The 112,805-nt window shown below is 68.7% G+C and carries 98 protein-coding genes and 1 riboswitch (2 of these 99 cut by a window edge); of the genes, 52 read left to right on the top strand and 46 right to left on the bottom strand.

The window, feature by feature from the left end; translation table 11 throughout:
* The 3 genes from atpD to NKJ47_RS18815 all read left to right on the top strand — a co-directional run.
* Nucleotides 1-942 carry the 3' portion of a F0F1 ATP synthase subunit beta gene (gene atpD, locus NKJ47_RS18825; RefSeq protein ID WP_254459257.1) on the top strand. The gene continues 465 nt to the left of window position 1, outside the view, so 942 of the gene's 1,407 nt are visible here — the last part of the coding sequence; its start codon lies off the left edge, out of view; its stop codon occupies nt 940-942.
* A gap of 169 nt (nt 943-1,111) precedes the next feature.
* Nucleotides 1,112-1,534: a F0F1 ATP synthase subunit epsilon gene (locus tag NKJ47_RS18820; RefSeq protein WP_019796279.1), complete on the top strand. Its 423-nt coding sequence runs from the start codon at nt 1,112-1,114 to the stop codon at nt 1,532-1,534.
* Nucleotides 1,535-1,842: 308 nt separating this feature from the next.
* On the top strand, nt 1,843-2,421 hold the full coding sequence (locus NKJ47_RS18815; protein ID WP_254459256.1) for a chorismate mutase: 579 nt from the start codon (nt 1,843-1,845) through the stop codon (nt 2,419-2,421).
* Between the two features lie 460 nt (nt 2,422-2,881).
* On the opposite strand, the gene NKJ47_RS18810 is transcribed toward NKJ47_RS18815, so the two are convergent.
* Nucleotides 2,882-3,265: a GtrA family protein gene (locus tag NKJ47_RS18810; protein ID WP_254461474.1), complete on the bottom strand. Its 384-nt coding sequence runs from the start codon at nt 3,263-3,265 to the stop codon at nt 2,882-2,884.
* Between the two features lie 140 nt (nt 3,266-3,405).
* On the opposite strand from NKJ47_RS18810, the gene glmU reads away from it, so the two are divergent.
* Both glmU and NKJ47_RS18800 read left to right on the top strand, forming a co-directional pair.
* The gene (gene glmU, locus NKJ47_RS18805) at nt 3,406-4,773 is read left to right on the top strand and encodes a bifunctional UDP-N-acetylglucosamine diphosphorylase/glucosamine-1-phosphate N-acetyltransferase GlmU (RefSeq protein WP_254459255.1); all 1,368 of its coding nucleotides are present in this window, start codon (nt 3,406-3,408) and stop codon (nt 4,771-4,773) included.
* 2 nt (nt 4,774-4,775) lie between these two features.
* Nucleotides 4,776-5,297: a GNAT family N-acetyltransferase gene (locus tag NKJ47_RS18800; protein ID WP_254459254.1), complete on the top strand. Its 522-nt coding sequence runs from the start codon at nt 4,776-4,778 to the stop codon at nt 5,295-5,297.
* A 448-nt stretch (nt 5,298-5,745) separates the two neighbouring features.
* Here NKJ47_RS18800 and NKJ47_RS18795 read toward each other — a convergent pair whose 3' ends face one another.
* The 14 genes from NKJ47_RS18795 to NKJ47_RS18730 form a co-directional block, all read right to left on the bottom strand.
* The gene (locus NKJ47_RS18795; protein ID WP_254459253.1) at nt 5,746-7,101 is read right to left on the bottom strand and encodes a sensor histidine kinase; all 1,356 of its coding nucleotides are present in this window, start codon (nt 7,099-7,101) and stop codon (nt 5,746-5,748) included.
* Nucleotides 7,098-8,435 carry a sigma-54-dependent transcriptional regulator gene (locus NKJ47_RS18790; protein WP_254459252.1) on the bottom strand — a complete coding sequence of 446 codons (1,338 nt, stop codon included), beginning with the start codon at nt 8,433-8,435 and terminating at the stop codon, nt 7,098-7,100. The genes NKJ47_RS18795 and NKJ47_RS18790 overlap by 4 nt, the downstream gene beginning before the upstream one ends.
* Nucleotides 8,436-8,537: 102 nt before the next feature.
* Nucleotides 8,538-9,758, bottom strand: coding sequence for an ABC transporter permease (locus tag NKJ47_RS18785; protein WP_254459251.1), 1,221 nt, complete (start codon nt 9,756-9,758; stop codon nt 8,538-8,540).
* Nucleotides 9,759-9,796: 38 nt separating this feature from the next.
* Nucleotides 9,797-11,098, bottom strand: coding sequence for an ABC transporter permease (locus tag NKJ47_RS18780; protein WP_254459250.1), 1,302 nt, complete (start codon nt 11,096-11,098; stop codon nt 9,797-9,799).
* Nucleotides 11,099-11,147: 49 nt separating this feature from the next.
* Entirely contained in the window at nt 11,148-12,374 is a 1,227-nt protein-coding gene (locus NKJ47_RS18775; RefSeq protein ID WP_254459249.1) for an ABC transporter permease, read from the bottom strand.
* 46 nt (nt 12,375-12,420) lie between these two features.
* Complete coding sequence (locus tag NKJ47_RS18770) at nt 12,421-13,716, bottom strand: ABC transporter permease (RefSeq protein ID WP_254459248.1); 1,296 nt, start codon at nt 13,714-13,716, stop codon at nt 12,421-12,423.
* 13 nt (nt 13,717-13,729) lie between these two features.
* Entirely contained in the window at nt 13,730-14,971 is a 1,242-nt protein-coding gene (locus NKJ47_RS18765; protein ID WP_254459247.1) for an ABC transporter permease, read from the bottom strand.
* Complete coding sequence (locus NKJ47_RS18760; protein WP_254459246.1) at nt 14,968-16,278, bottom strand: ABC transporter permease; 1,311 nt, start codon at nt 16,276-16,278, stop codon at nt 14,968-14,970. Before NKJ47_RS18760 ends, NKJ47_RS18765 begins: the two co-directional genes overlap by 4 nt.
* Nucleotides 16,279-16,290: 12 nt before the next feature.
* Nucleotides 16,291-17,505, bottom strand: coding sequence for an ABC transporter permease (locus tag NKJ47_RS18755; RefSeq protein WP_254459245.1), 1,215 nt, complete (start codon nt 17,503-17,505; stop codon nt 16,291-16,293).
* 15 nt (nt 17,506-17,520) lie between these two features.
* A complete protein-coding gene (locus NKJ47_RS18750; protein ID WP_254459244.1) occupies nt 17,521-18,843 on the bottom strand; it encodes an ABC transporter permease in 1,323 nt (440 codons plus the stop codon).
* A gap of 12 nt (nt 18,844-18,855) precedes the next feature.
* Nucleotides 18,856-20,091, bottom strand: coding sequence for an ABC transporter permease (locus tag NKJ47_RS18745; protein ID WP_254459243.1), 1,236 nt, complete (start codon nt 20,089-20,091; stop codon nt 18,856-18,858).
* Between the two features lie 10 nt (nt 20,092-20,101).
* Nucleotides 20,102-21,430, bottom strand: a complete 1,329-nt coding sequence (locus tag NKJ47_RS18740; RefSeq protein ID WP_254459242.1) for an ABC transporter permease — start codon at nt 21,428-21,430, stop codon at nt 20,102-20,104.
* A 13-nt stretch (nt 21,431-21,443) separates the two neighbouring features.
* Complete coding sequence (locus tag NKJ47_RS18735) at nt 21,444-22,169, bottom strand: ABC transporter ATP-binding protein (protein WP_254459241.1); 726 nt, start codon at nt 22,167-22,169, stop codon at nt 21,444-21,446.
* Nucleotides 22,170-22,297: 128 nt separating this feature from the next.
* Nucleotides 22,298-23,566, bottom strand: a complete 1,269-nt coding sequence (locus NKJ47_RS18730; RefSeq protein WP_254459240.1) for an efflux RND transporter periplasmic adaptor subunit — start codon at nt 23,564-23,566, stop codon at nt 22,298-22,300.
* A gap of 205 nt (nt 23,567-23,771) precedes the next feature.
* Here NKJ47_RS18730 and glmS point away from each other — a divergent pair, with 205 nt between their 5' ends.
* Nucleotides 23,772-25,604, top strand: coding sequence for a glutamine--fructose-6-phosphate transaminase (isomerizing) (gene glmS / locus NKJ47_RS18725; protein WP_254461473.1), 1,833 nt, complete (start codon nt 23,772-23,774; stop codon nt 25,602-25,604).
* 87 nt (nt 25,605-25,691) lie between these two features.
* Nucleotides 25,692-26,120 carry a hypothetical protein gene (locus tag NKJ47_RS18720; protein ID WP_254459239.1) on the top strand — a complete coding sequence of 143 codons (429 nt, stop codon included), beginning with the start codon at nt 25,692-25,694 and terminating at the stop codon, nt 26,118-26,120.
* Here NKJ47_RS18720 and gloA read toward each other — a convergent pair.
* Complete coding sequence (gene gloA, locus NKJ47_RS18715) at nt 26,095-26,619, bottom strand: lactoylglutathione lyase (protein WP_254459238.1); 525 nt, start codon at nt 26,617-26,619, stop codon at nt 26,095-26,097. The two genes, NKJ47_RS18720 and gloA, sit on opposite strands and share 26 nt — an antisense overlap.
* A 207-nt stretch (nt 26,620-26,826) precedes the next feature.
* Here gloA and NKJ47_RS18710 point away from each other — a divergent pair, with 207 nt between their 5' ends.
* Nucleotides 26,827-27,288 (top strand): hypothetical protein, encoded by a 462-nt coding sequence (locus NKJ47_RS18710; RefSeq protein ID WP_254459237.1) that lies wholly within the window; start codon nt 26,827-26,829, stop codon nt 27,286-27,288.
* A gap of 203 nt (nt 27,289-27,491) precedes the next feature.
* Here NKJ47_RS18710 and NKJ47_RS18705 read toward each other — a convergent pair whose 3' ends face one another.
* From NKJ47_RS18705 to NKJ47_RS18695, 3 genes are all read right to left on the bottom strand, one after another.
* Complete coding sequence (locus tag NKJ47_RS18705) at nt 27,492-28,676, bottom strand: copper resistance protein B (RefSeq protein WP_254459236.1); 1,185 nt, start codon at nt 28,674-28,676, stop codon at nt 27,492-27,494.
* Complete coding sequence (locus NKJ47_RS18700) at nt 28,673-30,490, bottom strand: copper resistance system multicopper oxidase (protein WP_254459235.1); 1,818 nt, start codon at nt 30,488-30,490, stop codon at nt 28,673-28,675. The genes NKJ47_RS18705 and NKJ47_RS18700 overlap by 4 nt, the downstream gene beginning before the upstream one ends.
* Nucleotides 30,491-30,611: 121 nt before the next feature.
* Nucleotides 30,612-31,013 (bottom strand): CopL family metal-binding regulatory protein, encoded by a 402-nt coding sequence (locus NKJ47_RS18695; protein WP_254459234.1) that lies wholly within the window; start codon nt 31,011-31,013, stop codon nt 30,612-30,614.
* A 116-nt stretch (nt 31,014-31,129) separates the two neighbouring features.
* Between NKJ47_RS18695 and NKJ47_RS18690 the strand changes: the two genes are divergently transcribed.
* The 6 genes from NKJ47_RS18690 (at nt 31,130) to NKJ47_RS18665 (ending at nt 38,888) form a co-directional block, all read left to right on the top strand.
* On the top strand, nt 31,130-31,570 hold the full coding sequence (locus NKJ47_RS18690) for a heavy metal-responsive transcriptional regulator (protein ID WP_254459233.1): 441 nt from the start codon (nt 31,130-31,132) through the stop codon (nt 31,568-31,570).
* Nucleotides 31,567-34,005, top strand: a complete 2,439-nt coding sequence (locus NKJ47_RS18685) for a heavy metal translocating P-type ATPase (RefSeq protein WP_254459232.1) — start codon at nt 31,567-31,569, stop codon at nt 34,003-34,005. The genes NKJ47_RS18690 and NKJ47_RS18685 overlap by 4 nt, the downstream gene beginning before the upstream one ends.
* A 34-nt stretch (nt 34,006-34,039) precedes the next feature.
* Nucleotides 34,040-34,249: a heavy-metal-associated domain-containing protein gene (locus NKJ47_RS18680; protein WP_254459231.1), complete on the top strand. Its 210-nt coding sequence runs from the start codon at nt 34,040-34,042 to the stop codon at nt 34,247-34,249.
* Between the two features lie 124 nt (nt 34,250-34,373).
* Complete coding sequence (locus NKJ47_RS18675) at nt 34,374-35,477, top strand: PLP-dependent cysteine synthase family protein (RefSeq protein ID WP_254459230.1); 1,104 nt, start codon at nt 34,374-34,376, stop codon at nt 35,475-35,477.
* Between the two features lie 61 nt (nt 35,478-35,538).
* The gene (locus tag NKJ47_RS18670) at nt 35,539-37,563 is read left to right on the top strand and encodes a M3 family metallopeptidase (protein WP_254459229.1); all 2,025 of its coding nucleotides are present in this window, start codon (nt 35,539-35,541) and stop codon (nt 37,561-37,563) included.
* Nucleotides 37,564-38,021: 458 nt separating this feature from the next.
* The gene (locus tag NKJ47_RS18665; protein WP_254459228.1) at nt 38,022-38,888 is read left to right on the top strand and encodes an SH3 domain-containing protein; all 867 of its coding nucleotides are present in this window, start codon (nt 38,022-38,024) and stop codon (nt 38,886-38,888) included.
* Between the two features lie 46 nt (nt 38,889-38,934).
* Here the strand turns inward: NKJ47_RS18665 and fabB are convergent, their stop codons facing one another.
* Nucleotides 38,935-40,143, bottom strand: a complete 1,209-nt coding sequence (gene fabB / locus NKJ47_RS18660) for a beta-ketoacyl-ACP synthase I (RefSeq protein ID WP_254459227.1) — start codon at nt 40,141-40,143, stop codon at nt 38,935-38,937.
* The gene (fabA, locus tag NKJ47_RS18655; protein ID WP_254459226.1) at nt 40,143-40,658 is read right to left on the bottom strand and encodes a 3-hydroxyacyl-[acyl-carrier-protein] dehydratase FabA; all 516 of its coding nucleotides are present in this window, start codon (nt 40,656-40,658) and stop codon (nt 40,143-40,145) included. Before fabA ends, fabB begins: the two co-directional genes overlap by 1 nt.
* Before the next feature lie 209 nt (nt 40,659-40,867).
* Between fabA and dinB the strand changes: the two genes are divergently transcribed.
* Nucleotides 40,868-41,929: a DNA polymerase IV gene (dinB, locus tag NKJ47_RS18650; RefSeq protein ID WP_254459225.1), complete on the top strand. Its 1,062-nt coding sequence runs from the start codon at nt 40,868-40,870 to the stop codon at nt 41,927-41,929.
* A gap of 374 nt (nt 41,930-42,303) precedes the next feature.
* Nucleotides 42,304-42,957, top strand: a complete 654-nt coding sequence (gene gph / locus NKJ47_RS18645; protein ID WP_254459224.1) for a phosphoglycolate phosphatase — start codon at nt 42,304-42,306, stop codon at nt 42,955-42,957.
* A gap of 82 nt (nt 42,958-43,039) precedes the next feature.
* Here the strand turns inward: gph and NKJ47_RS18640 are convergent, their stop codons facing one another.
* From NKJ47_RS18640 to NKJ47_RS18630, 3 genes are read right to left on the bottom strand one after another with little or no spacing between them, the layout of a single operon-like run.
* Nucleotides 43,040-43,882 carry an MBL fold metallo-hydrolase gene (locus NKJ47_RS18640; protein ID WP_254459223.1) on the bottom strand — a complete coding sequence of 281 codons (843 nt, stop codon included), beginning with the start codon at nt 43,880-43,882 and terminating at the stop codon, nt 43,040-43,042.
* A 15-nt stretch (nt 43,883-43,897) separates the two neighbouring features.
* Complete coding sequence (locus NKJ47_RS18635) at nt 43,898-44,224, bottom strand: hypothetical protein (protein WP_254459222.1); 327 nt, start codon at nt 44,222-44,224, stop codon at nt 43,898-43,900.
* A 7-nt stretch (nt 44,225-44,231) separates the two neighbouring features.
* Nucleotides 44,232-44,777 carry a hypothetical protein gene (locus NKJ47_RS18630; protein ID WP_254459221.1) on the bottom strand — a complete coding sequence of 182 codons (546 nt, stop codon included), beginning with the start codon at nt 44,775-44,777 and terminating at the stop codon, nt 44,232-44,234.
* Between the two features lie 162 nt (nt 44,778-44,939).
* Here NKJ47_RS18630 and NKJ47_RS18625 point away from each other — a divergent pair, with 162 nt between their 5' ends.
* Entirely contained in the window at nt 44,940-45,839 is a 900-nt protein-coding gene (locus NKJ47_RS18625) for a LysR substrate-binding domain-containing protein (protein ID WP_254459220.1), read from the top strand.
* Between the two features lie 40 nt (nt 45,840-45,879).
* Here the strand turns inward: NKJ47_RS18625 and NKJ47_RS18620 are convergent, their stop codons facing one another.
* The 4 genes from NKJ47_RS18620 to NKJ47_RS18605 form a co-directional block, all read right to left on the bottom strand.
* Nucleotides 45,880-46,335, bottom strand: coding sequence for a GNAT family N-acetyltransferase (locus NKJ47_RS18620; RefSeq protein WP_254459219.1), 456 nt, complete (start codon nt 46,333-46,335; stop codon nt 45,880-45,882).
* 181 nt (nt 46,336-46,516) lie between these two features.
* Nucleotides 46,517-48,388, bottom strand: a complete 1,872-nt coding sequence (gene btuB / locus NKJ47_RS18615) for a TonB-dependent vitamin B12 receptor (protein WP_254459218.1) — start codon at nt 48,386-48,388, stop codon at nt 46,517-46,519.
* 114 nt (nt 48,389-48,502) lie between these two features.
* Nucleotides 48,503-48,719: riboswitch (cobalamin riboswitch) on the bottom strand.
* Between the two features lie 25 nt (nt 48,720-48,744).
* A complete protein-coding gene (locus NKJ47_RS18610) occupies nt 48,745-49,173 on the bottom strand; it encodes a TfoX/Sxy family protein (RefSeq protein ID WP_254459217.1) in 429 nt (142 codons plus the stop codon).
* Complete coding sequence (locus NKJ47_RS18605) at nt 49,170-49,652, bottom strand: GAF domain-containing protein (RefSeq protein WP_160948164.1); 483 nt, start codon at nt 49,650-49,652, stop codon at nt 49,170-49,172. The genes NKJ47_RS18610 and NKJ47_RS18605 overlap by 4 nt, the downstream gene beginning before the upstream one ends.
* A gap of 116 nt (nt 49,653-49,768) precedes the next feature.
* On the opposite strand from NKJ47_RS18605, the gene bioD reads away from it, so the two are divergent.
* Nucleotides 49,769-50,458 (top strand): dethiobiotin synthase, encoded by a 690-nt coding sequence (bioD, locus tag NKJ47_RS18600; protein ID WP_254459216.1) that lies wholly within the window; start codon nt 49,769-49,771, stop codon nt 50,456-50,458.
* A gap of 413 nt (nt 50,459-50,871) precedes the next feature.
* Here bioD and NKJ47_RS18595 read toward each other — a convergent pair whose 3' ends face one another.
* On the bottom strand, nt 50,872-51,249 hold the full coding sequence (locus NKJ47_RS18595) for a phasin family protein (RefSeq protein ID WP_254459215.1): 378 nt from the start codon (nt 51,247-51,249) through the stop codon (nt 50,872-50,874).
* Nucleotides 51,250-51,526: 277 nt separating this feature from the next.
* Nucleotides 51,527-51,886 carry a 6-carboxytetrahydropterin synthase QueD gene (gene queD / locus NKJ47_RS18590; RefSeq protein WP_254459214.1) on the bottom strand — a complete coding sequence of 120 codons (360 nt, stop codon included), beginning with the start codon at nt 51,884-51,886 and terminating at the stop codon, nt 51,527-51,529.
* A 195-nt stretch (nt 51,887-52,081) separates the two neighbouring features.
* On the opposite strand from queD, the gene NKJ47_RS18585 reads away from it, so the two are divergent.
* Nucleotides 52,082-54,691, top strand: a complete 2,610-nt coding sequence (locus tag NKJ47_RS18585; RefSeq protein WP_254459213.1) for a TonB-dependent receptor plug domain-containing protein — start codon at nt 52,082-52,084, stop codon at nt 54,689-54,691.
* Nucleotides 54,692-54,723: 32 nt separating this feature from the next.
* A complete protein-coding gene (locus tag NKJ47_RS18580) occupies nt 54,724-57,000 on the top strand; it encodes a transferrin receptor-like dimerization domain-containing protein (protein WP_254459212.1) in 2,277 nt (758 codons plus the stop codon).
* A gap of 157 nt (nt 57,001-57,157) precedes the next feature.
* Here NKJ47_RS18580 and NKJ47_RS18575 read toward each other — a convergent pair whose 3' ends face one another.
* A complete protein-coding gene (locus tag NKJ47_RS18575) occupies nt 57,158-58,537 on the bottom strand; it encodes a DEAD/DEAH box helicase (protein WP_254459211.1) in 1,380 nt (459 codons plus the stop codon).
* A 344-nt stretch (nt 58,538-58,881) separates the two neighbouring features.
* On the opposite strand from NKJ47_RS18575, the gene NKJ47_RS18570 reads away from it, so the two are divergent.
* A complete protein-coding gene (locus tag NKJ47_RS18570) occupies nt 58,882-59,871 on the top strand; it encodes a fumarylacetoacetate hydrolase family protein (protein WP_254459210.1) in 990 nt (329 codons plus the stop codon).
* Between the two features lie 89 nt (nt 59,872-59,960).
* The gene (gene maiA, locus NKJ47_RS18565; protein ID WP_254459209.1) at nt 59,961-60,617 is read left to right on the top strand and encodes a maleylacetoacetate isomerase; all 657 of its coding nucleotides are present in this window, start codon (nt 59,961-59,963) and stop codon (nt 60,615-60,617) included.
* 122 nt (nt 60,618-60,739) lie between these two features.
* Here maiA and NKJ47_RS18560 read toward each other — a convergent pair whose 3' ends face one another.
* Nucleotides 60,740-61,879 carry a PilT/PilU family type 4a pilus ATPase gene (locus tag NKJ47_RS18560; protein ID WP_254459208.1) on the bottom strand — a complete coding sequence of 380 codons (1,140 nt, stop codon included), beginning with the start codon at nt 61,877-61,879 and terminating at the stop codon, nt 60,740-60,742.
* A 99-nt stretch (nt 61,880-61,978) separates the two neighbouring features.
* Between NKJ47_RS18560 and NKJ47_RS18555 the strand changes: the two genes are divergently transcribed.
* The 17 genes from NKJ47_RS18555 to NKJ47_RS18475 all read left to right on the top strand — a co-directional run bounded on the left by NKJ47_RS18555 (nt 61,979) and on the right by NKJ47_RS18475 (nt 81,817).
* Nucleotides 61,979-62,371, top strand: coding sequence for a DUF4398 domain-containing protein (locus NKJ47_RS18555; protein WP_254459207.1), 393 nt, complete (start codon nt 61,979-61,981; stop codon nt 62,369-62,371).
* A gap of 17 nt (nt 62,372-62,388) precedes the next feature.
* Nucleotides 62,389-63,261 (top strand): hypothetical protein, encoded by an 873-nt coding sequence (locus tag NKJ47_RS18550; protein WP_254461472.1) that lies wholly within the window; start codon nt 62,389-62,391, stop codon nt 63,259-63,261.
* A 334-nt stretch (nt 63,262-63,595) separates the two neighbouring features.
* Entirely contained in the window at nt 63,596-63,814 is a 219-nt protein-coding gene (locus tag NKJ47_RS18545) for a YdcH family protein (protein WP_010340228.1), read from the top strand.
* A gap of 192 nt (nt 63,815-64,006) precedes the next feature.
* The gene (locus NKJ47_RS18540) at nt 64,007-65,377 is read left to right on the top strand and encodes a pyridoxal-phosphate dependent enzyme (protein ID WP_254459206.1); all 1,371 of its coding nucleotides are present in this window, start codon (nt 64,007-64,009) and stop codon (nt 65,375-65,377) included.
* Between the two features lie 84 nt (nt 65,378-65,461).
* A complete protein-coding gene (locus NKJ47_RS18535; protein WP_254459205.1) occupies nt 65,462-66,646 on the top strand; it encodes a cystathionine gamma-synthase in 1,185 nt (394 codons plus the stop codon).
* Nucleotides 66,647-66,695: 49 nt separating this feature from the next.
* Nucleotides 66,696-67,991 carry a glycosyltransferase gene (locus NKJ47_RS18530; RefSeq protein ID WP_254459204.1) on the top strand — a complete coding sequence of 432 codons (1,296 nt, stop codon included), beginning with the start codon at nt 66,696-66,698 and terminating at the stop codon, nt 67,989-67,991.
* 34 nt (nt 67,992-68,025) lie between these two features.
* Complete coding sequence (locus NKJ47_RS18525) at nt 68,026-68,820, top strand: ABC transporter permease (protein WP_254459203.1); 795 nt, start codon at nt 68,026-68,028, stop codon at nt 68,818-68,820.
* The gene (locus NKJ47_RS18520; RefSeq protein ID WP_254459202.1) at nt 68,817-70,073 is read left to right on the top strand and encodes an ABC transporter ATP-binding protein; all 1,257 of its coding nucleotides are present in this window, start codon (nt 68,817-68,819) and stop codon (nt 70,071-70,073) included. The genes NKJ47_RS18525 and NKJ47_RS18520 overlap by 4 nt, the downstream gene beginning before the upstream one ends.
* Before the next feature lie 4 nt (nt 70,074-70,077).
* Nucleotides 70,078-71,502 (top strand): methyltransferase domain-containing protein, encoded by a 1,425-nt coding sequence (locus NKJ47_RS18515; protein ID WP_254459201.1) that lies wholly within the window; start codon nt 70,078-70,080, stop codon nt 71,500-71,502.
* A gap of 61 nt (nt 71,503-71,563) precedes the next feature.
* Nucleotides 71,564-74,575: a glycosyltransferase family 4 protein gene (locus tag NKJ47_RS18510; RefSeq protein ID WP_254459200.1), complete on the top strand. Its 3,012-nt coding sequence runs from the start codon at nt 71,564-71,566 to the stop codon at nt 74,573-74,575.
* A gap of 171 nt (nt 74,576-74,746) precedes the next feature.
* Nucleotides 74,747-75,697, top strand: coding sequence for a UDP-glucuronic acid decarboxylase family protein (locus NKJ47_RS18505; RefSeq protein WP_043090217.1), 951 nt, complete (start codon nt 74,747-74,749; stop codon nt 75,695-75,697).
* Between the two features lie 11 nt (nt 75,698-75,708).
* Nucleotides 75,709-76,647, top strand: a complete 939-nt coding sequence (locus NKJ47_RS18500) for a glycosyltransferase (protein ID WP_254459199.1) — start codon at nt 75,709-75,711, stop codon at nt 76,645-76,647.
* Nucleotides 76,631-77,029, top strand: coding sequence for a GtrA family protein (locus tag NKJ47_RS18495; RefSeq protein ID WP_017911195.1), 399 nt, complete (start codon nt 76,631-76,633; stop codon nt 77,027-77,029). Before NKJ47_RS18500 ends, NKJ47_RS18495 begins: the two co-directional genes overlap by 17 nt.
* On the top strand, nt 77,026-77,625 hold the full coding sequence (locus NKJ47_RS18490) for a hypothetical protein (RefSeq protein WP_254459198.1): 600 nt from the start codon (nt 77,026-77,028) through the stop codon (nt 77,623-77,625). Before NKJ47_RS18495 ends, NKJ47_RS18490 begins: the two co-directional genes overlap by 4 nt.
* Complete coding sequence (locus NKJ47_RS18485; protein ID WP_254459197.1) at nt 77,622-79,301, top strand: DUF6311 domain-containing protein; 1,680 nt, start codon at nt 77,622-77,624, stop codon at nt 79,299-79,301. The genes NKJ47_RS18490 and NKJ47_RS18485 overlap by 4 nt, the downstream gene beginning before the upstream one ends.
* On the top strand, nt 79,277-80,635 hold the full coding sequence (locus tag NKJ47_RS18480) for a hypothetical protein (RefSeq protein ID WP_254459196.1): 1,359 nt from the start codon (nt 79,277-79,279) through the stop codon (nt 80,633-80,635). The genes NKJ47_RS18485 and NKJ47_RS18480 overlap by 25 nt, the downstream gene beginning before the upstream one ends.
* Nucleotides 80,636-80,650: 15 nt before the next feature.
* Nucleotides 80,651-81,817 (top strand): nucleotide sugar dehydrogenase, encoded by a 1,167-nt coding sequence (locus NKJ47_RS18475; protein ID WP_254459195.1) that lies wholly within the window; start codon nt 80,651-80,653, stop codon nt 81,815-81,817.
* A 184-nt stretch (nt 81,818-82,001) separates the two neighbouring features.
* Here NKJ47_RS18475 and NKJ47_RS18470 read toward each other — a convergent pair whose 3' ends face one another.
* Both NKJ47_RS18470 and NKJ47_RS18465 read right to left on the bottom strand, forming a co-directional pair.
* Complete coding sequence (locus tag NKJ47_RS18470; protein WP_254459194.1) at nt 82,002-82,943, bottom strand: electron transfer flavoprotein subunit alpha/FixB family protein; 942 nt, start codon at nt 82,941-82,943, stop codon at nt 82,002-82,004.
* The gene (locus tag NKJ47_RS18465; RefSeq protein ID WP_254459193.1) at nt 82,943-83,689 is read right to left on the bottom strand and encodes an electron transfer flavoprotein subunit beta/FixA family protein; all 747 of its coding nucleotides are present in this window, start codon (nt 83,687-83,689) and stop codon (nt 82,943-82,945) included. The genes NKJ47_RS18470 and NKJ47_RS18465 overlap by 1 nt, the downstream gene beginning before the upstream one ends.
* Before the next feature lie 234 nt (nt 83,690-83,923).
* Here NKJ47_RS18465 and rfbB point away from each other — a divergent pair, with 234 nt between their 5' ends.
* The 5 genes from rfbB to NKJ47_RS18440 are packed head-to-tail and all read left to right on the top strand — an operon-like array spanning nt 83,924 to nt 88,669.
* Nucleotides 83,924-84,979 (top strand): dTDP-glucose 4,6-dehydratase, encoded by a 1,056-nt coding sequence (rfbB, locus tag NKJ47_RS18460; protein WP_254459192.1) that lies wholly within the window; start codon nt 83,924-83,926, stop codon nt 84,977-84,979.
* Between the two features lie 52 nt (nt 84,980-85,031).
* The gene (gene rfbA / locus NKJ47_RS18455) at nt 85,032-85,919 is read left to right on the top strand and encodes a glucose-1-phosphate thymidylyltransferase RfbA (protein WP_017911203.1); all 888 of its coding nucleotides are present in this window, start codon (nt 85,032-85,034) and stop codon (nt 85,917-85,919) included.
* A complete protein-coding gene (gene rfbC / locus NKJ47_RS18450; RefSeq protein ID WP_043090220.1) occupies nt 85,916-86,488 on the top strand; it encodes a dTDP-4-dehydrorhamnose 3,5-epimerase in 573 nt (190 codons plus the stop codon). Before rfbA ends, rfbC begins: the two co-directional genes overlap by 4 nt.
* Nucleotides 86,485-87,375, top strand: a complete 891-nt coding sequence (gene rfbD / locus NKJ47_RS18445) for a dTDP-4-dehydrorhamnose reductase (RefSeq protein ID WP_254459191.1) — start codon at nt 86,485-86,487, stop codon at nt 87,373-87,375. Before rfbC ends, rfbD begins: the two co-directional genes overlap by 4 nt.
* 55 nt (nt 87,376-87,430) lie before the next feature.
* The gene (locus tag NKJ47_RS18440) at nt 87,431-88,669 is read left to right on the top strand and encodes a sulfotransferase family protein (RefSeq protein WP_254459190.1); all 1,239 of its coding nucleotides are present in this window, start codon (nt 87,431-87,433) and stop codon (nt 88,667-88,669) included.
* Nucleotides 88,670-88,735: 66 nt separating this feature from the next.
* Here the strand turns inward: NKJ47_RS18440 and NKJ47_RS18435 are convergent, their stop codons facing one another.
* Nucleotides 88,736-90,139 (bottom strand): mannose-1-phosphate guanylyltransferase/mannose-6-phosphate isomerase, encoded by a 1,404-nt coding sequence (locus NKJ47_RS18435; RefSeq protein ID WP_254459189.1) that lies wholly within the window; start codon nt 90,137-90,139, stop codon nt 88,736-88,738.
* 54 nt (nt 90,140-90,193) lie between these two features.
* Complete coding sequence (locus NKJ47_RS18430; RefSeq protein ID WP_254459188.1) at nt 90,194-91,540, bottom strand: phosphomannomutase; 1,347 nt, start codon at nt 91,538-91,540, stop codon at nt 90,194-90,196.
* A 132-nt stretch (nt 91,541-91,672) separates the two neighbouring features.
* Here NKJ47_RS18430 and NKJ47_RS18425 point away from each other — a divergent pair, with 132 nt between their 5' ends.
* Both NKJ47_RS18425 and NKJ47_RS18420 read left to right on the top strand, forming a co-directional pair.
* Entirely contained in the window at nt 91,673-92,410 is a 738-nt protein-coding gene (locus tag NKJ47_RS18425) for a CoA transferase subunit A (RefSeq protein ID WP_254459187.1), read from the top strand.
* Nucleotide 92,411: 1 nt separating this feature from the next.
* Nucleotides 92,412-93,050 (top strand): CoA transferase subunit B, encoded by a 639-nt coding sequence (locus tag NKJ47_RS18420; protein ID WP_254459186.1) that lies wholly within the window; start codon nt 92,412-92,414, stop codon nt 93,048-93,050.
* Between the two features lies 1 nt (nt 93,051).
* On the opposite strand, the gene NKJ47_RS18415 is transcribed toward NKJ47_RS18420, so the two are convergent.
* Nucleotides 93,052-95,118, bottom strand: a complete 2,067-nt coding sequence (locus tag NKJ47_RS18415) for a glycoside hydrolase family 99-like domain-containing protein (protein WP_254459185.1) — start codon at nt 95,116-95,118, stop codon at nt 93,052-93,054.
* Nucleotides 95,119-95,129: 11 nt separating this feature from the next.
* Complete coding sequence (locus tag NKJ47_RS18410; RefSeq protein WP_254459184.1) at nt 95,130-96,773, bottom strand: electron transfer flavoprotein-ubiquinone oxidoreductase; 1,644 nt, start codon at nt 96,771-96,773, stop codon at nt 95,130-95,132.
* Nucleotides 96,774-96,886: 113 nt separating this feature from the next.
* Between NKJ47_RS18410 and NKJ47_RS18405 the strand changes: the two genes are divergently transcribed.
* Nucleotides 96,887-97,462 (top strand): alpha-ketoglutarate-dependent dioxygenase AlkB family protein, encoded by a 576-nt coding sequence (locus NKJ47_RS18405; RefSeq protein WP_254459183.1) that lies wholly within the window; start codon nt 96,887-96,889, stop codon nt 97,460-97,462.
* Between the two features lie 1,026 nt (nt 97,463-98,488).
* Here NKJ47_RS18405 and NKJ47_RS18400 read toward each other — a convergent pair.
* From NKJ47_RS18400 to NKJ47_RS18385, 4 genes are all read right to left on the bottom strand, one after another.
* On the bottom strand, nt 98,489-99,163 hold the full coding sequence (locus NKJ47_RS18400) for an ABC-type transport auxiliary lipoprotein family protein (RefSeq protein WP_254459182.1): 675 nt from the start codon (nt 99,161-99,163) through the stop codon (nt 98,489-98,491).
* On the bottom strand, nt 99,160-100,086 hold the full coding sequence (locus NKJ47_RS18395; protein ID WP_019797240.1) for an MlaD family protein: 927 nt from the start codon (nt 100,084-100,086) through the stop codon (nt 99,160-99,162). Before NKJ47_RS18395 ends, NKJ47_RS18400 begins: the two co-directional genes overlap by 4 nt.
* A gap of 4 nt (nt 100,087-100,090) precedes the next feature.
* Nucleotides 100,091-100,912: an ABC transporter ATP-binding protein gene (locus NKJ47_RS18390; protein WP_254459181.1), complete on the bottom strand. Its 822-nt coding sequence runs from the start codon at nt 100,910-100,912 to the stop codon at nt 100,091-100,093.
* A gap of 81 nt (nt 100,913-100,993) precedes the next feature.
* Nucleotides 100,994-102,106 (bottom strand): ABC transporter permease, encoded by a 1,113-nt coding sequence (locus NKJ47_RS18385; RefSeq protein WP_254459180.1) that lies wholly within the window; start codon nt 102,104-102,106, stop codon nt 100,994-100,996.
* A gap of 100 nt (nt 102,107-102,206) precedes the next feature.
* Here NKJ47_RS18385 and NKJ47_RS18380 point away from each other — a divergent pair, with 100 nt between their 5' ends.
* Nucleotides 102,207-103,466, top strand: a complete 1,260-nt coding sequence (locus tag NKJ47_RS18380) for a threonine/serine ThrE exporter family protein (protein ID WP_254459179.1) — start codon at nt 102,207-102,209, stop codon at nt 103,464-103,466.
* 59 nt (nt 103,467-103,525) lie between these two features.
* Here NKJ47_RS18380 and NKJ47_RS18375 read toward each other — a convergent pair whose 3' ends face one another.
* The 3 genes from NKJ47_RS18375 to NKJ47_RS18365 all read right to left on the bottom strand — a co-directional run bounded on the left by NKJ47_RS18375 (nt 103,526) and on the right by NKJ47_RS18365 (nt 106,409).
* Nucleotides 103,526-103,987, bottom strand: coding sequence for an H-NS family nucleoid-associated regulatory protein (locus tag NKJ47_RS18375; RefSeq protein WP_254459178.1), 462 nt, complete (start codon nt 103,985-103,987; stop codon nt 103,526-103,528).
* Nucleotides 103,988-104,232: 245 nt separating this feature from the next.
* Entirely contained in the window at nt 104,233-105,927 is a 1,695-nt protein-coding gene (locus NKJ47_RS18370; protein ID WP_254459177.1) for a proline--tRNA ligase, read from the bottom strand.
* Between the two features lie 89 nt (nt 105,928-106,016).
* On the bottom strand, nt 106,017-106,409 hold the full coding sequence (locus NKJ47_RS18365) for a DUF4124 domain-containing protein (RefSeq protein ID WP_254459176.1): 393 nt from the start codon (nt 106,407-106,409) through the stop codon (nt 106,017-106,019).
* 77 nt (nt 106,410-106,486) lie between these two features.
* Between NKJ47_RS18365 and pssA the strand changes: the two genes are divergently transcribed.
* The 4 genes from pssA (at nt 106,487) to NKJ47_RS18345 (ending at nt 109,971) form a co-directional block, all read left to right on the top strand.
* On the top strand, nt 106,487-107,263 hold the full coding sequence (pssA, locus tag NKJ47_RS18360) for a CDP-diacylglycerol--serine O-phosphatidyltransferase (RefSeq protein ID WP_254459175.1): 777 nt from the start codon (nt 106,487-106,489) through the stop codon (nt 107,261-107,263).
* Nucleotides 107,264-107,277: 14 nt separating this feature from the next.
* Entirely contained in the window at nt 107,278-107,727 is a 450-nt protein-coding gene (locus NKJ47_RS18355) for an alanine acetyltransferase (RefSeq protein ID WP_254461471.1), read from the top strand.
* Complete coding sequence (rimI, locus tag NKJ47_RS18350) at nt 107,724-108,212, top strand: ribosomal protein S18-alanine N-acetyltransferase (RefSeq protein WP_254459174.1); 489 nt, start codon at nt 107,724-107,726, stop codon at nt 108,210-108,212. Before NKJ47_RS18355 ends, rimI begins: the two co-directional genes overlap by 4 nt.
* A gap of 613 nt (nt 108,213-108,825) precedes the next feature.
* Nucleotides 108,826-109,971 (top strand): pectate lyase family protein, encoded by a 1,146-nt coding sequence (locus NKJ47_RS18345; protein WP_254459173.1) that lies wholly within the window; start codon nt 108,826-108,828, stop codon nt 109,969-109,971.
* A 173-nt stretch (nt 109,972-110,144) separates the two neighbouring features.
* On the opposite strand, the gene NKJ47_RS18340 is transcribed toward NKJ47_RS18345, so the two are convergent.
* On the bottom strand, nt 110,145-112,805 hold the 3' portion of the coding sequence (locus NKJ47_RS18340; RefSeq protein ID WP_254459172.1) for a valine--tRNA ligase. 186 nt of this gene lie beyond the right edge of the window; the window shows 2,661 of its 2,847 coding nt (coding positions 187-2,847); the start codon falls outside the window, past its right edge; its stop codon occupies nt 110,145-110,147.

Raw genomic sequence — 112,805 nt, 5'->3', positions numbered from 1 at the left:
GTCAACATGATGGAGCTGATCAACAACATCGCCAAGGCGCACTCGGGTCTGTCCGTGTTCGCCGGCGTGGGCGAGCGTACCCGCGAGGGCAACGACTTCTACCACGAGATGAAGGACTCCAACGTCCTGGACAAGGTGGCGATGGTGTACGGCCAGATGAACGAGCCGCCGGGCAACCGCCTGCGCGTCGCGCTGACCGGCCTGACCATGGCCGAGTACTTCCGCGACGAGAAGGACGCCTCGGGCAAGGGCAAGGACGTGCTGCTGTTCGTCGACAACATCTACCGCTACACCCTGGCCGGTACCGAAGTGTCGGCGCTGCTGGGCCGCATGCCGTCGGCGGTGGGCTACCAGCCGACCCTGGCCGAGGAAATGGGCGTGCTGCAGGAGCGCATCACCTCGACCAAGTCCGGCTCGATCACTTCGATCCAGGCCGTGTACGTGCCCGCGGACGACCTGACCGACCCGTCGCCGGCGACCACCTTCGCCCACCTCGACGCCACCGTCGTGCTGTCGCGTAACATCGCCTCGCTGGGTATCTACCCGGCGGTGGATCCGCTCGACTCGACCAGCCGCCAGATGGACCCGAACGTGATCGGCCACGAGCACTACGACACCGCCCGCCGCGTGCAGTCCACCTTGCAGAAGTACAAGGAACTGAAGGACATCATCGCGATCCTGGGCATGGACGAACTGTCCGAAGAGGACAAGCAGGCCGTGTCGCGCGCGCGCAAGATCGAGCGCTTCTTCAGCCAGCCGTTCCACGTGGCCGAAGTGTTCACCGGCTCGCCGGGCAAGTACGTGTCGCTGAAGGACACCATCCGCGGCTTCAAGGCCATCGTCGACGGCGAATACGACCACCTGCCGGAGCAGGCCTTCTACATGGTCGGCGGCATCGAGGAAGCGGTCGAGAAGGCCAAGAAGATGGCCGAGAAGGCCTGATCTGGACGCCGGCCGCATGCGGCCGGCATCCGGGAATGGGGAATCGGGAATAGAGAATCGTCAAGGCGGGAGACACGGCATCCGAGGCATCGCACAGTGGTCAGAGGCAATCCGCTTCTCCCATTCCCGATTCCCGATTCCCGATTCCCGCCTCACCCAGTGAGGCACCATGAGCACCATCCGTTGCGACATCGTCAGCGCCGAGCATGAGATCTACCACGGCGACGCCACCCTGGTGGTCGCGACCGGCGAGCTGGGCGAGTTGGGCATCGCGCCCAAGCACGCGCCGTTGATCACCCGGCTCAAGCCCGGCAAGGTGGTGGTGACCACCCCCAGCGGCGAGCAGCTGGATTTCGCCATTTCCGGCGGCATCCTCGAGGTGCAGCCGCAGGTGGTGACGATCCTGGCCGACACCGCGATCCGCGCGCAGGACATCGACGAGGCGTCGGTGCGCAAGGCCAAGGAAGAAGCCGAGCGCCTGCTCGCCAACCGCGGCGAAGGCATGGACGTGGCCGAGGCCCAGGCCAAGCTGGCCGAGGTCACCGCGCAACTGCAGGCGCTGGAGCGCCTGCGCAAGAACCTGAAGCACTGAGTTCCGTGCCACGCGGCCCAGCGGCCGCACGCGCGACGACAACGCCGGCGTTTGCCGGCGTTGTCGTGTCTGCGGCATGCAGGGACGCGTGCGCACGGCGGTTCGCCGGGCACGTTCCTGGGCCATCGCGACACGAATGGTGTGGAATGCGACGTCGCGCACGTCGCTGGCTTGCTGGTCGCTGACTCGGTGGTGTCGCCATGCGACAAGACGCCGGTGCGGTCATCGTTCGGTCCGTTGGCTGCGGCAAGATGGCCGCCCGATCTGCGGCCCATCCCCCATCCGCAGACGGTTACCGGAGAATCGAGATGAGCCTGTCCGCTTCCGTTCCTCGTCCCTGCGTGCATGCGCTGACGGCCGTGCTGGCCGGCGCCCTGTTGATGGGATGCGCGTTGCCCGCGCGCAGCGCCACCCCGCTGGAATCGCTGCTGGATCGCATCGTCGAGCGCAATGCCATCGGCGACCAGGTGGCGCTGAGCAAGTGGGACAGCGGCAAGCCGGTGCTGGACGCCACGCGCGAGGCCGCGGTGCTCGCGAGCGTGCGCGATCAGGCGCCGGCCCACGGCGTGGACCCGGACGATGCGGCGCGCTTCTTCGGCATGCAGATCGAATCCAACAAGCTGGTGCAGTACGAACTGCTGTCGCGCTGGCACCTGCGCGGCCGCGCGCCCAACAGCCCGCGCCCGGACCTGACCGCGCTGCGCGCGCGCCTGGACCAACTGCAGGGCGAGATGCTGGATGCGCTGCAGGCCAGCGCCGCGGTGCGCCAGGCGCCCGACTGCCCGGCCACGACCGCGCGCGCGGCCGAGGCCTATGCGCTGCGCTGGCAGCTCGACCAACTGCACCGCACCGCGCTGGTGCGCAGCCTGGGCGATTTCTGCCACTGAGTCGTCGGTCGCCGGCCGGCGACGGATGGCCTGCGCCGGAGGCAGGCAACGTTGCCTTGGCGATCAGCGCCCCTGATGCGGACCCGGCGTCCGGGCTTCGCTCGTCGCGACTGAAGTCGCTCACACAGGGATGCTCCCGGCATCTGCCGGGTTTTGTGGGAGAGGCTTCGGCCCCGACGGCTGTCGACGCTGATCATTGCCCGAGCTTCGCTCGTCGCGACGGAAGTCGCTCTCACAGGGATGCTCCCGGCGTCCGCTGGGCCTATTGTGGGAGGGGCTTCAGCCCCGACATCCGTCGGCGCTGATCATTGCCCGGTCTGCGTTCGTCGCGGCTGCAGTCGCGCCCACAAGGATGCTCCCGGCATGCGCTGGATCTTTCAGCGAGAGGCGTCAGCCCCGAAAGTCGTCCGCGAGGATCGTATCAATCGGAGACGTCTTTTTGCGCGCCGTGCCGCCAGCGCTAGCGGTAGACCAACTGCCGGCCCAGGAAGAACGACACCACCGCCAGCATGCCTTCCACCAGCGGTTTGGCCAGCCAGGCCAGGCGCAGGCCCAGCGCGTGGGCGCACAACGCCACCAGCCAGGTGCTGAGCGCGGTGAGCACGATCCACATGGCCATGAAGCGGCCGAAGCGGCGCCAGCCCAGGCGCGCATCGTCGCCGTTGGCGAAGGTGATGCGGCCGTTGAGCCAGAACCCGAGCAGGGCGCCGCAGACGCGGCCCAGCACGTTGCCCGGGACCGTCGGCATGCCGGCCGCGGTCGCGGCGACGAACACGCTCCAGTCGACCAGCAATTGCAGCAGGCCGATCAGCAGGAACTGGCTGCCCTGGCGCAGGAGACCCATGAACATCCGCAGCAGAAGACGATCGCGCATGCTAGCGCCTGCGGCGCCGATGTGCAGCCCGCCGCGTGTGCGGTGGTCGTGACGGCAGGCATGGCCGACAGCCTCTAGAATTCGTCGTCCATCCGCAACGGAACCGCCCCATGAGCCTGCCCCTGCACGTCGTGATCCTCGCCGCCGGCGCGGGCAAGCGGATGAAATCGGTCAAGCCCAAGGTGCTGCAGCCGATCGCCGGCCGGCCGATGCTGGCGCATGTGATCGAGACCGCGCGCCACCTGCAGCCCGATGCGATCCACATCGTCCATGGCCATGGCGGCGACGCGGTGCTGGCGGCCTTCGCCGACCAGCCGGACCTGCGGTGGGCCGAGCAGGCGCAACAGTTGGGCACCGGCCATGCGGTGCAGCAGGCGATGGCGGCCGTACCGGATGCGGCCACGGTGCTGGTGCTGTACGGCGATGTGCCGCTGATCCGCGCCGAGACCCTGACCCGCCTGCTGCACGCGCCCGGCCGCGTCGCGGTGCTGGTCGCCGAACCGGAGGACCCCAGCGGCTATGGCCGCATCGTGCGCGACGCCGCCGGCAAGGTCGCGGCGATCGTCGAGCAGAAGGACGCCGACGACGAGCAGCGGCACATCCGCACCATCAACACCGGCATCGTCACCGCCGAGTCCACCGCGCTGAAGCGCTGGCTGGCGCAGTTGCGCAACGACAACGTGCAGGGCGAGTACTACCTGACCGATATCTTCGCCGCCGCCGCCGCCGAGTTCACCCCGGCGGAGATGGTGCTGGTGGCCGACCCGATCGAGGCCGAGGGCGCCAACGATCCGTGGCAGCTGGCGCAACTGGAACGCGCCTGGCAGGCGCGGGCCGCGCGTGCGCTGTGCGAACAGGGCGTGCAGCTGATCGACCCCAACCGCCTGGACCAGCGCGGCCGCGTGCGCGCCGGCCGCGATGTGCGCATCGACGCCAACGTGATCCTGGAAGGCGAGGTGGAACTGGGCGACGGCGTCAGCATCGGCCCGTTCGTGCGTTTGAAGGACGTGGTGCTGGGGCCGGGCACCGAAGTGCGCGCGCATTGCGACCTGGAAGGCGTGGTAGCCGAGGGCGCGGTGCAGATCGGCCCGTTCGCGCGGCTGCGCCCGGGCACGGTGCTCGCCGACGGCGTGCACATCGGCAACTTCGTCGAGACCAAGAAGGCTGTGCTCGGCGTCGGCAGCAAGGCCAATCACCTGACGTACCTGGGCGATGCGACCATCGGCAGCGGCGTCAACGTCGGCGCCGGCGTCATCACCTGCAACTACGACGGGGTCAACAAGTCGCAGACGGTGATCGGCGACGGCGTGTTCGTCGGCTCCAACAGCGCACTGGTGGCGCCGCTGGAGATCGGCGACGGCGCCACCATCGGTGCCGGTTCGGTGATCACCCGCAGCGCGCCGGCCGGCAAGCTGAGCGTGGCACGGGTGCGCCAGGAAACGGTCGAAGGCTGGAAGCGTCCGGGCAAGCGCGACTGAGCATGGCCGGGCGCATCCGCCTGGCGCGCGCGCAGGAGTTGGCGCGGTTGCCGCGGATCGAGCGGCGCGCCGGCGCCCTGTTGCAGGGCCATGCGGCGCAGGCCGTGTTCGCGGCGCATACGCTGGATGCGCAGGCGCTGCGCGCGGGGCTCGCACGCGGGCAACTGTGGGTGGCGCTGGAGGAGAATGGCGACTGCGCCGGCTATCTGCTCGGCGGCTGCCTGGACGAGGGCTTCCACGTGCAGCAGATGGATGTCGACCCACGCTACGGTCGTCGCGGCCATGGTCGTGCGCTGCTGCGGCATGCGCGCGCGGCCGCGGTGGCCGCCGGCTTCCCGTGCATGCTGCTCACGACCTTGCGCGACGTGCCGTGGAATGCGCCGTTCTACGCCAGCGAAGGCTTCGCCGAACTGCCACCCGCGCAATGGGGGCCGCAGCTGCGCGCGACGCTGCAGCAGGAAGCCGCGATGGGCTTCCCGATGCATCTGCGGGTGGCGATGCGCTGTCCGCTGCGGGACGACTGAGCGCGGGGGGCGCTGGGCGATCTCGTGGTCGTCCGCTTGCAGGGGGCTGGTCAGCAGCGCAGCCATGCCGCTGCGACACGACGATAGGGAGCACACGATGCAAGGGGCGTCGGGGTGTCGGCCCGGGTGTTGCGCATCTTTCCGGCGTCGACCTCCGGACACCGCGAGTAACGACGGGACGCGTCCTGTAGGAGCGGCTTCAGCCGCGACGGGTTTACCGGGAACGCCCGTCGCGGCCGAAGCCGCTCCTAGGGGACAGCGTCATGTGTGGCAAAAGCAGGTGATTCGAGGTGCCCTTCAGCCGCGCCGAACGCGTCCTTGGTACACGCCGCCGCACCGCGGAGCGTTCGCTGGAACAAAATTCAGTGCGGTGGTCGCTGCGTTCCCTACCCGTGATTACGCGCTTCCGGTCCCCAATCCCCAATCCCCAATCCCGGCTCCCAAAAAATCAGCCCCGCTCCCCCTGCGGCAACTGCACCGTCACGCACAATCCGCCTTCGTCGCGGTTGTGCAGCGACAGCCGGCCGCCGTGGGCCTCGACGATCTCGCGGGTCAGCGCCAGGCCCAGGCCGGTGCCGTTGCGCTTGGTCGAATAGAACGGCATCAGCGCGTTGTGCAGCACCGCCTCGTTCATGCCGCTGCCGCGGTCCAGCACTTCCAGGCGCAGCCAGTCCGGACGGGTGGACACGCGTACGCGCACGCCATCGGTCGGTGTCTGCCCCTCGGGCAGGGATTCGTGCGCGTTCTTGACCAGGTTGAGCAGAGCCTGCTGCAGTTGTGCCGGATCGACGCGGCTGTGCAGGTCCGGCGCCTCCAGTTCCAGCGCGAACGGGATGTGCTGCTGCAGCCCGGCCAGGAACTGCGCCCAGTGCACGGTCTGCAGCTGCGGCTGCGGCAGCTTGGCGAAGCGCGCGTAGCCGCGGATGAAGCCTTCCAGGTGCCGCGCGCGTTCCTCGATGGTGCCGAACACCTCTTCCAGCCTTTCCACCTTCTGCCGCCGCACCAGCTCGGCACCGGAGTGCGCCAGCGAGGCGATCGGCGCCAGCGAGTTGTTGAGCTCGTGGCTGATGACCCGGATCACCTTCTTCCAGGTGTGCACTTCCTGGCGCCGCAGTTCGGCGGTGAGCAGGCGGATCAGCAGCAGTTCGTGCGGGCGGCCGTTGAGATGGAAGCGGCGCTGCGACAGGTGGTAGATCTGCTCTTCGTCCGGATCCTCGTCGCCGCCCTCGATGGCGAACAGGCTGTCGCCGCCGCGCGAGATCGCTTCGCGCAGCGGCGCCGGCACGCCCAGCAGCAGGTCGTCCAGGCGCTGGCCTTCCAGCTTCCAGCCGCTGTGCAGCAGCTTGCGCGCGGCCAGGTTGGAGAACACCACGCGGCGCAGGCCATCGCCGCCCTTGGAGGTGAGCAGCATCGCCACCGGGGTGTTCTGCACCATGGTGTCGAGCATCAGTTCGCGCTGCGCCAGGCCCTGGCGTTGCTCGCGCAGGATCTCGCCCAACTGTGCATGCGCGGCGACCATCTCGCCCAGTTCGTCGTCGCCGCGCCAGTGCACGCCGAAGTTGTACTCGCCGTCGCGATAACTGCTGACGGTGCCGGCCAGGGCGCGGAACACCGAGCGCATCGGCGCGGTGGCGCGGCGCAGGGTCCACCACATCAGCAGCAGCAGGGCCAGCGCCGAGGCCGTTACCACTTCCCAGCCGCGGTCCATCCAGTAGGCCAGCAGCCAGGGCAGGGCCGCCGCCAGCGCCAGCACCGGCAGCAGGCGCAGGAACAGCATGGCGGTGAAGGAGCGGCGCAGTTTCATTCGCGCGGGATGCCGTAGCGGTCCATGCGCCGGTACAGCGCCTGCCGGCTCATGCCCAGTTCGGCGGCAGCCTGGGCGATGACGCCGTGGGCGCGGCCCAGTTCCGCCACGATGCGCTCGCGGTCGGGTTCGGCGGCGGCCGCCGCGCGCGGCGCGGCCGGCCTGGGCAGGTTGAGGTCGGCGGCCTCGATCTGCGCACCGCTGGCCAGCAGCTCGGCGCGCTGCACCACGTTGCGCAGCTCGCGCACGTTGCCGGGCCAGGCGTGGCGCTGCAGCGCCTGGCAGGCGCCGGCCGACAACGGCTTGTCGCCGGACAGGAAGTGCTCGGCCAGCGGCACGATGTCGCCGGGGCGCTCGGCCAGCGCCGGCAGCGCCAGCTCCACCGCGTTGAGCCGGTAGTACAGGTCCTCGCGGAACGTGCCCTCGCGGATCATCCCGGTCAGGTCGGCGTTGGTGGCGCTGATCACCCGCACCTTGACCTGCCGCTCGCGGTTGGAGCCGAGCCGCTCGAAGCGGCCGGTCTCCAGCACCCGCAGCAGCTTCATCTGCCCGGCCAGCGACAGGTTGCCGATCTCGTCCAGGAACAGGGTGCCGCCGTCGGCGGCCTCGAACTTGCCCTCGCGCACCTTGTTGGCGCCGGTGTAGGCGCCGGCCTCGGCGCCGAACAGTTCGGCCTCGATCAGTTCGGCCGGGATCGCGCCGCAGTTCAGCGCCACGAACGCGCCGCGCCGCACCGGGGAATTGGCCTGGATGATCTGCGCGATCTTCTCCTTGCCGCTGCCGTTGGGGCCGGTGATCAGCACCGGCAGTTCCGAGCGCGCGACCTGGCAGGCCAGGGCGATGGCGCGCTCGCTGGCGGGGTCGGCGAACACTGCGCCGCACAGGTCGTAGCGCTGCGCCAGTTGCTGGCGATGGCGGCGCTCGCCGTCGCGGCGGCGCTCCAGCTCGCGGCGGGTCTCGGACAGCTCCAGCAGGTTGTTGACCGTGGTCAGCAGCTTGCGGTCGTCCCAGGGCTTGGCCAGGTAGTCGGCGGCGCCGGCCTTGACCAGTTCCACCGCGCTGCTGAGCTGGGTCCAGGCGGTCAGCAGGATCACCGGCAGGTCCGGATGGCGCGCGCGGATCGCCTCGAACAGGGCCACGCCCTCCTCGCCGGAGGTGGTGTCGGCGGTGAAGTTCATGTCCTGCAGCACCAGGTCGATGTCGCCCTCGCCCAGGCGCTGCAGGCCGGCCTGCGGGCTGTCGGCGTAGACGGTGTCGATGTCGTGCAGGGAGAACAGCACTTCCAGCGCGGTGGCGACTGCGGGGTTGTCGTCGATGATCAGCAGGCAGGGCATCGTGCACCTTGGGCGCGTGCGGGCGCGCCGGCGAAGAAAAACGGACCAGGCGGCATCATCGCAGTCCGCGCGCGGCTTGTCGTGCCTGCGTGCATCGGCGCCTCAGACACTGCGCGTGGCCACCGCCGGCGGCACCGCGGCGGCGCGGCGCGCGGGCGGCAGCACCGCGAGCTGGCCGAGCAACCACAGCACCAGCGCACCGACCGGCAGGTACCACAACGGCAGCCGCGGCAACTCGTAGGCGCTCATCAGGTACAGGTTGGCGGCGTAGGCCAGCAGCATGCCGAGCACGATGCCGGTACTGGCGAGGAGGAAGTTCTCCAGCTGGAAATACCGCAGGATCTGCGTGCAGGTGGCGCCGAGTGCGCGGCGGATGCCGATCTGCTTGGTGCGCTGCTGCACCCAGAAACTGGTCAGGCCGACGATGCCCAGCGCGGTGACCAGCAGCAGCGCGACGCAGACCCCGACCAGCAGCCAGGCCATCGCCTGGTCGTTGCGGTAATAGGCCGCGCGCGCCTGCTGCAAGGTCTTGGTGCGGTTCACCATCCGCCGTGGACCGTGTTGCGACAGCGTCGCCTTGGCTTGCCGCAACACGGCCTCGCGCTGCGCCGGATCGCGCACGCGCAGCAGGTAGGTGCCGCGATCGTAGGGAACGTTCACCGGGAACAGCATCGTGTCCTCGTAGTTGCCGGTGCTCCCGCCTTCGCGGGGTTGCACCAGGCGCTGCACCACGCCGACGACGCGGTGTTCGCCGTAGACGTAGATGGTGCGGCCCACGGCGTTCTGACCGGGGAACAGGCGTTGCGCCAGCGACTGGCTGAGGATGACCGAGGGCGGGATGCGTTTGGCCACCGGATCGCGCAGTTGCGCGTCGTCGATGAACTCGTCGTCCGCGAAGCGGCGCCCTGCGACCAGATGCAAGCCCAGGGTGTCGAGCAGCCGCGCGTCGCCGAAGTACTGCACCGCATGCAGGGTGCTGCGTTCCTGATCCGGGCGCAGCGACACGCCGCTGTAGCCGAGCGAATCGCCGAACAGCGCCTGGTTGATGATGCTGGCCTCGCGCACACCCGGAATGCGTCGCAGCGCGTCCAGGTCGGCCCGGGTCTGCGCGGCATCGTTGCCGTCGCTGACCACGCTGCGGCTACGCAGCTGCACCAGCTCCTGCTCGGCGGCGCCACTGGGCCTGTGCATGCGCTCGAGCCGCTGATCGATCAGGAACAGCGCGTTGCAGACGACGGCGCAACTGAAGGCGATCTCCAGCACGATCAGGGCGGCGGCGACCCGGTGTTTGCGCAGGCTCGAGAGGATGGGATGCAGGGACACGGCGGGAATTCCTGGTGGAGAAGGGCGCGCGTGGCGCGTCATTGCGACTTGAGCTGCAGGGCGGTGGACACGCGCATCGCCTGCCACGCCGGCAGCGCGCCGGCGAGCAGGCTGCTGCCCAGGCTCAGCACCAGGGCGAGCAGCAACATGCGGCCGTCCAGGTACGCCAGCGCGGCGTAGTCGGCCGGCTGCTGCCGCACCAGCCAGGTGCCGATCCAGGCCAGCAGCAGGCCGCCGGCGCCGCCGGCCAGGCCGATCGCCGCCGCTTCGATCAGGTGCTGGGCGAAGATCGTCCGCCGCGAGGCGCCGAGCGCGCGTCGCACGCCGATTTCGCCGCTGTGGCGCAGGAACTTGGCCAGCATCAGCCCAGCGGTGTTGAGCAGGCAGATGCCCAGGAACGCCAGCGCCAGCCCCACCTGCAGGCGCACATCGGAGGGGACGGCGTGGTTGCGGTCCAGCCAGGTCATCACGTCGCTGAGGCGGATGTCCGGCGGGTGGCGGAAGCCGCCGGCGTCGCGCAGCTGGCGCACATAGGCTTGCAACGCATCCAGATAGGCGATGCGCTTGGCGTGGGTGTCCAGTTCCACCCAGTACTGGATCCAGGCGCAGGGGGCGTTCTCGCTGGTCCTGTTGCCGGCATGGTCGCCCCAGCAGGACATCGAGCCGCTGACGTCCAGGTCCAGGTCGCGCGCGGTGGAGAACGGCACGAACACCTCTTCGCTGTCGCCATACTCGGTGTTGGTCAGGTCGTAGAAGCGCGGGTTCATGTCCCAGGCGTCGATCACCCCGACCACCCGCAGCACTGCATCGCCCAGCTGGAGTTGGCGGCCGACACTGTCCACGTCGCCGAACAGCTGGGCATTGAGTCGCCGGGAAATCACCGCGACACGCGCGCGCCGGGCATCGTCGTCCGCGGTCCAGGCGTGGCCATAGCGCATCGGCACCGCGAACATCGGGAAGAAGTCGGCGCTGGTGTAGCGTGCCTCGGCGCCGAACGGCGACTGGTTCGCCTGCGCCGGCACCACGGTCACGCCGCCGGCGGACATCATCGCCTGGCGGTCGCCGCGCTTGTCGCGCAGCAACGCTTCGGCATCGCGCCGGGTCAGTTGCTGCGGATCGGTGTCGTTCGGATCGTAGTGGTCGTCCGGCACGATGTTGAACTCCACGTTGAACAACTGCGCGCTCTTGCCGGGAATCGGATCGGCCGCCAGCACGTGGAACACGGTCAGCGTGGTCATCGATGCGCCGATGCCCACTGCGATCGCCAGCACCATCAGTGCGGTGAGCAGGCGGTTGCGGCCGAAGCTGTGCAGCGCCAGTTTGCAGTAGTAGCCGAACATCGTGCTTCCTGAAGAAAAAGGGCCGTTCGGAGCCGGCCAAGGGGGTGGGTCAGGTGCTGCGGGTGGCCACGGCCGGCGGCACATCGGCGGCGCGGCGGGCCGGCGCGAACACCGCCAGCTGGCCGAGCAGCCACAGCGCCACCGCGCCGATCGGCAGGTAGGCCAGCGGCAGCCGCGGCAGTTCGTACTTGCCCATCAGCCACTGGTTGATGGCGTAGGCCAGCAGCATGCCGAGCACGATGCCGGTACTGGCCAGCAGGAAGTTCTCGGTCTGGAAGTAGCGCAGGATCTGCCCGCGGGTGGCGCCGAGCGCGCGGCGGATGCCGATCTGCTTGGTGCGTTGCTGCACCCAGAAGCTGGCCAGGCCGACGATGCCCAGCGCGGTGACCACCAGCAGCGCCACGCAGACCGCGCCGAGCAGCCACACCATCGCGCGGTCGCCCTGGAAGTAGGCGTCGCGGATCTCGCTGTAGGTCTGTTGCTTGAGCACCAGCCGGCTGCTGTCGACCTTCATCAGCGCCGCGGTGGCCGCGTTCAGCACCTCCTGGCGCCGCGCCGGATCGGTGACCCGCAGCACGTACATCCCGTCGGTGTAGGTCAGGCGGAACGGCATCAGCATCGCATAGTCGATCTCGCCCAGGCCGCTGACCGCATTGGGCCGCGCCAGGGTCTCGACGATGCCGACCACGCGGGCGCCCACCGGCCCGGTGTACACGGTCTTGCCCAGCGCGTTCTGCCCCGGGAACATCTTTTCCGCGGTGGCGCGGTTGAGGATGATGGCGGTGCCTTTCTCCTGTACCCGCTTGTCGGTCTCGGCGGCTTCCAGATCCATGTACTCGTCGGGGGCGAAATCGCGTCCGGCCACCAGCTTCAGGCCCAGGGTCTTCAGCGTGCCCTCTTCGGCCATGTACTGCGCCGCGTTGAGCGTGGGCCGCTCCTGGTCCGGGGTCAGCGACAGGCTGGTGTTCCAGGAGGAGTGCACGAACGGCACCTGGTTGAGCAACGTGGCGCTGCGCACGCCGGGCACCGCGCGCAGCGCGGCCAGGTCCTCGCGGGTGCGCGCGGCGGCGTTGACCTGCTGGCCGATGCCGCCCAGCGAGATCGTCACCAGCTCCGACTCGGCGATGCCGCTGGGCCGGTGCAGGGTCTCGATGCGGTTGCCGATCAGGAACAGCGCGTTGCACACGATCGCGCAGGCCAGGGCGATCTCCAGCACGATCAGCGCGGCGGCGGTCTTGTGCCGGCGCAAGGTGGACAGGATGGGGCGGATATCCATGGCGGTGACCTTGTGAGAGGGCGTGGGAGGCGCAGGGCGCGCAGGATCAGGATTTGAGCTGCAGGGCGGGTGCCACCTGGATGGCGCGCCACGACGGCAACAGGCCGGCGAGCAGGCTGGCGCCGACCGCCATGGCGAAGGTCAGCGCCAGCATGCTCGGGTCCAGGTGCGCCAGCTTGGCGTAGCTGGCCGGCTGCTGGCGGACCGCCCACAGGCCGAGCATGGCCAGGCCGAGCCCGGCCACGCCGCCGGCCAGGCCGATCGCGCCGGCTTCCACCAGGCATTGCGCGAAGATCGCCGCGCGCGAGGCGCCCAGCGCGCGGCGCACGCCGATCTCACCGCTGCGGCGCAGGAACTTGGCCAGCAGCAGGCCGACGGTATTGAGCAGGCATACCAGCAGGAAGCCCATCGCCAGCCACAGCTGCAGGCGCACGTCGCCGGGCACCACTTCCTTGTAGTCCAGCCACTGCATGACGTTGCGCAGGCGTACGTTGTTGGGGCGCTGGAAGCGACCGGAGGCGCGCTGCTGGGCCGAATAGTTCTCCAGGTAGGCCTTGTAGTCGGCGGCCTGCGCGGGGCTCTCCAGTTCCACCCAGTACTGCACCCAGGCGCAGGGCGCGTTGAGTGCGGTCTGCTCGCCGTTGCTGTCGCCGAAGCAGTTCATGCTGCCGTTGCGGTCCATCTTCAGGTCCATCGCCACCGAGAACGGCAGATAGGCCTGCTCGTCCGACCCGTAGGTGTTGGTCACGTCGTAGAAGCGTGGTTTGGGCTCCCAGGTGTCGAGCACGCCGACGATGCGGAAGGTATTCTGGTCCATGCGCAGTTCGCGGCCGACGCTGTCGGCGCCGTCGAACAGCTTCTCGTTGAGCGTCTTGCTGATGACGACCACGCGGTCGTGGCGCTCGTCTTCGGTGCCGGTCCAGCCGTGGCCGTACAGGAACGGGGTATCGAACATCGGGAAGAAGTCCGCCGAGGTGAAGCGCACCTCCGACTTGAACGGCTTCAAGCCGCTCTTGTTCGGCTCGATCGCCACGCTGCCGCCGCTCATCAGCGCCTGGCGCTTGGCGCGCTTCTCGCGCAGCAGGGCCTCGGCATCGAAGCGGGTGTTCTGCGAATCCGGCTCCTCGCCCGGCTGGAAGCCGGCCTTGGGCTGGGCGTCCACCTGTACGTAGAACAGGCGGTCGCTCTTCTGCGGGATCGGGTCGCCGGAGAGGACGTGGAACACGGTCAGTGTGGTCATGCTGGCGCCGATTCCTAAAGCGATGGCCAGCACCATCAGCGCGGTGAGGACGGTGTTGCGGCGGAAGCTATGCAAGGCGAGGCGGAGGTAGTAGCCGAACATGGGAGCTCCGGGGTCAGGCGCTGCGGGTGGCGGTGGCGGGCGGGACGGCGGCGGCGCGCAGGGCGGGGCCAAGCACGGCGAACTGGCCGAGCAGCCAGACCGCGAGCACGCCGGTGAGGACGGTGGGCGAGGACAGCCGCTCCAGTTCGAAGCGCTGCATCAGCCACTGGTTCATGACGTAGGCGAGCAGGGCGCCGAGCACGACGCCGCCGCCGACGATCAGGAAGTTCTCGAGCTGGAAGTACTGCACGATGTCGCCGCGGGTGGCGCCGAGCGCGCGGCGGATGCCGATCTGCCGGGCGCGTTGCTGCACCCAGAAGCTGGCCAGCCCGCCGATGCCCAGCGCGGTGACGGTAAGCAGCATCAGGATGATCGCCAGCAGCATCCGCGCCACCGCACTGTCGCCCTTGAAGTAATCCGCACGCACTTCCTGCAGGGTGGCGACCTGCTGCTGCACGTAGGTGGGATTGGCGCGCTGCATCGCCGCCGCGGCGCGCGGCAGCACCTGCGCCAGTTGCCCGGGCTTGCTGCGGATCAGGTAGATGCCACCCCAGCCTTCGCTGCGGGCGGCGACTTCGGTCAGCAGCGCGTCGGCGTCGTCGTCGTGGCCGGTGATGCTGCCGCGCACCGGCGCCATCACCCCGACGATGTCCAGGCGCACCAGCTGGTTCCACAGGGTGGTGTACACCTGTCGCCCCAGCGGCGAGACGCCGGGGAACAGCTTGGCCGCCAGCGATGGCGTGATCAGCGCCGGCAGTCGTCGCTGCGCGTCGCCGCCATCGCCGAACACCGTGGCGGCGGAGGGAAGTTCGGCATCGCGCAGGTCGCGGCCGGCGACGATACGGATGCCCAGGGTCCGGTTCAGGCCCTGGCTGCCGTTGAACAGCGTCGCCCGTGCGGCCGGCTGCGTGGCCTGCGGTTGCAGGAACAGTTGCGCCCGGTTGGGGCCGGCCAGCGGCGGCGGACCGAACGCCGCCGCCTCCACGCCGGGCACCGCCTGCAGGAGGTCCAGGCTGCGGCCGACACTGCTGACGCTGCCTTGCTCGCCGATCACGCCGATGCTCTGGATCAGGCCGATGTCCTGTTCCATCACCCCGGTCGGGGTGTGCACGCGCTGGTAGGTGCGGGCGATGATGAACACCAGGTTGCACAGCACCGCCAGGGTCAGGGCGATCTGCAGGGCCATCAGCACCACCGCGGCGCGATGGCTGCCCAGCGCCGACAGAATGGGACGCACGGGAGGCAGCGCGGTCATAGCGATTTCACCTGCAGGGCGGGGGCGATGCGCGAGGCGCGCCAGGCCGGCCACAGGCCGGCGGCCAGCGTCGAGAGCGTGGCCACGGCCAGGGCGACGCCCAGGATCGCGGGGTCGGCATGGGCCTGCTGCGCGTAGGCCACCGGTTGCTGGCGCACCAGCCACAGGCCGATCCAGGTCAGCGGGATGCCGAGCAGGCCGCCCAGGCCGCCGATCAGCGCCGATTCGGCCAGGCATTGCGCGAACACCGCGCGGCGGCTGGCGCCGAGCGCGCGGCGCACGCCGATCTCGCCGGCCTTGCGCATGAACTTGGCGACCAGCAGGCCGACCGCATTGAGCAGGCACACCAGCAGCACGCCGAAGGCGATCCAGGTCTGCATGCGCACCGTGGCCGGCACCACCCGCTTGTAGTCCAGCCAGTCGACCAGGCTGCGCAGGCGGGTGTTCGGGGCGCGTTCGAAGCGGCCGAGCTGGCCTTGCTGTGCGCTGTAGGCGTCCAGCGCCGCGCGGTAGCGCCGCACCTGTTCCGGCGTGTCCAATCGCACCCAGTACTGCACCCAGGTGCATTGCGCGGCCTTGGGGTCGTGCAGGCCGGCCTCGCCGTCCTTGCCCCAGCACTGCATCGGTCCGTAGCCGTAGTCCTGCGGCAGGTCCAGCCAGGTCTCGAACGGCATGTACAGCGCTTCCGGCGGCGCGTAGGCGCCGGAGTTGAGGTCGTAGAAGCGCGGCTGCGCATCCCAGGCGTCGATCACCCCGATCACCCGGAACGGGCGGGTGGCGATGGTCAGGGTCTTGCCGACGCTGTCGGCACCGCCGAACAGCGCGTCGTTGAGCTGGCGGCTCAGCACCACCACCAGTGCGCGCTGCGTATCGTCGCGATGGCTCCAGCCGCTGCCGTAGAGGAAGCGCATGCCGAACATGCCGAACAGATCGGCCGTGGCGGCGCGGGTGGTGAGCATGCGCAAGGGGCTGTTGGGCACGGTCTGGCGCACCGGCAGCCAGTTCCCGCTGGTCATGGTCTGCGCCGGCGCCGCCTGCGCCCGGTACAGCGCGGTCGCGTCCTGCCAGGTCAACTCGTCCGGCGGCTCGGGGGCGGCACTGGGCAGGTTGCGCGGACGCGGATCCAGCTGCGGGTGGAACAGCGTGGCGCTGTGCCCGGGCAAGGGATCGCCGGAGAGTGTGTGCAGCACCGTCAGCATGGTCATCGACGCGCCGATGCCCAGCGCCACGGCCAGCACCATCAGCGCGGTGAGGATGCGGTTGCGGCCGAAGCTGCGCAGCGCGAGGCGTAGGTAGTAAGCGAGCATGCGGACTCCGGCTCAGGCGCTGCGGGTGGCGATGGCGGGAGCGACCGCGGCGGCGCGCAGGGCCGGGCCGAGCACGGCGAGCTGGCCGAGCGCGCACAGCAGCAGCGCGCCCACCGGCAGGTAGCTGGCCGGCAACCGCTCCAGTTCGAACACGTGCATCAGCAGCACGTTGCCGCCGTAGGCCAACACCATGCCCAGCGCCACGCCGGCGCCGACGATGAGCAGGTTCTCGGTCTGGAAGTAGCGCAGGATGTCGCGGCGGGTGGCGCCGAGCGCACGGCGGATGCCGATCTGCTTGGTGCGCTGCTGCACCCAGAAGCTGGCCAGGCCGACGATGCCCAGCGCGGTGACCAGCAGCATCGCAACGATGACGGCGACCATCAGCCCGGTCATCGCCCGGTCGCTCTGGAAGTACGTCTGGCGCAGGTCGCTCAGCGGCTCGCTGTAGGCGTTGTCCATCACCGCTTCGGGGACCGCCCGCGCCACCGCCGCGCGCGCCGCGGCGACGATCCGCGGCAGTTCGCGCGGATCGGCGCGCAGCACGTAGACCCCGGATTGCGCCGTCTCGCGCACCGGCACCACCACCGACCAGTCGCTGCCGATCACCCCATCCTCGCTGCGGCCGGGATCGGGGCGTGCCAGGTGGGCGAGCGTGCCGATCACGCGGAAATGGCCGCCGGCCCAGAACTCCTGGCCCAGCGGGTCCTGGCCCGGCCACAGGTGTTCGGCCAGCGCCCGCGTGATCCACACGCTGGTGGCGGTGGGAATGCCGTTTTCGATGGTCTGGTAGTCGGCGTCGCCGAACGCGCGGCCGCTGTCCGGCGTCAGCGCCAGCGCGGCCACCGCACCCGGATCGACCATGTAGAAATGCGGTACGCCGCCGACCTGCCGGCAATCCCGATCCAGGCACAGGCCGCTGTTGTAGACCGGCGGCGCGAAAGGAAGCGTGTTGACGGTTCCGGCGGCGCGCACGCCGGGAATCCGGCGGATGGCATCGAGCGCGCGGGCATTGAGATCGGTGGCGTTGCAGTCGTCGCAACTGGCCAGGCTCACCAGCCCCAGCGCCGATTCGTCGATGCCGCTGCGCAGATGCACCAGGTCCAGCCGGTTGCCGATCAGGAAGAAGGCGTTGCACAGCACGGCGCAGGCCAGCGCCACTTCCAGCGCGATCAGCGTCGCGGCGATGCGGTGGCGCGATAGCGCGCTGAGGATGGGGGCGATCTGCATCGTCGTGGTGTCCGGTTACAGGCTCTTCAACTGCAGGGCTGGCGCGATGCGGCTGGCGCGCAGGGCGGGGAACAGGCCGGCCGCGAGGCTGCAGGCGATCGCCAGCGTGAAGGTGCCGGCGAAGGTGGTCAGGTCCAGATGCGCCAGATCGGCGTAGGCGGTCGGCTGCTGGCGCACGCTCCACAAGCCCAGCAGGGTCAGCAGCCAGCCGCCGATGCCGCCGACCAGCCCGATCACCGCCGCCTCGGCCAGGCACTGCGCGAAGATCGCGCGGCGCGACGCGCCCAGCGCGCGGCGCACGCCGATCTCGCCGCCGCGGCGCAGGAACTTGGCCAGCAGCAGGCCGACGCTGTTGAACAGGCACAGGCCCAGGAACGCCAGCGCCAGCCAGCTCTGCAGGCGCACGTCGCCCGGCACCACGCGGTTGTGGTCCAGCCATTGCGGCAGCGACAGCAGGCGCGCGGTGTCGGCGCGGCCGATGCGTCCGGCCGCGTGCTGCTGCGCGGCGTAGTCGGCCAGCAGCCGGCGGTAGTCGGCGACCTTGGCCGGCGTGTCCAACTGCACCCACAACTGCAGCCACACGCAGGGGGCGCTGCGCAGGTCCAGGGTGGCCTCGGGCTTGCCGAAGCAGGTCCACGGCTGGATGTGGCCGTCGTTGACCTCCAGGCTGCTGGACAGCGGCATGAACACGTCCTGCGGCCGTCCGTAGAAACTGGCGGTGTCGCCATGGGCGAAGCTGCCGCCGGCCAGCGTGTAGAACAGCGGCGACGGCCGCCACGGCGCCAGCACGCCGACGACGCGCACCGCGGTGCCGCGCACCAGCAGCGTGCGGCCGACACTGTTGCGGCCGCCGAACAGCTTGGCGTTGAGATCGGACGAGATCACCGCCACCCGTGCCCGGTCCTGGTCGTCGCGTGCGCGCCAGCCGCTGCCGTAGGCGAACGGCACCTGGAACATCGGGAAGAAGTCGGCCTGGGTCATCAGCAACTGGGTCATGAAGGGCGCGGCGGCGCTGTCCGGCGCGTGCACCTTGATCTGGCTCTCGGCGACCATGGCCTGGCGATCGGCGCGCCCGCTGTTCCACAGGTCCATGGCCGAGGGGTAGTCGAGCTTGTCGTACGGCTTCTGGTTGGCGCGGTTGCCCGGGCGCGGATCGAGCTGCGCGAAGAAGATCTGCTGGCTGCGCCCGGGCAACGGATCGCCGGACAGCAGCCGCATCACCGTCAGCGTGGTCATCGCCGCGCCGATGCCCACCGCGATGGACAACACCATCAGCGCGGTCAGCACCGGGCTGCGGCGCAGGCTGCGTACTGCCAGTTGGATGTAGTAACGGAACATGGGGTCCTTGGCTCAGGCGCTGCGGGTGGCGGTGGCAGGCGGGATCGCGGCGGCGCGGCGCGCCGGCGACAACACCGCGCATTGGCCGAGCAGCAACAGGGAGAGCAAGCCGATCGGCAGGCACGCGGCGGGCAGCCGCGACAGTTCGTAGTGCTGCATCAACCAGAGATTGGCGATGTAGGCCAAGGGCATGCCCAGGACCACGCCGCTGCCGATGACCATCAGGTTTTCCAGCAGGAAATGCCGCAGGATCTGGCCGCGGCTGGCGCCCAGGGCACGGCGTATGCCGATCTGCCGGGTCCGCTGCTGGATCCAGAAGCCGCTGAGACTGGCGATGCCGATCAGGGTGATGAGGGTGACCACCGCACTGACCGTGCCGAACAGCCACACTGCCGCGCGGCGCGGCTGGAGCCGTTCGTTGCGCTGGGACTCGTAGTCGTTCGCACGGATCGTGATCCCGCGCAGCAGCGCGTCGCCGAACAGGTGTTGCAGACGCTGCGGGATCTCGGCCATCACGGCCGCGCGTCGCTCCGGCGCGGTCCTCACCGCGTAGGTCAGGATCGGCGTCCCGGTGACCGTGCCCGCCGTCAGCATCGTGTACTCGGCCTTGCCGTCGTCCAGCGCGTCGAGCTGGTAGCGCAGCAGGTGGCGGACGATGCCGACCACGACGAAACGTCTGGTCGCGTTCGCCTGTCCGTCGGTGAGTACCCCGCCCAGGGCCGGGCGCGAGCCGAACAGCCGCTGTGCCAGCGCCTGGGTGAGGATGACCGCGGTGGTACGGTCGGGCGCGGTCGCGGCGGGCAGGTCGCCGACCCGCATTTCGTCGGCGCTGAAGTTGCGTCCGGCCACCAGGTCCAGGCCCAGCGCACCGATCAGGTCGTCGCCGACCAGCAGGCTCACGCGCTCGGTCGCCGCAGGGCCGGCGACGCGGCCGACCATGATCATGGAGGAACTCATCGGCAGGCCGATCGTCGGCGAGACCGCGGTGACCCCGGGGATGCGTCGCAGCGTGTCGGTACCGACGCGGATCTGCGGCGCTTTCCAGCCGCCTTGGCCATTGATCACCTGGTCGACCAGGATCACCTCATCGTGGGCGATGCCGTCCGGGATCAGCATCGGTGCCAGCTTCTGCCACAGCAGGAACAGCACGTTGGTCAGGATCGCGCAGGCCAGGATGGTCTGCACGATCACCAGCAGCGGCATCAGCGGATGCCGCAGCAGGGGCGAGAGGTAGGGGCGCAGTGACATCGGCAGGCCCTCAGAGGCTTTTCACTTGCAGCGCCGGTTGCAGCAACGCTGCGCGCCACGCCGGGAGCAGACCCACCAGCAGGCCGGTGCCGATCGCCAGCAACACCATCGCCAGGAACAGGCTGGGCTGGAAGTGCGCCAGGTCGCTGTAGTCCTGCGCCTGCATGCGCACGATCCACAGGCCGAACAGCGTGGCCGGCAATGCCAGCACGCCGCCCAACAGGCCGATCGCCCCGGCTTCGGTCAGGCAGCGGACGAACACCGCCGCGCGCGGGGCGCCCAGCACCCGGTGCACGCCGAGTTCGGCGGAGCGGCGCAGGAAACGTGCGGCCAGCAGGCCGGCGACATTGACGATGCACAGCCCGAGCAGCGCGATCGCCAGCCAGACGTTCAGGCGCACGCTGTCCGGGACCACGCGGTTGCGCGCAAGCCAGTCGGCCACGCCGTACACGGTTGCTTGCGGCGCGCGCTGGAACACGCCATCGGCATGGCGCGCTTGCGCGAACGCGGACAGCGCATCGCGGTAGGCATTCACCTGCATGGGGGTGGACAACTGCGCCCAGAGCATCATCCAGCGGCAGGCGCCGAGGTCGAGTTCGTTGAAGCGCACGCCGGCGCGGCCGGTGTCGTCGCAGTCCTGGGCGAATGCCGGCTTGGCGTCCGCGTCCAGGGCCGCCCGTGCCGGAACGAACACCTCCAGCGGATTCTGCTGCCATGCCGTTTCCGGCCCATTGAGGAAGTAGAAGGCCGGGCGCGGTTTCCAGTCGTCGCTGATGCCGACGACCTGGAACAGATGATTGCCCAGCCGGATCTGCTGGCCGACGCCGTTCTCGCTACCCAGCAGCTTCAGGCTGAGCGCGTGACTGATGATGGCCACCGGCGCACGGTTGCGTTCTTCCGCGTCTGTCCAGTAGCGGCCGGACCGCAGCGGCAGGCCGAACAGCGCCGGCATCGGTCCCAGCGCGCTGATCGCGTAGACCTGCTGGTGGCGCGTACCTGCCTGGTCGCTGACGTCGAACGTGCTCAGCGTCAGCGCCGCCTGCCGCACCTGCGGCAGCGTGGCCATGAAGGCCGTGGCATCGTCCAGCTTCCACAGCGCCGGCGGCGACGCGCCCGCGTCGGGGTCGTCCTGGCGGGCGATCTGCCGCGAGTCCACCCAGCCCAGGTACAGCTGCTGGCTGAGGCCGGGCAGCGGATCGGCGGACAGCATCGCCTGCAGGGTCAGCATCGTCATCACCGATGCCAGGCCCAGGGCGAGAGTGAGCACGGCGAGCAGCACCGTGCGCGGATGCCGGCGCATCCCACTCAATCCCAGTTCCACGGCATACGGCAGCGACATGGCAGGGCCCGTCTCAGCGGCCGTCGGCGGCGGACGGCAGCGTCGCAGCGCCCTGCGCCAGCGCCGGTTCGCGCTGCAGGTCGGTGGCCTGGCCGTCGACGATGTGCACGTTGCGCTGGGCGCGCGCGGCCAGTTCCGGGTCGTGGGTGACCATGACGATGGTCGAGCCCTGCGCGTTGATCTCCTCCAGCAGTTCCATCACCCCGCGCGCCATCTGCGAGTCGAGGTTGCCGGTCGGTTCGTCGGCCAGCAGCAGGCGCGGGCTGCCGGCCAGGGCGCGGGCGATCGCCGCGCGCTGCTGCTGGCCGCCGGACAGTTCGGACGGATAGTGCTTCATGCGCGAACCCAGCCCGACCCGGCTCAGCGCCTCCTCGATGCGCTGCTTGCGCTCGGCCGCGCCCATGCCGCGGTAGCGCAGCGGCACGTCGACGTTGTCGAACAGGTTGAGGTCGGGAATCAGGTTGAAGCCCTGGAAGATGAAGCCGATCTTCTGGTTGCGCATGCGCGAGCGCGCATCGTCGTTGAGGTTGCTGACGTCCTGGCCATCGAGCAGGTACTGGCCGCTGGTGAAGGTCTCCAGCAACCCGGCGATGTTGAGGAAGGTGGTCTTGCCCGAACCTGACGGCCCGGTGACGGCGACGAACTCGCCCTCGCGGACATGCAGGTCCAGCGAGCGCAACGCATGCGTCTCGACCTGTTCGGTGCGGAAGACCTTGGAGACGGCGCGCATTTCGAGCATGGCATGAGTTCCTGTGGTGGTGGAGCGGGGATTGGGGATTGGGGATGTCGGGATTCGAAAGCGGTGGCCAGGAAAGGAAAACGAGAGGGGCTTGCGCATCCCCATTCCCGATTCCCCAATCCCGGCTCCTAATGCACCGTGACCTGCGGCGCATCGCCGAACAGATCGCTGCCGGAGACCACCACCCGGTCGCCCGGCTGCAGGCCCGAGCGCACTTCGACTTCGCCCAGGCTGGTGACGCCCAGTTCGACCGGGCGGCGCACCGCCGAGTCGCCGTCCATGACGTAGGCGTAGCGGCCGCCGGACTGTTCGACGAACGGGCCGCGCTCGAGCTTGAGCACGTTCTTGCGGGTGTCCAGCAGCACCCGCGCGCTCATGCGCTGGCTCTGGCGCAGGCCCGGCGGCTGCTTGTCGGTGAAGCGGATGCGCGCGGTGACCTCGCCGTTGACCACTTCCGGCGACACCGCCGAGATCGCCCCGGCGAACGGTTCGCCGGCGCCGCTGGTCAACTGCGCCGGCATGCCGATCGCCAGGTCGCGGGCGAAGCTTTCCGGCACCTTGATCTCCAGTTCGAACTTGGACAGGTCGACCACGCTGAGCACCGGCGCGTTGGCGGCGACGTTGGTGTGCTGCGAGACCTGCACCTGGCCGACCTGGCCATCGAACGGCGAGCGCAGGGTCAGCAGGTCGACCTGGCGCTGCACCTCGGCCACCACCGCGCGCTGGCGCTCGGCGAGCAGGCGCTTGTTGCGCGCGTCCAGCGCCGCGCCCTGCGCCTGCAGGCCCGAATCCTTCTGCGCGTGGCTCATCGCGATGTCGGCCTTCTTCAGCGTGTCCTGGGCCTTGGCCAGCTCCACCTGCGGCACCGCGCCGCCGGCGTAGCCGCGCTGGTAGCGCTCCAGGTCGCGGCTGGCGGCCTGGCGCTCGATCTGCGCCTGGTCGATCAGCTTGCTGGCGTTGGCACGGGCCAGGGTCGCGTCCAGGTCGGCGCGGCCGGCCTCCGCTTCCAGGCCGGCCAGGGTGGCCTCTTCCTGGGCCAGCTTGCTGCGCAGCTCCGGGCTGTCGATCTCGGCCAGTTCCTGGCCCTGCTTGACCACGTCGCCGGCGACCACCTTCAGGGTCACGGTGCCGCCGGAGATGGCGTACAGGGTGGGGCTGTTGGCGGCGATCAGGCGGCCGTCGGCGGAGATGTCGCGGACCAGGTCGCCGCGGGTCACCGTGGCGATGCGCACGCGCTGCGCGTCGAACGAGCGGCTGCCGGCGATCCAGCCGCGGGCGGCGAAGGCGATGCCCAGCAGCACCAGTGCGGCGATCAGCCCGGGCCACAGCCAGCGGCGCCAGGCCGCGGAGCGGGGGCGGGCGAGAACCTGGTCCTGGGCGGAGGTGTCACGGATCATCGTCGGGTCGCAGCGGTGAGGACGGAAACTCCAAAGCACGCGGCGTGCCAATTGCAAGCCATTGAATTGCATGGAAGTGGCCGGCGCGGACAGGTGTCCGGGTGTCCGCGGACACGTTCGCGGACACCGTGTCCGGCAGCGGACAGCGGCGAGACATTCAGCGGACTTGGCTAGAATGGCGGACTTTTCGGCGAAGGGCGTGGCTATGTGCGGTATCGTCGGTGCGATCGCGGATCGCGATGTGGTTCCGGTCCTGATCGAAGGGCTGAAACGCCTGGAATACCGGGGCTACGACTCGGCCGGCATCGCCGCCATCGCCGACGGCCAGGTACGCCGCGTGCGCCGCACCGGCCGCGTGGCGGAGACCGAAAGCGCCGCGCTGGCCGAGGGCCTGCACGCGCCGCTGGGCATCGGCCACACCCGCTGGGCCACCCATGGCGGCGTCACCGAGGCCAACGCGCACCCGCACGTCAGCCACGGCGACCTGGCCCTGGTCCACAACGGCATCATCGAGAACCACGAACAGCAGCGCGAGCGCCTGACCGCGCTGGGCTACGTGTTCGAGTCGCAGACCGACACCGAGGTCATCGCCCATCTGATCCACCACTACATCGCCCAGGGCCGCGACCTGCTCGGCGCGCTGCAGGCGGCGGTGAAGGAACTGACCGGCGCCTACGCCGTGGCCGCGGTGAGCAAGGCGCGTCCGGACGTGCTGGTGTGCGCGCGGATGGGCTGTCCGCTGCTGATCGGCCTGGGCGAGGGCGAGAACTTCATCGCCTCCGACGTCTCGGCGGTGATCCAGGCCACGCGCCGGGTGATCTTCCTGGAGGAAGGCGATACCGCCGAGCTGCGCCGCGACGGCGTGCAGGTGTACGACGCGCAGGACCAGCCGGTGCAGCGCGAGCCGCACGTGTCCGACGTGTCGCTGGCCTCGCTGGAACTGGGCCCGTACCGCCACTTCATGCAGAAGGAGATCCACGAGCAGCCGCGCGCGCTGGCCGACACGCTGGAAGCGCTGTTCGATGCCGGCGGGTTCGACACTGCGCTGTTCGGCAGCAAGGCCGAGGCGCTGCTGGCCGACGTGGACGGGGTGCAGATCCTGGCCTGCGGCACCAGCTACTACGCCGGGCTGACCGCGCGCTACTGGATCGAGGGCATCGCCGGGCTGCCGTGCAGCGTGGAGATTGCCAGCGAGTACCGCTACCGCGACGCCTGCGCCAATCCGCGGCAGCTGATCGTGACCATCTCCCAGTCCGGCGAAACCCTGGACACGATGGAGGCGCTCAAGTACGCCAAGGCGCTGGGCCATGCCAAGACCCTGTCGATCTGCAACGTACCCGAGAGCGCGATCCCGCGCGCCAGCGCGATGGTGCTGTACACCCGCGCCGGCGCCGAGGTCGGGGTGGCCTCGACCAAGGCCTTCACCACCCAGCTGGCGGCGCTGTTCCAGCTCACCTGCGTGCTGGCCAAGCGCCGCGGGCGGCTCAGCGCCGAGCAGGAGGCCGACTACCTGGAACAACTGCGCTACCTGCCCGGCAGCGTGCAGCACGTGCTCAACCTGGAGCCGCAGATCGCGGTGTGGGCCGAGCGCTTCGCCGACAAGCACAATGCGCTGTTCCTGGGCCGCGGCCTGCACTACCCGATCGCCCTGGAAGGCGCGCTCAAGCTCAAGGAGATCACCTACATCCACGCCGAGGGCTATCCGGCCGGCGAGCTCAAGCACGGCCCGCTGGCGCTGGTCGACGCCACCATGCCGGTGGTGGTGATCGCGCCCAACGACACCTTGCTGGAGAAGGTGAAGTCGAACATGCAGGAAGTGCGCGCGCGCGGCGGCGAACTGTTCGTCTTCGCCGACCAGGACAGTAATTTCGTCGAATCCGAGGGCGTGCACGTGATCCGCACGCCGCGTCACGCCGGCGTGCTCAGCCCGGTGCTGCACACCGTGCCGGTGCAGTTGCTGGCCTACCACACCGCGCTGGCGCGCGGCACCGACGTGGACAAGCCGCGCAACCTGGCCAAGTCGGTGACGGTGGAGTAAGCGCGTCCAGGCGCGTTCGGCGCGCGCCAGCGACGGCCGGCGTGCACGGGCCGTCATGTCGGTGCGAGGCGCAGGCAGTGCGCCGTTGTGGCGACTTCCGCCGCCGTGCAGCTGGGGGCGTCGCCGCTTGCGGCGCGGCCGCTGCGCGCGGGCGGCACACGCATGCGCGTGCGAAGGCGTACCCGCCGCGCCGGCAGCGGTGCGCGGATCGGGGTTCTGCCGGACGGCCAGGCGTGTGCGATCGACGTCAAGATGCCGCGTGCCGGCCTGGGCGATCGCGACACGGTCGATCCGTTGGTGATCGACACCGCCTGCGATCGGAAGCATTCCGGCGTCGCCGGTCTGGTCTGCCCGCTCCGCAATCGGGCTGGGCGGCTGCGCAACCCGGCGGTATGCAAGATGCCGCAAGCCGGCGGCCTGGGCGTACAGGCGGCGATGGCGGACCAACCGCGGCAATGCCGCAGTTCGCCGCCATCGCCGCGCACGGCACTCAGTCGCTGGAGGTGTTGGAGATGATCTCCACCCAGTAGCCGTCCGGGTCCTTGATGAAGGCGATGTTGCGCATGCGCCCGTCGCTCAGGCGCTTCTGGAACGGCACCTGCAGCGCCTCGAAGCGCGCGCAGGCCGCTTGCAGGTCCGGTACCGACACGCACAGGTGGCCGAAGCCGCGCGGCTCGCTGTTGCCGTCGTGATACACCGGTCCGTCCTGCAGCTCGCTGCCGTGGTTGTGGGTCAGTTCCAGCACGCCGGGCAGGCCGGCCATCCACACCTGCCGTTGCGCCGGGTCCGCCGGCACCGGCACCGTCGGCGGCAGCAGCGCCAGGAAGTACAGGCTGAACTGCGCCTCGGGGAACGCACGGTGGTCGATCGGGCGGAAGCCGAGCACGCGTGTGTAGAAATCCAGCGAACGGGCGATGTCCTTCACCCGCAACATGGTGTGGTTGAACACGAAGCCGGTGGTCTCGGCGGGCGGCGCGGAAACGCCGGGCAGATGGTCGAACGAGGTGGTGGGCATGAGGGGTCTCGCGTGGGGGAGGTGCCGCGGCACGTGGTTGCCGGCAATTCTAACGGCGGCGGCGTAGCGGCCGATGTGGAGAGCCGTCGGCGCGCTGCGAGATCCGTGCCGATCCGCCGGTTGGCAGACGCGCCGTCGGTCTGCCAACGCAGCGGCACGGCGCGTGCATAAGATTTCGGCGAGGGTTCCCACGACGCAGGAGGACGCATGTACGAGTCTTTCAGACAGGGGGCGCCGGCCGAGCTGTGGCAGGCGTTGGTGCACGAGGCCGGGCAGCGCCTGGGCCGGCCGCTGGACGAATCGCGCGAGCACTATCTGGTGTTCGTGCTGCTGCGCTACCAGCGCGACGCGCAGTTGCTGGCGCGCATCCAGGCGCTGGCCTGGCTGCATGCGCAGGACCAGGTCGGACGCGCGCGCGCCGACGCCTTGCGCGAGGTCGGCGACGGCTGCCTGCTGATCGCTGGGCTGTTTCCCGGCGTGGCGGCGCGGCGCCGGGTCAGCGTGGACTACTTCATCGACCTCGGCCGCGGCGCCTATGCCGAAGTCGCCGAGACCCGGGCCAGCGACGCGGGGCTGTTCGCGCAGCTGGCGCGCAGCTATCGCGAACTGGTGACCACTCTGGGCGCGCTGCGGCCGCCACGACGCGAGGTGGCGGCGCTGCAGGCGTAAGCCGGTAGCGGCGCACAGCGGCTGCGGCGGCGCCGCCTTGTACTTTCGCAGGCGCGCGCCCTGCCTGTAGGAGCGGCTTCAGCCGCGACGGGCTTTCCCGGGGATGCCTGTCGCGGCTGAAGCCACTCCTACAGATGACGACGTCCGTGTGCAGTGCCTGGAAGCGCGGCGGCACATCCTTCGCGCTGCCGTTCGCCCGCGGCTCAGAACCAGAACCGCAGGCCCGCGACCCAGCGCGTTTCGCGTACCGCCTCGCCGGCGGCGCGGCGCGCGTCGGCGGTGCCGCCGAAGTTACGGACGTGGTCCACGCCGACGTAGGGTGCGAAGCGGCGAGTGACCTCGTAGCGCAGGCGCAGCCCGCCCTCCACTGCGGTCAGGCCGCTGCCGGTGCGGTGCGCCGGATCGTCGCGCGCGGCCAGTTCCGCCTCCAGCCGAGGCTGCAGGATCAGGCGATTGGTCAGCAGCACGTCGTACTCGCCTTCCAGGTGCAGGCTGGCATGGCCGCCTTCGCCGACGTACAGCATGGCCGAGACCTCGAACTTGTACGGCGCCATGCCCTGCACGCCGAACGCCGCCGAGGTTCGTGCGCGTCCCGGTGCGAACGCCTGCTTGCCGCCGACCAGCACATCCCACCACGGCGAGATCGCGCGGCCATAGGCCAGTTCCAGCGTGGACGCGGTGGTGCGGCCGCCCTCGCGTTCGCCGTCGCTGCGCAGCCACAGCCGATCGATGTCGCCGCCGTACCAGCCGCGCGCTTCCCAGGCCTGGCCGCTGCCGTGGGCGTTGTCCCAGCCCTCCAGGCGATCGACCAGCAGGTAGCCGGTACGCGACGCGCCGTGTGCCATGCCGTGCTCGCGCAGCACCGGGAATGCCGCCGCACGGTCGGCGGAGGTGATCGGCGGGATCGGCTCGCGCGGCAGCGCCGTGTCGGCGTTCCCGGGGCACCGGCATGCGGCCGCCGCCGGCGTGGGCGCCGACGGCATCGCATGGCCCATGCCGTCGTGCGCGGCGTGCGCGTGTTCGCCGTGATCGGCCTGCGACGTCGGTGCGGCCGCGTGGTCCAGCGGGGCGTGGTCCATGTGTCCGTGCGACATGGCGTCGGCGGTCCCTGCCGCGGTCTGCGTGGGAGGTGTGCCGTGCATGGTCGGCACGGGTGCGGCATGCCCCATCGCGGCGTGGTCCAGGGTGCCGTGCATCGCCGTGACGGGCTGCGCGGCTACCCTGTTGTCCGGCATGGGCATGGGGGCAGCGGAGGCCGGGCAGGCGCAGCGCGCGGCGGATGCGTCGGCGTCGGCAGCGGGGACAGGCTGCGCATGCACCACCGCATGCGCGGACAGCAACGCCAGGCCGAGCGCCTGGGCGAGCGGAGCGAAGCGGGCGCGGCTCATGCGTCCACCCGCACTTCGCGCATCATGCCGCCGTCCATGTGGTAGAGCAGGTGGCAGTGGTAGGCCCAGCGCCCCAGCGCGTCGGCGCGCACGCGATAGCTGCGGCGCGTGCCCGGCGGCATGTCCACGGTGTGCTTGCGCACCTGGAAGCGGCCGGCCGCGTCCTCCACGTCGCTCCACATGCCGTGCAGGTGGATCGGGTGCTGCATCATCGTGTCGTTGACCAGCACGATGCGCAGGCGCTCGCCGTAGTTGAGCCGCAGCGGCTCGGCGCTGGCGAAGGGAATGCCGTCGAACGACCAGGCGAACTTCTCCATGTTGCCGGTCAGGTGCAGCTGGATCTCGCGCCCCGGCTCGCGTCCGTCCGGGTCCTCGAACAGGCTGTGCAGGTCGGCGTAGGTCAGCACGCGGCGGCCGTTGTCGCGCAGGCCGATGCCCGGGTCGTCCAGGCGTGGCGCAGTGGCGGAGGACTGCATGTCCACCAGGGGATTGCCGCGTTCGCTGCGCGGATGCGCAGGTGTGGCGGCAGCGCCGGCCGTCGCGTGCGCGGCGTGGTCCATGCCGGGCATGGCGGCCATGTGCATGTTCGCCCCGCAGCCGCCTTCCATGCCGTGCATGGCCGTGCCCGCGGCGTGGCCCATGCCGGCGTGTTCGCCCATCGCGTGGCCCATGTCCTGCATGCGCAGCAGCGGGCGCGGATCCTGCGCCGGCACCGGCGCCTGCAGCCCGTCGCGCACCGCCAGGGTGCCGCGCGCGTGGCCGGTGCGGCCCATGTCCTGGGCGAACACCGTGTAGGCGTCCTGGCCGCTGGGTTCGACCAGCACGTCGTAGGTCTCGGCCGCGGCGATGCGGAACTCGTCCACGCTCACCGGATGCACGTACTGGCCGTCGGCGGCGACCACGGTCATCTTCAGCCCGGGGATGCGCACGTCGAAGTAGCTCATGCTGGAGGCGTTGATGAAGCGCAGCAGCACCTTCTCGCCGGGACGGAACAGCCCGGTCCAGTTGCCGGCCGGGGTCATGCCGTTGAGCAGGTAGGTGTAGGTGTTGCCGTTGACGTCGGACAGGTCGCTGGGGGTCATGCGCATGCGCCCCCACATGCCGCGGTCGGCGAGGGTGGCGCGCAATCCGTCCTCGCGCGCGTCGCGCAGGAAATCGCCGACGGTGCGCTGGTACAGGTTGTCGTAGGACGGCATCTGCTTCAGCCGCCGGAACAGCGCCGCCGGGTCCAGGTCGGTCCAGTCCGACAGCAGCAGCAGGTGCTCGCGGTCGTAGCGGTACGGCGGCGGCTCGCGCGGGTCGATCACGATCGCGCCGTACAGCCCGGCCTGCTCCTGGTGCAGCGAATGGCTGTGGTACCAGTAGGTGCCGGACTGGCGCAGGGCGAAGCGGTACTGGTAGGTCTCGCCGGGATAGATGCCGTCGAAGCTCATGCCGGGCACGCCGTCCATGTTGGCCGGCAACAGCAGGCCGTGCCAGTGCACCGAGGTCTGGGTGTGGCCGGGCAGGTGGTTGGCCACGCGGATGGTCACGGTGTCGCCTTCGCGCCAGCGCAGGATCGGCGCCGGCACGCTGCCGTTGACGGCGATGGCGGGGCGCTCGCGCCCGGTGAAGTTGACCCGGGTGCTGCCGATGCGCAGGTCCAGGTCGGTGCCGTGCAGCACGTAGGGGGCGGCGCCGTTGCGCGCCAGCGCGCTGGCCTGGGCGCCGCGCAGCGGCAGCCCGGCGAGGCCGGCGGCGGCGCCCAGCGCCAGCCCGGTGACGAAGCGGCGCCGCGACGGCAGCGCCGGCAGGCCGGAAGAAGATGCGTTCATGTGCGATGTCCGGAAGCGGAGGCAATGCGCCGCGCCACGCCGATGGTGGCGCGGCAGGCGTGGACGCGGTGGCGCCTGCGCGCCGCCGCCAGGAGGCCGCCCGAGGGGCGGCCGCTCGCGCTCAGGCGCTGGGAGGACGTTCCAGCCGCGGCAGGCCGGGCGCGCCGTGCGCGGCCTGGGGAGCGGCGGCGACCAGGTGGCGGGGCATGCGCGGCAGTGCCAGCGGCATCGCCAGCAGGGCCGGCAGCGGCTGCACATGCGGGCATTGGCAGCCGGTCATGCCGCAGCCGCCGCCGTGCTTGCCGGCATGGTCGTGGCAGTGGCCGTCGTGCTCGGCCGGAGGCGCCGGCACCTGCTCGTGGCAGGGCATCGCCGCATGCGTCGGCGCCGGCGCCGCGCTGGCGGCGGCGTGCATCGAGGTGGCGTGTGCCGCCATGCCCGGCATCGCCATCGCGGTCGCGGTGCCGTTGAGCAGCAGGCTCAGGCACAGCAGCAGGCGCATCAGGACGGCGAAGGTCGGCACAGGCGGCAGCGTGGCGGCGGGAAGCGCAGAGGATACCGAAGCCGGCGTGGGCGGCAAGCGACCGCGGCACCGCAAGGCTTGACTCTGGACCCGGGTCCAGGGAGTAGGGTGTGCGCATGCGATCCGACCCCGCCACCGCCCGCTTCACCATCGGCGCACTCGCCCGCCAGGCCGACGTCGCCATCGACACCGTGCGCTACTACGAGCGCCAGGGCCTGCTGCCGCCCGCGCCGCGCCGTGCCTCCGGCTACCGCGAGTACGACGCCGCGGCGGTGCAGCGGGTGCGCTTCATCCGCCGCGCCAAGGAGCTGGGCTTCTCGCTGGAGGAGATCGGCGAGCTGCTGGCCCTGCAGGACGACCAGGTGCATGGCGTGGAAGGCATCAAGCAGCGCGCCAGCGCGCGCCTGCAGGCGCTGGACCGGCGCATCGCCGAGCTGACCGAGATGCGCCAGGCGCTGGCCGCGCTGGTCGAGGACTGCCCCGGCCACGGCGCGCCGGACGCCTGCCCGATCCTGGGCGACATCCGCGGCGCCGGCGCCGCCGACACGCCGCGATGAGCGCGACCCCGGCCACCGCCTCGCTGACCCTGCCGGTGCAGGGCATGACCTGCGCCGCCTGCGCGGCCGGCGTGGAGAAGGCGCTGCAGCGCCTGCCCGGGGTCGCGGCACAGGCCAGCTACGCCGCGGCGCGTGTGCAGGTGGACTACGACCCGCAGCAGGTGGACCTGCCGACGCTGCTGCAGCGCATCCAGCAGGCCGGCTACGCGGTGCCGACGCAGACCCTGACCCTGGAGCTGAGCGGCCTGCACTGCGCCTCCTGCGTGGCGTCGATCGACGCAGTGCTGGCGAAGACGCCGGGCGTGCTCGCCGGCCACGCCAACCTGGCCTCGGCCAAGGCGCGGGTGGAGATCGTGCCCGGCGCGGTCGCGCCGGCGGACCTGGTCGCGCGGATCGCCCACGCCGGCTTCGGCGCGCGCGTCGTCGAGGCCATGGACCCGGCGTACCTGGCCGAGCGCGAGCGCAGCGAGCGCCGCGCCTGGCGGCGCGAGTTGGGAATGTTCGCCGCGGCGGTGCTGCTGACCCTGCCGTTCTGGGGGCAGATGCTCGGCATGCTGGACGGCGACGCCCTGCGCGGCGCGCACGCCGAACCGCTGCCGCGCTGGCTGCAATTGCTGCTGGCCACGCCGGTGCAGTGCTGGATCGGCGCGCGCTTCTACCGCGCCGGCTACCGCGCGCTGCGCAACGGCAGCGCCAACATGGACGTGCTGGTCGCGCTCGGCACCGGCATGGCCTATCTGTACAGCGCCGTGGTCACCGTGGCCGGCCTGCACGGCCAGCACGTGTACTTCGAGGCCAGCACCAGCGTCATCACCCTGGTGCTGCTCGGGCGCCTGCTCGAGGCCCGCGCCAAGCGCCGCACCACCGCGGCGGTGCGCGCGCTGCTCGACCTGGCGCCGACCACCGCGCGGGTCGAGCGCGACGGTGCGACCGTGGAGGTGCCGGTGGCGGAACTGGCGGTCGGCGACGTGTTCGTGGTCGCCGCCGGCGAGCGCGTGCCGGTGGACGGCGAGGTCCTCGAGGGCCACTCCAGCGTGGACGAGGCGATGCTGTCGGGCGAGGCCATGCCGGTGGCCAAGGCGCCGGGCAGCCGCCTGCACGCGGCCACGGTCAACCAGTTGGGCCTGCTGCGCGCGCGCGCCACCGGCGTCGGCGCGGACACGCTGCTGGCGCAGATCGTGCGCATGGTCGATGCCGCGCAAGGCTCGCGGGCGCCGATCCAGCGCCTGGTCGACCGCATCGCCGCGGTGTTCGTGCCGGCGGTGCTGGGCATCGCCGCGCTCACCCTGGGCGCGACCTGGGCGCTGGGCGGCAGCTTCGCCGACGCGCTGGTGCACGCGGTGGCGGTGCTGGTGATCGCCTGCCCATGCGCGCTGGGCCTGGCCACGCCAACCGCGATCATGGTCGGCACCGGCGTCGGCGCGCGTGCCGGCATCCTGATTCGCGACGCCGAAGTGCTGGAACGCGCCCGCGCGCTGACCGCGCTGGTGGTCGACAAGACCGGCACGCTGACCCTGGGCCAGCCGCAGGTGACCGCGGTGCTGGTCGCCGACGAGGCCGGGACCGCGCCGCTGCTGCGCCTGGCCGCGGCGCTGGAGGCCGGTTCGGCGCATCCGCTGGCGCGCGCCATCGTGCAGCGCGCCGCCGACCTGGGCGTGCGCGCGGCGCTGCCGGCACCGCGCGCCGAAGCGGTGCAGACGCTGCCGGGACAGGGCGTGCGTGGCCGCGTGGACGGGCACGAGGTCGCGCTGGGGGCGCTGGCGTGGATCGACGGGCTGGCCGCTGCCCCGGCCGACGCGGCCCAGCGGCAGCGGGCCGAGGCGGCGCAGGCGCAGGGCCAGAGCGTGGTCGCGGTGGCGGTGGACGGCGCGGTCGCCGGCTATCTGGCCATTGCCGATCCGCTGCGCGAGGGCGTGGCCGAGGCGGTGGCGCGGCTGCAGGCGCGCGGCATCGCGGTGACCATGCTCAGCGGCGACAACCGCCACGCGGCGCAGGCGGTGGCCGCGCGGCTGGGCATCGCGCAGGTGCAGGCCGAGGTGCTGCCGCAGGACAAGGCCGAGCATGTGCGCCGGCTGCAGGCGCTGCCCGGCGCGCATGTCGGCATGGTCGGCGACGGCATCAACGACGCCCCGGCGCTGGCCGCGGCCGACGTCAGTTTCGCCATCGGCAGCGGCTCGGACATCGCCATCGAGGCCGCCGACGTGGTGCTGATGCACGGCGACCTGGCCGGCGTCGCCGCCGCCATCGACCTGTCCGCGGCGACGGTGCGCAAGATCCGCCAGAACCTGTTCTTCGCCTTCGTCTTCAACGGCCTGGGCATCCCGCTGGCCGCGTTCGGCCTGCTCAACCCGGTGATCGCCGGCGCGGCGATGGCGCTGAGTTCGGTCTCGGTGCTGGGCAATGCCTTGTTGCTCAATCGCTGGCGTGCGCAGTGAGCGCGGATTCGATTTCTCGACCCTGGAGCATGACATGCAGCATCTCGATCTCCTCGTCCACGGCATGACCTGCGGCGGCTGCAGCGCGCGGCTGCAGCGGGTGCTGGACGCCTGCCCGGGCGTGACCGCCAGCACGGTGGTGCTGGAAGGCGGGCGCGTCGGCATCGACTACGACCCCGCGCGCATCGACGTGGCCGCGCTGCAACAGGCGATCGCCGACGCCGGCTTCGTGGTGGCCGGCTGAGCGAGGGCCGCTGCCGTCGGCGTGCGACGGCGGGTGAACGCCGGCGTGGCCGCCGCTGCCGCGCATGGCCCGGGCGCGCGGCCGGGCGTGTATCGTGGGCGCGATTTCTCCCTCCCGCACCGCCATGACCCATCGCGCTTGGGTGGCTGCCGCCATCCAGAAGATCGAAGCCGACTTCAACCGCTCGGCCGATACCCACCTGATTCCGCTGGACCTGCCCGGTTTCCCCGGCATCGACCTGTACTTCAAGGACGAGTCCAGCCATCCCACCGGCAGCCTCAAGCACCGCCTGGCGCGCTCGCTGTTCCTTTATGCGCTGGCCAACGGCTGGCTGCGCGAGGGGCGCCCGGTGATCGAGGCCTCCAGCGGTTCCACGGCGGTGTCCGAGGCGTACTTCGCGCGCCTGCTGGGGCTGCCGTTCATCGCGGTGATACCGGCCAGCACCTCGCCGGAGAAGATCGCCGCGATCGAGTTCCAGGGTGGGCGCTGCCACCTGGTCGGGCGCGCCTGCGACCTGCACGCCGATTCGGTGCAGCTGGCGCGCGAGACCGGCGGCCACTTCATGGACCAGTTCCTGTACGCCGAACGCGCCACCGACTGGCGCGCCAACAACAACATCGCCGAGTCGATCTTCCGGCAGATGCAGGAGGAGCCGCATCCGATCCCCGAGTGGATCGTGTGCAGCCCCGGCACCGGCGGCACCGCGGCCACGCTCGGCCGCTACGTGCGCTACCGGCGCCATCCCACCCGCATCCTGTGCGCGGATCCGGAGGTGTCGCTGTTCTTCGACGGCTACCGCGAGGCGCTGGCCGGGCGCGACTACGCCGGCCTGGAAAGCACCGGCGGCTCGCGCATCGAAGGCATCGGCCGGCCGCGGGTGGAGCCGAGCTTCATTCCCAGCTGCGTGGATGCGATGGTCAAGGTGCCCGACGCGCTGAGCCTGGCGGCGATGCGCTACGTCAGCGCACGCCTGGGCCGGCGCGTGGGCGGCTCCACCGGCACCAACTTCGTCGGCGTGCTGCAGGCGGCCACGCGCATGCGCGAACAGGGCCGCAGCGGCGCCATCGTCACCATCCTGTGCGACAGCGGCGAGCGCTACGTGCACAGCTACTACCGCCCGCAGTGGTACGCCGAACACGGCATCGACGTGGACCAGGCCGATGCGCAGCTGGCCGCGGCGGTGGCCGGCGCCGGCTTGCCGCCGCTACCTTGTGCGGCGCTGGACTGACCGCCATCTGCCTTCCATGACCGGCCGCGCCGGTCCTTCCTCCGCTACCGAGAGTTCCGCGATGACCAATCCCCTGCTCGACTTTTCCGGCCTGCCGCGCTTCGATGCGATCCAGCCCGAGCACATCGCCCCGGCGATCGACACGCTGCTGGCGCAGGCCGAGGCCGCGGTGGCCGCCGCCGAGACGGTGGCGCCGGTGCGCTGGGACAGCTTCGTGGCGCCGCTGGACGACGCCACCGAGCGCCTGTGGCGCGCCTGGGGCCAGGTGAGCCACCTGCAGGCGGTGGTCAACACGCCGGCGCTGCGCGAGGCCTACAACGCCAACCTGCCCAAGGTGACGCGCTTCTCCAGCGCGCTGGGGCAGAACCTGGCGCTGTTCGCGCAGTACCGCACGCTGGCGCAATCGCCGCAGGCGGCCGCACTCGCCCCGGCGCAGCGCAAGGTGCTGGACAACGCGCTGCGCGATTTCCGCCTGGGCGGCGCCGAACTGGGCGAGGCCGACAAGCAGCGCTTCGCCGCGATCCAGGAGGAACTGTCGGCGCTGTCGGCCAAGTTCTCGCAGAACGTGCTCGACGCCACCGATGCGTGGTCGCTGCTGATCGACGACCCGGCGCGCCTGGCCGGCCTGCCCGAGGACAGCATCGCCGCCGCGCGCGCGGCGGCCGAGCGCGACGGCCAGGCGGGCTGGAAGCTGACCCTGCAGATGCCGTGCTACCTGCCGGTGCAGATGTACGCCGAGGACCGCGCGCTGCGCGAGACGCTGTACCGCGCCAACGCGATCCGCGCCTCGGAGTTCGGCGATGCGGCGCTGGACAACAGCGCGGCGATCGGCCGCATCCTCGCCCTGCGCGGCGAACTGGCGGCGCTGCTCGGCTTCGCCAGCTACGCCGAGTACTCGCTGGCCACGAAGATGGCGCAGGATCCAGCGCAGGTGCTGGAGTTCCTGCACGATCTGGCCGCACGCGCCAAGCCCTACGCGCAGCGCGACCGCGCCGAGCTGGAGGCCTATGCACGCGAGCACCTGGGCCTGGACACCCTGGAAGCCTGGGACCTGGCCTATGCCGGCGAGCAGCTCAAGCAGGCGCGCTACAGCTTCTCCGAGCAGGAGGTGAAGCGCTACTTCACCGAGCCCAAGGTGCTGGAGGGGCTGTTCGGCCTGATCCACGACCTGTACGGCTTGCGCGTGGAGGCCGACAGCGCGCCGGTGTGGCATCCGGACGTGCGCTTCTTCCGCCTCAGCGACGCGCAGGGGCGCCTGGTCGGGCAGTTCTACCTGGATCTGTACGCGCGCGAAGGCAAGCGCGGCGGCGCCTGGATGGACGATTGCCGCAACCGCCGCGAGCGTGCCGAGGGCGTGCAGACCCCGCTGGTGTACCTGGTATGCAACTTCGGCCGCGGCAGCGACGGCAAGCCGGCCACCTTCACCCACAACGAGGTCACCACGCTGTTCCACGAGATGGGCCACGGCCTGCACCAGTTGCTGACCCAGATCGGCGAGCTGGGCGTGGCCGGCATCAACGGCGTGGAATGGGACGCGGTGGAACTGCCCAGCCAGTTCATGGAGAACTTCTGCTGGGAGTGGCCGCGCCTGCAGGCGATGACCGCGCACGTGAACAGCGGCGAACCGCTGCCGCGCGCGCTGTTCGAGAAGATGCTGGCGGCGAAGAACTACCAGAGCGGCATGTTCACCGTGCGCCAGCTCGAGTTCGCGCTGTTCGACATGCAGTTGCACCACAGCTTCGATGCGCAGGCCGACAGCGTGCTGCAGTTGCTCGAACGCGTGCGCGATGCGGTGGCGGTGAACCGGCCGCCGGCGTGGAACCGCTTCCCGCACCAGTTCAGCCACATCTTCGCCGGCGGCTATGCGGCCGGCTACTACAGCTACAAGTGGGCCGAAGTGCTCAGCGCCGACGCCTACGCGGCGTTCGAGGAAGCGCCGGACCAGTTGGCGGACACCGGCGCGCGCTTCCTGCGCGAGATCCTCTCGCGCGGCGGCAGCCGCCCGGCACTGGAGAACTTCACCGCTTTCCGCGGCCGCGCGCCGGAGCTGGAGGCGCTGCTGCGGCATAGTGGCATGGCGGGGTAGGCGGGGAGTCGGGATGAAAGCCGGGATTAGGGATTAGGGATTAGGGATTAGGGATTAGGGATTAGGGATTAGGGATTAGGGATTTTTCGCGCGTTTCTGGCAGTTGCGAGGATGTTGTGGGAGGGGCTTCAGCCCCGACGGGCTTTTCCGGGAAAGCCCGTCGGGGCTGAAGCCCCTCCCACAAAAAGCGGCGACTTTTTCATCGGAAGGCGGCCACATTCTTCAGATCGCTTGATCGCGATGTTGCTCCGTGCACGACGACCCCGTTGCCGTTCTCGAATCCCCAATCCCCAATCCCCAATCCCCAATCCCGGCTTTCAACAGCCGCAGGCGGGTCATCCCGAATCCCAAATCCCGAATCCCGGCTCCTCTGTGCTAGAACAGGGCACAGCGGCACATTGATGTTTGCCGCCGCGATCGCGGCGCAGGACACAGCCGCACTGCACAAGGGGGACCGCATGAAGCGAGCAAGGTGGTGGACGCCGTTGCTGTTGGCAATGGCAGCGCCGGCATTGGCGCAGGACGACAGCGGCACCGTGCGCATCGGCGCCAGTCTGCGTGCCGGCCCGGCGCCGGGGTATCCGCGGGTGGCGACCGCCGTCACCCACGACACGCTGCAGGTGCATGGATGTACCCAGGACTGGTCCTGGTGCGATGTCAGTTGGCGCGACAAGCGCGGCTGGCTGCCAGGCGGGGCGATCGACTTTGCGACGCACGGCGAGGGCACTGCGCCCGCCGTGCCGACTGTCGGCTTTGCCCTGGATCGCTACTGGGATGCGCACTACCGCGGCCTGCCCTGGGCACGCGAGCGCGAACGCTACCGCCCGTTGGAACGTGCAGCCAATGCGGCCGGCCCCGCGCAGATTCCGACTCCGCTGCAGCGGCAATTGGCGCCGCAATGGCGGGCGCCGCCGCCAGTGTCGTCTGCCTCCGAGGCAGTGAGCAGCGCGCCGCAATGGACGCCGCCGGGCGAGCGGATGTATCAGATCCCGCCGCCGGACGCGCTCAATCCCCGCTACAACAAAGACCTGTCGAAGGAACTGCAACGGCAGGAAGACGACCGGCGCCAGCGCGAATCGCTGGGATTGCAGCCGGTGCCGCCGCCTGCGTCCGCGCCCTCGGCATCGCCGGCGTGGCCGCCGTCGCCGGCGACCATCCAGTGGGTCGAGCGGCATTCGCCGAAGCCGACCTCGCCTCCGCCTCCGCCACCTCCACCTCCACCTCCACCTCCACCTTCAGCGCCACCTTCAGCGCCACCGGCCAAGCCGGCAGCGCACAAGGACGACGACGCCGGGCGTCGCGACGTCAGGCAGCTGGAGCGCTGACGCGCGGCACGCTGCCGCTGCCGGCACTGTGCAGGCGTGGCCCGACTCAGGCCTTGGCGAACACCAGCGCCGCGTTGGTGCCGCCGAAGCCGAAGCTGTTGGACATCACCGTGCGCAACGCGGCGTCGCGGCTTTCGCGCACGATCGGGAAGCCCTCGGCGCGCGGATCCAGCGTGTCGATGTTGGCCGAGCCGGCGATGAAGCCGTCGCGCAGCATCAGCAGGCAGTAGATCGCCTCGTGCACGCTGGCCGCGCCCAGCGAATGCCCGGACAGCGCCTTGGTCGAGGACAGCGGCGGCACCGCGTCGCCGAACGCCGCGCGCACCGCCTCCAGTTCGGTGACGTCGCCCAGCGGCGTGGAGGTGCCGTGGGTGTTGAGGTAGTCGATCGGCGCGTCCACGCCCTGCAGCGCCATGCGCATGCAGCGCACCGCGCCTTCGCCGGACGGGGCGACCATGTCGGCGCCGTCGGAGGTCACGCCGTAGCCGACCAGTTCGGCATGGATGCGCGCGCCGCGCGCCACCGCGCGCTCGTAGTCCTCCAGCACCAGCATGCCGCCGCCGCCGGCGATGACGAAGCCGTCGCGCGCGGCGTCGTAGGGCCGCGAGGCCACCGCCGGCGTGTCGTTGAAGCCGGTGGACAGCGCGCCCATGGCGTCGAACATCAGGCTCATGGTCCAGTCCAGTTCCTCGCCGCCGCCGGCGAACATCACGTCCTGCTGGCCGTGGCGGATCAGGTCCGCCGCCGCGCCGATGCAGTGCGCAGAGGTCGCGCAGGCGGCCGACAGCGAATAGCTCACGCCCTTGATCTTGAACGCGGTGGCCAGGCTGGCCGACACCGCCGAACACATCGTGCGCGGCACCATGTACGGGCCGACCTTGCGCACGCCGCGGTTGCGCAGCAGGTCCGCCGCTTCCACCTGCCAGTGGCTGGAGCCGCCGCCGGAGCCGGCGATCAGGCCGATCCGCGGGTCGCTGATCGCCGCTTCGTCCAGGCCGGCATCGGCCAGCGCATCGCGCAGCGCCAGGTAGGCGTAGGCCGAGGCGTCGCCCATGAAGCGCTTGAGTTTGCGGTCGATCGCCGCGTCCAGGTCCAGTTGCACGTCGCCGCCGACCTGGCTGCGCAGGCCGGCCTCGGCTGCCTGCGCGTTATGGCGGATGCCGGAGCGGCCCTCGCGCAAGGCGCGCGACACACTGTCCAGATCGTTGCCCAGGCACGAGGTGATGCCCATCCCGGTAATGACCACGCGCCGCATCAGAAGGCCTCCGTCGAGGTGAACAGGCCCACGCGCATGTCCTTGGCGGTATAGATCTCGCGCCCGTCCACCGCCATGCGGCCGTCGGCCACCGCCATCACCAGCTTGCGGTTGATCACCCGGCTGATGTCGATCTCGTACACGACCTGCTTGGCGGTGGGCAGCACCTGGCCGGTGAACTTCACTTCGCCCACGCCGAGCGCACGGCCACGGCCGGGTGCGCCCAGCCAGGTCAGGAAGAAGCCGGTCAACTGCCACATCGCATCCAGGCCCAGGCAGCCGGGCATCACCGGGTCGCCGATGAAATGGCAGCCGAAGAACCACAGGTCCGGGCGGATATCCAGTTCGGCGCGGATCACGCCCTTGCCGTGCGCGCCGCCGGTCTCGTCGATGGCGACGATGCGGTCGAACATCAGCATCGGATCGTTGGGCAGGCGCCCGGCGTTGGCGCCGAACAACTCGCCGCGTGCGCTGGCGAGCAGTTGCTCGCGCGAATAGGAGGACAGACGACTCATGAGCGGAACATTCCCAGGCGAGACAGTCGAGGCGCGCAAGAGTGCATGAGCGTCGCGCGTTCAATCAAACGTTTTATCCGTACGCACGCGTAGTGTCGGCACCCGCGGCGACGCGCGCACTGCGCCGGATCAAGGCGCGCATTCTCAGTCCGTGCGCAGTGCCGGGCTTATCATGCGGATACCGTTCGCAGGCGTAGGGTAGGGGGTCGATGCGCAAGATCATTCACGTCGACATGGATGCGTTCTACGCGTCCGTGGAGCAGCGTGACGATCCGGCGCTGCGCGGCAAGCCCGTGGTGGTGGCCTGGCGCGGCATGCGCTCGGTGGTGTGCGCCGCCTCCTACGAGGCGCGGGTGTTCGGCGTGCGCTCGGCGATGCCGGCGCTGCGCGCCGAGCGGCTGTGCCCGGACGCGATCTTCGTGCCGCCGGACTTCGCCCGCTACAAGGCGGTGTCGCGGCAGGTGCGCGAGATCTTCCAGCGCCATACCGACCTGATCGAGCCGTTGTCGCTGGACGAGGCCTATCTGGACGTCACCGCGCCCAAGGGCGAATTGCGCACGGCCACCGAGATCGCGCAGACCATCCGCGCACAGATCCGCGAGGAAACCGCGCTGACCGCCTCGGCCGGGATCGCGCCGAACAAGTTCCTGGCCAAGATCGCCTCGGACTGGCGCAAGCCCGACGGCCAGTTCGTGATCCGCCCGCATCGCGTGGAAGCGTTCCTGACCCCGTTGCCGGTGAACAAGGTGCCCGGCGTGGGCAAGGTCATGGAGGCGAAGCTGGCGGAACTGGGCATCGCCACCGTCGGCGACCTGCGCGCGCGCAGCGAGGCGGAACTGGAGGCGCGCTTCGGCAGCTTCGGCCTGCGCCTGTACCAGCGCGCGCGCGGCATCGACGAACGCCCGGTGGAGTCGGACCAGCCGGTGCAGTCGATCTCCTCCGAGGACACCTTCGCCGAAGACCTGGCGCTGGACGCACTGGAGCCGGCGATCCGGCAACTGGCCGAGAAGACCTGGAACGCCACCCGCCGCACCGAGCGCATCGCGCGCACCGTGGTGCTGAAGCTGAAGACCGCGCAGTTCCGCATCCTCACCCGCAGTTTCACTCCGGAGCAGCCGCCGGAATCGCTGCAGGCCTTGATCGACATCGCCCTGGCGCTGCGCGAGCGCGTGGACCTGCCGGCATCCACCCGCTACCGCCTGGTCGGCGTGGGCCTGTCCGGCTTCCACGAGCGCGAGCCGGGGCAGGCGCAGGGGCGCTTGTTCGGTTGATCTGGGGGAGCAGGAGCGCGCGCGTGGCTGACGTTTCAGTGCCTCCTCGGCCAGGTGCTGGTCGCTGCGAGGTCGCACCTGTATGGGTGCGTGGATTGAAACAACGATGACGAATTGGCGCTAATTGAGGCGCTGCTGTCGCATCCTCGCGGGTGCGTGGATTGAAACGCGTGGGCGATGCTCTGGAGGCTATCCGGCGTCTCGTCGCACCCTCGCGGGTGCGTGGACTGAACCAGATGAAGAACACGTTGCGTCGTGCCGACGCATCGCTGGAACGAGGCGACGTCCCCGCGCTTGCGGCCTCGTGCGCGCCACGGCGGCGCACACGTCCGGCGCCGCTACAATGGGGACACCCTTTTACGCGCAGGTCGGCGATGACATTTCCGTACGCATTGGTGGTGTTCGACCTGGACGGTACCTTGGTCGACAGCGGCGCCGACATTGCCGAGGCGCTGAACCGCACCCTGGTCGACTTCGGCCTGCCGCGCGTGCCCGAGGCCACGGTGCTCGGCTGGATCGGCGACGGCGTGCGCAAGCTGGTCGAGGCCGCCTGGCGGCATGCCGGCGATGCCACGCCGATCGACGCGGTGATGCCGACCTTCATGCGTCACTACGCCGAGTGCCTGTTGCGCAGTCCGCGGCTGTATCCCGGCGCGGCCGAAGCGCTGACGCAGTTGCACGCCGATGGGGTGACGCTGGCGCTGTGCACCAACAAGCCGTCGGCGATGGTGCCGCCGCTGCTGCGCCATCTGGGCGTGGCCGATCTGTTCTCTGCCGTGCTGGGTGGCGACAGCCTGCCCGAGCGCAAGCCCAGCCCGGCGCCGCTACTGCACCTGGCGCAGCAGTTCAGGCAGCCGCCAGCGCACTGCCTGATGGTCGGCGATTCCCCCACCGACCTGCAGGCCGGCCATGCCGCCGGCATGCCGGTGGCGCTGGTGCGCTACGGCTATCCGCGCGATCTGGATCTGGACACAGCCGACGTGGTGCTGCTGATGGACGACCTGCGCGAGTTGCTGACGCTGCGTTGACGCCGGCGGTGGAACGCGGCTGGCACGGCATGGCCGCTGCCTGCGTGCCGATGGGCAGCGGCCGCAGGTCGCCATCGACCGGTCACGACCGAGCGCTGGCGATTGCGTAGCCGGTGCCGCGGCGTTCGATGTGGGCGAAGCCGGCCTCGCGCAGATGCATGCCGGCGATCGGCAGCCGCTCCGCGCTGACCAGATCCAGCAGCGCCGCGCGGGTCGCGGTGGCGAGTTGCCGATCGTGGTCGAAGACCACCGCCACGTCCGGGCGCGGGATCTGGATGTCGGGAAAATGCACGATGTCGCCCCACACCAGCAGGCCGCGGCCGCCGGAATCGAGCCGATAGCCGGTGTGCCCGGCGGTGTGTCCCGGCAGCGGCAACGCGTGCATGCCGGGCAGGATTTCGCCGTCGTCGAACCTGCGCAACCTGTCGCGATAGGCCGCGAACACCTGCCGCGCGAGCAGGAAGTTGCCGCGGGCACGTGCGGGCGCGCGGCTCAGGTTGGCGTCGTCCTGCCAGAACCCGACTTCGCGACGCTGCACGAGCAACTCCGCATTCGGGAACGCGGCGTCTCCGGATGCCTCGATCAGCCCGCCGACATGGTCGGGATGGGCGTGGGTCAGCAGTACCGCATCGATCTGCGCCGGCTGCAGTCCGGCCGACGCCAGGTTGCCGCGCAACCGGCCGGCGCCGTCGCGGAAGCCGCCGGCGCCGGCATCGATCAGCACGGCGCGGCCGCCGATGCGCACCACGTAGCAGTTGATGTGCACCGCACTGGGCTGCAGCACCCGCGCGGCCTGCTGCATCTGCAGCGCATCGGCCGCGGCGATGGGCGACAGGATCTCCAGGCCGGTGGCGAGATAGCCATCGCTGAGGGCGGTGACGCTGACATCGCCGATCTGCAGGTGCGGAAACGTGGGGATGGACATGCGGATCCCGGGGGCTCAGTTGCGTGCGTGCAGTTCGGCGGGCGCGTGGCCGACGCAGCGGATGCGTGCGGTGGCGCCGGTCGCGCCGCGGATGGCGTCGTCGATTGCGGCCATGAACCGCTGCATGACCGCCGGCGTGCGCGCGTCGGCGCGTCGGTAGCGGAGTTCCGCGAACACCGGGTGGCCACGACCGTGCCGGACCGGCACATAGATGATGTGCACGTTCTGCACCGCGGCCAACAGCACGTCCGTGCACAGCGCGGTGCAGTGGTCGGTCAGTGCGGCCAGCACCGGATCGGCCGGCATGGCCTGCGCGGGGATGAAAAGGGTGAGGTTCGGCATCGCGCGCCTACTGCGGCATCGTGCGGGCGATACCGCGATCTGCGACCAGTTGCGCGGTCATTGGCGCGTAGGCCTGGAGATCCTGCGCCAGCTTGCCGATGGCCGGCAGCCGGGCGCGGTCGCACCTGGCGAGCCAGCGCTGCGCCGGCACCTTGTCCAGTTCCACCGCATGCAGGCCATGCGGCGCGAGACCGAGCCGCAACAGCGATTCGGGGCCGTCGGCGCTGACCAGCAGCACCTCGTCGCGCGCCACGGCCGGCGCGCGCTCCAGGCCGTCATAGAGATTGCGGTGCCAGTCGGCGATGTGGCGTTGCCAGCGGGCGAAGTTGCCGCCGCCCTTCTGCCGGTATTCCGCACCGCTGAGGATGTGCGGGCCGTCGATGGCGTGCAGCGCAAGATAGGTAGGACTGCCGTCGCGAAGGGCCTTGAAGCGCTGCGAACTGCGAAAGCCCTCGACCGAGATCAGCGCCGGCAGTTTTTCCCGGCTGTAGAAGTCGTTCCATTCCGCTTCGCTGGCGGGATCGGCGAAGCTGCATTCCACGGTGTAGAGCATCGGATCGTCCTGGGCCGGAACGGTGCGTGCCGGCGTGTCATGGTTGAGGATGACTCATCCTAGTCCGGTGTTTTCTGCGTTGATATCGATATTCGGTCACCCTTCCGTGACTGCATGTCATGCTCGGACTGGTAAAGTGCGCCGCCTGCTACCGGAGCCGATATGCGCCGCAAGATCCCCAGCCATTCCGCGCTCATGGCGTTCGAGGCGGCGGCCCGGCATGGCAGTTTCGCGCGCGCGGCCGAGGAACTGGTCCTGACCGAAGGCGCCATCAGCCGTCAGATCGGACGCCTGGAAAGTTTCCTCGGCGTGGTCCTGTTCGAGCGCATCGGCAATCGCGTGCGGCTGCTGCCGAATGGCCGGCGCTATGCGGCGCAGGTCCGCGAGATCCTGGACCGGCTGGAGCGCGACAGCCGCGATCTGATGGGGCGGCCGCGCGACGGCGCGAGTCTCGACATCGCCGCGCTGCCGACTTTCGCCATGCGCTGGCTGATTCCGCGGCTGGGCCGGTTCCAGGCGCGGCATCCGCAGATCACCGTGCATCTGGCCGAACGGATGGAGCCGTTCGTGCTCGTTGGCAGCGGCTTCGATGCCGCGCTGCATTTCGAGCACCCGGCCTGGGCGGGGATGCGCGTGCAGCGCCTGCTGCACGAAGTGCTGGTGCCGGTGTGCCATCCGCGGCTGTTGCACGGGAAGGACCCGACCAGCGCGCTGGATGCGCTGCCGCGGCTGCAGCGCCGGCAAAATCCGGATGCCTGGCAACGCTATGCGCAGGAGTCCGGGATCGCCCTGAGCCACCCCGCGCACGGCGCACGCTACGACCTGCATGCCATGGCGATCGAAGCCGCACTGGCCGGCCTGGGGGTCGCGCTGGTGCCGCGCCTGTATGTGGAAGCCGAACTGGCCGACGGCCGCTTGCTGTGTCCGTGGCCGGCGGCCACCTCGATCGCCAAGACCTTCTGCCTGGTGCTGCCGGAGCCGGTGCAACTGAGCGATGCGCCGCTCCAGCGATTCGTCGACTGGCTGCTGGAGGAGGCGCGCGCCACCGCCGCTGCGCACTGACCGCGCCGAGGGCGGCGTCGCCGATGGCGGCGCGAACCGCTCAGCGCGGCAGCCGATACTCCAGCACCTCATCGCCCAGGGCGTCGATCGCGCCGGTCGGGCGCCAGCCGAGGTGGCGATAGAACCCATGCGAGCGCAGCGCCGGGTCGGCCGCGCAGCCCAGAAACAGGCGTGCGAAGCCCCAGCGGCGGAAATCCTCGACCATCCGCGCCAACAGCGCCTTGCCGATGCCGTGGTTCTCCCATTCGGGCAATAGCGCCAGCACCATGATTTCGCCGTTGTGGCGGTTGCCGAAGCAGTAGCCGACCATGCGCCCGGCGACCTCGGCCACGTGCCCGGGCACGCTGCCATCGGCGATCCACGCCTGCCAACTGCCCGCATCGATCCCGAGCGCGGCCAACTGCTCGGCGGAGAATGCGTTCTCGCGGGTGCGTGCGCGCAGGTCGATACAGGCGGCCGCATCGGCGGGAACGGCAGGGCGATAGACGACACGCATGCTGGCAATCCTTTGCATCGGCCGGCACTGCCGGTGGGTGCGCAGCATGCCATGGGCACGCTGCGCACGCCCGCAAGCAGCCGCGTCACCGCCCCTGCAGGAGCGGCTTAAGCCGCGAACGGAGCGTTCCTGGCGATGCCCGTTCGCGGCTGCGGTTGTTCCTGCGGCGCGCTGCGTGCGGTCAGCGCACCGCCGGCGCGTAGCGCAGGGTCAGCGCGTACTCGCGGCCCGGCTGGTTGTACCAGTTCACCGTCTGGTAGTCGCGGTCGAACACGTTGCTGGCCTTGGCCTGCAGTGTCCAGTCCGGGGTGAACGCGTATTCCGCGCGCAGGTCGACGGTGCCGTAGCCGGCCAGGCGCACGCGGTTGGCCGCGTCGTCGAAGCGGTGGCCGCTGCCGAAGACGGTGACGCCGAGCTTGACCGGGCCGATGCCGCGGTCCACGTCCAGGCGCGCGGTGTTCTGCGCGCGGCGTGCCAGCCAGTTGTCGCGGTTGTCGCCGTCGCTGCGGTTGCGCGGATCGGTGTGGCTCAGCTGCGCCGACAGTTCCCAGCCGGCCAGCAACGCATAGCCGGTCAGTTCGGCGCCGCGGATCCGCGCCTCGTCGACGTTGACCGGCAGGAAGCTGACCGCGTCGTAGGAGATCAGGTCCTTGACCCGGGTCTCGTAGGCGTTGAAGGTCCAGTTCCAGCTGTCGGCGTACTGCGCAATGCCGAGGTTGCCGCTCTTGGAGCGCTCCGGCTTCAACGCCGGGTTGCCGGCGAACGGGTAGTACAGGTCGTTGAAGGTCGGCGCCTTGAAGCCGGTGCCGACGCTGGCGGTGAGCTTGAGGCCGTGGTCCAGCGCCAGGCCCCAGCCGAGGCTGCCGGTGGTGTGCTCGCCGAACTGCTCGTTGTCGTCGCTGCGCACGCTGGCCTGCACCTGCTGCGCGCCGAAGCGGCCCTGGTACTCGGCGAACACGCCGGTGTTGTCGCGGCTGTCGACGTCGAAGGCGGTGCTGCTGGCGACGTGCTCGCGCTGCCAGTCGCTGCCGACGCTGAGCAGGTGGCCTTCGGCCAGGGTGATGTCGCCCTGCAGCGAGGCGGTGTCGCGGCGGCTGTCGAAGGTACTGACGAAGCTGCGGGTGCGCGCGCCGGGGGCGCGGTAGTAGCTGTCGGCGTCGTCGACGTTGCGGCCGAGCTGCGCCGCCAGGTGCAGGCGATCGGAGGGCGTCCAGTCGAGCTTGCCGCCGAACACCTGCTGGGTGTTGTCGGCCTCGTTGCCGGCGAATTGCGGGTCGCCGTCGTACTCGTTGCGGCTGTCGATGTTCAGCGCCTGGCCTTCGATGCGCAGCGTGTCGGTCAGCGCGTAGCCGCCGCGCGCGCTCAGCGACACGTTGCGGTAGCCGTCGCGGTCGGGCTGGTCGACGAAGCAGCCGGCGAACAGCGTGGCCGAGCCGTTGCAGGCATTGATGCCGTCGGTCTTCTGGTAGCCGCCCTGCACGGCCAGCCAGCCGCGCTCGCCGCGGTTGCTGAAGCCGGCGCCGGCCTCGCGCAGGCCGTGGCTGCCGCCGCCCAGGCTCAGGTTCTGCTGGAAGCCCTGGCCGCCGCGGCGGGTGAAGATCTGGATGACGCCGCCAATCGCGTCCGAGCCATACAGGCTCGAGCGCGGGCCGCGCACGATCTCGATGCGCTCGATCTGGCTCAGCGGCAGGTCCTGGAACGCGGCCAGGCCGGCGCTGGCCGAGCCGATGCGCACGCCGTCCACCAGCACCAGCACGTGGTCCGATTCGCTGCCGCGCAGGCTCAGCGTGGTCAGCTTGCCCAGCCCGCCCTGGTTGGAGATGCCGATGCCGGCGCGGCCCTGCAGCAACTGCGCCAGCGAATCGGCCTGGCTGCGCTCGATCTCGGCGCGGTCGATGACCTGCGCCGGGACCACGCTGTCCTCCACCGAGATCTGGGTGCGGGTGGCGGTGACCAGGACCTGGTCGAGGTCGGTGGCGGCATCGGCGGCATGGGCCAGCGCGGGCAGGGACAGGGCGGACGCGATCGCGACCGAAAGCAGGCGGGACGACATGGGTGGCAACTCCGGCGCGCGGCTGCGCGCTGTGACGGCAAGGGAGTCGCGAACGGAAGGTGCAAGCGGACGGCGCCGGACGCGGCGCGGCACGCCGCGACGCCCTCCGCATCGCAACCAGTGAACTGCAAGGCCGGTCTCCGGGCTGGCGATCGGGGAGGCGGACCTCCCGGCTGCGACGCCTTCCCATGCCGGGGCACAGTGGCGCAGGTCGTCAGCGCGGATCGCTTACCGTTGCGGGGGCAGCGCCGGCCTTGTCGCAAGACGCACCGGCTTCCCGTTTCAACCCGCTGACCGGAGCCGGCGGGTCACCTTGAAGCGGCGCGATTGTACGCGATCGCCGCAGGCCGCGCGGCTTAGTCTGCGTGGGGCCCGTGGCCGTCGTCGTCGCCGTGGCGGTCGGCCAGCGGCGCGTCGGGCGTGTCCTGCGCATAAGCGCCGTCGGCGTCGTCGCCGCCGCGTGCGTCATCGCGGTCGAAATGGGTGGTCGCCACCGGTCCGGCGACCGGCAGGCCGCGCTGCGCCGGCAGCGCCGCCGTCGCGGTCTCCAGCTCGCCCAGCAACTGCGCGCGCCGCGCCTCGGACAGTTCCTGCCAGTGGCAGCCGCTGAGCGCGCCTTCCAGCGAATACAGCAGGTTGAGGCTGGGCTTGAAGCCGGCACGCTTGACCTTGACGAAGGCGCCGACCGCGCCGGCCGCCTCCAGATCCTGCTGCGTGCGCACGCCGACCTGGCGCAGCCAGGCCGCGCTCTTGGGGCCGATGTTGCGCAGCTTGGCGGTACTCATCGCAGGCTGTCGACGAAGACCTGGGCGATCGCTTCCAGGCCGCGCTGGTCGTCGGCGTCGAAGCGGGCCAGGTCGGGGCTGTCCAGGTCGAACACACCGACCAGCGCGCTGTCGCGCAGCAGCGGCACCACCAGTTCCGAGCGCGAGGCCGCATCGCAGGCGATGTGCCCGGGGAACGCCTCCACGTCGTCGATGCGCTGGGTCTGGCCGCTGCTGGCGGCCGCGCCGCACACGCCCTTGTGCAGCGGAATGCGTACGCAGGCGGGCAGGCCCTGGAACGGGCCGACCACCAGTTCCTTGCCGTCGTAGAGGTAGAAACCGACCCAGTTCAGCCGCGGCAGCGCGTGATACACCAGCGCCGCCAGGTTGGCGGCATTGGCGATGCGGTCGGGCTCCCCGGCGACCAGGGCACGGGCCTGGTCGAGCAACTGGGCGTACTGTTCCGGCTTGCTGCCGGTGAGCGAGGACGAGGCGAACATCGCGCGAGTCTAGCAGTGCACTACGTCCGCCGGCACCGCGGCGGCTGACGCGCGCGGCGCGCCCGGCTATCCTGCGCGCCGCCGCGCGTCCCGCCGGCCAACCGACAGGGTTTCGCATGGCTGTGTCCGCCTTCTACGTCACCGGCACCGATACCGGCATCGGCAAGACCATCGCCAGCACCGCGCTGCTGCACGCCTTGCGCGCGCGCGGCCAACGCGCGGTGGGCATGAAGCCGGTGGCCAGCGGCTGCACCCGCGACGCCGACGGCTGGCGCAACGAGGACGCGTTGGCGCTGCAGGAGGCGAGCCTGCCGCGTCCGGACTACGCCGATCTCAATCCCTACGCACTGCCGTTGCCGCTGGCGCCGGAACTGGCCGCCGCCGACGCCGGCGTGGAGCTGGAGCTGGCGCCGATCGCCGCCGCGTTCGCACGCCTGCGCGCGCAGGCCGACGTGGTGGTGGTGGAAGGCGTGGGCGGCTGGGCCGCACCGCTGTCGGCGACGCTGGACCAGGCCGATCTGGCGCGCGCGCTGGGGCTGCCGGTGCTGTTGGTGGTCGGCCTGCGCCTGGGCTGCCTCAACCACGCCCGGCTCAGCGCCGCGGCGATCGCCGCCGACGGCCTGCAGTGCATCGGCTGGATCGGCAACGAGATCGATCCGGCGATGGAGCGCATCGACGACAACATGGCGATGCTGCGGGCGCGCCTGCCGATGCCGTGCTGGGGCCGCCTGCCGTACCGGCCGCAACCGCAGGCCGAGCAGTTGGCGGCACAGTTGCAGCCGTGGGCGGGAATGGCGCCCAACTGAGCCGCTGCCGAGCGCGCGCCGCGCTGCCGCCGTTTGTGGGAGGGACTTCAGTCCCGACGCGTCTTTGCTGAGGCGTCGGGGCTGAAGCCCCTCCCACAAAAGCAAGATGTCCCGGCACTGCAAGATGGGCTAATCCGAGTGCACAGTTCGGCTCTCGGAATGCGCATGGGTAAGCCAGATAGAAGCAGGAGATCTACCTGTTTCCGGCGAAGCATCGGGGCTGAAGCCTGTCCCACAAGGAAAGCCAAAAACGCGCGCGATCGGCAAATCTCCACTCCCCACTCCCGAATCCCGCCCATAAAAAAGGCCCGGTAGAGGGAGGGATCTACCGGGCCTGGGGTTGCACGGGGGGAGGGACCCATGCAGACCGAGCGTGCGTCGGGCGGCGTACCGCAGCGACGTCGAATACGGTGTTACTTGGCGGAAGGCTTGGCCTTCGGCGCGGCCTGTTCGGTCGCCGCCTCGAACTGGTGCTTGGCGAGCTGGCCGATGGCTTCGGAGGTCTTCAGGCCCAGGCCAAACACTTCCTGGTTGGCCGAGGCCAGCCGCTCGAAGTTGTCGCGGGCGATCTGCAGGCCCTTCGGCCACAGCGCCTGCACGGTGCCCAGGTCGCGCGCCTCGGTCAGTTCGCCGAAGAAGCCGGTGGTGGCCGACACGTTCTTCTCGAAGGTCTTCAACTGCACGCCGAACACGCTCTCGGCGCTTTCCAGGGCCAGGCGGTTGGCGCGCGCCGCGGTGGCGGCGAACTGCTGCGTATAGCTGCTGAACTGGTCGTTGAACTGAGCGGACATCACGCAACTCCATGGGAATGCTGATTGCTGTTGCAGTGCAACATACGCCCATTCTGCTGCGATGCAACAAAATTTTCTGAAGCCGCTCAGGATTCGTTCAAACTGCTTTTCAGATCAACGGCTTGGCACATCGCCAGCGCCGGCGCCGGGTCGCGTAACGCCCCCGCCAAGCGCTACGACGCGCGTCGATCCTCCGACATGCCGTCCATTGGGAATCCCGCAGCCACCGCAGCGCCGCCTTTGCGATTCCCCATTCCCCACTCCCCATTCCCCGCCTTCAAACCGGCCCGCGGTAACGGCAGCCGGAAGTGCAGGTCTCGTGCACCACCACCTCGCTCAGCAGCGGCAGCGCCGGCTTGAGCCGTTCCCAGATCCACACCGCCAGGCGCTCGCTGGTGGGGTTCTCCAGCCCGGCGATGTCGTTGAGGTAATGGTGGTCGAGCTGGTCGTAGAGCGGACGGAACGCCGCCTTGATGTCGCCGAAATCCATCACCCAGCCGCTCTCGGCGCCGGGTTCGCCGCTGACGTGCAGTTCGATGCGGAACGAGTGCCCGTGCAACCGCGCGCACTTGTGCCCGGGCGGCACGTTGGGCAGGCGGTGCGCGGCTTCGAGGGTGAAGACTTTGAAGATATCCATGCGCGGCATTGTAAGGCCAGGCCGGCCAGGCCATCGCCGCGCTCACCGTGTCATGCCGTGCGATGTCGATGCATGTCACGCGAAGACATATTCGTATGCCGTTATGTAATTTTCGTTAAGCCGGTGGCGATGGCTCACTGTGGCGCCCCACCTACGGATGTCCGTGTGCAGCCGCGCGTTCCCCACCTGCTTGCCATGAGCCTTGCGGGCGTCCTGCTCGCCCCTGTCGCCTCCGCCCAATCCCGAAGCGACGACGCCGCCGGAAAAACCCTGGCGACGGTCAGCGTGACCGGCTCCAACATCAAGCGCAGCGACAGCGAAGGCCCCAACCCGGTGCAGGTGCTCGGCCGCCAGCAACTGGAGCGCTCCGGCAAGCTCACCGTCGCCGACGCGCTGCGCTCGATCTCCGCCAACACCGGCAATGCCAGCAACGAGACCACCAACAACGGCTGGGCCTCCGGCTCGGCCGGCATTGGTCTGCGTGGCCTGTCGCAGAAGAACACCCTGGTGCTGCTCAATGGCCGGCGCCTGGCCAACTACGGCTTCCCGGCCAACGGCCTGGGCGACACCTTCGTCAACCTCAACGCCCTGCCGCTGGTGGCGGTGGAACGCATCGAAGTGCTGAAGGACGGCGCCTCGGCGGTGTACGGGTCCGATGCGGTCGCCGGGGTGGTCAACATCATCACCCGCCAGGACTTCCAGGGGGCCGAATTCGGCCTCAGCGGCGGCACCTCGGACCAGGGCGGGCTGGATACCCAGCGCGCCAAGTTCATCGGCGGCATCGGCGACCTGGACCGCGACGGCTACAACCTCCTGTTCAGCGTCGACGCCTACAACCGCGACCGGCTGGACCAGGACCAGCGCGCGCTGACCCGCTCGGGCATCTACACCGATTCGCCGGGCGGCCGCTGGAACGGCTGGTCGGCCAAGGGCGCGCGCTATCTGGTCGGCGGGCGCTCGGTACCCATGCTCGACGCCCAGGGCCAATGCCCCGAGCGTACGGTGCTGACCGCCAGCGCGCCGATCGACGGACTGGCCGGCGACACCTGCGCGTTCAATCTGGCGCCGTACACCACGCTGATTCCCTCGACCAAGCGCTACCAGGCCTATACCAACGCCACGTTCCGGCTCGGCGACAATCTCGAGGCGTTCGGCGAGGCGCTCTACAGCGAGGTCAAGGGCGTGTCGATCTTCGGCTCCAGCCCGTTCTTCACCCTGGAAGGCGGGCGGTTCGCGCTGAACGCGACCACCGGGCTGGCCGAGCCGGTCTCCAACCTGCTGCCGGCCTCCAGCCCGTACAACCCCTACGGCGTGGCGGTACCGATCGAATACACGTTCTTCGACCTGGGCGAGTCGATCAAGACCAACCGCTCGCAGTCCTACCGTTTCCTCGGCGGCGTGCGCGGGTCGACCGCGCGCTGGGAGTGGGAAGCGGCCGCCTTCGCCGCGCGCAGCAGCGAACACGAGACCGTGTCCGGCGGCTTCGCCAATCGCTGGACGCTGGCCCAGGCGCTGGCCGACGGCAGCTACAACCTGTTCGATCCGGCGGCCACGCCGCAGTCGGTGATCGCGGCGATCAACCTCAGCACCCTGCGGCCGGCGCGCTCCACCCTGCGCGGCGTCGATGCCAGGCTGTCCGGCAGCCTGTTCGAGCTGCCGGCCGGCAGCGTCGGCTTCGCCGCCGGCGCCGAGTGGCGGCAGGAGCAACTGGTGTCGCGCAATCCGTGGCAGATCGACGCCGGCCTGCAGATCCGCCCGGCGATCGCCGAGGTCGATGGCAAGCGCGCGGTGTCGGCGCTGTACGCCGAGGTCAACCTGCCGCTGCTGCCATCGCTGGAACTGCAGCTGGCCGGGCGCGGCGACCACTACAGCGATTTCGGCGATGCGTTCTCGCCGAAGGTCAGCCTGCGCTGGCAGCCGCTGGATGCGCTGCTGGTGCGCGCGGCCGCCTCGCGCGGCTTCCGCGCGCCGTCGCTGTCGGAGAACGCGGCCAGCACCAACATCTCCTACGGGTCGGTGGTGGATCCCTACGACCCGGACGTGCCCGGCTCGCGGCAGACGCCGACCTTCTTCACCGTCGGCAACACCGGCCTGGACCCGGAGCGCACACGCAGCTACAACGTCGGCGTGGTGCTGTCGCCGTGGGCCGACGGCAGCCTCGGCGTGGACTGGTACAAGATCGAACTGGACCACCTGATCGGCACCAACAATGTCGCCACCGTGGTGCAGAACAACGCGCCGGCCGACGTGGTCCGCGACGCGCGCGGCAAGCTGGTCGCGGTCTACAACCGCTACCAGAACCTGAGCACGCTCAGCACCTCGGGCATCGACGTGGAATTGCGCCAGCGCTGGCGCAGCGCCGCGCTCGGCGAGTTCGGCCTGAGCAGCGCCTACACCCATGTGCGCGACTACCGGCGGCCGACCGTGGTCGGCGGTCCGCTCGAAGACTACGCCGGCAGCAACCTCGGCCCGTCGCTGCCGCGCAACAAGGCCACCACCACGCTGGACTGGAGCCTGGGCGACGTCAGCGCGGCGCTGACCTGGTACTACACCGGCGGTTACGCGCAGAAGGCCAGCGCGGCGGCCAGCGCGGTGCAATCGCGGGTCGACCACTACGACCAGTTCGACCTGTACCTGGGTTACCGCGGCAGCGACAGGCTCACCGTCTACGCCAAGATCGAGAACCTGGCCGACGCACGGCCGCCGTACGACGCCTCCTTCCCCGGCATCCGCGCGCCCTACGACTTCACCCAATACGACCTGCGCGGGCGCTACTTCACCGTCGGTTTCGATTACCGTTTCTGAGTTCGCGCATGTCCCCTTCAAGGAGTGTCTTCATGTCGCACCGCCGCCGCAGTGCCGGGCTGGTCCTGATCCTCGCCGTGTCCTCCGCGTTCGCGCAGCCGGCGCCGTTGCCCGGCTACGACGCCGCGGCCGCCGAGGCGCAACGCGCGCTGGAGGAGCGCTTCGATGCCGGGCTGCAGGACGCGGACTACCGCGGCTGGCTCAAACAGTGGTCCTCGCGTCCCAACCAGGTCGGCGCCCCGCACAACCTGGAGAACGCCCGCGACCTGCAGGCGCGCTTGCGCAGCTACGGCTGGGATGCGCGGATCGAGGAATACCAGGTGCTGTGGCCGTCGCCCAGGAGCGCGGAACTGCGCTTGCTGGGCGCGCAGCCGTACGTGGCGCGGTTGCAGGAACCGCCGCTGCCCGGCGACAGCACCTCGACGCAGACCCAGGACGTGTTGCCGCCGTACGTGATCTACGGCGGCAACGGCGATGTCACCGCCGACCTGGTCTACGTCAACTACGGCATCGCCGAGGATTACGAAACGCTGGCGCGCAATGGCGTGGACGTGCGCGGCAAGATCGTCATCGCCCGCTACGGCAAGGGCTGGCGCGGGCTCAAGCCGCGCCTGGCGCAGGAGCACGGCGCGATCGGCGCGATCATCTACTCCGATCCGCGCGACGACGGCTATTTCCAGGACCTGCCGTATCCGGACGGCCCGGCGCGCAACCAGTGGAGCGTGCAGCGCGGCTCGGTCGCCAACTTCGCGATCTATCCCGGCGATCCGTTGACCCCCGGCGTGGGCGCGACCGCCGGCGCCAAGCGCCTGCCGCTGGATCAGGCGCGCAGCGTGCTGAAGATCCCGACCCTGCCGATCAGCTGGGGCGACGCGCAACCGCTGCTGGCGGCGCTGCGCGGCCCGGTGGCGCCGGAGGACTGGCGCGGCGCGTTGCCGATCACCTACCGCCTCGGCGGCGACGGCGCCGCGCAGGTGCACCTGAAGGTCGATGCCGACTGGAGCGGGCGCAAGACGCTGTACAACGTCATCGCCACCTTGCGCGGCAGCGAGTATCCCGACCAATGGGTGGTGCGCGGCAACCATCGCGACGGCTGGGTGTTCGGCGCCGCCGACCCGCTGTCCGGCACCGCCGCGCTGCTGGCCGAGGCCAAGGCGATCGGCGAACTCGCGCGGCAGGGCCAGCGGCCCCGGCGCACGCTGGTCTACGCCAGTTGGGACGGCGAGGAAGCCGGGCTGCTGGGGTCCACCGAGTGGGCCGAGCAGCATGCCGACGAGTTGCGGCGCAAGGCGGTGCTGTACGTGAACACCGATGGCAACGGCCGCGGCTTCCTCAACGCCGGCGGCAGCCATGCGCTGCAGCGGCTGGTCAACGGCGTGGCCGCGGACCTGCGCGATCCCGACAGCGGGGTCAGCGTGCTCGAGCGGCAGCGTGCCCGCGCGCGCTTGGAGGCGCTGGCGCCCAACGCCAAGCCGCTGCAGAAGGACATCGCCAGGAAGGCCGCGGCGGGCGAGGACCTGCCGCTCAAGGCGCTGGGCTCGGGCAGCGACTACAGCCCGTTCCTGCAGCACCTGGGCCTGGCCACGCTGGACCTGGGCTATGGCGGCCAGGGCGGCGGCAGCGGCGTCTATCACTCGCTCTACGACTCCTACGATTATTTCGCGCGCTTCATCGATCCGGACTTCCGCTATCTGCCGCTGCTGTCGCAGACGGTCGGCCGCACCGTGCTGCGCGTGGCCAATGCGCCGGTGTTGCCGCAGCGCTTCGGCGACTTCGCCGATGCGGTGGCCGGCTATGCCAAGGAACTCAAGCAGCAGGCCGACAGCGATCGCGAGGCCGCGCTGACCCAGGCCGCGCTGCTGCGCGACGGCGCCTACCGCGCGGCCGACAATCCGAATCGTCCGCTGCAGCCGCCGCCGCCCAAGCCGGCGGTGCCGCCGATCGATTTCGCCGCGCTGGACCAGGCCATCGCCCGCCTGCAGGCCAGCAGCCAGCGCTACGACGCGGCGCTGGCCGCGCGTGCCGGCGCGCTGGATGCGGCGACGCGGCGCACGCTCAACGCCTCGTTGCAGCGCATCGACCAGCGCCTGTTGGCCGAGGAAGGGCTGCCCGGACGCGCGTGGTACCGCAATCTGGTCTACGCGCCGGGGTTGGCGACCGGCTACGAGGTCAAGACCTTGCCCGGCATCCGCGAAGCGCTGGAAGACCGGCGCTGGGACGACCTGCGCACCTACATCGCGCGCACTGCCGCGGTGCTGGACGCGTATCGCGCGCAGATCGACCGCAATGTCGCGTTGATCGGCGGCTGAGGCGAAGGCGCGTGGCGGGGGCGGCCGCCAGCGACGGCCGCACGCTGCGCGGGCTCCTGGCGCAGGAGCGCGGCGCATGAAAAAGCCGCCCCGAAGGGCGGCTCTGGCGGTGTTGCGGCGCCCACGGCCAATGCCGTGGGCGCGCGCTCAGTGTGGCTCAGCGCGGCGCGGCGGGCGCGCGGTTGCCGCCGTTGCCGTGGCGGCGACCCTGGCCCTGACCCTGGCGGCGGGCGCCGTCGGCGTGACTGCCGCCGGGCTTCTTGCTGCCGGCATGGGCGTGCGCGTGCGCCGGCGCATCGCCATGGCCGCGGCGGGCATGGCTGCCGCGGCGCGGCGGACGCTGGCCGCCCGGACGCTCGTCCGGCGGGTTGTTGTTGCCCCAGCGGATCGGCGTGGCCGGTTCGAAGCCGGGCACGTCGCGGATGTCCATGTCGCGCTTGAGCATGCGTGCGATCGCGCGCAGCAGCTTGGCCTCGTCCTGCGCCACCAGCGAGATCGCCTCGCCGGTCGAACCGTTGCGGCCGGTGCGGCCGATGCGGTGCACGTAGTCCTCGGCGACCATCGGCAGGTCGTAGTTGATGACCTTGGGCAACTGGTCGATGTCGATGCCGCGCGCGGCGATGTCGGTGGCCACCAGCACGGTGATGCGGCCGGCCTTGAAGTCGCTCAATGCGCGCAGGCGCTGGCCCTGGCTCTTGTTGCCGTGGATCGCCGCGGTCTTCAGCCCGGACTTGTCCAGGAACGTGGTCAGCTTGTCGGCGCCGTGCTTGGTGCGGGCGAACACCAGGGTCTGCTTGCGCGAATCGGCGGCCAGCAGGTGCAGCAGCAGTTCGCGCTTGCGCGCGCCGTCCACCGGGTGCACGCGGTGGGTGATGGTGTCGGCAACGGTGTTGCTCGGGGTCGCCTGGATTTCCTGCGGGTCGTGCATGAACTCGCGGGCGAGCTGCTTGATGCCTTCCTCGAAGGTGGCCGAGAACAGCAGGGTCTGCCGGTTCTGCTTGGGCAGCTTGGCCAGGATGCGCTTGATCGACGGCAGGAAGCCCATGTCGAGCATGCGGTCGGCCTCGTCCAGCACCAGGATCTCGATGCCGGACAGGTCCACGCTGCGGCGCTCGAGGTGGTCGAGCAGGCGGCCCGGGCAGGCGATCAGCAGGTCCACGCCGCGGCGCAGCGCGTCGAGCTGGTTGCCCATGCCCACGCCGCCGTAGATGGTGGCGCTGGGAATGCGCAGGTACTTGCTGTAGCCGCGCAGGCTGTCGTGCACCTGGGTGGCCAGTTCGCGGGTCGGGGTCAGCACCAGCGCGCGCGGCTTGCGCGGGCCCGGGCCCACCGGCTGCGGCGAGGTGCCCAGGTGCTGCAGCAGCGGCAGGCCGAACGCGGCGGTCTTGCCGGTGCCGGTCTGCGCGCCGGCCATCAGGTCATGGCCTTCCAGGGCGACGGGAATGGCCTGCGCCTGGATCGGGGTGGGGGTTTCGTAGCCCTGCTCGGCCAGCGCGCGCAGCAGGAAGGGCGCAAGGCCCAAGGATTCGAACGACATTAGGATGCTCCGGATAACGCGCCGACACCGGGACGGACCCGGTGCGCAGGCGCAAGTAGGTGAGGCTCGGAGCGTTCCCGTGAACCGCGCTGCGAGAGGGTGGATCAACCCGCGGCACGAGGCTGGGGTTCGTCGGCACCACGAAAGGCGTCGGGCGGGGCGGGCGAGCGGATCATTGCGATCCTGGCCTCGCCGGCGGTCCCTGAGGGAAACGGACGGCCGCATGCAGACCGCCGCAGTGTACCTGAATTGGCGCGCCGCACAAAATGTCGTTCCGTTTCAGTTGAAACCAAGCCGTCGTCTGGCCGTACAATCGCCGGCTCAGCCCCCAGCACTGGACGGACATGAAGCTAGGTTCCCTGAAGGAAGGCGGTCGCGACGGCACCCTGATCGTCGTGTCCCGCGATCTGACCCGCGCGGTGCGCGCCACCGGCATCGCGCCGACCCTGCAGCGCGCGCTGGAGGACTGGAGCAACCTCGCCCCGCGCCTGAACGCCCTGTCCGAATCGCTCAACGACGGCAGCGCCGACGGCCAGTTCGATCTGGACATGGCCGCGCTGGCCGCGCCGCTGCCGCGGGCCTACGAGTTCCTCGACGGCAGCGCCTACCTGCCGCACGTGGAGCGGGTGCGCCGCGCGCGCGGTGCCGAGGTGCCGGAGAGCTTCTATACCGACCCGCTGATGTACCAGGCGGTCAGTGCCGGTTTCTACGGCCCGCGCGATGCGGTCAAGGTGGTCAGCGAGGACTACGGCATCGACCTGGAAGCCGAGCTCGTGGTGGTCACCGACGACGTGCCGATGGCGGCGACGCCGGCGCAGGCCGCCGCGCACATCCAACTGATCGGCCTGGTCAACGACGTGTCGCTGCGCAACCTGATCCCGCCGGAGCTGGCAAAGGGCTTCGGCTTCGTGCAGTCCAAGCCGCGCTCGGCGCTGTCGCCGGTGTTCGTCACCCCCGACGAACTGGGCGAGGCCTGGCGTGACAACAAGGTGCATCTGCCGCTGCTGACCCATATCAACGGCGCCTGGTTCGGCGCGCCGGAGGCCGGCGAGGACATGCAGTTCGATTTCGCGCAGCTGGTCGCGCACGCGGCCAAGACCCGGCCGCTGGCGGCCGGCGCGGTGGTCGGCTCGGGCACCATCGCCAACCAGGACACCACGCGCGGCGCCTCCTGCTTCGCCGAACAGCGCACCGTGGAAACCCTGCGCGACGGCAAGCCGAGCACGCCGTACATGTCCTTCGGCGACGTGGTGCGGATCGAGATGCTGGACCGTGACGGAGTGAGCATCTTCGGCGCGATCGAGCAGCGCATCGAGCAGGCGCCGCTGCCCTGACCCGGCCGGCGGCGCTACCGGGGCGACCGGCGGTGCCGTGGCGCCGGTGTCCACCGGTATCGTTGTCGACTGCGCAGACGGAGGCGGGCATGGACGAGGCACTGCAGCTTTACACCTATTGGCGATCCAGCGCCGCGTACCGCGTCCGCATCGGGCTGCAGCTCAAGGGGCTGGCCTACCAGGCGGTGCCGGTGCACCTGGTGCGCGATGGCGGCCAGCAGCACTCGCCGGAATATGCGCGGTTGAACCCGCAGGAACTGGTGCCGACCCTGTGCCACGACGGCCAGCCGATCCGCCAGTCGCTGGCGATCCTGGAATACCTGGACGAGCACTGGCCGGAGCCGCCGCTGCTGCCGGACGCGCCGATCGACCGCGCCCGCGTGCGCGGGCTGGCGCAACTGGTCGCCTGCGACATCCATCCGCTCAACAACCTACGCGTGGCGCAGTTCTTCGAAAGCGCCTGGAACGTGCCGCAGCCCGAGCGCGAGGAGTGGATGCGGCACTGGATGCAGACCGGCTTCGATGCGCTGGAGCAACTGCTCGCCGAGTCGCCGGACACCGGCAGTTTCTGCCATGGCGAGCAACCGGGCCTGGCCGATTGCTGCCTGGTGCCGCAGCTGTACAACGCACGCCGCTTCGGCATGGACCTGCAGGCCTATCCGACCCTGCAGCGGATCGAACGCACCTGCCTGGCGCTGCCGGCGTTCGACGCGGCGCGCCCGGAACACCAGCCGGACGCGCAGTAACCCCGGCGTCGTCGTAGGAGCGGCTTCAGCCGCGACCGGGCACGTCCGGGAAAGCCGTCGCGGCTGAAGCCGCTCCTACCCAGGTATCCCTGCATAGGCGCCGCATTACTTACGGCGACGCCTCAGATGAAGCCGTGGGTGATGCGCGGCGCGGCGCTGGGGCCGCTGTCGTAGTCGGCGTAGGGGTCGTGCTCGCCGCTGCCGCCTTCGGACAGGCGGAACTTCAGCGCCAGGCCGTCGCGCGAGTCGGCCGCGCGCAGCGCCTCCTCCTGCTCGATCTGGCCCTGCTTGACCATGCGGAACAGGCACTGGTCGAAGGTCTCCATGCCTTCCTCCAGCGACTCCTCCATCGCCTGCTTGATCTCGTGGACCTGGCCGCGGCGCAGCAGGTCGCGGATCATCGGCGTGTTCAACAGCACTTCCGAGGCCGGCCGGCGGCGGCCGCTGCTGTCCTTGACCAGGCGCTGCGAGATCACCGCGCGCAGGTTCAGCGACAGGTTCATCAGCACGTTCTTGTGCGCGCTCTCGGGGAAGAAGTTGAGGATGCGCTCGATGGTCTGGTCGGCGTTGTTGGAGTGCAGGGTGGCCAGGCACAGGTGCCCGGTCTCGGCGAAGGCGATGGCCGCCTCCATGGTCTCCGCGTCCAGGATCTCGCCGATCAGGATCACGTCCGGCGCCTCGCGCATCGCGTTCTTCAGCGCGTTGTGGAAGGCGTGGGTGTCCAGGCCGACCTCGCGCTGGTTGACGATGGACAGCTTGTGCTTGTGCAGGTATTCGATCGGGTCCTCGATGGTGAGGATGTGCCCGGTGGTGGTGCTGTTGCGGTAGTCGATCATCGACGCCAGCGAGGTGGACTTGCCCGAGCCGGTCGAGCCGACCACCAGGACCAGCCCGCGCGGGGTCATGATCACGTCCTTGAGCACCTGCGGCAGGTGCAGTTCCTCGATGCTGGGGATCTTGCTGCGGATCGCGCGGATCACCATGCCGACCTCGCCGCGTTGCCTGAACACGTTGACGCGGAAGCGTCCGGCGTCCTGCAGGGCGATGGCCATGTTCAATTCCAGTTCGCGCTCGAACAGCGGCACCTGGCTTTCGTCCATCAGCGAGTAGGCGATCTTCTTGACCATGCCCGGCGGCAGGCCGGTGGCGCCGAGCGGGTACAGCTTGCCTTCGATCTTGATGTAGACCGGTGCTCCCGTGGTCAGGAACATGTCCGAGGCGTTCTTTTCGGTCATCAGCTTCAGGAAATAGCCGATATCCATGCGCAATGGTTCCCCAACGATCCGCAGTCGCCCGTTGCAAGCGCGCCACAGGCTTCCGACAATGGCCGTGATCGACGTCTCCGTCCACGGCCCCCCTAGATGAAAACTAGCTTCGCACACTTCCGTTGTCAGCAGTATGTGATGGCCTGCGCATTGGCGTTGTTCGCCGCGCCGGCCGCGTTCGCCCAGGTGGCTTCGCCGGAACTGCTGGCCGCGCAGCAGGCGGTGCAGCGCGCGATCCAGGCCGATGCCGACCAGTACGCGCCGGACCTGCTGGCCAGCGCCCGCCAGGGCCTGGAGCAGGCGCAGCAGGCCGCGCTCGATCGCCGCGCGCGCAAGACCGCGCCGCAGTTGGCGCTGCGCGTGGCCGCCGATGCCGACCTGGCGCGGGCGCGCAGCGAGGAGGCGGTGGCCACCGCGCAACTGAAGCAGCGCCAGGCCGAGGTGGCCCAGCTGCAACAGACCCTGGGCACCGGGGAGGGCACGCCATGAGCCGCGCGCTGCACGGGATGCGCCGCCTGGCCCTGCTGGCGCTGCTGCTGGCGCCGCTGGGCGCACTGGCCGCCGACGATCCGGAACTGGCCGTGCTCAACCAGCGCCTGATGGCGCTGCAGGCCGATCCGCTCAACGCCGATGTCGCCGCCTACGAGCGCCTGCAGGCGCAGCAGGCGGTGGCCAACTTCGCCAACGCCAAGCGCAAGGAGCGCGACGAGGCGCGCTACCTGGCCGAGCGCCGGGTCGAGATCGCCGAGACCATGGCCCGCGCCGAACTGGCGCGGCGCCAGGTCGACCAGTTGGAGAAGACCCGCAGCGACCTGCTGATCGAGGCCAGCCGTCGCGAGGCCGCGCGCGCCCGCCAGGAGGCCGAGCGCCTGCGCGTGCAGGCGCAGATTCAGGCCGAGGAGGCCGAGAGCCTGCGCCAGGCGGCCGAGGCCGAACAGGCTGCCCGCGCCGATGCGGATGCGGCGCTGGCCAGCGTTGCCGGGCAGCAGACCGCCAAGCTCAGCGCCGCGCAGCAGAAATCGGCCAAGCTGGCGCGCGAGGAGGCCGAACTGGTCGCCGGCGCCAAGCTGCCGGCTTCGCGCTTCGAGGCCCGCGGGGAGGTCTTCACCTTCACCGGCGCGGCCTTCGGCGCCGGCAAGGCGGCGCTGTCGGGCGATGCCGCGAACCAGGCCAAGGCCTTGTCGCAGTACCTGCAGATCAACAAGGGCCGGGCGCGGATCGAGGCCTACGACAGCGACGCCGGGGTGGCGCAGAAGCGCGCCGACGCCCTGCGTGCGGCCCTGGTCAGCGCTGGCGTCGCCGCCAACCGGGTGCAGGCGGTCGGCAAGAAGGGCGCCTCGACCAAGGCCCGTTCGGCCGAAGTCGTGATCGCGCCCTGAGGCAGTCGAGGTCCCTGCGCCGGTGATTTAACGGGGTTTTTCCCTGGGCCTGAGCGCCGAGCAACTGAATGCGGTAAAGCGGGCCTGCTTCTCTTGTCCGCGGCGGTGGGGAAGCGTAGGGTCGGTATTCCAGGCGACACTCCCGCCGCCTGGTGCCAACGGAGGAGTTCGAGCCGATGATGCAGTGGCGCGCACCGCAATCCGACGTCGCAGGAACCGCGGTTCCAGGCGTTGCGGCGGTGCAGCCGGCGGCTCGCACGCTTCCGCTCCCAGGCAACGCCCCGTGCCGCAGCGGCCGGGGCGTTCTTGTTTCTAGCTGAAGGAGGCTATTCCTATGTTCGAAGGGCAACCGCAGACCGAAATCGACGCGTTGATCAAGTCCGATCCGGAGTTCAAGCAGCTCTACCAGCGGCACAAGACCTTGGACAAGAAGTGCATGGACGCCGAGCTCGGCGTACTGCCGATCGACGATGTCACCCTGGCGCAGATGAAGCGCGAAAAGCTCGCCGCCAAGGAAAAGCTGCTGCGCCTTTACGAGCAGAAGCCGCACTGACCGTCCGCTTTCCCCTTGTCGCGGGCGGTGGCTGGCCTCCTCGTCGGCTTGCCACCGTCCGCGTCATCCCCCTCCCGAAAGCCGCGATTGCGGCTTTTTTCGTCTGCGCCGCGCGCATTCTCTGACTTTCCACCCCCGAGCAGGGATAATGCCCGGTCCAGCCGCTGCCGCGGCGCGACGCACTCGGACCCGATGGCCATTCACTCCTCCGTACTCGACCTGATCGGCGACACCCCCATCGTCAAGGCCAGCAAGCTCGACGCCGGGGTGTGCGAGCTGTACCTGAAGCTGGAGAGCGCCAATCCCGGCGGTTCGATCAAGGATCGCATCGGCCTGTCGATGATCGAGGCGGCCGAGCGCCGCGGCGACCTCAAGCCCGGCGCGGTGCTGGTCGAGGGCACCGCCGGCAACACCGGCATCGGCCTGGCCCTGGTCGCCCAGCAGAAGGGCTACAAGCTGATCCTGGTGGTCCCGGACAAGATGAGCCGGGAGAAGATCTTCAACCTCAAGGCGATGGGCGCCGAGGTCGTGCTGACCCGCTCCGACGTGGCCAAGGGCCACCCCGAGTACTACCAGGATCTGGCCGCGCGCATCGCCGCCGAGACCCCCGGGGCCTACTTCATCAACCAGTTCGGCAACCCCGACAACCCGGCCGCGCACGAGTTCGGCACCGGCCCGGAGATCCTGCGGCAGATGGACGGCCGGCTGGACGCGATCGTGTTCGGCTGCGGCAGCTCCGGCACCATGACCGGCCTGTCGCGCGCCTTCGCCGCGGCTTCACCGCATACCGAACTGGTGCTGGCCGACCCGGTCGGTTCGATCCTGACCGAGTACATCGAGCAGGGCACGGTCAGCGAGAAGTCCGGCAGCTGGCTGGTGGAGGGCATCGGCGAGGACTTCCTGCCGGCGATCTCCGATTTCAGCCGGGTCAAGAAGGCCTATTCGATCAGCGACGCCGAAAGCTTCCACACCGCGCGCGAATTGCTGGCTAAGGAAGGCATCCTCGGCGGCTCCTCCACCGGCACCCTGCTGGCGGCGGCATTGAAGTACTGCCGCGCGCAGACCGAGCCCAAGCGGGTGCTGGTGTTCGTCTGCGACACTGGCAACAAGTACCTGTCGAAGATGTACAACGACTACTGGATGCTGGACAACGGCTTCCTGGAGCGCCCGCAGCACGGCGACCTGCGCGACCTGATCCTGCGCCCGTACAGCCAGCGCGACACCGTGGTGGTCGGCCCCAAGGACCTGCTGACCACCGCCTACCAGCGCATGAAGCTGTACGACGTGTCGCAGCTGCCGGTCATGGAAGGCGACCAATTGGTCGGTATCGTCGACGAAAGCGATGTCTTGTTGCACGTTTACGGCGACGAGGCGCGGTTCCGCGACCCCGTGGCCACGGCCATGGTCAGCAAGCTCGACCGGCTGGATGTCAAATCGCCGATCGAGGCCCTGCTGCCGGTGTTCGACCGCGGCCAGGTCGCCATCGTGATGAACGAAGGCGCCTTCCTTGGCCTGATCACCCGCATCGACCTGCTCAACTACCTGCGCCGCCGGGTGCAGTAATCCCTGCGGTCGGCACGGCCCCGCGCTGCATGGGGCCGTTCAGACCGCGCTGCTAGAATCACGCCCCTTTTCCGGGAACCCCTCATGACGGACAACACGTCGAATCCCCATGGCGACGGCCCTGCGCTGGCGCTGGCGACCCTGGCCATTCATGGCGGACAGCATCCGGACCCGTCCACCGGCGCGGTGATGCCGCCGATCTACGCGACCTCGACCTATGCCCAGTCCAGCCCCGGCGAACACCAGGGCTTTGAGTACTCGCGCACCCACAATCCGACCCGCTTCGCCTATGAGCGCTGCGTGGCGGCGCTGGAAGGCGGCAGCCGCGGCTTCGCCTTCGCCTCCGGCATGGCCGCCACCGCCACGGTGATCGAGCTGCTGGACAGCGGCAGCCACGTGATCGCGATGGACGACCTGTACGGCGGCAGCTACCGCCTGTTCGAGCGCGTGCGCAAGCGCACCGCGGCGCTGGAGTTCGGCTTCGTCGACCTGACCGATCCGGCCGCGTTCGAGGCGGCGATCCGTCCGACCACCAAGATGGTGTGGATCGAGACCCCGACCAATCCGATGCTGAAGATCGTCGATATTGCCGGGATCGCCGCGATCGCGCGCAAGCACGGCCTGCTGGTGGTGGTCGACAACACCTTCGCCTCGCCGCTGCTGCAGCGGCCGCTGGCGCTGGGCGCGGACATCGTGGTGCATTCGGCGACCAAGTACCTCAACGGCCACTCGGACATGGTCGGCGGCATGGCCGTGGTCGGCGACAACGCCGAGCTGGCCGAGCAACTGGCCTTCCTGCAGAACTCGGTGGGCGGCGTGCAGGGCCCGTTCGACAGTTTCCTGGCCCTGCGCGGCCTGAAGACCCTGCCGCTGCGCATGCGCGCGCACTGCGACAACGCCCTGGCGCTGGCGCAGTGGCTGGACACGCACCCGGCGGTGGAGAAGGTGATCTACCCGGGCCTGCCCTCGCACCCGCAGCACGCCCTGGCCGGCCGGCAGATGAGCGGCTACGGCGGCATCGTCTCGATCGTGCTCAAGGGCGGCTTCGAGGCGGCCAAGCGCTTCTGCGAACGCACCCGCCTGTTCACCCTGGCCGAATCCCTTGGCGGCGTCGAAAGCCTGGTCAACCACCCGGCGGTGATGACCCACGCCTCGGTGCCGGTGCAGCGCCGCGAACAGCTCGGCATCAGCGATGCGTTGGTGCGGTTGAGTGTGGGGGTGGAGGATGTGGGGGATTTGCGGGCCGATCTGGGCAGGGCATTGCAGTGATGCATGCCGGGGCACAGGATGGCACGACGGGTCCGGCGTGCATCACGCCATGGTGAGACGCCTGTTACGCGCCGTGGGCGGCAACCTGCGGGTTCCGCTCGCCAAAGCGCGCGACCGGCTGTGTGAGTGGCGCCTGTCCAGACAGATGGCGACGATGCGCTTTGCGGGTCTGCGCGACACAGCGCAGGTGGCATCCGGGCCGGAGCGGCCGCCAGCGTTTCCTGCGGTGGATGCGACGCTGGGGCCGGGGCTGAACCTCTATGGCTATCTATACGGTCAGTTCGGGCTGGGGCAGAGCGCCCGGCAGTATGCGCGCGCCTTGCTGCAGGCGGGTTATCCAGTCAGCCTCAACGATGCTGGCATCGCCATCCCGCATGCCTGCGACGATCGTAGCCTCGTGTCGTTCATGGGGGGGGCGGCATCGCATCCGATCAATCTGGTCTTCGTCAATCCGGATCATTTCGCGCAGGTCCGGCCGTCGCTGCCGGCGGCGGCCTATACCATCGGTTTCTGGTTCTGGGAACTGGACAGCATCCCCGCGGACTGGATGCAGGTGGTCGCACAGGTTGATGAAATCTGGGTCGCGACGGCATTCGTCGAACGCGCGTTTCGTCATGCGACCGATAAACCTGTGATCCGCATCCCGCACCCGATTCCGCAGGCGCTCGACCTGACATTGCCGCGGTCGTGCTTCGATCTGCAGGACGATGCCTTCGTGTTCCTGTGCAGCTTCGATTTCAATTCGTCGATCCATCGCAAGAACCCGTTTGCGGTGATTACAGCGTTCAAGAGGGCGTTTCCCGACCCGGCCGCGCGGGTGCAGTTGCTGATCAAGACCAGTAACGGCCACCGCCATCCGGCGCTGTTGGCGGAGCTTCGCCGCCACGCCCAGGGCGACGCCCGTGTGCTCCTGCGCGACCAAATCCTGAGCGACGCCCAGGTCTGCGCGCTGCAGCGCAGCGTCGATGCCTACGTATCGCTGCATCGTGCGGAGGGCCTGGGCCTGGGGCTCGCCGAAACCATGGCGCTCGGCAAGCCGGTCATCGGGACGGGTTGGTCCGGTAATCTGGATTTCATGGACGATGAGAATAGTTGCCTGGTGCCTTTCCGGTTGATTGCGGTGGAACAAGGTCAGTATCCGCACGTCCAGGGCGGGCAGTGGGCAGACGCAGACGTCGACGTGGCCGCCGATTGGATGGCGCGCCTGGTCGCGTCGCCCGAGCTTGCGCGCCGCAAGGGGCAGTGCGCGCAACACACGATCTCCACCCTGATGAGCGCGAATGCCGCCGCTGCCGCGATGATCACCAGGTTGCGATCGTTGCAGACCTTACAACACATCCAATGATTCATCACGCCGCTTTCGATCACGAGGTAACTCCATGTTGGGCATGCTGAGGGCTATCTGGGCCTATCGGTTCTTCATTTTTTCCTCGATAAAGTCCGAACTGCGTTCGCGGTTCGTGCGCAGCAAGCTGGGCGGCCTGTGGATGATCATCCATCCGCTTGCGCAGGTGCTGATCTTCGCCTTGATTCTGTCTGAAGTGCTGTCGGCCAAGCTGCCGGGCGTGGACAACAAATATGCGTATTCGCTGTATCTGATGGCTGGCACGCTGGCATGGTCACTGTTTTCGGAAACCATCAACAAATGCTGCAACCTGTTCGTGGAAAACGGTAATCTGTTGAAGAAGATGGCGTTTCCGCGGATCTGCCTGCCGTTGATCGCAGGCGGCACCATGCTGGTCAATAACATGCTGTTGCTGTTGGCGATCTTTGGCGTGTTTGCCATGCTTGGGCACATGCCGGGAACGCAGGTGGTATGGCTGCCAGTGCTGATCCTGATCACCCTGATCTTCGCGCTTTCCCTGGGCATGATCCTGGGCATCCTCAATACCTTCATGCGCGACATCGCGCAGGTAGTCCCGGTGGTGCTGCAGGCGCTGTTCTGGATGACGCCGGTGGTGTACATGCTGACCATTCTGCCCGAGAGTTATCGGCGCCTGTTCGCCTATAATCCGCTTTATCCCCTGGTGACCAGCTACCAGAACGTTTTGGTCTTCAACAAGCCACCGCTTTTCCATGAGCTGGCCTATCTGGTGATCGCGTCGTTGTTGATGCTCGTCGCGGGGTTGGTCATGTTTCGTCGAGCGAGCCCGGAAATGGTGGACGTGCTATGAATGGTTCCTTGCAAGTCACTGGCCTGGGCAAGGCCTATCGGAAGTGGAGCAGCGAATGGCTACGCGCGCTGTCGTGGTTCGGCGTGCCGCTGCAGCCGGCAGATGAGCACTGGGTGCTTCGCGATGTGAACTTCAGCATCCGCGCCGGCGAAACCGTCGGCATCGTCGGCCAGAACGGCGCCGGCAAGTCGACCCTGCTCAAGCTGATCACCGGCACCACCATGCCGACCGCCGGTTCGGTCGAGCGGATCGGCCGGGTGGCGGCCATCCTTGAGCTGGGCATGGGCTTCAACAGCGACCTGACCGGTCGCGAGAACGTTCGCCATGCCGCGGGCCTGATGGGATATTCGCAGGGGCAGATCGACGCGGCGATGGCGGGGATCGAGGACTTTGCCGAGATCGGCGAGTATTTCGATCAGCCCGTGCGCACCTATTCCAGCGGTATGCAGATGCGCATTGCGTTCAGCGTGGCGACGGCGTTCCGTCCCGATCTGCTGATCGTCGATGAGGCGCTGTCGGTGGGCGATACCTACTTCGTCCACAAGTGCATCAAGCGGATCCGCGAGTACAAGGAGGCGGGTACCACCTTGCTGATCGTCAGCCACGACCCGTCCGCGGTGATCTCGTTGTGCGATCGCGCGATCCTGATCGAAAAGGGGCGGCTGTTGATGGATGGTGACGCCGCAGGCGTGATGGATTACTACAACGCCCTAATCGCGCAGAAAGAGGATGATGTCGACATCCAGCAGATGGTCAACGAGCGTGGCGAACTGGTTACCGTCTCGGGCAATGGCCAGGCCACCGTCGAGAACGTGATGCTGCTGGACGAGAAGGGCGACCCGCTGGAGTTCGTCGCGGTCGGGCAGCGGGTGCGCCTGCGTGTCGACATCGTTTGCGTCGGCGAGATCGCCAGGCTGGTGGTCGGTTACCTGATCAAGGACCGTCTCGGCCAGGCTGTGTTCGGCACCAATACCGATCATACGCGTCAGGTCGTCGAGCGCGTCGGCGCCGGCGAACGCATCTGCTTCATCGCCGAGTTCGATGCCAACATGGGGGCGGGCAGCTATTCGGTTTCCGTGGCGCTGTCGAGCACCGAGACCCACTTGGTCGACAACTACGAGTGGCGGGACCTTGCGCTGGTGTTCAAGGTCGCCAACATCGGCAAGCCGCGCTTCGACGGCGTGGCCTGGTTACCGGCGGAGATTTCCATGCAGCGAACTGATGCCTGCTCGGCTGCTTTGGTGAAGGGTTGAGTCGATGTTGATCGATCCACGTACAGTGATGCAGGAACTGCAGTTGCCGATGTTGGCGCGGGATGTCGAAGGCGATGTGTCACGTCGCGTGACCGTTCCGTTCCAACCCAAGGACGCGTACGCGTTGTCCGAGCTGCTGGCCTATTCCGGCGAGGAGTTCATCGAGATCGCCTACCAGGCGGTACTCAGGCGTCTGCCCGATGCTTCCGGGCGGCAGGTCTACCTGCGCGCGCTGGAGGTCGGGCAGCTGTCCAAGATCGAAGTTCTGGGTGAACTGCGCAAGTCGCAGGAGGGGCTGAATGCCGGCGTAGTGATCCATGACCTGCGTCTGCGTTACTTCCTGCAGCGGATCCGCCGCAAGCGCGGTGGGCGCGTGTTGGACTTCGTTCTGTCGGTGTTGCGCGTAGGCGAGTTGCGGCAGCGTATCGATTCGGTCGAGGCGCGCCTGGCCGCGCGTGGCGACCGCACCGAACGTCGCGCCGCTGCCGCGGTCGACGACCTGCGCACGGAGTTGCGCCAGCAGATTTCGGCGTCCGCACACACGCTGCGCAAGTCGGTCGGTAGGACCGAGGGTGAGGTCATGCGCCGCATGCAGGACCTCGCCAACCGGATCGAGGACATCGATGCTGGTCTCGAATCCCGGCGGTCGGCGATCCTCGACGATCTGATGCAGCGCCTGTCGCAGCACCCCGGCCTCTACGGCGCGGCCATGCAGAACGTCACCGCGGAGGCGGCGACCCAGGACGAGCTGTCCGCGATGTACGTGCGATTGGAGCAGGCCTTTCGGGGCAGCCAGGAGGAGATCCGGCGCCGCGGCGAAGTGTATCTGCCCTACATCGCCGACGCCGCTGCTGCGACCGGTTGCCGCAAAGTGCTTGATCTGGGCTGCGGTCGTGGTGAACTGCTTGGCCTGCTCGCTGGGCATGGCTACGAGGCGCGTGGCATTGACCTGAATCCGGTGTTTGTAGAGGAGAACCGCCAGGCCGGTCGCGAGGTTTCGCTGGTCGACGCGCTGACCGCCCTGGAAGCTTGCGAGCCGGACTCGCTGGCGGTCATCACATCCATTCATCTGGTGGAACATGTGCCGGTGGAAGTGCTGGTGCGCTTGCTGGACCTAGCGCTGCGGGCGCTGCGCCCGGGCGGCAAGCTGATCCTGGAGACGCCCAATCCGCAAAACCTGCGCACCAGCGCCTACTACTTCTATTTCGATCCGACTCACCGCAATCCGCTACCGCCGCCGTTGCTGGCGTGGATGGCCGGCGATCGCGGTTTCGCCGATGTGCACGTGGATCTGCTCGAAGACGGGCGCTTCGTGCCCGAGACCGGGTCCGTCGCTGCGGACGTGCCGGGCGCGGAACAGATCAATCGCTTCGTCGACTGGCTTTCGGTTTCCCCCGATTACGCCATCGTCGCGACCAAGCCGCTGTAAACCGGCTGCGATGGATATGACAGGGGGCAGCGTGGATATCATGCAACAACGAAAACCTTCATTGCTTTTCGATCTGCAGTCGCTGCAGAACGGATCGAATACGCGCGGCATCGGCCGCTATACCCGTGAGCATCTGCGAGGACTGCTCGGCGCGGCGGATCTGCCGTTCGATCTGCACTGTTCGCTGGACCTGACCTACGAGCGTCAGGCCGGCGACGTGCTCGGCGAATTCGCCGGCAGGATCGCCGCCGACCGCCTGCATGGCTACCGCTATCCGGCCGGTTTGTGGAGTGCGTTTCCGACCAGCGAACCCGAGGCGACGTTGCGCGAGGAACTGGTACGCCTGCACGTAGAGGCGATGGCACCGGACATCGTGCATGTGCCGAGCCTGTTCGAGGGCGCTGTCGAGCCCTGCGCCAGCCTGGGGCGGATGGCGCGCACGCGCGGCAGCCTCACCAGTTGTCTGGTCCACGATCTGATTCCGTTGGTGATGAGCGACCGCTACCTGTCCGATCCGCGCATCCGCGATTGGTACCAGCACAAGATGGCGCAGTTGCGCGAGTTCGATGTGCTCCTGGCCAACTCGCAGTCCAGCAAGGACGACGCGGTGCGTCTGCTGGATCTGGACCCGGAGCGTGTGCATGTGATCTATGCCGGCTATTCGGAGGTATTCCAGCCCTCGCCCGACATCGCCGCTGCGCGTGCGCGCCTGGCCAAACGCTTCGGGTTGGCCGAACGCTATGTCCTCTACACTGGCAACAACGATTACCGAAAGAACACCCGCGGCGCCATCGCTGGCTTCGCGGCCGTGCCGCAAGCGCAGCGGCAAGGGCTGAAACTCGTGCTGAATCAGGCCGAGCAAGCCGAAGAACTGCGCCAATTCGCCCAGCAGTGCGACCTAGAAAACGATGCGCTGGTGGTCACCGGTTACGTCACCGACGCTGAACTTGTCGACCTCTATACCTGCTGCAGTGCCTTCGTGTTCCCGTCGCTATACGAGGGTTTCGGCCTGCCGGTGGTGGAAGCGATGGCCTGCGGTGCGCCGGTCGTGGTAGGCGACAATTCCAGCTTGAAGGAGATCGTTGCGCTGGACGAGGCGCGATTCGATGCGACAAGTCCGCTGGCGATCGCCGCCGCGCTGCAGCGCGTGCTCGGCGACGATGCTTGGCGCTCCCAGTTGCAGCGTTATGGATTGGAGCGGGTCAAGGATTTTTCCTGGCGCCGCACCGCGCAGCTCAGCATCGCCGCTTGGCAGGCTGCGCTGGAGCGGCGCGAGTCGGGTCGGGGTGGCAACGAGGGCCATTCGAAGGTCGCCATCGTGGTCGCCGATACCCTCCCGGCCGAGACGATCGGCGGGTGGGTCGAGCGGATTTCGCTGTTCGGCAGGACCAACAGCGTGGAAATCGCCAGTCGCGACGCCGGGCAATGGCCGACTTACATGCATGTGCAGGCGTTTCCCGAGCAACCGCTGGCTTCGGACCTGGGGCTGGACGTGGTGGTTGCGCTGCACGGCAGCGCCGATGGCACGACGATTCGCGGTTTGGCGTTCCCCGGCGAGCGCGCCGGCCAAGTGCATGCGCAGTGGCCGGGGCTGTACGCCCTGCTTGCGCAGGGGCAACTGCCAGCGCACGACCATGCCCTGCCCGAGCTGATCTCCGATTGCCTGGGGGTCATGGAAGCCGGTTCTCAGCCCGCAAAGCTGGCGATGGCGGTCGCGCCGATGCTGCGGCGCGTGCCGGTGCAATCCTTGGGCGGTGCCGCGCAGCCGGGGACAGCCATCGATTGGGCCGAGGCGGTCCGCGCGCACTATGCGCATCTGTCGAGTGCGGGTGTTGCGGCGTTGTTGAAGCCGACGCTGTCAGCGCGTTCGGCCTCGATCGTCGATGGGATCTACGAATCGCTGTGCTCGGTGGGCAGTTTCGGCAGCCCCCAACGCGTGCTGATCGACATGAGCGAGATGGCGCGGGTCGACTACGGCACCGGTATCCAGCGCGTGGTCCGCAACCTGGTCCGCGAGCTGTGTGCGCGCAACGCCGAAGGGCGGATGCTGTTCGTGCCGGTCTACCATGAAGGCGAGCGAATCCGCTCGGCGCATCTGTTGGTCAAGAAGACGTTGGGCGTCGAGTGCCCGGCCTTCGATGAGGTCGAGGGCATCCGCAGCCGCGACATGCTGTTCCTGGCCGACTCCGCCTGGGTGGGTCCCGAACGCTTCCTGCCGAGCATTGGCAAGGTCCGCCGCAATGGCGGCGAGGTGGCGGTGTTCTTCCACGACATCATTCCGCTACGCTTCCCCGAGACCTGTGGCGAAGGCATGCCGCCGGCGTTTCGCGCGTGGACCGAGTTCGCCGTGCGTCATGCCGATATGTTCGTCTGCAACTCGCGGACCACCGCTGAGGATCTTCGCGCCTGGATCGCCGAGAACGGCGTCGAACATCGCGCCAACCATCGCATCGGTTATGTCCATCTGGGATCGGACGTGATGGAGGTGGGCATGGACAGCGAGATCCGTCCATCGATCAGCGCCTTATTCGAGGCCGGCACGCGCACCTTCTTGGCGGTGGGCACGATGGAGCCGCGCAAGGACTATCGCACCATCCTCAGCGCCTTCGAGGCGGGGTGGGCGGCCGGCCTGGAGGCCAATCTGCTGATCGTCGGCAAGGATGGATGGGGGAGCGAGGAGCTGGTCGCGGCCATTCGCAATAGCCCGCAGTTCGGCAAGCGGCTGTTCTGGCCGGAAAAGGTCAACAACGCTGAACTAGACTTGGCCTATCGGTCCACCCATGGACTGATCCAGGCCTCGCTGTCCGAGGGGTTCGGGCTGCCGATTGTGGAGGCTGCGCGCCACGGGACCCCGCTGTTGCTGTCGGACATCGCCGTATTCCGGGAAATTGCCGGCGAACATGCCGCCTACTTCCCAGTCGGCGACAGCGCGGCGCTGGCTGCGTTGCTGCGGGTGCCGGAGCTGGCCGGGTGCGGACCTCTGGCCGGGCGCATCCTGAGTTGGCGTGACTACGGGCGCGAACTGCGCTCGCTGCTGCTACAGGGGCCGTGGCTACAGCCAGTGATAGGATAGGCCGCAGCGCCCGGGAGCGTTGCGGGGAGTGACGGCGCGGGGCGGAGAGGGCCGGTGCCACAAGGGGCGGCCGCCCAAGCGGGGCGGTAATTTCGAATACAATGCCGCGCTAAATCGCGGGCACGATGGCTTGCCCGTTCGCGGGCGCGCAAATTTCTCTGGAGATCGTACATGCTTGAACAACAAAAGAGGGTTCTGGTCACCGGTGGCGCTGGCTTCCTGGGCTCTCACCTGTGCGATCGCTTGATCGACAGCGGCCACGATGTGCTGTGCGTCGACAACTTCTACACGGGAGCCAAGGCGAACGTGGCGGGCTTGCTGAATCACTCGCGTTTCGAGCTGATGCGCCACGACGTGACCTTCCCGCTCTATGTGGAAGTGGACCGTATCTTCAACCTGGCCTGCCCCGCCTCGCCGGTGCACTACCAGTCCGATCCGGTGCAGACCACCAAGACCAGCGTGCATGGTGCGATCAATATGCTGGGCCTGGCCAAGCGCGTCGGCGCCCGCATCCTCCAGGCCAGCACCAGCGAAGTCTACGGTGACCCGGAAATCCACCCGCAGGTGGAGGGCTATTGGGGCCGCGTCAACCCGGTCGGCATTCGCAGTTGCTACGACGAAGGCAAGCGCTGCGCGGAGACGCTGTTTTTCGATTACTGGCGCCAGCACCAGCTCGAAATCAAGGTCATGCGCATTTTCAATACCTACGGTCCGCGCATGCATCCGAATGATGGCCGCGTGGTCAGCAACTTCATCGTGCAGGCGCTGAAGGGCGAGCCGATCACCATCTACGGCGATGGCACCCAGACCCGCAGCTTCTGCTACGTCGACGACCTGATTGAGGGAATGCTGCGCCTGATGGCGTCGCCTGCAGACTTCACTGGCCCGGTCAACATCGGCAACCCCGGTGAATTCACCATGCTGGAGCTGGCTGAGACCGTGCTGCGCCTGGTCGGCGGCAAGTCGAAGATCGAATACCGTCCGCTGCCGTCGGATGATCCGAAGCAACGTCAGCCCGACATCAGCCTGGCCAAAGCCACGTTCGACTGGGAGCCGAAGGTCGCGCTGGAAGACGGTCTGAAGGAGACCATCGGCTACTTCCGCCAGCGCCTGCTCGCTTGAGGGACGCCAGCATGCGCAAGGTCGTGGTGATGCCGGTATACGAAGACCTGGAGGCGTCTTCGAAGCTGTTTCTCGAGCTTGCAAGGACGCAGGGGCCGGACATTTACGTCGTCGCCGTCGATGACGGGTCGGTGCGCCAGCCGCTGGAGATCTCGGCCATCGAGGCCGCCGCCCTGGAAGGGGTGGTGATCAAACTGCGCCGCAACGTCGGACATCAGCGTGCCATCGCCATCGGGCTGAGCTATGTCGCCGACCACTTCGGCGACGATGTCATCGTCATTTCCATGGACTCCGACGGCGAGGATACGCCGCACAGCATCACCGAGCTGGTGGGCGGCCTGGCGTCGGCCGAGGTCGACGTGGTGGTGGCGACCCGCAAGAGCAGGGTGGAGTCGCTGAAGTTCAAGACGTTCTACCTGGTCTACAAGCTGCTGTTCTCCCTGCTCAGCGGGCGCAAGATCAGCTTCGGCAACTTCATGGCGGCGAAGATGCCGGCGGTACGCCGCCTGGCAGCGATGCAGGAGCTTTGGACCCATGTCGCCGCCGCGGTGCTCGGCTCCAAGCTGCGCGTACAGACCTGCTCGCTGGACCGTGGTGCGCGCTATGCCGGTCGCAGCAAAATGAATTTCGTCGGCCTGGCTTTGCACGGCTTCCGCGCCTTGATGGTGTTCGCCGAGGATGTGCTGGTACGCGTGGGCATCGCCTGCACCCTAGTGGCCGGGCTGTCGATCATCGGTGGCGTGGCGGCGCTGCTGCTCAAGGCGCTGGGCTTCACGACGCCAGGCTGGTTCTCGCTGGCATCGGGGATCTTGTTGCTGGTGTTCCTGCAGACGGCGGCGCTGACCCTGATCATTTTGATGATGTCGGGAATGATCCGCAGCGGTGGCGTGCTGGTCGCCGGCAGCTACCGCGACTTCGTCCGCGAGGTCATCCATGCACGCCCGCGCTGACCGCGCCTTGGGCGGTCAGTTCTTCCGCTATGTTGTCAACGGTTTGGTGGCCACGGCGATCCACTTCTCGGTCCTCAAGTTCAATCTCGACGTGGTGGGGATTGGCTCGGCCGGCGTCGCCAACGGCATCGCGGCGATCTTCGGCATCACCGCGTCCTTCATCGGCAGCCGTTATTTCGTGTTTCGCGGTACCCGGGGGCGACTGCTGAACCAGGGACTGCTGTTCCTGCTGTTCTACGTGGGCATCGCCCTGCTGCATGCGCTTGTCATGTATGCGTGGACCGACCGGCTCGCGTTCGATTACCGCATAGGATTCCTGCTGGCCACGGGCATGCAGATGGTCCTCAGCTTCTTTGTCAACAAGTTCATGGTGTTCAAATGAAGGTCTTGCTCCGTCCGATCCTGGCCACAGTGGTCTACGTCGGGATTCTGTTGTTGACGAACTTCATCCACATGCGCTTCTTCGACGTGAATGTGGTGCTGTATTCCTCGCTCATGGACGCGCTGCTGGCGGTGCTTGTCACGGCCGTGCTGTTCCGTGTCTGGCGCCTGCTCGATGGGCTGAGCAGGCTCGAGTTCACCCAATTGCTGGTCATCTGGTGCCTGCTCGGCTATGTGTACGCGATAAGTGTACCGACGGTGCTGGACCGCTCGTTGTCGTTCTATATCCTTGAGAAGCTGCAGCAGCGAGGCGGCGGCATCCTCGAGAACCGGATCGGCGACGTCTTTGTCCATGAGTACATGAAGGAACACCGTCTGGTGGATATCCGGCTAACCGAGCAATTGCAGTCCGGGACGGTGGAAATAAAGCATGGCTGCGTGCTGCTGACCGCGAAGGGCCAGGATATTGCCTCGATCAGCCGCTTCTACCGGGCGCATTTCCTGCCGAGGAAGCGCCTAATCATGAACGCCTATACGGACGACCTGGTGGATCCCTTCCGTAAAAGCACCGAAAGCGTTGACTACACATGCCAATGAACATGAACAACGCAGTGCGTCGCATTGCGCAGCGAGCCGTGGGCCTCGGGCGCGCTTTCTGGCTCGGCATCGTCGTTGTGGCCGGGTTGGCCATGGTATGGGGCCGCTATGCGCTTGGTCCCGTGCCCCTGGACATACATGACACCCATTGGATCTGGGGCGATCTGGCGCAGGTCTACGTCGCCTGGGGGCAATATCTGGCGGACCCGGACAAAGGCTGGCTGGATTCGCTGCGGCTGAGCCATCCCGTGCCGATGAGCATCGCGCTGTTCGACCCGATGCCGCTGTTCCTGCTGCTCGCACGTCCGCTAGGCTGGTTGCTGCCGGATGGCCTGCAGTTCATCGGCCCGTACTTCCTGTTGTGCGTGGTCCTGCAGGGCGTGTTCGGCTACCTCGCGACCGAGCGCGCGCTGCGTTTGCTGGATGAGCCGTACCGCGGGCTAAATGTGGTGATTGCGGTGCTGGGCGGCATGTTGTTCGCGCTTGCGCCGTTCACCTTCTTCCGTTTCCAGGGCCACACCGCGCTGTCATCGCAGTGGCTGCTGGTGCTCTCGATCTGGGTGACCCTGCTCACGCTGCACAGCAGTCGCAACCGCTGGTTGTTCGGCAATTGCGGCGTCGTATTGCTGGCGGCGGGCATCAATCCCTATCTTTGCCTGATGGTGCTGGTGAACGTGTGCGGCATCACCGTGCTGCGCTATCGGACCCTGGGCTGGCCGCAGGTCGCCTTGCGCATCGCCGCTGCCGGGTTGGTCGCCGCACTGGGGTTGTCTGTTTTCGGATTCATGGGTGCGTCCGGTACTGCTGCCGGCGGCTATGGCACGTACTCCATGAACATCTTGGGGCCGCTGGACTCAAATGGACTGGCTCGCATTGTCGGGCTCGACATCGCCGACCCGACCGGCGGCCAGGCCTTCGAAGGCTTCGATTACCTTGGCTTTGGCGTGCTGCTGATGGGCGTCCTTGCCGTGTCGATGTTCATCAACTATCGGGGGCGGTCGTCCACTTTCCCGTTCGTGCCGGCGTTAGGGGTGGTGTTCGTCTGCTATCTGCTGGCGCTTTCGAGTACGGTTTACTTCGGTTCGCAGGGGCACCACTTCACGATTCCGCCAGGACTGGAGGCCGCGCTCAGTCGATTCCGCTCCAGCGGGCGCTTCTTCTGGATGTCGGGATTCTGGATCATCTTGATCGGCCTGAGCGCCTGCGTGCTGCGGCTGGGGGCTGCACGGGCGCTGCCGTTGCTGATGCTGATCTTGGTGCTGCAAGTGGTGGATGTGCAGCCCATCGCCCGCAACATCAAGTTTGCGATCGCCAATGGCCAGACTCAGGAGCTGCATGGGGTTGCGCCGGGCAAGTATTCCGCGATCCTGGTCTATCCGGCGTGGCAGTGCGACAACGCGAAGACGCCGTTGGGAATCCGTAACTACGAGTCGGTCGGCGTCTTCGCGCTGCGTCATGGAATCGTGACGAATAACTTTTACGCTGCCCGCAGTCTGCCTGAACAACTGGCCTACCACTGCGATTATCCGCATCGGCTGGAGCGACCGGACGCGTCCGCGATCTATTTGTTGTCGCCGGATCTCTACGCCACCTACAGTGATCGGTTCGGCGGGCGTTTCGACTGCAAGCAGCACGTGAACGGAGATGATTCATGGCTATGCACCCCGCGCCGCTAGAACGCGCGCGCGGTTCGTGGGCGCGGCAAGCGGTGGTAACTGGCGTGTTCGTGGTTCTGGCGCTGTTGTCGGCATGGTTGGGCGCTGGCGGTTTCAGCGTCTACGACATGGAGACTTGGATCCACGATGCTCCGCTAGTTGAGCGCTGCGCCACTGCACCGACGTCGGATTGTGCTGGCGTGAGCAAGTTTCCCGTCGCTTACCTGGCGAATTCGGCCTTGCTGCAGGGCGCGGGTCCGGCGCAATCGCACGCGCGGATGACCGGTCTCAACCTGTTCGTGCTGCTGCTGCCGGTGTTCGCCGTTCTCAGGCTGCACGGCTGGCGCCGTGGGCTTGCGCCCGCGATCGTCTATCTTGGCGCAATCGCCTTGACCCCGCTGCCGATGTTCTATCTGAGGTCGGGAGCGCTGGAGGTGCAGGCCGGCGTCGTGATCGGAATGTTCATCGGGCTGCTCGGCATAGGGTTGCGGGCAACGGCGCCGCTCACCCGCGGGCAGGTCGCCTTGATCGCGCTGACCGGTGCCTGGTCGGTTCTTTACAAGGATACGGTGGTCCTCAGCGTTGGCCTGTCTGTGCTAGCGGTTGCCGGGTTCTGGAGGGCGCGTCAACGTGTGCAGGCGGAATCCGCGTCGGCGCAGCGGCGGGATGGGGTGAGGCTTGCGCTGATCGCCGCCGGGGCCGGCGTTGCGGTGGGCTTGTGCGTCGTCCTCGGATACAACCTGTTGCGTTACCACTCGCTGCTGCCTTTGGCATACCTGGAAGAGGCCAGGCAGACCCAGCCGTCCTGGGGAACCAGCGCTGGGTTCCTGGTCGGCTCTGTGCTCTCCCCCAATGGCGGTGTACTGGTGTTCTGGACCCTCGGCCTGACCGCGGCCTTCGTTGGCTGGCGGGTGCTGGGGCTGCGTGCAGATCGCGATACGTTGGCGATCGCCGTGCTGGCGGCGTTGATCTCCCTGATCGGATTCGCGCGCTGGTGGGCGCCCTTCGGATGGAGTTCCTGGGGCAACCGGCTGATGATCCAGCCGATGCTTGCGGTCCTGGTGGCCGGGCTGTTGGCGCTGCGCCCTGTGTCGGTCGCCACCGATCGACGCATGGCCTGGGTGGTGCTGGCGTTGGCGCCGACCTTGCTCTGGTCGGCCTACTACGTGTCGCTGCCTTATCTGGCCGCGCGTGCGGACATGATCGGCGAGACGATGTGGCCGGCGCAGCAATGCGAGCGCATGAAGCAAGCCATGCAGGAACCTGCCAGCCAGCAGCTCGGATTGAGCTTCTGGCGCTCGGATACCTACTATAGTTGTGCGACCGAGCGCATGTTGTACGTGCCTCGTCCCTAAGTCTGGACTCGGATAATGAAGATTGCGGTAGCAGGAACCGGATACGTTGGTCTCTCCAATGGCGTGCTGCTGGCGCGCCATCATGAAGTTGTGGCGCTGGATATCGTCGAAGAGAAGGTGCGGATGCTCAATGAGGGGCGTTCGCCGATCGTTGACGACGAGCTGGAACGGGTACTGATCGGCGGCGATCTCAACTTCCGCGCTACGCTCGATCCGCAGGAGGCCTATGCGGGCGCCGAGTACGTCATCATCGCGACGCCGACGGACTACGATCCGGAGACGAACTATTTCAATACCTCTTCGATCGAAGCGGTCATCGGTGGTGTGCTTGCGATAAATCCCGCCGCGACGATGGTGATCAAGTCGACGATTCCGGTCGGCTACGTCAGCAAGGTACGCAAGCAGTTCGGTGTAGACAACATCATCTTCTCTCCCGAGTTCCTGCGTGAGGGCCGTGCACTCTACGACAATCTACATCCCTCGCGGATCATCGTTGGCGAGCGTTCTGCGCGTGCGGAGCGGTTCGCCGAACTGCTGAAGGAGGGGGCGCTGGAGCAGGATGTGCCGGTGCTGTTCACGGAGCCGACCGAGGCCGAGGCGATCAAGTTGTTCGCCAATACCTACCTGGCGATGCGCGTGTCCTACTTCAATGAGCTGGATACCTACGCGCTCACCCACGGGCTCGACAGTCGCCAGATCATCCAGGGCATCTGCTTGGATCCGCGCATAGGCTCGCACTACAACAATCCGTCGTTCGGCTATGGCGGCTACTGCTTGCCAAAGGACACCAAGCAGCTGCTGGCCAACTACCAGAGCGTGCCGCAGAACCTGATCCGCGCGATCGTGGATTCCAATACCACGCGCAAGGATTTCATCGCGTCCGACATCCTCCGTCGCAATCCCAAGGTGGTAGGGATCTATCGGTTAATCATGAAGAGCGGGTCGGACAATTTCCGTTCTTCGAGCATCCAGGGGATCATGAAGCGGATCAAGGCTAAGGGCGTCGAGGTCATCGTGCATGAGCCATGCCTGGACGAGCCGGAATTCTTCCACTCGCGCGTCGTCAATGACCTGCAGGCCTTCAAGACCCAGGCCGACGTCATCATCAGCAATCGTATGGCCGACGCGCTCAAGGATGTGCAGGAGAAGGTCTACACCCGAGACCTGTTCGGAGACAACTGAGGGTTGTTCGGTGCTGCGAGGCGGATAGGCCTTCCTTGATCGCCATGCCGGGGCACCGGGCTGGCTTGCCATGGCCATCTGCAGGCTCGCTGGCGCCATGTCCGGTACCTCCCTGGCGCGTGGTGCCCGCTCGACACACTCCCGCTGCTGCCAGCGGGAGTGAGGTGTAGGGGCCGGACGCTGTTCAACCCAGCGCTTTTTCCAGCTCCGGCAACACCGTGAACAGGTCGCCGACCAGACCGATGTCGGCGATCTCGAAGATCGGCGACTCCGGGTCCTTGTTGATCGCGACGATGGTGCCGGCGTCCTTGATGCCGGTCAGGTGCTGGATCGCGCCGGAGATGCCCACGGCCACGTACAGTTCCGGCGCGATGATCTTGCCGGTCTGGCCGACCTGCAGTTCGTTGGGCACGTAGCCGGCGTCGACCGCCGCGCGCGAGGCGCCGACCGCCGCGCCGAGCTTGTCGGCGAGCTGGTAGACGATCTGGAAGTTCTCGGCCGAGCCGACGCCGCGGCCGCCGGAGACCACGCGCTTGGCGCTTTGCAGGTCGGGGCGGTCGGAGCTGCCGGCGGCCAGGCCGACGAAGCGGGTGTGGCCCGGCAGGGCGGCGTCGACGCTGGCCGCTTCGACTGCGGCAGTGCCGCCCTGTGCGGCTTCCGGCCAGGACGCGCTGCGCACGGTGGCGACCACGATCTGGTCGGCCGGTGCCTGCACGCTGATGATCGCGTTGCCGGCGTAGATCGGACGCTTGAACGCGTATTCGCCGTCCACTGCCATCAGGTCGGAGATCTGGTTGACGCCCAGCAGCGCGGCCACCACCGGCATCAGGTCCTTGCCGAAGGTGGTGGACGGGCCGAACACGTGGCTGTAGCCCTTCGCCAGGGCGGCGATCTGCGGGCCCAGCACCTGCGCGATGGCGTGTTCGTTGGCCGGATTGGCGACGGTGAGGACGCGGGCGACGCCGGCGATCTGCGCGGCCTGGGCGGCCACCGTGGCCGGATCGGCGGCCAGCACGACGATGTCGATGGCCTCGGGCGACAGCGCCTGCGCGGCGCTGACGCACTTGGCGGTGGCGGCGTTGAGCTGCCCGTTGAGGTGTTCGGCGACGACGAGGATTTTAGACATCACAGCAACCCCTTCTGCTTGAGTGCGGCCACCAGTTCGGCGGCGTCCTTGACCATCACGCCGCGGCTGCGCTTGGCCGGCGGTGCGTAGTGGGTGGTGGTGAGGCTGTCGTTGGCCTCCACGCCCAGCTCGGCGAAGGCCAGCGTCTGCAGCGGCTTGCTCTTGGCCTTCATGATGTCCGGCAGCTTGATGAAGCGCGGCTCGTTCAGGCGCAGGTCGGTGGTGACCACCGCCGGCAGGTCCACCTCCAGGGTCTCCAGCCCGGCGTCGACCTCGCGGGTCACCGTGGCCTTGCCGTCGGCCACCACCAGCTTGCCGGCGAAGGTCGCCTGCGGCCGGCCCCACAGCGTGGCCAGCATCTGCCCGGTCTGGTTGGCGTCGTCGTCGATCGCCTGCTTGCCGAGGATCACCAGGTCCGGCTGTTCCTGCTCGACCAGCTTGAGCAGGGTGCGCGCGGCGGTCAGTGGTTGGATCGCCGCGTCGGCGACCACGTGGATGGCGCGGTTGGCGCCCATCGCCAGGCCGTTGCGCAGGTGCGCGGCGGCGTCGGCCGGGGCGATGGTGGCGACCACCACCTCGCTGGCGATGCCGGCGTCGCGCAGGCGCAGCGCCTCTTCCAGGGCGATTTCGTCGAATGGGTTGGCGGAGAGCTTGACGCCCTCGGTGACCACGCCGGAGCCGTCCGGCTTGACCTGAATGCGGACGTTGTAGTCCACCACGCGCTTGTAGGCGACGAGGATTTTCATCGTGTACGAGATCCTTCAGCAGTGCGGGAAGGCCCGGCCGCGGCGGCTGGCGCGGGGCAGTCGGAGGATTCTAACCGGGCGCGGGGGACCATGCGAGGGCGTATGGTCAAGGGCGGTCGGCGGACTGAACAGCGGCAGTTGCACGCGTATCGCACCGTCTCCGGGGCGCTATGCTTACCGGTTACGCTCCAGCGATTGTGTCTGGTGCACAGGCCGAGAAACGGGAGAAAGACAGTGGCAACGTGGCTCGTGACCGGCGGTGCCGGCTTCATCGGCGGCAATTTCGTGCTCGAGGCGGCGGCGCGCGGCGTGCGCGTGATCAACCTCGATGCGTTGACCTATGCCGGAAACCTGAACACGCTGGCGTCGCTGGAGGGTAACCCCGACCACGTGTTCGTGCACGGCGATATCGGCGACCGCGCGCTGGTGAGTCGCCTGCTCACCGAGCACCAGCCCGACGCCGTGGTCAATTTCGCCGCCGAAAGCCATGTGGACCGCTCGATCGACGGCCCTGGCGCCTTCATCCAGACCAACGTGGTCGGCACCCTCGGCCTGCTGGAGTCGGTGCGCGATCACTGGAAGGCGCTGCCGGACGGCCGCCGCGACGCGTTCCGTTTCCTGCATGTGTCCACCGACGAGGTCTACGGCACGCTCGGCGAGACCGGCAAGTTCAGCGAAACCACGCCGTATGCGCCGAATTCGCCGTACTCCGCGTCCAAGGCCGCGTCCGACCATCTGGTGCGCGCGTTCCACCATACCTACGGCCTGCCGGTGCTGACCACCAACTGCTCCAACAACTACGGCCCGTACCATTTCCCGGAGAAGCTCATTCCGCTGGTGATCGCCAAGGCGCTGGCCGGCGAGCCGCTGCCGGTGTACGGCGATGGCAAGCAGGTGCGCGACTGGCTGTTCGTCGGCGACCACTGCGAGGCGATCCGCACCGTGCTGGCCAAGGGCAAGGTCGGTGAGACCTACAACGTCGGCGGCAATGCGGAGAAGCAGAACATCGAGGTGGTGCAGGCGATCTGCGCGCTGCTGGACGCGCGGCGTCCGCGCGAAGACGGCAAGCCGCGCGCCAGCCAGATCACCTACGTCGCCGATCGGCCCGGCCACGACCGCCGCTACGCCATCGATGCGTCCAAGCTGAAGAACGAGCTGGGCTGGGAGCCGCACTACACCTTCGAACAGGGTATCGCGCTCACCGTGGACTGGTACCTGAGCCATCAGGACTGGGTGCAGGGCGTGCTCGATGGCAGCTATCGGCTGGAACGGATCGGCACCGCGGCATAACGCGCGTCCCGCACAAGCGTCCGGACGTGCGGACTTCACCAGGGAACACCTCATGACACAACGCAAGGGCATCATCCTCGCTGGCGGCTCCGGCACGCGGCTGTATCCGATCACCAAGGGCGTCAGCAAGCAACTGCTGCCGGTGTACGACAAGCCGATGATCTATTACCCGCTCAGCGTGCTGATGCTGGCCGGGATCCGCGAGGTGCTGATCATCAATACCCCGCACGAACAGGCGCTGTTCCGCGCGCTGCTGGGCGATGGCGCGCAGTGGGGCATGGACATCCAGTACGCGGTGCAGCCGAGCCCGGACGGGCTGGCCCAGGCCTACCTGATCGGTCGCGATTTCGTCGCCGGCAAGCCGAGCTGCCTGGTGCTGGGCGACAACATCTTCCACGGCCATGGCCTGACCGAAACCCTGCGCCGCGCCGATGCGCGAGAGCATGGCGCCACCGTGTTCGGCTATTGGGTCAACGACCCCGAGCGCTACGGCGTGGCCGAGTTCGATGCGTCGGGCAAGGTCATCGACATCGAGGAAAAGCCGGCCAAGCCGCGCTCGAACTATGCGGTGACCGGGCTGTATTTCTACGATGGCCGCGCCAGCGACTACGCCGCGGAACTGCAACCTTCCGCACGCGGTGAACTGGAAATCACCGATCTCAATCGCCGTTATCTGCAGGACGGCGAACTGCATCTGGAGGCGCTGGGCCGTGGCTACGCCTGGCTGGACACCGGGACCCACCAGTCGCTGCACGAGGCCTCTAACTTCATCGAGACCATTCAGTCGCGGCAAGGGCTGCAGGTGTGCTGTCCGGAAGAGATCGCGTTCGGACAGGGGTGGATCGATGCCGCGCAATTGGAAAGGCTGGCCGCGCCTTTACTTAAGAATGGCTACGGCAGATATCTGCAGGAGCTGGCTGTACGAGGAATCGTTCCGTGAAAGTGATTGAGACAAACTTGCCCGGCTGCATGGTGATCGAACCGGCGGTGTTCGGCGATGCCCGCGGTTACTTCATGGAACTGTGGAATGCCGAACGTTTCGCGGAACTGGGGCTTCCCAGTCGATTCGTGCAGAGCAACGTGTCTGCGTCGTCCAAGGGCGTTTTGCGCGGCCTGCACTACCAGTGGCCACGGCCGCAGGGCAAGCTGGTCAGTGTGCTGGAGGGGGAGGTCTACGATGTGGCGGTGGACCTGCGCCGAGGCTCGCCGACCTTCGGACGCTGGGAAGCGGTGATTCTGAGTGCGGAGAACCGCCGCCAGTTCTGGATTCCCGAGGGGTTCGCACACGGGTTCGCGGTTCTCTCTGAGTTCGCGGTCTTCAGCTACCTGTGCACCGATGTCTACGTGAAAACCGCCGATGCGGGCGTGCGCTGGAACGATGCGAGCATTGCCGTCGATTGGCCAATCGCCGACCCCATCCTCTCGTCGAAGGATGCGCACGCACCGTTCCTCGAGCAGCTCGGTGAGGAATGTCTGCCGGTGTATCCGGCGCAGGGAGACGCAGCGTGAGCGTGCTGGTCATCGGCGGTAACGGTCAGGTTGGTCAGGAGCTGCTGCGTGCGCTTTCCGGCAGCAGGGTACTGGCGACTACGCGCAGTGGCCTGCTGGCCGACGGATCGGCCTGTCTGCGCGCGGACCTGGACAAGCCGGAACAACTGGTCGCGCTGCTGTCCGTCGCGCGGCCGACCTGGGTGATCAATGCGGCTGCTTACACCGCAGTGGACAAGGCCGAACAGGAGCGCGCGGCGGCGTTTCGGGTCAATGCCGAGGCGCCCGCCGCGATCGCGCGCTGGTGCGCCGAGCAGGATGTGCCGTTGTTGCACTACTCGACGGATTATGTCTTCGACGGTCGCGCCAGGCGCCCCTATTTGCCGGACGATCCGACCGGCCCGCTTTGCGTCTACGGTGAGAGCAAGCTGGCCGGAGAGCAGGCGATCCGAGCTGCGGGCGGTCGCCATTTGATTTTCCGCACCGCTTGGGTGTATTCGGCACACGGCCACAACTTCCTGCGCACGATGCTGCGTGCCGGTGCCGAACGCGACGAGTTGCGAGTGGTGGCCGACCAGATTGGCACGCCAACGCCGGCGGCGTTGATCGCGCAGATGACGGTGCGGGCGATGCGGCATCCCGTCCAACGTTCGGGAACCTGGCACCTGACGGCCACCGGAGAGACGAGCTGGTATGGTTTTGCCGAATACATTTTTGCGACCGCCCTTGCGCTCGGGCTGGCCGATCGCGTGCCGAAGCTGACGCCGATCGCGACCGCAGATTACCCAACCGCGGCGGCACGGCCAGCCTATTCACGGTTGGATACGAGCTCGTTCTTTGCCGATTTTTGCGTTGAGTTACCGCATTGGCAAAATGAAGTTACAAATGTGATAAGTTCGATGCAATGATTGGCCGTGCAGCCTTCCGATAGGCGCGCGCAGATCGCGGCTCAAATGAAGGCTGATGAAAACTCAGTTGAACCCTGGTGTCCAAGCATCTGGATCGCCGGCGTCAGCCCTGTACTACCTGCATATCCCGAAGACGGCAGGGACCACACTCAGCGCTTTTCTCGATGCGCAGTATGCGCATGATGAAATATGTCCGAGCCAGTTGCTGCCGGATTTGTTCGCACTCGACCGGAATCGCCTGGGTGGCTACCGCCTGTTCCGCGGCCATCTGTGGCACGGGCTGGAACGGTATGTCGGTCAGCCACTGCGTTATCTGACGATGCTACGGGACCCTTTGCAGCGCACATTGTCGTGGTATGCGCATGTGCGTCGCGATCCCAATGCGTACCGGCACGAACAGGTGGTACGCGAACGCTGGTCGTTACTGGATTTCGTTTCCGATCCTGAAACGCGCTGGGACCTGGTCAATACGCAAACGTTGTCCCTGGCCGCAGATCTGGATTTCGAAAGGCTGGCAGCGGATCCGACCGGTTATGGCCGCCGTACGATCCGCGCCTATGCCGAGCGCGGCGACGATCCGGCGTTGCTGGAGACCGCGAAACACCGCCTGCAATCGATGCAGTTCGGCATCGTCGAGCGTATCGAAGATTCCCTGGCCCTGTTCGCGCACACCTTCGGATTCGATCCGGGGCTGCCGGTTCCGCATCTCAATGCATCGGTCGACCGCCTCCCCGAGTTCGGGGTGGCTGCCGATGTGCGTGTCGCCGTGGAAAGTGTCACCGGGTTGGACCGCGCACTGTACGAGTGGGCCAGGGGCGCGTTCGCGGAACGCTTCAACGCGATGGCGCGCTCGCTGGTGATGGAAGAGGCCAGGCGCGAAGGTCATGCCGGACTGGCCTGGCGGTTGCCGCTGCAGCCGTCTACGTTCAAGCGCATCAGTGTGACGCTCCTGGAATGTCCACGAACGCTACCTGCCGATACGCGGGTCGTGCTGAAGGCACGCGTCCGCAACGACTCCGACGAACTGTTGAGCAGCCGTCCGCCGAACCCGCTACATGTCTCCTACCACTGGGTCGATGCCGAGAGCGGCGAGGTGGTTGTGTACGACGGTGAGCGCAGTGTGCTGCCCGTAGCATTGGGGGCGGGCGGGCATCTGACGATTGCGGTGCAAGTACGTACTCCGGCACGTAGCGGCCGCTTCACGCTCCAACTGAGGTTGGTACAGGAGGGTGTGAGCTGGATCGAGGACGGTGGCCTTGCGCAGGATGTGGACGTGCAGAGGGTGGCGGACTGACATCGGGATAGAGGCCGCGTAAGCGGCCTCCATCCGGTCCGTCGCATCCGTGCAAGGGTCTCAGTATCACGTGCGCCCGTAGGTGTCCTCGAAGCGCACGATGTCGTCCTCGCCCAGATAGCTGCCCGACTGCACCTCGATCAGCTCCAGCGGCAGCTTGCCCGGGTTCTTCAGGCGGTGGGTCACGCCCAGCGGGATGTAGGTGCTCTGGTTCTCGGTGAGCAGCAGCACTTCCTCGCCACGGGTGACCTCGGCGGTGCCGCTGACCACGATCCAGTGCTCGGCGCGGTGGTGATGCATCTGCAGGCTCAGCGTGGCGCCGGGCTTGACCGTGATGCGCTTGACCTGGAAGCGCTGGCCGTTGTCGATCGAGTCGTAGGCGCCCCACGGGCGGTACACCTTGCGGTGCCAGGTGGCTTCGGAACGGCCATTGGCCTTGATCCTGGCGACGACGTCCTTCACTTCCTGGATGCGCTCTTTGTGGCCGACCAGCACCGCGTCGTCGGTCTCCACCACCACCACGTCCTGCAGGCCCACCATGGCGATCAGACGCGAGCCGTAGGCGTAGGTGTTGCGGCAATCGATCTCGATCACGTCGCCGTGGTGGGCGTTGCCGTTGGGGTCCTGCGGCGACACGTCCAGCAGCGCCGACCACGAACCGACGTCGCTCCACTGCGCGTCCAGCGGTACCACCACCGCGTCGGCAGTCTTCTCCATCACCGCGTAGTCGATGGAGTCGGAGGGGCTGGCGGCGAAGGCGTCCTTGTCCAGGCGGGTGAAGTCGGCATCGCGCTTGGCGGTTTGCCATGCCTTGCTGCAGGCGTCGGCGATGGCCGGCTGGAAGCGCCGCAGCTCTTCCAGGTAGCGCGAGGCGCGGAACAGGAACATGCCGCTGTTCCAATAGTATTGGCCCGAGGTCAGATACCCCTGGGCGGTGGCCAGGTCGGGCTTTTCGACGAAGCGTTCGACCGCGCGTGCGCCATCGCCGGCGGCGGCCTTGATGTAGCCGTAGCCGGTTTCCGGTGCGGTCGGTTTGATCCCGAAGGTCACCAGTTTGCCGTCTGCAGCCGAAGACGCGGCGGCCTTGACCGCCGCCTGGAACGCCGCTTCGTCGAGGATCACGTGATCCGAGGGCAGGACCAGCAGCAGCGGATCGGCACCGTCGCGCATCGCCTCCAGCGCCGCCACCGCAATGGCAGGCGCGGTGTTGCGGCCCTTGGGTTCGAGCAGGATCGCGCCTGGCTTGACGCCCAATTGCTGCAATTGCTCTGCGGCGATGAAGCGGTGTTCTTCATTGGCTACCAGGATGGGGGGACGCCCGGCGATCGGCGCAGCGCGCAGCCAGGTCGACTGCAGCATGGTGGTGTCTCCCACCAACGGCAGGAACTGCTTGGGATAGGCCTCGCGCGACAGCGGCCAGAGGCGGGTGCCGGAACCACCGGACAGGATGATGGGCAGAATGTCGCTCATAAACGGAAGGACTCCATGGATCCGTTGAAGGGGGAGAGAAAGGCAACGACGCGATCAGGCTTTCAGCAACTCGGAAATTTCCTGCGTACGCTGTTCCAGCAGGGCCGCATCGCCGCGGGTTTCCACGTTCAGGCGCAGCAGCGGTTCGGTGTTGGAGCTGCGCAGGTTGAAGCGCCAGTCGGCGAATTCGGCGCTGACGCCGTCGGTATAGTCCAGCGCCGGCGCATGTGCGGCGAAGTGCTCCATGACCCGCGCCACCGCCGCCTTGGTATCGGCGACCTTGAAGTTGATCTCGCCGCTGCACGGGAACTTCTGCATGCGCGCTTCGACCAGGTCGGCCAGCGAGCGGCCGGACTGCGACACCAGCTCGGCGATCAGCAGCCACGGGATCATCCCCGAGTCGGCATAGGCGAATTCGCGGAAATAGTGGTGCGCGCTCATCTCGCCGCCGTACACGGCGTTCTCGCTGCGCATCTTCTCCTTGATGAAGGCGTGGCCGCTCTTGCACAGCACCGGGATGCCGCCGGCCTCCTCGACCTGTTCGATCGTGTTCCAGGTCAGGCGCGGGTCGTGCACGACCTTGCCGCCCGGTTGCTTGGCCAGGATCGCCTGCGCCAGCAGGCCCACCAGGTAGTAGCCCTCGATGAAGCGGCCGTCGGCGTCGAAGAAGAAGCAGCGGTCGAAGTCGCCGTCCCAGGCGATGCCGAAGTCGGCGCCGTGCTGCTTGACCGCGTTGGCGGTGGCGGCGCGGTTTTCCGGCAGCAGCGGGTTGGGAATGCCGTTGGGGAAATGGCCGTCCGGCTCGTGGAAGACGCGCACGAACTCGAACGGCAGGTGCGGCGCCAGCAGGTCGACGATGGCGCCGGCGCCGCCGTTGCCGGCGTTGACCACCAGCTTCAGCGGCTTGAGCGTGGCGCGGTCGACGTAGCTGAGCAGGTGTTCGATGTAGGCGCTCTTGTCCGGGCGGTGATGCTCGGCGGCGGTGGGGGCAACGGCCGCCGCGGTGTCGGCGGCGACGGTGTCGCGGATCGCGAACAGGCCGGTATCGGAGCTGATCGGGCGCGCGTTCTCGCGCACCAGCTTCATGCCGTTGTAGTCCATCGGGTTGTGGCTGGCGGTGACCATCACGCCGCCGGCCGCCTGCAGGTGGTCGGTCTGGAAATACACTTCCTCGGTGCCGCACAGGCCGATGTCGATGACCTCGCGGCCGCTGGCGCGCAGGCCCGCTGACAGCGCCGCCTGCAGCGCCGGGCTGGCCAGGCGCACGTCGTGGCCGACCACCACCGGGCCGCTCTGCAATTGCCCGGCCAACGCCACGCCGATGCGGCGCGCCAACTCCTCGTTCAGTTCGTCGGGAACGCGACCGCGGATGTCGTAGGCCTTGAATGCGGGAAGCGACATGGATGAGGGTCCTAGATGGGGGAAACCGGAGTGTAACGTTACGGCGCTTAATCGGTCGTTGCGGCGGTGCGGCGGGGGTCCGGCGCGGCGAGCGGCTAGACTACGCGCCTATTTCCAACGCGGAGCTGGCGAATGGGCGACACCTCTACCCCTGCGGGCGGGCGGCGCGGCAAGCTTTTCCCCGATGCGGCCACGGCGCTGGCCGACGTGGTGGCGGACGGCCAGACCCTGGCGGTCGGCGGCTTCGGCCTGTGCGGCATCCCGGAGGCGCTGATCGCGGCCTTGCGCGACAGCGGCGTCGGCGGCCTCACCGTGATCTCCAACAATGCCGGCGTCGACGGTTTCGGCCTGGGCCAGCTGCTGGCGACGCGGCAGATCCGCAAGATGATTTCCTCCTACGTCGGCGAGAACAAGGAGTTCGAACGCCAATACCTGGCCGGCGAACTGGAACTGGAATTCAACCCGCAGGGCACCCTGGCCGAACGCCTGCGTGCCGGTGGCGCCGGCATCCCCGCCTTCTTCACCGCCACCGGCTACGGCACGGTGGTGGCCGAGGGCAAGGAGACCCGCGAGTTCGACGGCAAGCACTATGTGCTGGAGACCGCCCTGCGCGCCGACGTGACCCTGGTCAAGGCATGGAAGGCCGATGCCGCCGGCAACCTGGTGTTCCGCAAGACCGCGCGCAACTTCAATCCGGCCTGCGCGATGGCCGGCAAGCTCTGCATCGCCGAGGTCGAGCAGGTGGTGGAGACCGGCAGCCTGGATCCGGACCAGGTGCACCTGCCCGGCATCTACGTCGACCGCATCGTGCACAACCCGCATCCGGAAAAACGCATCGAACAGCGCACCCTGCGCCAGAAGGACGCCTGACATGGCCTGGACCCGCGACGACATGGCGCAGCGCGCCGCCCGCGAACTCACCGACGGCGCCTACGTGAACCTGGGCATCGGCCTGCCGACCCTGGTCGCCAACCACATTCCCGAGGGCGTGGACGTGTGGCTGCAGTCGGAAAACGGCCTGCTCGGCATCGGCCCGTTCCCCAGCGAGGACGAGGTCGACGCCGACCTGATCAACGCCGGCAAGCAGACCGTCACCGCCCGCGCCGGCGCCAGCTACTTCGGCAGCCACGACTCCTTCGCGATGATCCGCGGCGGCCATATCGACCTGGCCATCCTCGGCGCGATGCAGGTCAGTGCGCAGGGCGACCTGGCCAACTGGATGGTGCCGGGCAAGATGGTCAAGGGCATGGGCGGGGCGATGGACCTGGTGGCCGGGGTCAAGCGCGTGGTCGTGCTGATGGAACACGTGGCCAAGGACGGCAGCCACAAGATCCTGCCGGCCTGCGATCTGCCGCTGACGGGCGTGGGTGTGGTCGACCGCATAATCACCGATCTGGCGGTGTTCGACGTCACCGACAACGGCCTGGTGCTGGTCGAGACCGCCGAGGGCGTGGACGAGGCCGAACTGGTCGCCAAGACCGGCGTGCCGTTCTCCACGGCCCCCGCCTGATCTAACCCTTGCGCGCGTACTTGTAGGGAACAGTGGGGCCGTCCTCGGCCCCCACGATCGACGCGGCACTGGTCAGCGCGTAGCCGCGATCCACTGCGGAGAGACTGAACAGCCGCTCGATGGCATGCGCCAGGGTGCCGTCGACCTGTCCTGCCTCCTTCTCGAATTCGCCGGGTTGCAGATGGCAATCCAGAATGGGCTGGATCGCCTGCAGGCGCACCCAGAACATGCTGCCGCCTGCAAAGACGGCCGTCTCGATGTCCGGTTGCGCCAGACCCATGCGGGTGGCCAGGGCGCGCACGGCCTGCTCGTTGGCACCCCAGTAGAAGCTGAGGCGCTGAATATGGCCCTCCGGGGCGACCAAGCCGAGATCCGGGCGGTGCTTGAAGGCATCGACGATGGCCTTGACCCGGTCGCGCTCCAGAAGACTGCCGACCATTTCCCGTCGCCATTGATCGCCATCCTGGCGATGCACGGAGCGTTTGGTGTGCAGTTTCAGCACTACGGAGGCGCCTGCATTGAGCAGGCGATCGGCGATCCGCAGAAATGGCAGGATGTCGCGGCCATGGTTGTCGTGGACCACGACCTCGGCTTCCATTCCCTGGCGTTGCAGGGCGAGGTTGACCCCGGCGAGGTTGCGCTCCGTCGTCGTCACGATGAGGTGGTGATCGAACGCCGCGTCGCGTACCTGCGCCAGCAGTTCCTCCAGCACATCGACGTACCAGGCGTGGATGACCACGTACGGCCGCTCGGCCGGAGTGCATGTGGGGTGCAGGGCGCGCCGGGTCGCTTCCAGCCACGCGTGACCGAGCCGTGCATCCGGCTCCAGTACTGCACCTTCGGCCCATTCGTTCCAGGCATTGACGAACACCAGGCGCTGGGCGGCTGGAACCGGCGCAAGGCGGTCGTGGATGGTGTGCGACAGCCATGCCTCGTAGCCGCGCGGCGAGGCGTGAAGATAGATTCGGCCCTTGCCCGAGCGGCGCGGTTCGTTGTCCCAGCCAGGATTGACGCCGGGATAGAGCGTGTAGGGCTGCAGCGGCCTGGCTGCCATTTCGGCCGCGAGGACGCGCCAGTCCAGCACCTCCCCGGAAAAATCCGGATTGATCAGCAACTGCGCGCCAGCCACCGACGGCGGCGCACTCATGTTGGGGGGGAACTCGACCGCGGCATCGAAGCCGATCTCGCGTGGATCCGGGCGCTCGAACCCCTGGACATATGCGAGATGGATCTCGCCAATTCCATTGGCGGCGCACCATGCGCGCCAGCGCGACGCCGTCGCCTTCGGATCGGGCATCAGGTTCGGACGATAGACCAGCACCAGCGGCTTGCCGTCGACGCGCAGATAACGCGGGTCGACCAGATAAGTGGCCAGGTGCGCGATGAAGGCAAGATCGTCTTCGTCGCTGTGCTGCTGCGCGATCAGGATATCCGTGTTGCGGCCGTCCCAGCGGCGCGCCCAGTTCTCGTTCGCCCAGCACAGGCAATAGGGCAGGGAAATGGTCGCGTCGTCGCGCCAGTTGCGGATGGGCTCCTCTAGCAGGGTTTTGCCGGCGAACCAGTAAAAATAGAAACAGAAGGCGCCGATCCCGTACTCGGAGGCGAGTTGCGCCTGCTGGCGCATCACCTCGCGGTCGCGCAGATTGTAGAACCCCAGGTCAGCCGGAATGCGCGGCTGCATGTGCCCATAGAACTGCGGCAGGGCGCGACTGACATTGCGCCACTCGGTGAAGCCCTTGCCCCACCATGCGTCGTTCTCCGGAATTGCATGGAACTGCGGCAGATAGAACGCGACGAGCGTGGCCGGCAGTGGCGCTGGCAATGTGCTTTTGCGGTATGGGACATGGCCAATCGCGGCCTCGTCGGCGCGGTGCAGGGCGCGCAGGGCCATGGTCCCGGTGTTCGCGACCTGCCCTTTGGGCGCGGCCGGCGCCCAGCCGGCGTACCTGTCGAGAAACCAGTTCCGCCATCGGTCGCGCGTGCCGTCGGCGATCGGCAACGCGCGAAAGGCCAGGCGCATCAGCCGGTACATGCCCGTGCGCAGACGCCCCGACACCGACTCGCTCATTCGGCGATCGCTCACAGGTTCTGGTAATTCGGTCCGGAGCCGCCTTCCGGCGTCACCCAGTCGATGATCGCGTAGGGGTCCTTGATGTCGCAGGTCTTGCAGTGCACGCAGTTGGCGGCGTTGATCTGCAGGCGCTTGCCGGCCGCGTCGTCGACGATCTCGTACACCGCCGCCGGGCAGAAGCGCGTGCAGGGATTGTCGTATTCCTCGGTGCAGCGGGTCACGCAGATCTGCGGATCGCGCACGTGCAGGTGCACCGGCTGATCCTCGTCGTGCTCGGTGGCAGCGAAGTACACGCCCTGCAGGCGGTCGCGCGGGGCCAACTCGCGCTGCACATAGTCGCGCTTGGGCTGCTCGTGCTCGCCCAGCCGGTCCAGGCTCTTCCAGTCGGCGCCGACCTTCAGCGTCCACGGCGAGGCGCCCTTGACCAGGGTTTCCCAGGCGCCGTTGAGCAGGCCGAACCACAGGCCCTTCTTGAAGCCGGGCTTGATGTTGCGCACCTGGCGCAATTCGGCCATCACCTCCGAGCCGCGCAGGCGCGCGTCGAAGCCGGCCGGGTCCAGCGCGGCGCCGGCGGCGAGGTGCTCGGCGGCGAGCATGCCGCTGCGGATCGCCTGGTGGGTGCCCTTGATCTTGGGCACGTTGAGCAGGCCGGCGGTATCGCCGATCAGCAGCGCGCCGGGCATCTCCACCTTCGGCAGCGACTGCCAGCCGCCGCTGGCGATGGCGCGCGCGCCGGCCGAGAGGATGGTGCCGCCTTCCAGCAGCGACTTCATCATCGGGTGGTTCTTCCACTGCTGGAACGCTTCCCACGGCCGGTATTCGGGGTCGTGGTAGTCCAGGCCGCTGACGTAGCCCAGCGCCACCTGGTTGTTCTCCAGGTGATACAGGAAGCTGCCGCCATAGGTCTTGCTGTCGGCCGGCCAGCCCAGGGTATGCACGATCCTGCCGGGGCTGACGCGGCCCTCGGGCAGCTGCCACAGTTCCTTGATGCCGATCGAGAACGCCTGCGGATCGTGGCCGGCGTCGAGCGCGAAGCGCGCGATCAGGCGCTTGGTCAGATGTCCGCGCGCGCCTTCGGCCAGCACCGTGACCTTGGCGTGGATGTCGATGCCGGCGGTGTAGCCGGGCTTGTGCGATCCGTCCTTGGCCACGCCCATGTCGCCGATGCGCACGCCCAGCACCGTGCCGTCCTCGGCGTGCAGGGTCTCGGCGGCGGCGAAGCCGGGGTAGATCTCCACGCCCAGCGCTTCGGCCTGCGGCGCCAGCCAGGCGCATAGGGCGCCGAGGCTGACGATGAAGTTGCCATGGTTGCGCATGCCCGGCGGCACCATCGGGAACTTGTGCCCACCGTCCTTGCTCAGGTACCAGAACTCGTCCTCGGCCGCCGGCACGCAGATCGGCGGCGGGTTGTCGCGCCAGCCCGGCAGCAGCGCGTCCAGCGGCGCCGGTTCGATCACCGCGCCGGACAGGATGTGCGCGCCGATGGTGCTGGCCTTCTCGATCACGCAGACCGAGAGGTCGGGATTGAGCTGCTTGAGCCGGATCGCGAACGCCAACCCGGCCGGACCCGCGCCGACGGTGACGACGTCGTATTCCATGACGTCGCGCTCCACTGGCTGCGGCGCGTTGGCGCCGCCCTCGGTTCCCGTCATCTGCTCCGCTCCCGTTGGCTCGTTCTGGCTGCCCGCATTTTCAGGGTTTGCGCGTGAAGGGGCAAATTCCGCACGCTGGCGTATGGTGGCGGCCGGCATGCTAGCGTGGCGCAATGGACCTGGACCTGCCCGGCGCCGATCTGCGCTGGTATCCCGAGTGGCTGGACCCGGCGACGGCGGCCGCGCTGTGCGCGCAGTTGCTGCGCGAGGTGCCGTGGGAGGTGCACCGGATCCGGCTGTTCGGAAAGCTGGTCGATTCGCCACGGCTGAGTTGCTGGATCGGCGATGCGGACGCCAGCTACCGCTATTCCGGCACCCGTTTCGCGCCGCATCCGTGGCTGGCGGCGCTGCTGCCGTTGCGTGCGAGGCTGGCGGCCGAGACCGGGGTGGCGTTCAACAGCGTACTCGCCAACCGCTATCGCGATGGCCGCGATGCGATGGGCTGGCACAGCGACGACGAGCGCGAACTCGGCCCGTCCCCGGTAATCGCCTCGCTGAGCCTGGGCGCGCCGCGCCGCTTCGTGCTGCGCCATCGCCAGCAGCCGGCGCTGCGCCAGGCGCTGGAGCTGACCTCCGGGGGGCTGCTGCTGATGGCGGGCGACACCCAGCGTCTGTACCGGCACGCCTTGCCGCGCACCGCCAGGCCGGTTGGCGAGCGGATCAACCTGACGTTCCGTCGGATCGTCTAGCGCCCACCCTTCTCCCACCGGGAGAAGGTGCCCCGAAGGGGCGGATGCGGGTCGGGTTGCTAGGGAGGCATCTGGAGGAACAGGGGCTCCCTGGCCGCCGTACCCTCACCCCCGGCCCCTCTCCCGATGGGAGAGGGGAGCAAAGCTGGCGTGGCATGGGCTTACTGGGCCGGCGCGCACGCGCCGGTCGCTGCCCCAGCGAAAGGTCCGAATGCTGCAACCGCATCCCTTCTCCCACCGGGAGAAGGTGCCCCGAAGGGGCGGATGCGGGTCGGGTTGCTGGGGAGGCATCTGGAGGAACAGGGGCTCCCTGGCCGCCGTACCCTCACCCCCCGGCCCCTCTCCCGGTGGGAGAGGAGAGCAAAGCTGGCGTGGTATGGGCTTACTGGGCCGGCGCGCACGCGCCGGTCGCTGCCCCAGCGAAAGGTCCGAATGCCGCAACCGCATCCCTTCTCCCACCGGGAGAAGGTGCCCCGAAGGGGCGGATGCGGGTCGGGTTGCTAGGGAGGCATCTGGAGGAACAGGGGCTCCCTGGCCGCCGTACCCTCACCCCCGGCCCCTCTCCCGATGGGAGAGGGGAGCAAAGCTGGCGTGGCATGGGCTTACTGGGCCGGCGCGCACGCGCCGGTCGCTGCCCCAGCGAAAGGTCCGAATGCTGCAACCGCATCCCTTCTCCCACCGGGAGAAGGTGCCCCGAAGGGGCGGATGCGGGTCGGGTTGCTGGGGAGGCATCTGGAGGAACAGGGGCTCCCTGGCCGCCGTACCCTCACCCCCCGGCCCCTCTCCCGGTGGGAGAGGAGAGCAAAGCTGGCGTGGTATGGGCTTACTGGGCCGGCGCGCACGCGCCGGTCGCTGCCCCAGCGAAAGGTCCGAATGCCGCAACCGCATCCCTTCTCCCACCGGGAGAAGGTGCCCCGAAGGGGCGGATGCGGGTCGGGTTGCCAGGGAGGCATCTGGAGGAACAGGGGCTCCCTGGCCGCCGTACCCTCACCCCCGGCCCCTCTCCCGGTGGGAGAGGGGAGTCAGTCAGCGCCGCGGCGGCTTCGGGCGGGCTGGCGGCGGAACGCTGGGGGCCAGTGCGGTGGCGGCGTCGGCCTGGCCCTGTTGCAGGGTCCAGCCGACCACGTCGTGGCCGATCTGCGACAGCGCCTTGGCGAAGGCATCGACCACCTGCGATTCGGCGGTGCCGGCGGCCGGCTCGGTCACCAGGAAGGTGCGCGAGGCGACCACGCGCTGGTCGGCGCTGTACAGCAGCTTGGCGTTGAGTTCGATGGTGGCCGACGGCACCGCGCGCCCGGCGTAGTCCGATTCGAAGCGGCGCAGGTCCAGCAGCAGCTTGTAGTCGGCGCGGATGCCGGTGCCGAGCCGGGCCACGCCCGGAATGCGCCCGGAATCCTCGAACCCGCGCAGCAGCATGTCCTCGAGCATGTCGGTAGCCGGCTGCGCCCAGCTGACGCCGCCGTACACCTGCAGTTCGTCCGGGGTCGGGCGCACCGCGATGCGCGAACTGTCGACCACGCGCGCGGCGCTGGGCTTGGTCAGCGCCAGTTGCCACGTCACCTGCGGCCAGGCCGGGTCCGCGGTCACCCGCACGTCGGGCGCGTAAATCGTCACCGGCTCCTTGCTGCCGCCCGGCAGCGAACAGCCGGCCAGCAGCAGGGCCGGCACCGCGAGCAGGAGGAAGGCGCGCATCGGCTTCATTTGGGTTTGAACTCCTTCGGGGCGTCGCGGCCGAGCAGGTAGCGCGCGGGGTTGTTGTCCAGGCGGTCGCTGACCCGGCGCAGGTCGCGGATCAGGCCGCGCAGTTCGGTCAGGGTCGGGCCGAGCTGGCCGAGGCCGTCGTTGGCGAAGCTGTTGATCGCCGAGCGGTTCTCGCCAAGGATCTTGTCGGCATTGCCGGCGGCCGAATCCAGCTTGCTCAGCGTGTCCTCCAGCTTGTCCAGGATCGGTGGCAGCTGCTGCACCAGGTTCTGGTCCAGGCGCTGGATGGTGCCGTTGGTGGTCTTGAGCGTGGTGTCCAGGTTGCGCGCGGCGTCGCGCGCGCTGACGATCAGCGACTGCATGCCCTGGTCGCGGTCGGCCAGGCCGCCGCTGATGGTCTCCAGGTTGTGCAGGGTGGCGGTGATGCTGGCGACATTGCGGTCGCTGAGCACTTCGTCCAGGCGCTCGACGATGCGGTTGGCGGTGTCGGTGATGTTCTGCAGCGCCGAGGGCGTGGTCTGGATGATCGGCGCATCGCTGTTGTCGATCGAGGTCAGCGTCGGCGCTTCCGGGGTACCGCCGGAGAGCTGGATGATCGACGGCCCGGTCAGGCTGGTGATGCCCAGCTTGGCACGGGTGTCGCTCTTGATCGGCGTGGTCGAGTTGACCCGGATCCGCGCCACCACCTGGCGCGGGTCGTTCGGCGCCAGGGTCAGCTCGGTGATCGAGCCCACCGCGATGCCGTTGTACTGCACCGGGCTGCCGACCGACAGGCCGGTCACCGCCTCGCGGAAGACCACGCGGTATTCCTGCCAGGTGCGGTCGGAGGAGTACTTGGCGGCCCAGAGTCCGAACAGCAGCAGCGCGATCCCCACCACGATGGTGAAGGCGCCGATCAGCACGTAATTGGCTTTGGTTTCCATGGGCTCAGCGGGTCTCGGTCCAGGCGGTCTTGGCATCGCGTGCGGCGCGGGCGCGCGGGCCGTGGAAATATTCTTGGATCCACGGATGGTCCACTTGCTCGATCTCGGCCAGCGGCGCGTTGGCGATGACCTTGCGGTCGGCCAGCACCGCCACGCGGTCGCAGATAGCGTACAAGGTGTCCAGGTCGTGGGTGATGAGGAACACGGTCAGGCCCAGCGCTTCCTGCAGGGTGCGGATCAGCCGGTCGAAGGCGGCCGCGCCGATCGGGTCCAGGCCGGCGGTGGGTTCGTCCAGGAACAGCAGCGGCGGGTCCAGCGCCAGCGCGCGCGCCAGCCCGGCGCGCTTGCGCATGCCGCCGGACAGCTGCGAGGGCAGCTTGTTCAGCGCGTCGGCGGGCAGGCCGGCCAGCTTGACCTTCAGCAGCGCCAGCTCGTAATGCCAGCTGTCGGGCAGTTCGCCGAAATGCTCCTTCAGCGGCACCTGCACGTTTTCGCCGACGGTCAGCGAGGAGAACAGCGCCCCGTCCTGGAACAGCACGCCGGTATTGCGCTCCACGTGCAGGCGATCGGCGCGGCGGCCGGAATCGGTATCCACGCCGAGCACCTGGATCTTGCCGGCATCGGGTTCGCGCAGGCCGAGGATGGTGCGCATCAGCACCGACTTGCCGGTACCCGACCCGCCGACCACGCCGAGGATCTCGCCGCGGCGCACGTCCAGGTCCAGGTCCTCGTGCACGGTCTGGCTGCCGAAGCGGTTGACCAGGCCGCGCACGGAGATGGCGAGTTCCTGGTCGGGAATCGGGAGTGGGGAATCGGGAATGGTCAAGGCGTGCACTCCCGGCCGACGTCGCTGACGCAGCCGGCGTTCCCCATTCCCGATTCTCGATTTTCGATTCCCGGCTTCAACTCACCACCCCATGTTCATGAACCACAGCGCGGCGATCGCGTCGATGATGATCACCAGCGAGATCGTCTGCACCACGCTGGAGGTGGTGCGCTCGCCCACCGACTGCGCGGTGCCTTCCACCCGCAGCCCTTCCAGGCAGCCGATCAGGCCGATCACGATGGCGAAGATCGGTGCCTTGGACAGGCCGACCAGCATGTGCCGGATCTGGATGGTGTCGTGCATGCGCGCCAGGTACATCTGCGGCGGGATGCCCAGGTCGAAGGCGCCGACGGTGACGCCGCCGGCCAGGCCGGCGATCATCGCCACGAAGGTCAGCAGCGGCAGCATCAGCAGCAGCGCCACCAGCCGCGGGATCACCAGCAGGTCCATCGGGTCCAGGCCCAGGGTCTGGATCGCGTCGACCTCTTCGCGCGCCTTCATCGCGCCGATCTGCGCGGTGAAGGCGCTGGCGGTGCGCCCGGCCAGCACGATCGCGGTCAGCAGCACCGCGAACTCTCGCAGGAAGGCGATGCTGACCAGTTCCACCACGTAGATCTCGGCGCCGAAGTCGCGCAGGATGGTGGAGCCGAGGAAGGCGATCACCGCGCCGACCAGATACGACAGCAGCGCCACCAGCGGCACCGCGTCCAGGCCGACCTGCTCCATGTGGTGCACGGTGGCGGTCAGGCGGAACCGGCGCGGCGCGTGCAGCAGCCGCAGCAGCTTGACCAGGGTCTCGCCGAGGAAACCGACCAGGGCGACGATTTCCTTGCCGTTGCGGTGCACCGCATAGCCCAGGCGTTCCAGCGCCGCGGCGAAACCGTAGTCGCGCTTGCGCTTAGGGCGGTCGTCGGCCACGTCCTCGATGGTCGAGACCAGCGCGCGATGGTCCTGGCGAAAATCCACCGCCTCGTGGGCGATGCCGTTGCGGGTGGCGTAGCGCATCAGCTGCAGCACCCCGGCCGAATCCAGCTGGCCGATGCCGCTGGCGTCGATGCCGGTGGTGCCGGCCGGCATGCCGCGCAGCACTTCCGAGGAGGCCAGGGCGGTGGCCAGGGTCCAACTGCCGGTCAGCCGCACCCGCGAGGGGTCTCGGTCGTCCTGGCTGAGTTTGGGCGGTTGCGGTTCGATCATGGGGGCGTCCGGTGCGCGAGCATACCTGTTTCGCCCGTGTTGCAGATGTGGTGATCGCGACAGGGTGGCCGGGCGCGGCGTTGGCGCCATACTAGCCGACATGCCCGCCGCTCCCACCGTCAGTCCCTCCGCCAATGCGACCTACGCGCAGCGCATCGCCTTTGTCTCCGACATCGCCGGGCGACTGCACACCTACGGCACCACCGCGCAGCGGCTGGAGGCGGCGGTGGTGGCGCTGTCGCAGCAACTGGACCTGGATTGCGAGCCCTGGTCCAACCCGACCGGGCTGATCCTCAGCTTCAGCGACCCGACCAAGGCGATCGGCTCCAGCGACATCACCCGCGTGGTGCGGCTGGCGCCCGGCGACAACGACCTGCACAAGCTCAGCGTCGCCGACCGCATCGCCGACGACGTGGCCAGCGGGCGCATGAGCGTGGCCCAGGGCCACACCGCGCTGCGCCAGCTGGATCAGCCGCCGGGACGGCGCTGGATGGCGATGCAGGTGCTGGGGTTCGGCCTGGCCGCGGCCGGCGTGGCCGGGCTGTGGCGCCTGCCGTGGCTGGACATCGCCACCGCCACCGTGATCGGCCTGCTGATCGGCGTGCTGACCCAGCTCACCGACAAGCGTCCGGCGACCAAGGAAGCCAACGACGCGCTGGCGGCGCTGCTGGCCGGTTTCGTCGCGACCCTGGTGGCCAGCTTCGTGGCGCCGCTCAATCTCAACACGGTGATCATCGCCTCGCTGGTGGTGCTGCTGCCCGGCATGGCGCTGACCAATGCGGTCAACGAACTGACCAGCCAGCACTGGGTGTCGGGCACGGCGCGCTTCGCCGGCGCGGTCACCACCGTCGTCAAGCTGACCGTCGGCGCGGTGATCGCGGTGACCCTGGCGCAGCTGCTCGGCCTGGAGCCGATGGTGCGGGCATCGCGGCCGCAGCACGGTTGGGTGGAATGGGCCTCGCTGCTGGTCGCCGCCTACGCGTTCGCGCTGCTGTTCAAGGCCAGCGGCCGCGATTACCCGTTCGTGATGGCGGCCTCGGCGGCCGGCTATGTGATCGCGCGCTTCGCCGGCGACGCCTGGGGCAGCCCGGTCGGCATCTTCCTGTCGGCGATGGTGTTGACCGCCGCCGGCAATCTGTTCGGGCGCATCGTGCAGCGGCCGGGCGCGCTGGTGCGGCTGCCGGGCATCATCATGCTGGTGCCCGGCAGCGCCAGCCTGCGCGGGTTGTTGACCCTGGTGCAGCAGCAGGACGTACTCGGCGGGCAATCGGCGTTGCTGACGGTGACCAATATCGTGATGGCGCTGGTCGCCGGCCTGCTGTTCGGCAATCTGTTGGTGCCGGCGCGCAAGAATCTTTGAAGACTGAAACGAAAAACGCCGGCATGGCCGGCGTTCTTCGTGACGGCTGTCGCGGCGAATCAGGCCTTCGGCGCGGGGGTCTTGCTGGCCTTCTTGGCAATGCGCTTGGCGGCCTTCTTGGCGGTTTTCTTGGCCGGTGCGGCGGATTTGGCGGCGGCGCCGGCGATCAGGAAATCCTCGACCTTCTTGCCCTTGGCGACCAGATCGGCCAGCCAGCGCGGCTGCTTGCCGCGGCCGGTCCAGGTGTCGGCGGCATTGGCGGGATTGCGGTACTTCGGCGGCACCTTGCCCAGTTTGCGGCCCGGCTTCGGACCCGGCTTGCCAGCCTTGCGGCCGCGTGCGGCGGGCGCGCCGCCGAAGACTTCCTCGATGCTGTAGCCGTGGCTCTTGGCCAGGCGCGCCAGCTGGGTGCGGACCTTGGCGATGGGAGTGCGCTTGGCGACGATGGACTGCTGCTTCTTGGCGGTCTTGATGAGGGCGCCCAATTGCTTGGCGGACAGGCCGCTGAGATCGATGGTCATCTTTGCTCCGGAAAATGGGTGGTGTCCGTTCGCCATTCCCTGGCAACCGCGAAAGCATAATGATGCTTTATCGGATTGACAAATATCAGGCTTATTCGCGGCAGGCATTTGCAAGTGGAATGCCGCTGCAGTATTCGTCTGCCGTTGTATACCCGCTGTATTCAATTGCGGCAGTAGCGCGAAGATTTCGCTTATGGGCGTGACGATAGCGTAAAAAGGCCGGGATATACTCCCGGCCCCATTCTTCAGCCCTGCAGTCGCGCCAGCAGCGCGCTGCGATCCAGGTGCTCGGCATCGCCGCCGCTGCGCGCGCGATATTCGAAGGTGCCGGCGGCCAGGCCGCGTTCGGACACCACCACGCGGTGCGGAATGCCGATCAGTTCGATGTCGGCGAACATCGCGCCGGCGCGCAGTCCGCGGTCGTCCAGCACCGCATCCAGCCCGGCCTGCTGCAGTTCCGCCAGCAACGCCTCGCCGGCGGCATCGACCGCCGGATCGCGCTTGGGATTGATCACGCACACCGCCACCGTCCACGGCGCCATCGGCTGCGGCCAGCGGATGCCGGCGTCGTCGTGGTTCTGTTCGATCGCCGCGGCGACGATGCGGGAGATGCCGATGCCGTAGCAGCCCATCGCCAGCGTCACGGTCTTGCCGTTCTCGTCCACCACCGTGGCGTCCAGCGCCTGTGCGTACTGGCGGCCGAGCTGGAACACATGGCCGACCTCGATGCCGCGGGCCAGGCGGATCTCGCCGCCATCGGGCGCGCGCTCGCCCTCGACCACGTTGCGCAGGTCGGCGACGGCGTCCGGCTCCGGTAGGTCGCGGCCCCAGTTGACCCCGGCCAGGTGGAAGCCGGGTTCGTTGGCGCCGACCACGAAGTCGGCCAGCGCCGCGACGTCGCGGTCGGCGACCACGCGGATCGGCTGGCGCGGACCCAGCGGGCCGAGGAAGCCCGGTTCGCTGCCCAGGTGCGCGAGGATCTCGGCCTCGTTGGCCATGCGGTAGCCGGCCAGGCCGGCGACCTTGCCCAGCTTGATCTCGTTGACCGTGTGGTCGCCGCGCACCAGCGCCAGCACGAAGGTTTCGCCGGCCATCACCGCCACCGACTTGACCGTGCGCTGCAGCGGGAGGCCGAGCAGTTCGGCCACCGCCTCGCAGGTCTTCTGGGTGGGCGTGGCGACCTTGCGCAGGTCCTCGCTGGCCGCCGCGCGCGGCGCCGGCGCCGCGGCGATCGCCGCCTCGACGTTGGCCGCGTAGTCCGAGCCGGTGGAGAACGCCAGCGAATCCTCGCCGGAGGCGGCCAGCACGTGGAATTCCTGCGAGGCGTCGCCGCCGATGTCGCCGGAATCGGCCTGCACCGCGCGGAACTGCAGTCCCAGGCGGGTGAAGATGCGGGTGTAGGCCGCCTTCATGTTCTCGTACTCGCGCGCCAGGTCCTCATCGCTGAGATGGAACGAGTAGGCGTCCTTCATCAGGAACTCGCGCGCGCGCATCACCCCGAAACGCGGGCGGATCTCGTCGCGGAACTTGGTCTGGATCTGGTAGAAGTTGACCGGCAGCTGCTTGTAGCTGTTCAGCTCCTGCCGTGCGAAATCGGCGGCGGCCTCCTCGGCGGTCGGGCTGTAGCAGTAGTCCTGCTCCTTGCGGTCCTGCATGCGCAGCATCAGGCCGCCGAACTTGCTCCAGCGCCCGGTGGCGTCCCACAGCTCGCGCGGCTGGATGGTCGGGAACAGCACTTCCAGGGCGCCGGCGCGGTTCATTTCCTCGCGCACCACCGTTTCCACCTTGCGCAGCACGCGCAGGCCCAGCGGCGACCAGGTGTACAGGCCGGAGGCGAGCTTGCGGATCATGCCCGCGCGCAGCATCAGCTTGTGGCTGATCAGTTCGGCGTCGGCCGGGGTTTCCTTGGTGGTGTGCAGGTGGAACTGGGAAAGGCGCATCGAGGGGCTTCGCAGACGGCGGGTCGCCCATTTTGCCAGTCATTGCCGGCGCTGCGGGCATCGCCCGCGGCTGGCCTGACGTGTTCGGGTTACTTGGCGGGCGCGGCCGCCGGGCTGCAGTAGGCCTTGATCGCGGCTTCGGCCAGGGCCTTCTGCGCATCGCGCTGGGATGCGTCCAGTTCCCCGTCCGGCTTGCCGTCGCCATCGTTGTCGGTGGCGATCTTGCCGGGCTTGCCGAGGATGTCCAGGTTCTTGCGCGCGGTCTGGCACTGGCCGTTCTCGGCCGGGGCCGCCGCGGGCGTCTCGGCCGGGGCGTCGCCGCGGGTGTCGACCTTGCGGACCTGGTACTTGCCGCCGGGGGGCGGGGTCTCGGCATAGTGGGTGACGCCCTGCGCGTCCTTCCACTGGTACAGGGTGGTGGCGCCGAGCATGCCGCTGACGGCGAGCAGGGGCAGGCAGCAAAACCGGGGCAGGGCGCGCATCGCGGTCTCCAGGGCGCGGCGGGAGCGCCGATTGCAGCACCCGCCGACGCGCCTGGCAAGTCGATTAGACTGAGGGGATGGACCCATCCCGACCGCCCCCCCGTTCGCGCACCATCTACCTGCTGCCGAACCTGTTCACCACCGCCGGCCTGTTCTCCGGCTTCTACGCCATCATCGCCGCCGCCAACGGCCAGTTCGTGCACGCCAGCGTGGCGGTGTTCGTGGCCGCGGTGATGGACGGGCTGGACGGGCGCGTGGCGCGGCTGACCGGCACCAGCAGCGAATTCGGCGTGCAGTACGACTCGCTGGCCGACCTGGTCAGCTTCGGCATGGCGCCGGCGCTGGTGATGTACCACTGGTCGCTGTCGGCGCTGAAGTTCGACGGCAGCATGCTGGGCCGGGTCGGCTGGTCGGCGGCGTTCCTGTACGCGGCCTGCGCCGCGCTGCGCCTGGCCCGCTTCAATACCCAGGTCGGCACCGTCGACAAGCGCTGGTTCGTGGGCCTGGCCAGCCCGGCCGCGGCGGGGCTGATGATGGCCTTCGTGTGGTCCTTCGCCGACGGCTCGCTGGGCTGGGACGGCGAACAGCTGCGCTACGTGGCCCTGGGCCTGACCGTGACCGCGGCGCTGCTGATGGTCAGCCGCATCCGCTTCTGGAGCTTCAAGGGCAGCGGCGAGAAGGGCCCGCGCACCGACCGGGTGCCGTTCCTGATGCTGGTGCTGGCGCCGGTGGTACTGGCGGTGCTGGTGATCGACCTGGCGCGGGCGCTGCTGGCGATCGGCGTGCTGTACGCGCTGTCGGGGCCGTGCCTGTGGCTGTGGCGGCGCTGGCGCAGGGTGCCGGACGCGGCATGAGCGAGCACGCGTCCATGCACGCGCCGTTGTGGTCGGCCGAGCAGGTCGGCTGGCTGCAGGCGCTCGGCCATACCGTCTACGTGGATGCCGCGGCCGTGGTCGAACCGACGCCGCCGCCGGAGGTGGAGCCGGCGGTACCGGCGCAGCGGCAGGCGCCGATGCCGCCGCGGACGGCGTCTCCTGCCGAGGTGCCGGAGCGGCGCCGGGCGCCGCCGCCACCGGCGCCGGCGGTGCAGCCGGATGCGCCGCGAGTCGCACCCGTGGCGGGCGCGCGTCGGGTCGGGCTGCGCCTGCCCGACCGCCTGCAGATCGCCCTGCTGCGCGCCTCCAGCCTCAATCCCAACGATCCGGCCACGCAGGCGCTGATGGCGACCTGGCCGCTGGACGAGCTGCGCGGCAACGCCGCGGCCAAGCGCGCGCTGTGGCCGCAGTTGCGCGCGTTGCGCAAGCGGGCGCCGCGATGAGCGCGCTCGGCTCGGCGCCGGCGCCGATGGCCACGCTGCGCGCCTTGCGCGAGGCCGATCTGGACGCGGTCATGGAGATCGAGCGCCGCGCCTATCCGTTCCCCTGGACCCGCGGCATCTTCCGCGACTGCCTGCAGGCCGGCTACCCGGGCTGGGTGCTGGTGGAGGAGGGCACGATCGTCGGCTACGGGGTGATCAGCGTCGCCGCCGACGAGGCGCACATCCTCAACGTCTGCGTGGCGCCGGAGCGGCAGTCGCGCGGCTACGGCCGGCTGCTGCTGCGCGCGTTGATCAAGTACGGCGTCGACCTCGGCGCGCGCCGGGTGTTCCTGGAAGTGCGCCCGTCCAATCCCAACGCGATCGCCCTGTACCACAGCGAAGGCTTCAACGAGATCGGCCGGCGCCCGCGCTACTACCCGGCCGCGAACGGCCGCGAGGACGCGTTGGTGATGGCGATCGAGCTGTTCTTCGAAGGCATGTCCTGAGCCATCCTCGCGCCGCGCGCCGTTCGCGCGCCTGGCCGGTGCACAGCGCAGCGGCCGTTGGCGGATGTCGGGAGGGGCGCGCAATGCAAGCACGCCGCGTGCCGCGCGTTCCCCGCCCGCTTCCGACGTCAGGGGCGCCGCGGTGGCTTCCTGGTGCGGCGACATCGCCTGCCGATACGGACCCTGCCACCCCACCGGCATCGCGTCGGCGACAGGCGCGCTGACCGCCAACGGCGACGCGCACGCGGTCGGCGTCCGCCACGCGCGTTTGCGGCGTTCTGGCGCTGCGCCACGTCGATCCGCAATGTCGCCTCCTGTCGGTGGGACAGCGTTGTTGTCCCGCAGCGATGGCGCTGCGCCGCGTTGCGGCGTGCAGGCCATTCGTGCGCGGTGGATCACACATCGTGCGACTGGATCCTGGCGTCGCCTTGTTGCCTCTTTACACGCGCGTCGCCCTCCCTAAAGTGCGCGCCTCTTCGGCGCCTGCCTCCCACGCGGGCATGACCCGCAGTTGTCCGAGGGGACAGCGACCGCGCAGGCGTCGCCGTGGGTTCCGCTGCCGCGGAGCGCGCGCGTCTGCGTCCAAATCACGCATGCACACGAGGTTTCCAGGATGATCACCCAGTCCTTCATCGCTCCATCGCCGCTGCGCACATTCGGCCTGGCCCTGTGCCTGGCCGGCATCGCCGGGGCCGCCCATGCCGACGCCAGCCTGGAGGTCGCCAGTACCGGCTGGGCCACGCAGAACGGCGGCACCAAGGGCGGTTCCAAGGCCGCCGCGGCCGACGTCTACAGCGTCAGCACCGCCGCGCAGCTGAAGGCCGCGCTGAAGGCCAGCGCCGGCAGCAACGGCCGCATCATCAAGGTCAACGGCATCATCGACATCAGCGAAGGCACGCCCTACAGCACCACCGCGGACATGAAGAGCCGCGCGCGCCTGGACATCCCGACCAAGACCACGCTGATCGGCGTCGGCAGCAACGCCGAGATCCGCGAGGGCTACTTCTACGTCAAGGCCAACGACGTGATCGTGCGTAACCTGACCATCGAGAACCCGTGGGATCCGCAGCCGGTGTGGGATCCGGACGACGGCAGCGCCGGCAACTGGAATGCCGAATACGACGGCATGACCATCGAGGGCGCCAGCAACGTGTGGGTGGACCACGTCACCTTCACCGACGGCCGCCGCACCGACGACCAGAACGGCACCGCCAACGGCCGGCCCAAGCAGCACCACGACGGCGCGCTGGACATCAAGAAGGGCGCCAACTACGTGACCGTGTCGTACTCGGTGTTCAAGTCGCACGAGAAGAACAACCTGATCGGCTCCAGCGACAGCGCTTCCAGCACCGACAGCGGCAAGCTCAAGGTGACCATCCACAACACCCTGTTCGAGAACATCGCCGCGCGCGCGCCGCGGGTGCGCTTCGGCCAGGTGCACCTGTACAACAACTACCACGTGGGCAGCACCGGCAACGCGGTGTATCCGTTCTCCTACGCCCACGGCGTCGGCAAGGAGTCGAAGATCTTCTCCGAGAACAACGTCTTCGACATCGGCGGGGTGAGCGGCTGCGACAAGATCGCGGCGAACTACGGCGGCAGCGTCTACCGCGATTTCGGCTCGCTGCTCAACGGCCAGGCGCTGACCTGTTCGTGGAACAACAGCGTCGGTTGGACTCCGCCGTACACCTATTCGCTGCTGCCGGCGAACAAGGTGGCCGCGGACGTCAAGGCCAAGGCCGGCGCGGGCAAGCTCTGAGCCTGACAGGTGTCGTCGCCTACCAGGCAGGGCGGCGGCACCTGGGGACGGCCGTGATGTCATGTGCCCGCGGTAGGAGCGGTTTCAGCCGCGACCGGGCGTTCATGGGAAGGCCCGGTCGCGGCTGAAGCCGCTCCTACGACGCCGTGCCCGGTGGCGCCCCCGCGTCCGCGCTACAGCTTGGCGCGCTGCTCGCGCAGGCCGTCCAGCTGCGCGCTCCAGTCGATCAGGCGCTGGCGTTCCTGTTCGACCACCGCGGCCGGCACCTTGTCGGTGAACTTGCCGAGCTTGGCCTCGCTCTTGTCCTTCTCGGCGGCGACGCGGGCGATTTCCTTGTCCAGGCGCAGGCGCTCGGCATCCAGGTCGACCAGCCCTTCCAGCGGCACCAGCAGCTTCAGTTCGCCGACGATCGCGGTGGCCGCGGCCGGCGCCGGTACGCCGTCGTCCAGCCACTGGATGGCCTCGAGCTTGAGCAGGAAGCGCAGCTGCGCGGCGAAGCGGTCCGCCCGCGCGCGGTCCTGCGTCTGGCCGCCCTGCAGCAGCAGCGGCACCTGCCGCGACGGCGCCACCTGCAGCTCGCTGCGCACGCGGCGCAGCGCCGACACCATCGCCTTCAGCCATTCCACGTCGGCCGCGGCCGCGTCGTAGGCGGCCACGTCCATCGCCGCCGCGTCCGGGTACGGCTGCAGCGAGATGGTCGGCGCGGCGATACCCAGGCGCGGCGCCACCTGCTGCCACAGCTCCTCGGTGACGAACGGAGTCAGCGGGTGCAGCAGGCGCAGCAGGGTTTCCAGCACGTGCAGCAGGGTATGGCGGGTGCTGTCGGCGGCCGCCGCGTCGTCGCCGCTCAGCGCCGGCTTGGCCAGTTCCAGGAACCAGTCGCAGAACTCGTTCCAGGCGAATTCGTACAGGCATTGCGCCAGCAGGTCGAAGCGGTACGCGGCGAACTGCGCCTGCGCCTCTGCGGTCACCGCCTGCAGGCGTAGCAGGATCCACTTCTCGGCATCGGTGACCGGTGCGAGCCGTTGCGACTCCCGACTCCCGACTCCCGACTCCCCGCCCGGCGTGTTCATCAGCACGAAGCGGCTGGCATTCCACAACTTGTTGCAGAAGTTCTTGTAGCCCTCGGCGCGGCCCAGATCGAACTTGATGTCGCGGCCGTGGCCGGCCAGCGCGGCGATGGTGAAGCGCAGCGCGTCGGCGCCGTGGGCGACGATGCCGTTCGGGAATTCCTTGCGCGTGGCCTTCTCGATCTTCGGGGCGTCTTGCGGCTTCATCAGGCCGGTGGTGCGCTTGGCGACCAGGTCCTCGATGTCGATGCCGTCGATGATGTCCAGCGGATCGAGCACGTTGCCCTTGGACTTGGACATCTTCTGGCCTTGCGCGTCGCGGATCAGGCCGGTGATGTAGACGTCGCGGAACGGCACCTTGCCGGTGAAGCTGTCGGTGGCCATGATCATGCGCGCCACCCAGAAGAAGATGATGTCGAAGCCGGTGACCAGCACGCTCGACGGCAGGTAGCGGTCGAAGCCGCGCTCGGCCATCGCCTGCGGATCGGGCCAGCCCATGGTCGAGAACGGCCACAGCTGCGAGGAGAACCAGGTCTCCAGCACGTCGCTGTCCTGGTGCAGGGCGACGTCGGCGCCGAGGCCGCCCTTGGCGCGCGCGTCGGCCTCGTCGCGGCCGACATAGCAGTTGCCCGCGTCGTCGAACCAGGCCGGAATGCGGTGGCCCCACCACAGCTGGCGGCTGATGCACCAGTCCTGGATGTTCTCCATCCAGTGGCGGTAGGTGTTGATCCAGTTCGGCGGTACGAACTGGATCTGCCCGGACTCGACCAGCTCCAGGCCACGCTTGGCCAGCGCGTCCATCTTCACGAACCACTGGTCGGTCAGATACGGCTCGATCACCTGGCCGGTGCGGTCGCCGCGCGGCACCTGCAGCTTGTGCGGCTTGGTCTCGACCAGGATGCCGAGCTCTTCCAGATCGGCCAGCACCGCCTTGCGCGCGTCGAAACGGTCCAGGCCGCGGTATTTTTCCGGGACGCTCTCGTTGAGCGCGGCGGTCGGGGTGAACAGGTTGATCATCGGCAAGCCATGCCGCACGCCGACCTGGTAGTCGTTGAAGTCGTGCGCCGGGGTCACCTTGACCACGCCGGTGCCGAACGCGCGGTCCACGTAGTCGTCGCCGATCACCGGCACGCGGCGGCCGGTCAGCGGCAGCGTCACCGTCTTGCCGATCAGGTGCGCGTAGCGCGCATCCTCCGGGTGCACCATCACCGCGGTATCGCCGAGCAGGGTCTCCGGGCGGGTGGTGGCGACCACCAGGTAGTCGCGGGTCTCGCGCAGGGTCTCGTTGCCGTCGGCGTCGTGCTCGACGTGTTCGTAGCTAGCGCCGTCGTCGAGCTTGTAGGCGATCGACCACAGGAAGCCGTCTTCCTCGACGTTCTCCACTTCCAGGTCGGAGATCGCGGTCTTCAGCACCGGGTCCCAGTTGACCAAGCGCTGGCCGCGGTAGATCAGGCCCTGCTCGTGCCAGCGCACGAACGCCTCGATCACCGCCGCCGACGGCTGCGGGTCCATGGTGAAGGTGCTGCGCGACCAGTCGGCCGAGGTACCGAGGCGGCGCATCTGCCGCTCGATGGTGTCGCCGGAATGCTGCTTCCACTCCCAGACCTTGGCGATGAAGCCGTCGCGGCCCAGCGAATCGCGGGTCTCGCCCTTGCCTTCCAGGGTCAGGTTGCGCGACACCACCATCTCGGTGGCGATGCCGGCGTGGTCGCTGCCGACCTGCCACAGCGTGTCGAAGCCGCGCATGCGGTGGTAGCGCACCAG

Origin of the sequence: Xanthomonas sacchari (assembly GCF_024266585.1) — a bacterium.
GTDB lineage: Bacteria > Pseudomonadota > Gammaproteobacteria > Xanthomonadales > Xanthomonadaceae > Xanthomonas_A > Xanthomonas_A sacchari_C.
Note: the sequence above shows the minus strand (reverse complement) of the source record. Positions and strands in the feature narration are given on the sequence as shown.

Coding starts and splice junctions, on each gene's coding strand:
- NKJ47_RS18820 (WP_019796279.1), top strand. CDS start 1,112: ATGAGCACCATCCGTTGCGACATCGTCAGCGCCGAGCATGAGATCTAC.
- NKJ47_RS18815 (WP_254459256.1), top strand. CDS start 1,843: ATGAGCCTGTCCGCTTCCGTTCCTCGTCCCTGCGTGCATGCGCTGACG.
- NKJ47_RS18810 (WP_254461474.1), bottom strand. CDS start 3,265: ATGGGTCTCCTGCGCCAGGGCAGCCAGTTCCTGCTGATCGGCCTGCTG.
- glmU (WP_254459255.1), top strand. CDS start 3,406: ATGAGCCTGCCCCTGCACGTCGTGATCCTCGCCGCCGGCGCGGGCAAG.
- NKJ47_RS18800 (WP_254459254.1), top strand. CDS start 4,776: ATGGCCGGGCGCATCCGCCTGGCGCGCGCGCAGGAGTTGGCGCGGTTG.
- NKJ47_RS18795 (WP_254459253.1), bottom strand. CDS start 7,101: ATGAAACTGCGCCGCTCCTTCACCGCCATGCTGTTCCTGCGCCTGCTG.
- NKJ47_RS18790 (WP_254459252.1), bottom strand. CDS start 8,435: ATGCCCTGCCTGCTGATCATCGACGACAACCCCGCAGTCGCCACCGCG.
- NKJ47_RS18780 (WP_254459250.1), bottom strand. CDS start 11,098: ATGTTCGGCTACTACTGCAAACTGGCGCTGCACAGCTTCGGCCGCAAC.
- NKJ47_RS18775 (WP_254459249.1), bottom strand. CDS start 12,374: ATGGATATCCGCCCCATCCTGTCCACCTTGCGCCGGCACAAGACCGCC.
- NKJ47_RS18770 (WP_254459248.1), bottom strand. CDS start 13,716: ATGTTCGGCTACTACCTCCGCCTCGCCTTGCATAGCTTCCGCCGCAAC.
- NKJ47_RS18765 (WP_254459247.1), bottom strand. CDS start 14,971: ATGACCGCGCTGCCTCCCGTGCGTCCCATTCTGTCGGCGCTGGGCAGC.
- NKJ47_RS18760 (WP_254459246.1), bottom strand. CDS start 16,278: ATGCTCGCTTACTACCTACGCCTCGCGCTGCGCAGCTTCGGCCGCAAC.
- NKJ47_RS18755 (WP_254459245.1), bottom strand. CDS start 17,505: ATGCAGATCGCCCCCATCCTCAGCGCGCTATCGCGCCACCGCATCGCC.
- NKJ47_RS18750 (WP_254459244.1), bottom strand. CDS start 18,843: ATGTTCCGTTACTACATCCAACTGGCAGTACGCAGCCTGCGCCGCAGC.
- NKJ47_RS18745 (WP_254459243.1), bottom strand. CDS start 20,091: ATGTCACTGCGCCCCTACCTCTCGCCCCTGCTGCGGCATCCGCTGATG.
- NKJ47_RS18740 (WP_254459242.1), bottom strand. CDS start 21,430: ATGTCGCTGCCGTATGCCGTGGAACTGGGATTGAGTGGGATGCGCCGG.
- NKJ47_RS18735 (WP_254459241.1), bottom strand. CDS start 22,169: ATGCTCGAAATGCGCGCCGTCTCCAAGGTCTTCCGCACCGAACAGGTC.
- NKJ47_RS18730 (WP_254459240.1), bottom strand. CDS start 23,566: ATGATCCGTGACACCTCCGCCCAGGACCAGGTTCTCGCCCGCCCCCGC.
- glmS (WP_254461473.1), top strand. CDS start 23,772: ATGTGCGGTATCGTCGGTGCGATCGCGGATCGCGATGTGGTTCCGGTC.
- gloA (WP_254459238.1), bottom strand. CDS start 26,619: ATGCCCACCACCTCGTTCGACCATCTGCCCGGCGTTTCCGCGCCGCCC.
- NKJ47_RS18710 (WP_254459237.1), top strand. CDS start 26,827: ATGTACGAGTCTTTCAGACAGGGGGCGCCGGCCGAGCTGTGGCAGGCG.
- NKJ47_RS18705 (WP_254459236.1), bottom strand. CDS start 28,676: ATGAGCCGCGCCCGCTTCGCTCCGCTCGCCCAGGCGCTCGGCCTGGCG.
- NKJ47_RS18700 (WP_254459235.1), bottom strand. CDS start 30,490: ATGAACGCATCTTCTTCCGGCCTGCCGGCGCTGCCGTCGCGGCGCCGC.
- NKJ47_RS18690 (WP_254459233.1), top strand. CDS start 31,130: ATGCGATCCGACCCCGCCACCGCCCGCTTCACCATCGGCGCACTCGCC.
- NKJ47_RS18685 (WP_254459232.1), top strand. CDS start 31,567: ATGAGCGCGACCCCGGCCACCGCCTCGCTGACCCTGCCGGTGCAGGGC.
- NKJ47_RS18680 (WP_254459231.1), top strand. CDS start 34,040: ATGCAGCATCTCGATCTCCTCGTCCACGGCATGACCTGCGGCGGCTGC.
- NKJ47_RS18675 (WP_254459230.1), top strand. CDS start 34,374: ATGACCCATCGCGCTTGGGTGGCTGCCGCCATCCAGAAGATCGAAGCC.
- NKJ47_RS18670 (WP_254459229.1), top strand. CDS start 35,539: ATGACCAATCCCCTGCTCGACTTTTCCGGCCTGCCGCGCTTCGATGCG.
- NKJ47_RS18665 (WP_254459228.1), top strand. CDS start 38,022: ATGAAGCGAGCAAGGTGGTGGACGCCGTTGCTGTTGGCAATGGCAGCG.
- fabB (WP_254459227.1), bottom strand. CDS start 40,143: ATGCGGCGCGTGGTCATTACCGGGATGGGCATCACCTCGTGCCTGGGC.
- fabA (WP_254459226.1), bottom strand. CDS start 40,658: ATGAGTCGTCTGTCCTCCTATTCGCGCGAGCAACTGCTCGCCAGCGCA.
- dinB (WP_254459225.1), top strand. CDS start 40,868: ATGCGCAAGATCATTCACGTCGACATGGATGCGTTCTACGCGTCCGTG.
- gph (WP_254459224.1), top strand. CDS start 42,304: ATGACATTTCCGTACGCATTGGTGGTGTTCGACCTGGACGGTACCTTG.
- NKJ47_RS18640 (WP_254459223.1), bottom strand. CDS start 43,882: ATGTCCATCCCCACGTTTCCGCACCTGCAGATCGGCGATGTCAGCGTC.
- NKJ47_RS18635 (WP_254459222.1), bottom strand. CDS start 44,224: ATGCCGAACCTCACCCTTTTCATCCCCGCGCAGGCCATGCCGGCCGAT.
- NKJ47_RS18630 (WP_254459221.1), bottom strand. CDS start 44,777: ATGCTCTACACCGTGGAATGCAGCTTCGCCGATCCCGCCAGCGAAGCG.
- NKJ47_RS18625 (WP_254459220.1), top strand. CDS start 44,940: ATGCGCCGCAAGATCCCCAGCCATTCCGCGCTCATGGCGTTCGAGGCG.
- NKJ47_RS18620 (WP_254459219.1), bottom strand. CDS start 46,335: ATGCGTGTCGTCTATCGCCCTGCCGTTCCCGCCGATGCGGCCGCCTGT.
- btuB (WP_254459218.1), bottom strand. CDS start 48,388: ATGTCGTCCCGCCTGCTTTCGGTCGCGATCGCGTCCGCCCTGTCCCTG.
- NKJ47_RS18610 (WP_254459217.1), bottom strand. CDS start 49,173: ATGAGTACCGCCAAGCTGCGCAACATCGGCCCCAAGAGCGCGGCCTGG.
- NKJ47_RS18605 (WP_160948164.1), bottom strand. CDS start 49,652: ATGTTCGCCTCGTCCTCGCTCACCGGCAGCAAGCCGGAACAGTACGCC.
- bioD (WP_254459216.1), top strand. CDS start 49,769: ATGGCTGTGTCCGCCTTCTACGTCACCGGCACCGATACCGGCATCGGC.
- NKJ47_RS18595 (WP_254459215.1), bottom strand. CDS start 51,249: ATGTCCGCTCAGTTCAACGACCAGTTCAGCAGCTATACGCAGCAGTTC.
- queD (WP_254459214.1), bottom strand. CDS start 51,886: ATGGATATCTTCAAAGTCTTCACCCTCGAAGCCGCGCACCGCCTGCCC.
- NKJ47_RS18585 (WP_254459213.1), top strand. CDS start 52,082: ATGAGCCTTGCGGGCGTCCTGCTCGCCCCTGTCGCCTCCGCCCAATCC.
- NKJ47_RS18580 (WP_254459212.1), top strand. CDS start 54,724: ATGTCGCACCGCCGCCGCAGTGCCGGGCTGGTCCTGATCCTCGCCGTG.
- NKJ47_RS18575 (WP_254459211.1), bottom strand. CDS start 58,537: ATGTCGTTCGAATCCTTGGGCCTTGCGCCCTTCCTGCTGCGCGCGCTG.
- NKJ47_RS18570 (WP_254459210.1), top strand. CDS start 58,882: ATGAAGCTAGGTTCCCTGAAGGAAGGCGGTCGCGACGGCACCCTGATC.
- maiA (WP_254459209.1), top strand. CDS start 59,961: ATGGACGAGGCACTGCAGCTTTACACCTATTGGCGATCCAGCGCCGCG.
- NKJ47_RS18560 (WP_254459208.1), bottom strand. CDS start 61,879: ATGGATATCGGCTATTTCCTGAAGCTGATGACCGAAAAGAACGCCTCG.
- NKJ47_RS18555 (WP_254459207.1), top strand. CDS start 61,979: ATGAAAACTAGCTTCGCACACTTCCGTTGTCAGCAGTATGTGATGGCC.
- NKJ47_RS18550 (WP_254461472.1), top strand. CDS start 62,389: ATGCGCCGCCTGGCCCTGCTGGCGCTGCTGCTGGCGCCGCTGGGCGCA.
- NKJ47_RS18545 (WP_010340228.1), top strand. CDS start 63,596: ATGTTCGAAGGGCAACCGCAGACCGAAATCGACGCGTTGATCAAGTCC.
- NKJ47_RS18540 (WP_254459206.1), top strand. CDS start 64,007: ATGGCCATTCACTCCTCCGTACTCGACCTGATCGGCGACACCCCCATC.
- NKJ47_RS18535 (WP_254459205.1), top strand. CDS start 65,462: ATGACGGACAACACGTCGAATCCCCATGGCGACGGCCCTGCGCTGGCG.
- NKJ47_RS18530 (WP_254459204.1), top strand. CDS start 66,696: ATGGTGAGACGCCTGTTACGCGCCGTGGGCGGCAACCTGCGGGTTCCG.
- NKJ47_RS18525 (WP_254459203.1), top strand. CDS start 68,026: ATGTTGGGCATGCTGAGGGCTATCTGGGCCTATCGGTTCTTCATTTTT.
- NKJ47_RS18520 (WP_254459202.1), top strand. CDS start 68,817: ATGAATGGTTCCTTGCAAGTCACTGGCCTGGGCAAGGCCTATCGGAAG.
- NKJ47_RS18515 (WP_254459201.1), top strand. CDS start 70,078: ATGTTGATCGATCCACGTACAGTGATGCAGGAACTGCAGTTGCCGATG.
- NKJ47_RS18505 (WP_043090217.1), top strand. CDS start 74,747: ATGCTTGAACAACAAAAGAGGGTTCTGGTCACCGGTGGCGCTGGCTTC.
- NKJ47_RS18500 (WP_254459199.1), top strand. CDS start 75,709: ATGCGCAAGGTCGTGGTGATGCCGGTATACGAAGACCTGGAGGCGTCT.
- NKJ47_RS18495 (WP_017911195.1), top strand. CDS start 76,631: ATGCACGCCCGCGCTGACCGCGCCTTGGGCGGTCAGTTCTTCCGCTAT.
- NKJ47_RS18490 (WP_254459198.1), top strand. CDS start 77,026: ATGAAGGTCTTGCTCCGTCCGATCCTGGCCACAGTGGTCTACGTCGGG.
- NKJ47_RS18485 (WP_254459197.1), top strand. CDS start 77,622: ATGAACATGAACAACGCAGTGCGTCGCATTGCGCAGCGAGCCGTGGGC.
- NKJ47_RS18480 (WP_254459196.1), top strand. CDS start 79,277: ATGGCTATGCACCCCGCGCCGCTAGAACGCGCGCGCGGTTCGTGGGCG.
- NKJ47_RS18475 (WP_254459195.1), top strand. CDS start 80,651: ATGAAGATTGCGGTAGCAGGAACCGGATACGTTGGTCTCTCCAATGGC.
- NKJ47_RS18470 (WP_254459194.1), bottom strand. CDS start 82,943: ATGTCTAAAATCCTCGTCGTCGCCGAACACCTCAACGGGCAGCTCAAC.
- NKJ47_RS18465 (WP_254459193.1), bottom strand. CDS start 83,689: ATGAAAATCCTCGTCGCCTACAAGCGCGTGGTGGACTACAACGTCCGC.
- rfbA (WP_017911203.1), top strand. CDS start 85,032: ATGACACAACGCAAGGGCATCATCCTCGCTGGCGGCTCCGGCACGCGG.
- NKJ47_RS18440 (WP_254459190.1), top strand. CDS start 87,431: ATGAAAACTCAGTTGAACCCTGGTGTCCAAGCATCTGGATCGCCGGCG.
- NKJ47_RS18435 (WP_254459189.1), bottom strand. CDS start 90,139: ATGAGCGACATTCTGCCCATCATCCTGTCCGGTGGTTCCGGCACCCGC.
- NKJ47_RS18430 (WP_254459188.1), bottom strand. CDS start 91,540: ATGTCGCTTCCCGCATTCAAGGCCTACGACATCCGCGGTCGCGTTCCC.
- NKJ47_RS18425 (WP_254459187.1), top strand. CDS start 91,673: ATGGGCGACACCTCTACCCCTGCGGGCGGGCGGCGCGGCAAGCTTTTC.
- NKJ47_RS18420 (WP_254459186.1), top strand. CDS start 92,412: ATGGCCTGGACCCGCGACGACATGGCGCAGCGCGCCGCCCGCGAACTC.
- NKJ47_RS18415 (WP_254459185.1), bottom strand. CDS start 95,118: ATGAGCGAGTCGGTGTCGGGGCGTCTGCGCACGGGCATGTACCGGCTG.
- NKJ47_RS18410 (WP_254459184.1), bottom strand. CDS start 96,773: ATGACGGGAACCGAGGGCGGCGCCAACGCGCCGCAGCCAGTGGAGCGC.
- NKJ47_RS18405 (WP_254459183.1), top strand. CDS start 96,887: ATGGACCTGGACCTGCCCGGCGCCGATCTGCGCTGGTATCCCGAGTGG.
- NKJ47_RS18400 (WP_254459182.1), bottom strand. CDS start 99,163: ATGAAGCCGATGCGCGCCTTCCTCCTGCTCGCGGTGCCGGCCCTGCTG.
- NKJ47_RS18395 (WP_019797240.1), bottom strand. CDS start 100,086: ATGGAAACCAAAGCCAATTACGTGCTGATCGGCGCCTTCACCATCGTG.
- NKJ47_RS18385 (WP_254459180.1), bottom strand. CDS start 102,106: ATGATCGAACCGCAACCGCCCAAACTCAGCCAGGACGACCGAGACCCC.
- NKJ47_RS18380 (WP_254459179.1), top strand. CDS start 102,207: ATGCCCGCCGCTCCCACCGTCAGTCCCTCCGCCAATGCGACCTACGCG.
- NKJ47_RS18375 (WP_254459178.1), bottom strand. CDS start 103,987: ATGACCATCGATCTCAGCGGCCTGTCCGCCAAGCAATTGGGCGCCCTC.
- NKJ47_RS18370 (WP_254459177.1), bottom strand. CDS start 105,927: ATGCGCCTTTCCCAGTTCCACCTGCACACCACCAAGGAAACCCCGGCC.
- NKJ47_RS18365 (WP_254459176.1), bottom strand. CDS start 106,409: ATGCGCGCCCTGCCCCGGTTTTGCTGCCTGCCCCTGCTCGCCGTCAGC.
- pssA (WP_254459175.1), top strand. CDS start 106,487: ATGGACCCATCCCGACCGCCCCCCCGTTCGCGCACCATCTACCTGCTG.
- NKJ47_RS18355 (WP_254461471.1), top strand. CDS start 107,278: ATGCACGCGCCGTTGTGGTCGGCCGAGCAGGTCGGCTGGCTGCAGGCG.
- rimI (WP_254459174.1), top strand. CDS start 107,724: ATGAGCGCGCTCGGCTCGGCGCCGGCGCCGATGGCCACGCTGCGCGCC.
- NKJ47_RS18345 (WP_254459173.1), top strand. CDS start 108,826: ATGATCACCCAGTCCTTCATCGCTCCATCGCCGCTGCGCACATTCGGC.